This is a genomic window from Cytophagales bacterium, assembly GCA_033344775.1.
Taxonomy (GTDB): domain Bacteria; phylum Bacteroidota; class Bacteroidia; order Cytophagales; family Cyclobacteriaceae; genus JAWPMT01.
Window position 1 is genome coordinate 634385 of the sequence record JAWPMT010000005.1, and the last position, 88116, is coordinate 722500.

Here is an 88116-nt window from a genome sequence, read left to right on the forward strand (position 1 = left end):
TCTCGTAGGAAGTCAATACATTAAAATCACTCAGTTGATGGGCCACTTTTGAAAATCCTGCCAGGTCAATGCCAATGGCATCCACTTCTCCCGCCACAAGTGCTTCGATTGCCTTATCGTGACCCCCTAAAAACACGGACTGTTCTTCGGAGAGAGAAATATCATACTCTTCAAGAATACTTTTGGGCAAGTGGTATCCTGAAGTAGATGTAGGCTTCACGAAGCCCAATTGTTTATCCTGCAAATCTGTGATAGCCGCTACATTACTGGATTTGGTGGTTAAGATCGCACCTTTGTAATTCGTTTTTCCACCCACCAAATGTGAAGCAAAAACTTCCAGTTCAGGAAAATCCGTCTTGGCAGCCAGGTATGGAAATACCGTAAACACGCCCACATCGAACTCCCCTTGATCCAATCGATAACCTAGTTCTGACTCAGGCACCAAAGAAAACTCCAGTTCCAATTGTGATTTTTCCGCGACGTATTCAAACAATGGAGGATAGGTATCCAATACTTTTTGGTCTGTCTTGTATGGAATGACACCTACCTTCAATTGCTGTGCTTGTGCAATGACACAAAGCACCAAAACATTGATAAAAATCGAAATAAGCTTTGCTCTCATGTTTAACTCGGTACTAGCAGTGATTTACTGCGTTGATCTTATAAAGCTGAATGAGCCGCTCTCTTCACACCAGCAAGAATGACCAAACAGGCAACGATCATCAATAAATGCGCCACATCATGATGGTTGAACCATATCGGATGTATGGAGAGATTCATAAGTCGGCCTACCGCAGTAAGAACGGAAATGACGAAACCAAAAATGATCAGTTCACTACCCTTGACCAATTTCTTCCAATAACCATAAGCCTGCAACAACAAGACGGTCAACAAGGAAATAACAGTGGTGACCAGTACCACTTCAAAGACACGGAACCAGAATAACGCAATGAAAAACAACACCAACTGTACCTTAACCATCCACATGCCTGTACCAGTCTTTTGTTTGGTCACTTGCTCGACGGAGGCGGTTTGGGTAAAATAAGCAGTCAATCCGGCAAATACCCACCCAAACAATTTCAACCACTGCACATCGTAACTGGAAAACAAGTGTGAAAAAATTCCGATGAATGTGGAAGCACCTAAAGTCAAAAAAAAGTATGACCAGGCACTGATTCCGTGCGTTGATGCCAGGCTTTTTGTTTGCCTGAAGGCATAAAAACAGACCATGGCCAAAAGCAAATTTCCGAAAGCTGTGACTGGTTCAGACAAGATCAGCCCAAATAATTCGATTTCCATCGTGGAGTAGTTGGTAGCGCCCCGCAATTTAATGCGTTGTGGTGACTTCTAAATTGATAAAGTCACGACAAATCAACGTTCTGAGAACGTTTTTCCATATGACGCTGAATTGGTGGATAAATAAGTACAGAAATCAGGATAATCCCGGTACCGAAGTAAAAAGATGAACTCATTTTCTCGGAAGCACCGAAAATCAAAAGCGCCAGAATAATTCCGTAAACGGGCTCCAGATTGATGATCAGATTGATCGTAAAAGCCGATATCCTTCGCATCAATTCCACGCTGACCGTAAAGGCATAAACGGTACAAACCATGACCAGCACAAACAGATATAGCCAATCCATGCCTTGTGGAATCAAAAGCAATGTTGCCTCGAAATTGATATGATAAACTGGAAGAAACAACAAGATGGCCAATGCCGCAAATCCCATCTCATAAAAAGAAATGGTCACCGGATCATTTCCTTTGACCACATGCCCGTTGATTACCGTAAAAAAGGCAGAAAGTATGGCAGCAGCTACCGCGACAGCAAACCCAAGTCCATATTGGAAATCGTCCTGAATGATGACAAGCATGCCTAAAAATCCTAGCCCACCAATCATCAGCTCATAAGGCTTGACACGCTTGTTCATCGACAAAGGTTCCACCAGACCCGTCCAGATCGCCGTTGTGGCCATTCCTGCCAGACAAACAGAGACATTGGACAACTGTGCGGCCAGGAAAAATAGGATCCAATGAGCGCCAATCAAGACTCCTGCTGCTGCTATCAACGCATTATTCCTGACTCCATTTATCTTGTAAGTTCGCCTGGTATATGCAATCACTACCAGCAGACCAATCGCCGCGAAAAACGTCCTCAATAGCACTAACTCTACCGCTGGTATCGAAATCAACTTGCCCAGTATGGCAGTAAACCCCCAGAGCAATACAATGAAATGCAGTTTAAGAAAGTCGCGCATCGAACTCACCGGGGCACCGTATGGTACATCAAAAAGCCTACAACAGTAAATGAGATATTGGGTATCCAAACTGCCAGTACCGGATTCATGGTATTGGCCTCTGCAACCGCACGGGTCAGAATGAACATGATGATAAAGACGAATGCGATCAAAAACCCAAGTGCAATCTGGAACCCTGTTCCCCGCCTCGATTTTCGTGCCGAGACAATTAGCCCAATGAAAACCAGCACCAGCACACCAAACGGCTGCATGAATCGGATGTATTTCTCAATTTGGTAGATCTGTACATCGTCTGCCCCCCGGGATTGCTGCAAGGCTATGTAATCATCCAGCTCAAACATGGTCAGTGTCTCCCAAAGCCGTTCTTTGTTGTCAAAGTCCTTGGGATATAGGTTCAAAGCTGTGTCCATCTTGGCTCCGTCCTCGAATATCTCTTTATCATCTAAGAGAATACGCTTACGCCAATTGATCAGGGTCCATTTGCTGGTAGCTGTGTCCCACTCAATTCGATTGGCCGAGATCTTTTCCTGCAGTTTCAAATCCTGAATTTTCTCCAGGGTCACTTTATATCCAATCTCCCTACGGTTGTTGTACCTATCCATGTAGATGTAATCCTCCTCTCCGATCTTGAAGTGGATGTTTCGATCACTGAAATAGAAAGGTTTCCCCAGAAATTCAATTTCAAAGTTGATCCGAAACTTATTCGTATCCGGGATCACGTAGCTGTTCAGGTAAAAGCTCGCAGCAGAAATCATGACTGCTCCAATAAAGTAAGGCACCATCAATCTTTTGAAGCTTACACCGCTGGCTAAAATGGCGATGATCTCTGTTCTTGCTGCCAATTGGGCGGTCACAAAAACGGTGGCAATGAATACTGTGATAGGCGTGAGTAAGCTCGCGATGAAAGGTATGAAGGTCAGGTAATACAACCCGATCATTTCACCAGACACCTGATTCTCAATGAAATCATCATTCTTCTCCGTAAAATCGATCACGCAGATGATCGCTAACAGACCGAGCACAACAAACACAAATGTGCCAAGGAATTTTTTCAGTATGTACCAGTCAATTTTCTTCATCTAGTCGGCAGCAGAACGCAAATCACAGTCTTCTGGATACATTTTTGACCATGTAATTTTTCCAGCCTGCAAATTTCCCAGCCTCTATTTGTTTGCGGGCCTCTCTTACTAACCACAGATAGAAAGAAAGATTGTGTACAGAAGCAATTTGTGCACCCAACATTTCATTGCTCATGACCAGATGTCTCAAATATGCCTTAGAATAGAAGGTACTTACGTGCCCTTCCAGGTTTGGATCAATCGGGCTATAATCCATTTTCCACTTTTCATTGCGGATGTTGACTACTCCTTCAGTGGTGAACAGCATGCCATTCCTTGCATTTCGCGTAGGCATTACACAATCGAACATGTCTACTCCCAGTGCAATACATTCGAGGATGTTTGCCGGTGTGCCTACCCCCATCAAGTACCTTGGTTTATCCGCAGGTAGAATATTGCACACCATATCTGTCATGGCATACAGGTCTTCGTGTGGTTCACCTACAGACAGTCCGCCAATCGCATTCCCTTCACGCTCGCAAGAAGCAATAAAATCCGCTGACTCTTTGCGAAGATCAGGATATACACTTCCTTGAACGATTGGGAAGAGGGTCTGGCTATAGCCATAATGTCCCTCGGTCGTGTCAAACCTTTCGATGCAGCGCTTGAGCCATCGGTGGGTCATGTGCATTGAATTCTTTGCATAATCAAACTCGCAGGGATAAGGGGTACATTCATCGAATGCCATGATGATGTCCGCCCCGATGATCCGCTGAATGTCCATCACATGTTCCGGAGAAAACATGTGTTTAGAGCCATCAATATGGCTTTGAAAATTGACTCCCCATTCTTCAATGCTGCGATTATCTCCCAAAGAATACACCTGGTAGCCTCCACTATCAGTCAAAATTGGTCGGTCCCACCCATTGAATTGATGCAAACCTCCTGCTCCACTGATGATATCCAACCCTGGTCTTAAATACAGATGATAAGTATTGCCCAGAATGATCTCAGCATTGATGTCTTCTTTAAGCTCCCGCTGGTGAACAGCTTTCACCGTGGCAGCAGTGCCTACCGGCATAAAGATGGGTGTATGGATCTCGCCATGATCAGTTTTAACCACACCCGCCCGGGCTCCGCTTTTCTTATCGTTTGCTACCAGAGTAAAGTCCACCTTCTTGCGTTTAAATTAAGGAGCACAAAAATAGTTTTTTGAAAAGATTAGACGGAGCACTTTGATCGATCCGTGAGTAAAAACCGAAAAAAGCAAACCTTAATTACCATTTGAACTTGATTCTCAGCCTATTCAAACCATCTATCATGCGAAATATTTGACAAGACGGACTCATCGCTCAATGTTTCTTTACGATTTCTCAGGATTGCTTCACGTGTTTCCATACGTTTTTCACGAACTAATTTTTATGGAAAAAAAGGACTTACATATTATTACGTTATAGCGATTTTAAGAATCTACAGAAAATTGAAGAACCTAGCCATCATTACTAAAACATGCTTCTGCATTTGGTCCACAATCTCTTTTAGGCTTCAGTTTGATATGGCTGATTCAGCTATTTTCAGTCAATCAAGAGTACTATTTATAAAAAATATTGCCTTCTTAAATTCATCTCCAACCACCGAAGGCCTCCAGTTATCAAGATTTAATGCTTAAATAGACCCGATTGACAAATCGAGCAATAAGAATTTCGTTTGGTATATTTAAACTAGCCTTCTACTAGGGGGCTAGTTTTTTCCTGACGCGAGTCTTTCAAATCCTTCCACTCCTAATCCTAACTCGCAAGAAAGAAGAGAGTCCAAAACTTCGAGTCAACCTTTGTAGATGAAGGTCCTCCATAGCTTTTCTACCGGGCCCTGGTCATAATTCATCAATATCCAGGAACTGATCGCTATTTGAAAGGTCCATATGCAAGGAATGATCAACCAGAGTTCGGATCTGGAAAAATGATTGTACCAGCCTAATCCATAACCGTAGAACAGGGAACCACAAATCAAACTCTGCATCAGGTAATTGCTCAAAGCCATTCTACCCATATTCGTGATCCCTTTCAATTTTGAGAAGGGCCGCACCAGTTGAAACAGGCCATTGAAAAGCATCATGTAAGCCAGTCCCAACAATTCTTTGGGAAAAGCGAATGCCACTCCGGCCCATAACTGCGTTACCGGCTGATGGTATTTAAATGTCCATTGATCGTACCGGTAATAATTGACCAGCAAAGCCAGCACCAACAAAAAAACGGTAAACAACCAATAACCTTTGATGGATCGATAATCGTGAAAAGCACCCAACCGATAGCCAATCATCCCTAGCACCATCATGATCAAGGTTCTGAATAATATACCCTGGTAGAACAAGGCTCCTTTATGAACTTTCTGATGGCTTGCATTTACTTGTATGCTCTCCCAAATAGAATTCCTGGGCACTTCAACTACTTCTGTAACCGGTTGTTTCCGTGTTGTTCTTCGTGTCCATGAAGCGATTGCTTGTTGCTCTGCTTCGGAACGCTCATTTGCAGGTTTGGCTTTCGCCAACTCAAAGGCATTTTGTTGTCGGGCAGTCCTTTGGGTGGATTGGATCGCATTGAATGCCACTAGCAATACCAATACTGATAATACGATGACCAGACCTGAAACTTTGAAAGACCGAAAAGGCAACAAGAGCAATCCGCAAATGGCGTAGTGGTAAAGTACATCGCCATCCCAAATCAAATAAGCATGTGCTACGCCGATCAGAAACAGGCCCCAAAGTCTACGGACGTAAAGCGCCATCGCATTCGGGCTTGATGCTCTTCCGGAAAGTCGATCAATGAACAGGCAAAAGCTCACTCCAAAGAGCATGGTAAACATGCTGAAGAATTTGCCCTGCGCTAAAAAATAAACCCAGAACCGGACCTGATGATCCAGTGACTCCTGATTACCATATTTATAGGGACTCCAGGGGTCGGGATAGGCAAAGGATTCAATGTTGATGACCAGTATCCCAAGAACGGCTAATCCTCGAAGAAAATCTATAGAACTGATTCTCTCTTGTGAAGAAATGGCCGTCAGTCCTTGTGTCATTGAGAACTTCCCTGCTCCAGTAAGATCTTCAATTCTTCATTTTTCAACTGATCGTTCATCTTATTGACCTCAACGTCCACATACTGCTTGAATCTGGATTCCAGTTTCGTCAGTCGCTGGTCGAGCACATCATATACCGCTTTCTGCTGGTCAGTCGGTGAAAAATCGACGCCATGTCCAGACAGGTCACTGGCCAAAGCACTGAGCCTTCCGTACAACTTCATGGGTGCACGGAAAGCATCTTCTCTGGCACCGGTCAGTTGAATATCATACAGTCCGGCAGAAATGGATTGCGCCAGGGCATCCAATTCTTTGGCCCGCTTTAAATCGGCTTTCCTTTCCAGTTTTGGCTCCAATTGCTTCAACTCACTGCGAATCAATTCCAGGGTATTGATCATGTTCACGGCAATGTTCATGGCATCTCGCAATTCGAGTGCAAGGTCTACCTGTGCCGCTATCTCTGCCTGAGAACCCACAGAAGCAGGATCTTTAAGTACTTGTACCTCTTTGGTGATTTCCTGATCATCCACAATCAGTTTTACTACGTAATTTCCAGGGACAACACGCGGCCCAAGTTGGCCTCTCCAGAGGTCAAGGTCCCAGGTCACCAATGGGCGCCATCCTTCTCCATTGAGCTGCACCCAGGGTCGGCCCGGAGGTTTGGTCCGCAACCTTGGTTTGAACGTAGGCTCATATCGCAAGTCCCACATGATCCGGTTGACTCCCTTTCGGTTAGTGCCCTCAATGGTCCGCACCACCTCTCCTGATTGTGTCAGGATCTCCACTTTTACTGGGTTCTGAGCCGTGTCTTTTAACAAGTAATTGATATCTGCTCCGTATGCAGGATTACGACCTGAATTGAAGCTGGGACCATCTGTCTTGATGGCTTGTTTGTCATGAAAGCGGTAAGCAGATCGAAGATCAAATAGGTGCACCTCCTGTTCTGCAGCTTTCGCTGCATATTCCCTTAGCGGCCCTATGTTATCCAGAATGTAATAGCCTCGTCCGTAGGTGCCGATCACCAGGTCATCAAACCGTTCTTGAATTTCCAGCCAATAAACAGGAGCCGGCGGCAGGTTGTTCCGCAAACGCATCCAGTTATCGCCATTGTCAAAACTCACATAAACGCCATTATCGACACCCAGATATAACATTCCCGCTTGCTTCGGATCTTCTTTGATCACATGGGCGAAACTATGAATTGATTTCGGCACGGATTCGCTGATCTTTTTCCAGGTCTTGCCATAATCAGTGGTCTTGTAGACGTAGGGATCGAAATCTCCCAAATGATGCAGGTCCACCGAAATGTATGCCGTGCCTTTGGCATAGCGTGAAATCTCGATATTGGAGATGGTCCCCAACTCAGGTAATCCCTGAATATTGCTGGTCACATTCTCCCATTTTTCACCAAAATTACGGGTGATATGCACTTGTCCGTCGTTGCTACCAGTCCAGATGAGTCCTGATTCAAGCGGAGATTCTACGATAGAAATCAATACCGAAGCATCAAAAGTCATCAAATTATCTACAGCTACACCGCCCGATGTTTGCTGATGTTCTTTTCTATTCAGGGTCAGGTCCGGGCTAATCACCTGCCAGCTTTGTCCGTCATCATCTGTCTTGTGCACATATTGGCTACCGACATAAACCCGATGTGCTACGTTTGGTGAGAAAGCAATTGGAAAATTCCAGAACCATCGGTATTTCATGTCCGCTGGTGCCCAGCCATATCCAGCTTCCGGCCACACCCGAACATCTCGCGCATGTCCGGTTCTTGCGTCATATCGTTCCAGGCCACCGTCATAGCAACCCGACCACACGATGTTATTGTCCAGTGGGTCTGGCTGCGCAAAACCACTTTCACAACCGCCTACACCTTCCCAAAGGCCAATGGGAATGTAACCCTGTCGGCTGTTGCTTGGTCCCCGATAGGAATAGCCATCTTGTCGGTTGCCGTAAAGGTTGTAAGGAATCTGATCATCTACGGCCACATGATACATCTGCGCAATGGGCAACACTATGCGTTGAAAGCTCTCACCACCATTTAAAGTGATGCTCGCACAGCCATCATGTGCCACCATGAAGCGATTCGGGTTCGTCGGGTCCACCCAGATGTCGTGATTATCACCTCCGGCACTGTAACTGCCGCTGATGGTTTTTCCCCCGTCTTCTGAGGTGATGAACTTGACATTGGCAAAATACAGCTTGTCTGGATTATCCGTGGAAACCGCCATTCGTGTATAATACGGAGCACGTTCGTTAATGTCATGATTTCGGGTCATCAATTCCCAGGTTTCTCCAAAGTCCTTCGACCGGTATAATGCGGGGCTTTCAATCTCAAAAAGCGCATAGATCACTTCCGGGTTAGAATAAGAAATGGCCACTCCTGTTTTTCCTACCGGGTTGTTCTGTCCTCCGGGAAGTCCATTTTCTTTCAATGGTACCCAGGTATCTCCCCCGTCTACTGACCGATATACTCCACCACCAGGACCTCCGCTGTTCAGTTTCCAGGTATTGATCTGAACAGACCACATGCCGGCAATCAAACGGTCTGGATTTTTTGGGTCTATGGCAATATCAGCTGCTCCGGTTCCCTCATCCACAAAGAGGATCTGTTCCCAGGATTTTCCACCATCCGTGGTTCGATATACTCCGCGTTCTCGTTGAGGTGCATGGGTATGTCCCAGGGCCGCTGCATAAACGATATCAGGATTGGTAGGGTGGACAACAATACGGCCAATTCTACCACTTTTCTCAAGCCCCATGTGCTGCCATGTACTTCCTCCATCTTCGGATTTATAGATGCCATCACCCATAGCGTGGGCCGGACGAATCAAGAAGGTTTCCCCGGTACCTACCCAAACAACATCAGGATTGGAAGGGGTGATGGCTATGGAGCCAATAGAGGAGGCTTCCTGACCATCAAAAACAGGCTTCCATTTGATGCCGCCATCCGTTGTTTTCCAAAGCCCCCCTGAAGCTGCTCCAATGTAGTTGACCATCGGATCGCCTGGCACACCTGCGATGGCAATGGCTCGGTTACCCTCCGGGCCTACAAATCGAAACCTTAATTGCTTAAATAGGTCTGGGTCTACTTGTGAGAAAGCACTGAATTGCAGCGCGATCAATAGCAAGGAAAAAAGGGACTGAAGTTTGTTCATGTTTAGGTCGGGATGTTAAGCGCTATTTAGCGATAATATCACCAATTTATGGATTTATAAGGTAATGAATCGCTTCAATTTATTTCGATGGTTCAGAATCGTTCTTGAGGGATATTCGTATACCCAGTGAAACATCTTTTATAACTAACAATAACCATTATGAGAAAATTTTTATTCGCGACAATTATGGGCTTGTTCGCCTTACAACTAAACGCACAAACTGAACAAGGGAAGCTCTTACTAGGTGCCGGTTCTAACTCTGGCCTTAGCTTTCAAAGTCAGGATGGAGTTGAAGACAACCAAGTGGCCTTTTCACTAAATGCTCAAGGCGGGTATTTTTTCATCGACAATCTGGTCACTGGCTTGAACCTTGGCTTTAACACCTCCAGTCAAGGTGATTTCTCCAACACAAACTTGAGCATCGGACCTTTTGCCCGGTATTACTTTGACAATGTATTTTTTGGCGCCAATTTTTCCCTGGTGAATAATAACAGCGACAATGGAGTTTCTGATTTTTCCGCCAACGGATCGTTACTGGGTCTTGAACTAGGGTACGCGGCGTTTCTTAATAATAACATTGCGATTGAACCCGCTCTTACCTACTTCAATACTAATGGCGACTTTGATGGACTAACTGGCTTTTCGCTCAATATCGGATTCAGTATTTATCTCGCACCCTGACCCAAAAGTGAAATTGTCTTGCACGTCGGTCAACCTTCGTGGTACAAGATTTACTATCCTGCTCTTTCTTCTTTCCAGTCTATTTTTTTCATAGTTTCGCATCCCCTTTTGAATTGATTGCGAAGCGTGTCTTTTAGCCCAGAAGAAATATTACTTTATCTCTTCCTTGCCCTGGCAGGATTACACCTCATTCCTGTGTTGATCAAAACACTTGCATTGATTTTCACACCGACTTCACCATCCTCCGTTGAGAATCCTCCGGTCACAGTGATTGTCTGTGCAAGAAATGAAGAAGCTAACCTGAAGGAACTGGTGCCTTTGCTGTTGGAGCAGGACCATACGGCTTATGAAGTAGTGATCGTTCTGGACCGGTGTTTTGACGAAAGTCTGGCTTACATGAAGTCGCTGGAGCCTAATCATCCGAACCTGAGGACCATGATCATTGATTATGTACCGGATCAGTTCCATCCTAAGAAATTTGGTCTCACGCTGGCCATTAAAGGGGCAAAATACGATTGGGTTTTACTGACTGATGCCGATTGCCGACCGGCTTCTTCCTCGTGGGTCAGCGGAATGGCGCAACACTTTACTGCGGAACGGGACATTGTGCTGGGTTATTCACCGTATTTTCAGGAAAAAGGCTTTCTGAACGCGTACATCGGTTATGAAACGTTCAATACGGCTTACCAGTATCTTTCTTCCGCCCGACTGGGCATTCCTTATATGGGTGTTGGCAGGAATCTGGCCTATCGAAAATCACTGTTCCTGGATAACCTGGGGTTTGGTGCCAATCAAAGCATCACAGGTGGAGATGATGACCTGTTTGTGCAATCACATGCTAACCATCGCAATACCGGAATCGCTGTAAGCCCCGACCTCATGGTCCATTCCAAACCCAAACAGAAATGGAGTGAATATCTCCAACAAAAGAAACGACATTACTCCGTCTCCAAATTCTACAGACCGATTATCATTTTCCGGCACTTGCTACGTGGAAATATTCACCTTCTTCTTTGGGTTAGTTTCATTATTTTAGCCTTTCTAAACGTCGAAACACTTTTGGTCTACGGAACAATGCTTGGCGTTTTAGCGTTGAAAGGAATATTTTTCAAGTGGTCAACTCAAAAAATGGGACAGGGATATAAGTTTTGGTTTACTCCTTTTCTTGATCTGGCATACGCCACGTTCACTCCTGTGATCAGTACGGTTGCATTCTTCAGAAAAAACATCAGATGGAATTAGATCGACAGTTTTCAGATAAAGCTTTACACGACTTCAAACTGATCGACCAGGCCACCAATCAAGGGGATGAAGGTGCTTTTGCCAAGTTGATGGAACGGTACAAAAAACCGGTTTATCACATGATCCTGAAAATGGTCAGGAATGTGGATGATGCGGAAGACTTGACGATCGAAGCATTTGCCAAAGCCTTCAAAAACCTGAAACGGTTCAAAAAAGACTATACCTTCAGCACCTGGCTTTTCCGTATTGCCACGAATAATGCTATTGATTTCATTCGAAAGAAAAAGCTTGAGACCTACAGCCTCAACACTTCTTTTACCGATGAAAGTGGTGACTCGGTAAACATCGATGTGGAAGATCGGAACCTGACCCCTGACGAAGAAACCATCAAAACACAAAAAATAGAACTGGTTAGGATGTTTGTGACCAAGCTTCCTGCTAAATATCAGCGACTGGTTCGGCTGCGCTACTTTGACGAGCTTTCTTATGAGGAGATCGCCAAAGAACTGGATGCTCCTCTGGGCACCGTGAAAGCGCAACTCCATCGGGCACGTGAATTGATGTATGATCTTGTAAAAGACAAAAAGTCCCACATTTAATTAAACATGCTATTCGACCAGTCAGTGGTTGCGAGGTATTTTCCTAACCTTTCCGAACTTCAGGCCAAACAGTTTTCAGAGATAGGCGACATCTACGCCGATTGGAATGCCAAAATCAATGTAGTGTCCCGAAAATATTTTGATGACTTCTACATCAGGCATGTCCTGCACAGCCTGTCCATTGCCAAATTCATCACATTCAAAGATGGGTCCAGGGTCATGGACCTGGGAACAGGTGGGGGATTTCCGGGTGTTCCACTGGCCATCATGTTTCCCAACGTTGAATTTATCCTGATAGACAGCATTGGGAAAAAGATCCGGGTGGTCAATGATGCTGCCGCACAATTGGGTCTGACCAATGTTACTGGCATCCAGTCTCGATCCGAAATTATCGAAGGCCCCTTTGATTTTATCGTTACCAGAGCCGTAGCACGTTCAGCTAAATTGTATCAATGGTCCAAAAAACAGATCGCTACATCGCACAAACATGAAATCCGTAACGGGATCATTTGTCAAAAAGGTGGTGATCTGGATGAGGAACTCAAGGAACTGAATCGACCGTATGAATCGGTTGAAGTTAAGGCGTATTTCAAAGAGGATTACTTCCGAACGAAAAAGTTGATTTATATTCCTTTTTGAGGATAAAATCCTACGGCCACGCCCTTGCTAAGGGGGAACTTGTAAAACTTGAATTCAGAATTTCCGTTCAATTATCTTACAAACAAAAAACCTATACTTCTATGGATGGCTACGGAATGGTAAGGAACATGATCGCAACGAACCGAAGCAACTTGTCTCGTGTTGGGCAGCGGCGATCACATAAGTTCGAGAGTTTTGATACCTCCTTATTCGAACCTGCATTTCCTGAACTGAATCCCTACGAAGTTTCTCCTGTATCAGCGGCATACAAAGCGCAAATTCTCGAGCAACAACAACGCATCAATAAGATATCCAGAAGGAAAGACCTAATTGCGGGTGTCATAGCCGCACTGGTAACCGCCGGGTTCATGACCTGGTTCTTTGGGTTCATTTATTGAGTAGCCTCTTTCCCCTTTACTTACTCCTGAAAATGAAGCTTCAGGATGCTCATTCCTTCTGAGCAGAAATTGCACTTACGTTTTTGTTTTTCTCCGTTATTTGAGTAATTGATCTCATCTTAATCTCAAATGGCCACATTATAATAGTGGTACGTTCCTTGAGTCAATCAATCATCAACTCAAAGACCAATCATCACCTGACAAAACACACGCTGGTAGCGGTCCTTTGTCTATTGCAATTATCCCCCTGTCAGGTGGGCGCAACCACCAGATGAAAATACACCCCTAAACCGGTCACCCGTCTTTTTTACAATTCCTCGCTCTTTTTTACCTCTAACATTACCGATCATAATTCCAAATGTTTAACTAAATCTAATCTTATGAGGAACATTTTACTTTTCGTTTTGTGCCTCGGTGTGACCTTTTCACTCCAGGCGCAAGACAGAACGGTTTCAGGTAAGGTGACAGATGACAGTGGCGAGCCGGTTCCCGGCGCCAACGTTATCTTGAAAGGTACCGCAAATGGTACTACTACCAGCCTGGACGGTACCTACCGGCTAACCGTGCCCTCTGATGGAGGAACGCTTGTATTCTCCTTCATCGGAATGGTCAGCCAGGAGGCTGAGATCGGGTCTCGATCGGTTGTAGACATCTCCATGCAATCTGACGTTACGGAACTTCAGGAAGTCGTGGTAACTGCTTTGGGTGTAGCCAGGGACAAGAAAGCCCTGGGATTTGCTGTTCAGGAAGTGGAAAGCAAAGCACTCACCAATTCAGGAGCGGCAAGTGCAGTAGATGCACTCGTTGGTAAAGCTGCCGGTGTACAGATCACACGTTCTTCCGGTTCTGCGGGAGGTGGTTCTCGTATCCTTATTCGTGGGGTGACCTCTATGGTAGGTAACAACCAGCCTTTGATCGTTATCGATGGTGTAAGAACCAACAACGATTCGAACAACAGTGACGTCAACGCTTCTAATACGAACACAAATGGAACTGCAACCAGTAACCGGCTGATGGACCTCAATGTAGAAGATATTGAGTCTGTAAGTGTACTTAAAGGAGCTGCTGCTACCGCACTTTACGGTACAGCGGGTGCTTCCGGTGTATTGGTGATCACCACCAAAAAAGGACAAAGAGGTACCGGATTACGCGTGAACTTCACCAACTCCGTCGCTTTCGACAACATTACCAGAAACCCTAAGCTGCAAAACGTCTATGCACAGGGTAGTAATGGTAGCTACAGAGATCCTTCAACAGGTGCTTCTGGTTCATGGGGACCTAGAATCACTGATCTGGAATTTTCTACGGATCGCGATCATCCGGATGCACCTGCAGACAGAGCATTCGACGCAGATGGCAACTATTTGTACGACCGAAATGGCTTCCTGGTACCTGCTGGAACCGGAAATGGCACGCCAGCCAGATTGTACGACAACCTGAATGATTTTTACCAAACAGGTACTACCATCGCTAACTCATTGAGTATCCAGGGAGGCAACGAAATCGCAACGTTCCGATTCTCTTTCTCCAATCACGATCAGGAAGGGATCATTCCTAATGAAGAGTATAAAAGAAGAACGGTCGGATTGGCCAGCACACTGCAAGCCACTGAAAAGCTGTCTTTCGCAGCTACGATTAATTACGCAAGATCTGACTTAAACAGAATCCAGCAAGGTTCTAACACCTCTGGTCTGTTGTTAGGTCTTTACAGAACGCCTATCTCATTTGATAACGCAAACGGATTTGGATTTGATGCTGTTGACCAGCCTTCATCTTACATTTTCGCGAATGGTGCTCAGCGTAACTACCGTGGCGGCGGCGGATATGACAACCCTTACTGGGTAATCAACAATGCTGTCAGAGCAGAGGAAGTCAATCGAGTATTCGGTAGCTTCAAAGTGAACTACGCCCTTAATGACTGGTTGAACTTCTCTGTAAATGTCGGTACGGACGTTACCAACGACATCAGAGAACAAAACTTTGAGATCAACTCCAGAACCAATCCTAATGGACAGGTTTTCATCGACGATTATACCACTGTTCAGACGGACCTGATTGCCAGTATTTCCGGACAGGGACAATTGTCTAACGAGTTTGCCTTGAACTACACAGGAGGTATCAACATCTTTACGTACAATGATCGAAACTCGTACACCCAAGGTGATGGCTTGACCATCCAGGGATTTGAGGACATCAGTAATGCTTCAACCATCAGTTCTATCGAGGATGACACAAGATACCGTCAGTTAGGTATTTTCGGTCAGGTAGAAGGTAGCTGGAGAAACACGGTATTCCTGACCGTAAGTGCTCGTCAGGATTATGACTCAAGATTGGTGGTTCCTGGACAGGAATTCAACGCCAGTGATATTGGTTTCTTCTATCCTTCTGTATCGCTTTCTTATGCTTTCACAGAAATGATCCCTGATAACCGATTCTTGTCTTTCGGTAAATTACGTGCGTCTTGGGCGCAAGTGGGTGGACCTCCACCATTCGCCTACCTGACCAGTACTCCTTATGAAACCAACACCGTTGGTGACGGCTGGGGACCTGGCATCGCATGGCCTATCGGTGGACAGACTTCTTTCGAGTTGGATAACCAGTTAGGTAACCCTCAATTGACGCCAGAGCTTTCTACAACTGTTGAGTTCGGTTTGGATTTGAGATTCCTTGACGGAAGAGTTGGATTGGACGTGACATACTTCAATCGTGAAACGGAAGATGCTATCCTGAACGCTTCTTTGCCTCGATCTACTGGTTACTCCAGTGTATGGCAAAATGCAGGTATCCTCGAGTCTGAAGGCTGGGAAATCACTTTGAATGCTACGCCTGTGAGCATTGGAGATTTCGAGTGGAATACGCAGATCAACTGGACCAGAAATCAGTCCATCGTGAAGCAGTTGGCTCCCGGTATTGAGCGATTGTTCCTGGCTGGGTTCAACAGTGCAGGTAGCTACCTGGTCACTGGTAACCAGTATGGTGCGATCTTCGGAGGTGCTTACCTGAGAGAAGATGCAGGAACCGATAGAGATACTGATTTGAACATCCCTGGTGGTGCGATCGTGATCAACAGCGATCCTACTTCAAGTGAATATGGCTACCAGTTAGTTGACCAAACGCAGCGGGCGATTGGTAATCCTAACCCGGATTGGATCGCAGGATGGAATAACACGTTCTCGTACAAGCGATTCACTGTTGGCTTCCTTTTGGACTGGAGACAAGGTGGTGACCTTTGGAATGGTACGGCATGGGCGCTTTCTTTCTTCGGAAGATCTCAGCTGACTGCTGAAACCAGAGAAGAAGCTCCTATCGTTTTGCCTGGTGTGATCAACGTAGGCGATACAGACAATCCTAATTATGTAGCCAACAACATTCCTATCGTGAGAGACCAAAACTACTGGCAGTCATCTCTTGGTGGATTTGGTGCAGTTGGAGAGCAGTTCGTACAAGATGGCGGATGGGTACGTTTGAGAGAAGTTTCAGTCTCTTATGCGCTTCCTTCTACTTTCTTTGGACAGAGCTTCATCAAGGGTGGATCTATCGGATTCATCGGTCGAAACCTTTGGTTCACAACCGAGTACGATGGGGTTGATCCTGAGACGAGCTTGACAGGAACTGGAAATGGTCAGGGATTTGACTACTTCAACCAGCCAAGCACGAAAACTGCCCTGTTCAAACTCTCACTAAACTTTTAATTGATCAGATCATGAAATTAAGAAAGTATAAAGTTTTGTTGATGCTGACACTGATGTTGACAGCATTCTCATGTGAGGATTTTTTCTCGGATCAAAATGTAGATCCTAACAAACCGATCAATGTCTCCGTCTCTGGTCAATTGGCTAATGTAGAGTTGATTCTGGTAGACGTGTGGGGCGGAGCATTCTCACGCTTCAACACGATGTTCATGCAGCAAGTACAAGGTGTCGCACGTCAGTGGACTTCTTTCGATCAGTACGTGCTTACGCCAAACAGATTTGACAATGCCTGGGCTGAGATCTATGAGAATGCACTCGTAGAATTGGTCAGCATCAAGCAGCAGTCTATCGACAATGGCTACAACCACTATCTCGGTGTAGCTAACGTATTGGAAGCTTCTGCCTGGATGATGGCTACTGACGTTTGGGGAGACATCCCATTTCAGGAAGCAGTTCAGGGTTCTGAGAACTTCAATCCTGCTTTCGAAGATCAGGAGACAGTGATCTACCCTGCGATCATCGCACAACTGGAAGAGGCCATCACTTTATTCAATGGCACCGCTGGTTCAGTAGTCCCTGGTAGCGAAGATGTGTTCCATGGTGGTGACATTGACTTGTGGACCAAGTCTGCGAATGCTTTATTGGCAAGAGCTCACTTGCATCAGGGCAATTACAGCCAGGCGTTGACACATGCACAAGCTGCTTACGAAGGTGCTGCAGATAACATGGCTTACACTTATCCAAGTGTGGCTGCTGGTGCGCCTTGGTACAGATTCAACATCGGAAGAACAGGTGATATCGAGTTCCATCCTACGCTGAGAGGCATCATGGAAGGATTCAACGACGAAGCGAGACTAGATGCATGGGACATCACATTTGATGGATCTCATCCTTATCTGTCTGCTACCTATCGCCAGGAAATGATCTCTTATCGTGAGATCCAATTCATCATTGCTGAGACGGCATTCCGTACCGGCGGGTCTGCGGCTACCATCAGAGAAGCTTACCTGAATGGTATCGAAGCTTCTTTCGCAGAAGCAGGCGTTCCAGAAGCCTATGCGGCTTATGCGGCTCAGAGTGCTGTTGATCCAGGTGAAGGTAACATCACCCTGGAGGACATCATGATCCAGAAATACATTGGACTGTTCACGCAGGCAGAAGTATTCAGTGATTGGAGAAGAACAGGCATTCCGACCTTATCTCCGGTTTCCGGAACTGAGGTGCCTAGAAGATGGGATTACAGCTTCAATGAATATCTGTTCAATTCCAATGCGCCTGCTCAGGATGCCAACATTCTGTTCGAACGTGTAGACTGGGATAACTAATCAAATGACTTTAACGATGAGAAATATTCGAAATATTTTAATGGTGACTGTTCTGGCAATGCTGGTATGGTCATGTGACCGGGCGGGTCAGTTTCAGGACTTCAATGAAGGGACTACACCTGCGGCAGCGGCTGCATGGGTGACTTCTCCTTCCGGAAGTCTAAGCCTGTCTGATCCATCTGCAACTGTATCATTTGAGATGGAGTTCATTGGAACAGCCGTTGAGCAATATGAGCTGACAGTAGCTGACAGCACGACTTCAGGCGTGCTGATTACTGCCGCGATCAGTGGCAACTACAGTGGTTCATTCTCACTGCAGGACATTGCTACGGCACTAGGTACGAACGTCAGCGATTATGTTGAGGGTTATGGTTTTGAGTTTACCTCTACCATCACCAGCAATGGCATCGTTTATACCACGAGTAATGCCAATACACGTGAATTTGATGCAGTGGCTGATTACGAAGAGGTGATCCTTGTCGAAACCGTAAAACTGGATGATAATTCAATCGCTTCAGATGGTATCATCAGTAACGGACAATCGGATACGGTATTCCTTGAGTTTACCAGTGATCTCGGAGCGGTACTGGCTACCCTGCCTACCATTACGAGAACCTCTGTTTCTGGAAACACAGACGATGTAATCGGTGAAGTTCGGTCATTGGAAGATGAAGATGGTGAAATCGTGAGACACTACTTCCTCTATACTGCGGGTGCTGCGGACAGTGATGTTATCAGCTTTGAGATCAGTGATGCTTCTGCGGTAAGTCCAGCTGGATTTGAGATGGAGGTGGTAGACCTTGGAGCCGTATTCACCATTGACAATGTTGCTCCTGCCGTAGAAGGAAACGCTTCCGTTGGCAATCGTGTACTGCTGGTATTCAATGAAGAGATCGCTTCGGCGAGCGCGACATTGGATGGGGTGGCCCTTGATATCGATATCGATGAAGATGGTTTCACTTTTGATTACGCTTATGACGGGACAGGTGCAGCTGTCTTGAGCCTGACAGTTGAAGATTTAGCTGGAAACACCCTGAATGTGGGTGATTTCAATCTAACGAACTAGGCTACGATAGGACCAATTAAGTCTAGGTTTTTTGATTCAAAGCCGGCAGATCTCTGTCGGCTTTTTTATTGTCCAACTTTGAGACAAAAAAAGAACCCCTTATCTGGGGTTTCGGCCTTTTTTACAATTTCTAAAATTTACGAAACCCTAAAATTGCATTCAGGGTTTAATTACTCAGGCGACGCAATAACAACAGACGCCTACACTGGATAAGATAAAAACACAAACTAAGTAGTATAATTCTCGAAAGGCTATTGCTAAAGGTGATAGCCATTCTTTTTTTATAGGGGTTTGGATTTCTTTTTCGTTCCAAAAGATTAGAATACTTCCAGGTCAATTGCTGGAGTCATATCACTCTTCTTTATTATGCCTATTTCCTGCCACTTTCCGCTCAGCAGCATTTGCAATGCTGTCGGATCTTTTGGGCATTTGAAAAGACATAATCGCAATGAAATTGCGATCAGGCTCAGCATGACACACTCTGATCCAACCACTACCTCCACTCCACATACACTGCGCCGGGCATCCATCTTAGGATCACAGAGGCGTAGGACCAGGGCATATGATCAATCAGGACGTCTATCCCACTCTTTTCTACTTTTAATTTCCAGCTTTCATCTTCCTTTTCGAGAAAACCATCTCTTTGTAAAAAGGACTGTTGAAATCCGACAACAGATGTCTGACCCAGTTTATCCCAATTCTGGATCACTCCTTCTAATAGTTGCTGGGCGGTATCTGCCTCTTCCTGGGTGATTTCCAAACCCGGCTCCATCCGTTCAGAAAAGGGCATGCCGCACAAAATTTTATTGAGAGTCAGGTTGTATTCAGGTTCATCCCAGTCGAACCCACAGATGTAGTGCAACAATCGCACAGCTCGACTTTTCTCAACATTGGATTTGAATGTAAATTCCTCGTTCAGATAACCCAGCATAGAAAAGAGTCGTTGAAAAAAGGGCCAGATCAACACCAATCCCGAATTGGGAACCTTCAAATTGGAAAGGGCTTCTGCTGGTTCTTCAAGAAGTTCCAATGTTTCCTCCTCCTTATATTGTGACTTCTCCCCTGGTGGTTTTAGCTCTTCCTCCAACAAGGCAAGTTGATTAGGTTCCAGCACTTCACTGAACTGCTGATAACGTCGCTTGAGTCCCTGAAACAACCACTTCTGAACCAACTGATATTTATAGGCCGAATGCTCCGCTAGTTCCTGCAAATAGAAACGGAACACCTGATCAAAATTCATGGCATAATGCCCTACCCGATTGGCGAGCATCAATCGAATGGCCAACAATCTGTTTTGATCTACATGAATGGACCGATCAATTTTGAAGACAGCCAGTAGGAAATGTTCAATATTCCTGGTAAAAGATTGAAACTCCTGATAACCAGCTCCGGTCTCGTACTTGATCCAATGCTCAATACTAGCAGTACTCAACTTATCAATATAACGCGCAACAGCAACCGAACTGAACGAAATTTCATGCAACAACCTGAACAATGTCTTAGGATCTTTCTTGAGCAACTGATTAAAAATCGTATCGACGGTTTCTTTTTGAGCCGCATCTGCTTCATGATCATTTAATAGGCTAATCAATAATTCATGCGCTTCGCTATGTCCTCGCACCTCGTTAGTTTCAACTAGGGATAAATCAAGCTTAGCTTGAATCTCTTGTTGCTGGCTAGCGATTTGTGCAACGTAATAATCAGGCAGATTGAGTGTAGTGTATTGCTCATTGATCCAAATAAACACCTGCGAAATACTTTCATTCCTTTGCCGAACAAGTGCTGCAAAAAAACGGGCTACTTCCTGATGCTGAGTTCCCCCTCCTTTTACAACGAGTAATAATGTCTTCTTTAAAGCCTGCCATTTGCCAAGCGCCAATTGCTCAATGAGTTTTTGGAAGTGCTGTTTATCCAGACTGGCAAAAAGGTATTGCACCTCGGCTTCTTTGAGATGATCAAGCAAGGTAAAAGTCTCGATATCACTTTCCTGCACCTTAAGAAAGGCACGGCGTATGGCTTCTTTTTCGTAAGGTGGCGAAACTTGTATGGTGTCCTCAATCGCCGCGAGCAATCGCTTTCGAGCAATGGAAAAGGAAGTTTCCCGGTCACCTTTGAATTCAAGGGTGTTCTCAAAATCGGGGTGCGCCAGGATCCGTGGTAGCGACAGGTATTCCTGAAGCTGGTAGACTAACATTTCTGAAACTTCAGATGCGTGGATGGTAGTGACATCCGCTTGTGAGAACTGTCCAGCTTTTAACGTAGGACTCATCAACAATTGGAAGACTACTTTCCGATAGGCTACCGGATAGACCACCTGACGTTCCAACCTCTTCAACTGCTGAAAAAACTGCTCGGCCTTTGCTTCTGGCAAGGCCCAATGTTCCATCAGAATAATGCGGATCAATACCTCAAATTCGCTTTGTTTCAGATCCACCATGACCTCAAGCATTTTGGCTTGCTCTGCTTCCAAAAAAATAAATAGATCCACCCTGGATTGCTCATCTGCGAGCAACTCCTGAATCGTTATGGTCATTGGAGCATGAAGCTGGGACCTGAGATGGACCGGAAGTGCTCCTGATTTAAGGTATTCTTTAACTAACTCCAGTTCATCTACGGCTATTTCATCACTTAGCGCTTCATCAATAACCTTTGTTTCTTCTTCCGATAAAAACTCTTTCAGAAATAAAAGCATCCCTGAACTCATATGGGACCCCATTAATTCAAGCGATTCACGAAGCAAATGGAGAATTTCCTTGTATCGGATGCCAGTGGCCTGACTCATCTCCAGTAGTTGGTACTTCAGGAATGCTTTTTGATTGAACCTCGTACCCCGATCAATCAACAGATAGGCTATCACAATTTGATAAATCTGTGCATGCATGTCCTGATCAGACCGGAATTCTAATCGTTCGTGCGCAATGCCTTTCGCCCCCGAAATGTAGGTTTGAATGTAGCCGTGTTCGTCAGGCTCCACCACCTCGATCAGTTTCTCCAGCTGCGGCTCTTTTAGTTTACCTACCAGCGATTTCACCTGATCTAAGGTTCGTGTATGCCTCGTTAGATAAACGCTCACCTCACCTGAATACGCTTCAATGACTGATTCAAAATCCTCCTGTAGCAACTGGTGCAACGACGCATTGATGGCAATCAGCGAACCAAAAACGAGTACCTTATCAAATGGTTCTTCTTCTGTTATCGCTTCTTCCTTTTGATACTTTTCAGAAATGGTTTTTATGATTCCAGGTAAGGTACTGGTCATATTGAAAGGAATGTCTTCGTTCAGGATTTGCTGAAAACGTTCGAGCAATTCTAAATAGGACAGGTTGAATTGCTTTGCCAATCCCTGTAAATTCCGTTCAATGAACATCCGTCGATTGAAAGCAGAACCATATGTTTTGATCAGGTCAATCAGCACCAGTTGCCGCAGCCAATCATCTAACTGCTGACCAGTAGTAGCTGGTGAAAAAGCACGGATCGCGTTGACTTCTTTTACTTCTTCGATGAATTTAAGGATGAAACTGGCCTCAGCAGGTCTCATTTTCCTGATTAATGCCGAATAATCCTGTTCATGAATGAGGGCGACCAAACGTGACACCACTGTCAGCTTATGTCTGGTATTGACCATGAACCGAATCAGCGAACCGGCCGAACGCTTCAGTACTTCCCGGAACAGCTCGAGCAGGGACAACTTTCCTACATCGCTCCAATGTTTCAATCCTTTTTCAAGGAACAGGGTGAGTGCTTCAAATTGGAATTGTTCTGAAGACTGATGCAAATGAAAGTCTTGCAAATGGTCTTTTAAGGCCTCCTCAAATTTCTCAACTAATAAGTCCAGCAACTCATTATCCAGGTCACGATGCGCTATATCTCCAAGGTCCAACTCTATGCTCGGAATACTTATGGACAGTTCATATTTCTCTAATACTCCTTCCAGTGCCCGGTCCAGGCCATTCCTGCAAATCCTGAAAAACTTATCCTGAAGATCCCTCGCATCCTCCTTATCATAGAAGTCCACATCGAACTTAACCTTGTCAATGCGATAATCCACCAGTTACAGGGTTTCGTGGAAACGATCCTGTTGTAGTTTGAGCAAGAACAGCACAAAGGCTTTTCTGCTGTTTTGAAGCTTCGCTTTTACTTCTTCCAGCTGCCGCTCTTTCATTCGCCTATTGTCGGGTTTGGCATCCAGCGACTCCAATCGCCTGTTTTCGACAGAAACCAAGTCTGATATCCAGGCCTCATAATACTTTTCATACTCCTGATATCGCTCTACGTCCAGCCAATGGACATGGCCAAGGATATGTGCAGGAAGATTAAGAAGGATCGTCTCATCCGCCAATTGTTGAAATGCCCTATCGCCAAATCGACGGTTCCATTTGGGCAAAATCAGGCTAGCGGTGAAGTTGTAAAAGTTAAATTCCTTGGTAATAGAAACTTGTTGATTGTCTTTAAAAAACTCCCGAAAATCCACATCCTCTTCATCGGTATCTGGCCGAAGCATAATGTGATCAATCAGGGTAAACCTTTCTGTGGAACGGTTGAGGTCTCCACAAATATCAATCAGGTACCAGCCCATATTTACCGCATGTTCGAGAGAATCCAAAGTACCCAGATCAAACCACTCCGTTCGATCATAGAAACGGGTCCTCAGCAACAAGTGAAACGAATGAGACTCCTCTACGCCACCTTCCTCTTTCCATACGTGTGAATAGTATTTGGCCTGATCCTCATACTGCTCTTCTCTCACCTTTCTCTTCGTAATCGGGTAAATGAAGTACGCCTCAGGGTCAACGCCATTTTTCAAAAAGGACTCACTGAAGTAGTCATGCTTGAAGAATTTGATCCGTCGCTTAATTTCATCTGTCAAAATGCTGTGGTCGGCTGGCTCTTCAAAATCACTCAAAGAAGGAATCAGTCTCTTCTCGATCAGGGAATAAATTTGCTCTGACTTGATCCTACTTTTCTGTTCAATAGAATAGTACGGTTCCTTTCTGATAGCGAAATCCGATACGAAGGTTCTGGGATTAAAAATATTGAACAAAGACCGCCCTTCACTTCCATCCAGGTCATTTTCGATAAGCCCTAATAGCACCTGAACTTTGAGTTCGAAACCATTCATCTCTGAAGGTTCCCTACTTGCCGGATAGCTGGGCGCTTTCGATAAGTTGGCGCTGAAATTGGGTAGCTTTCGGATCATCCGAAGTTTGTTTTCGATGATATCCTGCTCTTCTGATGTTCCTTTCCGCGGCCCCCCTATTCTTCGAAGGGTTTTCTGTCGAAATTGCTCACCGTAGAGACCCAGCATATAGTCCAACACCTTGCTTTTATGTGGTAAATGAGGTAAGTGCTGACTTAGCCGATCCATCAGGTTCTGCAACACTTTCTCCGTATTTACCTGTTGCGTCTCTTTTCCTTCATTGAACGCTAACAAGTTTCCTTTGGCTTTTTTCTCCGAACTGGCAGTAAGGTTTGCTTCCAGCATTTCGAAGGCTTTTTGCGCCACTCTGGAGTCTATTCCCGTGTGTTTCAAAAACTCATCCAGATGAGCATAAGCATCATCTGTTGAATAGGGAGATGCGGCCATTCCTTTTTCAAAATGATCACAAAAATCGACCGGATCTTCGAAGAAACTTTCTTTGAATTCAGTCAATAATTCTGTTTCGGATCTGGTTGCCTGCTCACCAGAAAGTCCATCTTTAAACCCTTCAAATGCCAGATTCAGCACCGTTGAATTTGGATCTAGCGCTGCATCATCTACCGTTGCTACTTTTTCCAGGTCATACAATACGGCAATGTCCTCCATCTCTTCCTCAGAAAAAGTCTTCGGGTAATAAAACCGCGAGGCATGTTCATCGGCCGTAGAATAGATGTTTTTAAGGTTTTGGATCTGAGAGGTGGTGTTAGCCAATAATTGTTCAAACAGCAACAAGTATCCTTTTAACTGCTTGACCTGAGCTTTCCTCAATTCCTTTTCATGTCGGGACAAGCCAAAACGATTGACCCCATAAATATATGGAAAAACCTCACGGACACTGAAATAACGACCAAAATCCCGGTATTGTCCAACGGGATGCTGGTTTTGCTGTGATTTTGATTCTTTGATGGAATAGCTACGATTTCGAAGTGCCTGCATTTTCCTCAAGGAACGGATCATCTTGTCATAACTGACTGGCAGGTATTTGGAAGAACTTTTTTTCCTAAGCTTCAAGGTCATGATCCAATCCGTGCCACTGCTGCGAACCACTGGCTGATCCGTCAGATCTCCTTTCACATTTTTCTCAAAACGAAACCGCGGAATAAAACCTTCTTTTACCTTGATCCGGTCAATATTGATATTGTCATCCGTGTTTTCTTTCTCTTCCCACTTTCCATCAACGTATTCTCCTTCAATCAACCGCAGACGCTCTACACGTTCTATGTCGGAAATATTAGACAGGATGGCCAAAACCCGGGCCCTGGAAACTTCCGTTGGTCTTGCCGGCAAATTGGAAATAAATCCGGTATTCAATAGTGGGCCATCAAAAATATCTTCCAGCCGTTCATCCGCTTCCACCAGATCTTCCAGCGTTTTCCGACCCACACTTGGAGAAAAGTAATTGTCCATTTGATAGACAATTTCAGCCAGGGTCTCTTCCAGAGAATCGGTGTTTTTGAAAATCAGCTCTCCACGCAGAAAAATGTATTGCGGCTCCAGAAAAACAATCTTGTTCAGGTCTTCGCCAAAACTGCGGATGCCAGGCCATTGACCCAGGATATCTTTTTCCACCTTGCTCTTTAGCTCCTCCGAGTGCAGACGGCCCTGATTCCAGGAAGCAGGATCTAGATAAACATACATATTGTAAAGTCCCTCTACCTCTCCTTTTCCAGCAGGAACAGGCTCGACCCAAACATTCTCAATTTCATCGATCTGATCGAACAGTACTTTTCTAAAGTCCTGAATGGTAACAGGGTTTGTCGTAAGGATCTGCCCCGGTGTGTAAAGTCCCAGATGCTCATGATCCAATTGGCCTTCCTCATCCACCAGATAGTCCTGTACATCAAATCCGAGCTTGTAACACAGATCTGTGATGGCAAAAACCAGATTTTCCAGAATAGTTACCCCCGGATCATGCGTGTTGTAGTCCGTCCAGAGATCACCAGCCAGATTCTGAATCCCCTCAATCGCTTCTTCCTGCAACGCCTTGAAATCCTTATGAAAAGGGGACTGCTCGTCTTTCTGTATGAAATTGGCTTCCTTCATACATCAAAAATAATACGGATGAACACCACTGGTGACGAATGACTGGTTGTATGGATCGGCCCACTTAACATACGCACTCAATCATTGCCGTTTGGGTAGGGCACCTTCCATATAAGGATCAAACCATAGATCTGTAATGTGGTAGGCAATATGAAGGCCACCCCCGTAATTCATTCGGGTGCGCACTTCCAGGTTGTAAGCTTCGTTCGCCTTGGAATAAACCCAGCGCAAGTCCATTTTACTCCGGAGGTCATGGGTAAAGGACTGGGTGACCTTGATCTTGTTCCGTGCTCCGAAGATCATCGAAAGTAATCCTTTCGGTTTAGGCACACAGGTCACGATGGCGTGCATCAAAGCGTACCGTCCGTTTTCATCGAAGCGATTACCTAGGCCAGCCACGATTTCAAATACTTGCGCCCCCTTCAGGTTGGTGAGTATCGGATGCCAATCACCATCCGCCGGAGCTTCCAGTTTCTCCGGGGTTGATCGATAAGACCCACGACGACCAGTCGCAGTAATGGTCCCTCTTACGTCCAGTGGTGTACTCGGATAGTTGGTATTGATCCCTACGTGGCCATTTTGTTTGAGCAACAGCATAGTTTTCCCCTGATGGTTGGAGAAAATCAACTTGCTGGCATCACTCGAAAGCCTTAAAGTCCAGTGGGGCGGCTTCTTGCTCGATTTGAGGTCTTTATAAAATGAGATTAGTCGCTGCTTGTCCTTGTCCGCAACAATCGTGAAGTTTTCACTTAACCAATCTTCGAGATTATCATCCTCCAGATTGTAAAATGAATCTATGAGCGTACCAAAACTTGTTTCAGTCGGCTTTAATCCTTTTCGGAACAGTTCTTTTAGTTTCTCTCTTCCCTGTTTAGCCATTACTCATCGTTTCGAATTACAAAATCCTCATCCAGGTAAAGCTCTTCAATGCCAGCCTGATCCGGCGCTTCGTACTGATCAATGGAAATCGTGGTGATCACATGTTTAGAAGCAGTAGTCAATAAAGACCAGGGGTATTTTCCCTGTATTTTTTCTTTGTCAACTTCCTCTTCTTCCATTTCGATTTCCGGTGTATTTTCTCCGGTATCCAACACTTCATAGTGCAACCATTCTTCTCCCGGAAGCACACACCAGCCCTCGGTTCGGTCCGATGAACCATTTACCTTTTCTACCAAACTGCTCCTGGTCACAAATGCCACATAATCTTGCTCATAAACTAACCGCTCAATTCGGAGTAAAAGCTCATCCAGATCCGAATTCCCCGTTTCCTTGTTTACAAATTCCTTTAATGTGAAAAGCAACATATTACTACGCTCCTTTACTTCCTCGCCTCTACCAAGTTTCACACGAATAGAAAATAACTGAGCCTCATCCTTAGGATTCGTGACATTGAATTCCAATGTATCTCCTGCATAGGTTTCCGCTTGCAATGGGGGCAACAATTCTTCCTCACCGCCCTCCAGGTTCTGATTGACTTTTAGGAGGGAAACTTTGGTGACGAATTCAATATAATCTCGTGATTGAATAAATGATTCCACCTGCGCAACAGGGATCTTTCTTTGAAAGGATGGTGCTTCCTCCGTGCCTTTTAGCCAGGGGGAGATAAAGGACTTCAATTCCCGATTCAACTGCTGGTGATAAAAACCAACATCCACACCTCGCTTAAATTTGACATTGGCAAAGACGCGCAGTTTTTCGTATAGGGGATTGATCACAGTTAATTTCACAAACGGAGAAGTCATTGTCTCCAGGTACTTCCTGATCTCCCGCAGCTCGCTGATGCTTACCGTAGGCGTTTCCTGATACAACGAAGCCCGATTATTGGTCTTTGGAATCACTACGAGAATTACTCTTCCCGGTGACAAGCCCATCATCCCTAAATCCGTCGCACTTAGACAAAGTATCTTATTCACCGAAGGAAAATGGTCAAGCACAATTCTTTCGTAACCATAGAGGTCTACACAGCGATTTTTGTGACGAAGCCGTTCCGAAATACGTGCATCTAACGAAAGGTCACTTTCGGCTCCCTGTCCACCTTGAGATTCCAGGGCCTGAGAGATGGTATCTATTCCAACCAGCTCTTGTTCTGAAGCAGCAATACTTCCAGGAGCAAGATTCTCATCCAGATCTCTGAACCCCTCTGATTTACGATCATAGGTCAGCTCAATGGCTTGGGTCGATATTTCTGTGACCATTCCAAGCACCTCGGTGTGTTCCAATGCGCTAACCCTGATCCAGTATAGTTCGTTTGTTAAAATGGTATTATTAGACGTATCAAAGGGTCCGACATCCAGTTTCACAATCCCGGAATGCAACAAGCGATCGGTAGAATCTTTGATGATCTGGTCCGACTGAAACCTTCGCCAGGAATTGTCTTCCAAATACGCCCAGTAGATCTTAGGTGATTTATCCGTCACCTGCTCAGTCACTCGTTCCTTCATGTTAAAAAAGAGGGTGAGCGTATCAAAAGGCTTTAGGTCCTTCACTCCTATATAAAGAATACCTTCCTGCCGGAATTGTGGAATGAAGGTGGCTCCGGTTTTGCGTCCACCAATCGGAATCTCATTGTAACCCTCAAATGGCAACAAGTGATGGAATCTCGTTTTGAAGTCTTTGGCCTTCTTATTTTTCGTGAATTCTAAAGAAAAACTTGCATCATAGTCCAGCGTCACCCGATTGATCTTGGGCGTGTAAGGCAATTCCGGCAACTCCATCTCCTCATCGCGATTGAACATATTGGACAACCAGCGGGTAGCATTCCTTGCATTGTTAAAGGCAAGTTTCGACAAGAGGTTAGGATAAAATTGATGACCAAAAGCATCACTCGGATTTGACAATTGCAGTTTCAAAAAACCACGTTTTGAGCGATGATCGTAATGCAATTCTTCCGGGTTCCAGCTGAAATCTTTTTCAAAGGCCAGCCGTGAAGTGTCTACATCCTCCAATGAGACATGCGTACTGAGGGTGTTGTTTTCCTGACTTTCTACTTCGTTTTCAAACAAATTAAATTCCTGCTGCTCATTTGTCAAAGGCGCCCAATCTCCATTTTTGAGAACGGACAACTTGGCTTTGAAAGAGTGATTTTCTATCCCTAAATCGTAGAGGTTATAATAAGCCCTGAATCCACCGGAATCTTTTGGCAGGTCCATCCACTCAATATTGACTCCCAAATGGTTCACATCCTTTCTGAACAACTCAGAGTTTCCTAAGATCAAATAAGAATCCAGATTAGGTGTAGGTCCAAAGGGTGCGAACGGCATAGAAATATCAAGGGGGCCCAGTTGGTTGTAGCCTACCAGGCTTTTCAGACCTCTCACCGATACCCGACAATCTATTTTGTCCAGGTTGATGCTGGAAAAGAAATCGTAGGGATAAACAAAGGCCGTAGGGTTGAGCTCAAATCGAACTGCCGGTGAATGGAAGTATGAAATATCATCTTCTTCATAGACCAGTGGCTCAAGTCCGGGTGAGTTTTCATCCAGCACCAACAGCACCTTGATGGTATAGTTCTTTTTCTTACTTCCGGGATACAGTTCCGGACATGTAACTAACGTTGGATCAATCTTGACCCACCCTTCTGCTGATGTATAATAGATATTGAGACAATCACGGAACAACCGCTTGATGGATGATGGGTCTTTTTTTCCTTCGAAGGTGGCCAGAAACTTATCAAGGTGATTCAATTCATGCCGGATCCGGATTTTGCGCTCAATGAGCCTGATGAAATCTTTCAGCCGAACATCCATCATTTTTTCGGCGAGCGTCTCTCCGTCATCAGCCGCCGTTTCCAGAAATGCTTTGACTGGTGTCGCCGCAAAATCTCCTCCATTGATCCTAAAAATGGAATTGAAGAAGTAATCACTAACGAGATAGTCTTCTTCTGGCAAAACCTCCGTCTTATCATCGATCGACAGAATGGCCATGTTTTTCAAAAAGAAATTACCAATGGTAGCTTCCACGCCCCTTTCTGTCTGATTTAGCTCCGTGGACAATATGTGTTTAAGGCGAACATTACCGAAATTTCGGACTTTGCCCATATCCTTCAAACTGCTTTTCAAAACCTCTACCAAGCCGAAAGCACGGGTGCTGCAGTGGATATCAAATTCCAGGTTACGGCTTTCTTCCTTTAGCAATAGATAAGGACTCTCGATAACGAATCCAAAATGAGCGTTTTCATGTCCACTGGCTCCAAGGTCTCCCAAAATGGGCCAATCTTCATCAGTCGCTTGCAAGGGGTATTCAAATTGATGCAGGTTCAACGTTTCCGAGCTGCTGTCTTCACTTCGCTCTACATGAATACCTTTTAATGCGCCAATGGTGGCCCTGTTTAAGACGGTGGATTGGATGCTGCGATAAATGATATCGCGGCCCTCGCTATCCTGTCCGGCTATGAAGGCGGTTTCCCTGGGTATTTCATAACTATTGAACCCTTCAGCCAACTGTAGATTGACAATGGCCTGATCCGCATTACCATCCCTGGGACGAAATTTCAATAAGTCTTTGAAATAAAATGATTTATGCCTGGCTGGGAAGGTATTGATGCTTTCACCCGAATGGTGCAAAAGATCTGCGAATGCGATCAGCATGGCCAAATGGGGTTGATGCCCGTCATGGCCAAAAGAGAGTTCCAGAAACTTCTCTGTCTGCGACTGTAAGAAAACAACACTATGCGTCATTTGCCTGAAAAGGCGCTTGATCTGATCAAAGTACTCATTGGATTGGAATTCATCCGCACCATGAAACAAACGGATCTTGGCCTTGATCTGCTCCTGAAAACGATGCATCTCATCCAGCGCCATTTTCCACTCTTTATTGATGTTTTGCGCTGATTCCGGCACATTGGCCCGTTCGATACGGGTACGATAATCCGAGAACTTATTGACCAGATTATTGGCTACTGAAGCCGCTCGTCCCAAGAACAATTGCCGGGCATGACCTCTGCCTTTTTTCGCCCAAAGCATGTGACGCGAAAACTGATCCTGAAATGTCTTGACATCTAAACTCCGGACTTCAGCCAAAGGTATGATCTCGTCCATTTCAAGCAATCGACTCCACCGACCATTTTCTTTGTTGGTTTCATCGTAGAACTTGACGTACTTGGATATTTCGTACAAATACCTGATACGGGCATATTTGGTACGATCCTCCATTTTCACGAAATCCTCGGCGAGTGCTTCCGGAAGTCGCTGCTTTTGGGTCGTCCCTTCGTGTTTGATATTTGTATGTGTCTTACTCAATTTTTAAGATCTGTTCCTTCCAAAAAGTAAAATGGATAGACAATATTAGATCGTGTATTGGTCTGCCGCACATTGTACGACACATCTATATTGACCAATCCTTCCAGTTTATTATCCGTATGAACTTCTACTTCCAGCACCTCGATTCGGGGCTCATATATGACCAATGCTCGCTCCACCGTATCTTTCAATCGGCTCTTTAGTGTGGTATTGATGTCTTCAAAAACCATGTCATGAATACCGCATCCAAAATCCGGATTCATCAATCTTTCACCAGGCCTGGTAGAAAGGATGATCCAGATACTCTCACGAATATCCTCATCCGCTTCGGTCATTTTCACACCTCCGGCACCTCTTTCAAACGTAGGGGGAAAACTCCATCCCCTACCTAAAAATGACTTTTCATCGCTCATCCTCCAATCATTACCGTGGGTAAACCCAAAACAATACTTCCCCCATGTGCCGTGGTGTCTCCCATTCTGGCGGCAGGTTTTCCTCCTATCATGACAGTCGCCGAACCTTTGACAATGGAGTCGGGCGGACCTACACACACGCAGGAATCTCCCATGACAGCAGCAGGCATGCTACCTATCAATACCGTGGGAGCGCCTGGTCCAATGATCGGGCCACCTACATGGGGTATCGGTGGTACCGCAGGGGTTTGCATCGGGCAAGTGTGCATATCTGTTATTCTCGCAGCTGGGGGCATATCTCTATTCCTTTAATTAATCATCACCATGGCTCCTTTTACCGTCACATTACCAGATGCTTTGAGCTCTGCAGAAGCACTACCCTGAGCCGAAAAGGTGGTGTCTGCTTTTTGCTCGATCTTCATTCCGCTTACAGAAACACCAGAAGTGCCCTTTTCCGTCAACTTGGCACTGGAGGTAATCTCCGTATCCTGAGCGGACTTTAATACCAGTTTTTTAGCGCTATTGATTTCAATACCGGAGTTGTCCATCACAATCTTATTCCCATTCTGATCCTCCAGTGCGAGTCCTTTGTCCTTATCACTGATTGCCAATGAGTTTCCACCAGGTGTCTCCAGAGTCAATACTTTGTCCTTCTCATCAAAGGTGATTTTGATCTTTTCTTTGCTAATGAATGCTTTGGTTTCGTTCTTTTTCTCGGGGGTCTCTCCAGGAGGTAGTTTGGAACTATGCACTGAGCCGAGGATAATCGGATATCGAGGATCATCATTCAAAAACCCAAGTACCACTTCATCATTCACCTCAGGATAAAAGAAAGCTCCTGATTTATTCGTGGCATAAAAAGTAGAAAGTCTTGCCCAAACTGTGTCTTTGTCTTGTTGCATGATCGGGACTTTCACTTCTACCCGAAAATTATTGTCGGGATCTTTTTCGATGGATTTCACCACGCCTATCTGCAAACCCGCAACCGGGGGTAAGAGCCCACCAGCCGGAGGTGCAGCCACGTTTGGTTTCGATTCATGATACCAATCCGCAGGCATGCCCAGTAGCACTTCAGTTTTCCACTTGTCATCAACGATGTGATTTACCCCTCTGATAAATGCATTACCATTGAAGTGTGTTCCCATACCAGCGAGTTCTAACATGCCTCCGGGAACTACTTTGGAAGACCCAACAATGGTTACCCTTCCGGTAAAGGAAGCCAGTTGCGCACGTGTAAGCTTGGCAGAAGCCCAACTCTTCAGGTCTGCTGATTCCATGTTCCCTACGGACTGCATGTTAAATTCACTTACACCCAATACTCCAGCGAGTTTTTTAGGTGTAACATCACCGGGCATTTTCAGACTTGCTTTCCCGGCGCCATCCACTAATTTTTGATCCCCATCTGCCCAGGCATAGCCACTTGCTTTTTCCAATTGGTCCTCTGCGTTCATCTCCACCTCGAAATCGAAAATCGAACCATCGGCAAACGACGCCTTTATTTCAGGAGAAACAGAGGTATCTGGCGGTTCGACAGTCGCTTTACCTCCATCAACATTGACCAACATGCCATTGGCATCTGCTCGCATCAACATGAAATCCCAATCGGTCGCATTGAACTGCATCATGTTTTTGTGCTGGTAGGTCGTTGCTTTCACCGTGGCACTTCCTCCTCCGTCAGACACCAACGAAGAAATAATGTCACTGTCTTTCTTCTTCGCGAAAAAAGCGTTTTTACGACCAATGGTCATTTTCGTCAATTTGTCTTTGCACTCTACTACAAGGCTGGAACCATTGTCATCGGAAGTGATCATATGCTTCATGATCACTCCTTTATAAACAGAAGTATTTTTGGATTCATAGCCAAGCTTCACTTCCACTTCTGCTCCTGGCAAAAACTCTTTTCCGGCACTTACAGGAAAGTCCGTTTGTGAAGGAATTCCATCAGCGATTGTAATAGTAGCCGTAGGGATCTGATTGATTTCCTTATTTACTTCCACATGCATTATCGCAAAAGCAGTAGCCACATTTTTGCCACCGACCATGATCTCATAGGTAAACGGGTCGCCTAAATCTTCAACTGGGGAATTAGCCATGTTACTGCTTTAGAGGTGGAAATTGTAAGGTGGTCCCTGGCTTAAGAAAAGTAAACGTATCCAGCTTGTTGTGACGAGCTATTTGCTGATAGACAGAAATGTCTTTGTATATCTTATAGCATAAAGCTGGCAAAGTATCTCCTGCCGAAACCGTAATGGTATGGGTCATATCAGGAGAGCTTAATTTTATTCTCTTCTTGGTCTCTTCCTCGTCTGAGGCACCGATAAACTCTGCTATGATCTTCGCTCGGATCGGAGTTCCATCTTCCTTGAACAAGGTATATTCCTCTTTGTAGGTTTCCATCTGGCTATTAAAAACCAATGTCCCCCAGGATAATTGTAAAAACGGAGTTCGGTGAGTTTGCCCATTGATTTTAAAGACCATCTTCCGAAAAGTATCCAGCATTTTCGGAACAGATTTTCCTTTCAGGCCGGTTGGAGCTTCCACCACTCCTGTGGCATCAAACACGAATTCAAACTTCAATGTTTCCGGTTGCATTCCCCAGAATATTCGCTTGTTCTCGCCTCCGATGGTCTCTACGGATTTCAGGTCAATTTTATACTCACGCGTGTACTTCTCCGGATTGAACATCACCGTGAACGGACTCCCGTCTTTTTGTTTGCACGCGGGATCTTTACAGGCCTGTATTTTGAGCTTAGTAAGCGCCATTTACCGTTTATTCCGTTTATCTAGCTTTCGCAACACTTTTTTAACACAAGCGTTGACCAATTCATTTTTATCAAATGATACCTTGTCTTTTGAGCGGTTCATGTCATCCGTAACGTTGACTTTCACCACTAATTCCCGAATTTCAAGCATATCTCATTATCAGCGAAGGAAGTGATGCCAGTGAAACTGTCTCATAAAATTGATAGGAAAACTCCAGGGTTTCCACCATGATCTTGTTTTCCATGGCATTCATATCAGACGCTTGCATTTTGATTGGCCAGGCATTGACAAAGAACCAACATACGGAGGGCAGACCTTTTTCATCCTTCAACATCACACCGATGTTTTTGGGCTCTACTTCCAGATCAAAGTTGGATTGCAGTGAATTCATGCACCACGTACTCAGGCTGGAAACAGTAGTAACCAAACCTCGCTTCAAAACGAGGTTTGGATACTTGGTCCGGGTTGGAAGTTTATGTATAAATCTATTTTCTCCCCCCTCAGTAACAGATTCTGTATCGAATTCAACAGAAACCCCGGAGACTTCCTGAAAAGCATTATCAACTGAGCTGGTCAGCGCCATAAGGGCGCCCAACCCATCGAGCACACTCACGGAAAAATGGAACCCTACCGGTGGATAGTATTCTTGTCCCAGGATATTGGTGATCATACGCCTGTCAAATCAGATTATGGTTTCAAGCTACCTTTTCCATTCTGAGTAATGCCTTCATGCACAATCTCAATGGTTTCGATCGCTACTTCATTACCGTCTCCTTTTAGATCCGTTACCGTAATTTTAGTAGGCCATGCATTTTCAAGCACCCAGGTCATCAAAGGTGAGCCTGATTCATCCAAAAGATTGATGGTGATGGTCGTTCTAGCGATGGTGTTCATCTTGATCTTACCATACCACTCCCAGAAAGCATTGTCGTCTTTGAACATGCCTTTCTTCATGGTCACGTTGCTGGACTTCACCAATCCTGGCATTTTAGCCGTGCTGAACCGTGGATCGTTACCGGCACGGTACTCAATGATCTGTGATTCTATGTCCATTCCCGAAACCTCCTGAAAAGGAACTTCGCCGAGGCCACTATCTGATCCCATGTCTACATTGAAGTAGAACTTAGGGATCGGCCACATATTTTCTCTAGGGCTTTGAGCTTCTCCTGCCATAGTTTTATTCTTTTAAATTTTTTAAGTCTTTAAATCAATAAGTCGAAAAATCTGCGATTTAAGCTTCAGCCATTTTCTGCTGGAACGTGATCACAATGAATTCTGCAGGTCGTACTACAGCTACTCTTACCGTCACTCTCATGTATCCATCGAGAATGTCGTTGGCAGTCATTGTAGTTCCTAAACCAACCTGAACATCATAGGCTTCGCCTGGGGTAGATCCAAATAGCGCACCCGCTTTCCAAACATTATTGAGGAAGTTCGAGATCATACCCTGAAGCAAGATCCATGTATTGGCATCATTTGGTTCAAAGACGTACGCTCTGGCCGCTGCTTTGATGGACATTTCCAGGAAGATCATCGTACGACGAACGTTGATGTATCTCCAATCCTGGCTGTTGCCATCCAAAGTTCTGGCTCCCCAAACAATCACACCCTGACCAGGGAACGAGCGGATCGCATTGACCGCTTTACCATTCAATGGCATGTTCAGATCATCATTCAGGTCATTATTGATATTGATATTAGGCTCTAGAACAGAGTTTAAGCTCACATTCGCAGGTGCCTTCCACACCCCTCTGGTATTGTCAACTGCTGTGTACAGTCCAGCCATTGCTGAAGCAGGAGGCAATAAGTTGATCTTTTTAACTGCTTCTTTGACGATCAAGCTCTTATAAACGGAAGAGATTCCTCTCAAACGAGCTTCTGCTGCCAAGAGGCCAGCTTCTTCAACTTCGGCCTCTTCTTCGCCCCCGTCTTTTTCCAGGAATACTTTGTACTTACCTGGAGATCCTTCAACGGCTGCTGTCTTCAACTCTCTTGCGATGGCTGCATTGAGTTCAGCGGGCTCAGCTGGAGTGATCAGCGGATCCAGTGTATCATCAAAATTGAGCATAGTGATCTCTCGATCCGACACGACATTGGTTTCCAACCAGGGGAAATAAGCCGCACCGTAATCCAGGAAATTGGCACCAATACCATTTCGGAAATCATTGATTTTCTCTCTGGGATCAAAAGCCACTTCCTGATCCAGTTTAGGCACATCAAATACGCCAATGCGGCTTTGTTCTTTTTTGCAATGCGCCAGAATAGTGGTGTAGATACTGTAGCAATCACCAGGCTCCAAAGTCAAAGCATCCGGGCAAAGCACCATGGTTGGTTCTGGCTCGTCGGCCAACTTACCCACAGCCTCCATCATAGGATCCTTCGCAACATCCCCGGAATAATCTCCCACAGAAACGATCCAACAAGTACCACCTCCATTTTGATAAAACAGACGAATACAATTGTACAAACGGAAAACACCTCCAGTCCACTGGATCTTGTATTCATCGCGAGCCGTACCCAGCGGAAATACATCTTTATCCTGATCTTCTTTAGGCACTACCGAAAACTGATAATCCGGTGCTCCTCCAAAGAATTGCTCAAACTCCACGAGTGAAGTAACCCTGATGGGCTTGTTAGTAACTACTTTACCCAGTTTTTCTGCTTTCTGGGTATAGCCGATAAATGCCGGTACCGCAGTAGCGACTGCTACGACGGAATTAGGAAAGGCATTTTTCTCTTCAATATAAACGCCAGGCGTTTTGTATGATACAGCCATAAGTTAGAATAGTGAGGTTAAGAATTATACATTTATAAAAACTTCATTAAAATATTCATCTGGTTGTTGCTCCATTGGTTTCATGGCTGTCGCATTGCCCAATGGGAGCTTGTCGATCAAGGGCTTTTTCTTACCATTGACCAGCCTTATCTGATAAGGAGATTGTTGCATGAGCTTCAACCTGGAACTAGATTGAAACAGCATGCCATAAGGGCCGATCCCTCGCGATTCAAAACTAATTTTCCCTTCCTGATCTTTGACAGAAAGGGTATTAAGGTCATGATGACCAGAATTGATCCAGTATTTCAAGTAAACTTCTCGTGTAGGAACGACCAACTCTTTTCGCACGACCTCTGTTGCGGCCAAAACTTCAGCTAAACTGACAGCAATTACGGCACAATGACCAGGTTTCAAACCTTGTTTGGACAAATAGAGATCAACGCCACGAACGTTGTATTTTCCATCAGGCATTTCCGCTAAAAGCATGGGAAATGCCCGATCAGTGGAACGTAAGGTTGTGTCATGAAGGATGTCCAAAGGTTCCTTTGAAGGTGGATTCTCTCTAGTGATCGTAACTTCAGGACTAGCGTAGTACGCACCGAGCGAACGACGCATGGGTAACAGGTATTGCTGATCAAATTGATCTGTGCCTGTCGAGCTGACTAAATAAGGTGTGGATTTATTGGTGTACTGCCGCACATCCACCACATTCTTTATACCAGGATAGTTACTGGTCAATTCAAAAGTCAGATAGGGCCTTTCCGTGGAGAGGCTATTCAATCGTTCACGTCCCACACTTGTGGTCGAAACGAAAAGCCCATTGGATGTGGCTTTGAAAATGACTTGATACTTATGGAATAAATCGATCCATTCTGACGTGGGTTGCACATTGACGAAGCTTTCCGTGCTTTCACCGAAGTATTCACTTTTGACCGTGACCGATATCAGTTTTTGGTAAACGCCACTCATCAGTTGTCACTCACCCTCCCCGATGAAATAGATGGTACAACCTCTTTGACTTCTGCAGAATCAAATACCACAAGACGCATTCGGTAGAGAACCGAGGGCACATATTTGGCTCCCAGTCTACTCCAAAGCTGGCTTGATTCATGATAATCCAGGTCAAGGACTGAAAGGCTTAACTTCTGCACCCCCTCCGGCAATCCGCTGCTATTCGAGGAATCGTAAAAATGATTGGATTGAAAGAAAGCAATCGTATCCGAAAGCAACTTCAGTGATTCCTCGTACTTATTGGCACTCGCCGAAAACAGCAGATCTACGTTGAAGGTCAATGGGGATGGTACTCGATTGAACTGCTCGCCATTGGAAACTTTTCCATGTTGATTGAACAGGGAATATTCAATGTTCATATGGGCCAGGGAAATGAGCAGTTTGTCCGAAAATTCGGGATCACTCCCCGCCTGGACACCCGCTACATTAGCCACAATCGCCTTATCTTCCGCCCAACGTGAGGTATTTCGGAAATAGGCGTTGAGTTTGTTCCTGACAAATTGTATCGTTGAAAAAAGTATCAAAAACGAGTGAGTCTAAATGCTGATTATTGTGTGTAGATAAATATATCCCGAGTACCATTATCAGTCAATATAAAAGACATAATAAACCATTAATTATTAGATATATTAATAATTTTATTAAAAAAATACAATAAATGCAAATCATTCACATTAAACGGCACACGTTTTATGTTTCTCATTCACTGATAGATACGTTATGTCATTTGATGCATTAATTGAGGAGAACGGAAAGTAGGTATTAGCAAATCAGTGTATTGTTAAAAAATGCCTGGGATTTCCTTAGTCTGATTTGTTATTTCGGAAATATAGGGACAATTTTCTTCAGTACTTTGAGATTACCTGATGAAACTGCGGATCACTTTCTTCCTGCTTCTTATTTCAGCTCATATGGCCTGCCTTGCTCAGATTAGTGTCATGACTTACAACATTCGATATGACACTCCTAATGATGGCGAAAACTGGTGGGAAAACAGAAAGCAGGATGTGACCGATTTGATCCTTCGCTATCGTCCGGACTTCATGGGCATTCAGGAAGGACTCGACCATCAGGTAACTTATCTGGACCAGATTTTAGAGGAGTATGCATTTGTAGGAATTGGACGTGATGGAGCAGGTATCACCAGCGAATATACCGCCATCTTTTTCGACACGACTAAATACAAATTGATTGAATCAAAAACCTTCTGGCTCTCTCCTACCCCTGATCAAGTATCGCGTGGTTGGGACGCAGCGCTCAACAGGATTACTACCTATGCTAGATTTGAAGCACGAGCTTCAGCAGAACAATTTCACGTTTTTAATGCCCACTTTGATCACATAGGAGTAGAGGCCAGAGAAAGATCTGCTCAATTGATTCTGGAGCAAATCAGCCAATGGAACCTGCTCGATGAACAACTCATTGTCATGGGAGATTTCAATAGTACACCTGAGAGCAAACCCATCAAAACTTTTAATGAATCTCTTGTTGATACTCGTCTCGTTTCAGGCAATAGATCATTCGGTCCGGAAGGCACATTCAATGCCTTTGATAAGGATGCAGAACTGACAGACAGAATTGACTTTGTCTTTGTCAAGAACATCAAGGTGCTCCGACAAAGACATATTGACGACTTGCGACCAAATATGCTTTGGCCTTCTGATCATTTACCCGTCTTCTCCGAACTGGAAAAACTAAAAAGCCGCCCCTAGGAACAACCTAATTCTATGACCTAATTCTCATCGTTTTACCCACAATATCAGGTATTTACATTTACACATAGTGTATGCTTGTCTGTGTTATCAAATCATTAGATTCCTTCACACTTTGGTAACCTTCAGGAAATAATAGAAACTACCTGTTTCCGCAATTTTGCATAAACCTAAAATCACTTGAATCATGAGAAAAACCTTGCTTAATTTATTAGCAATTGGTCTCTTCTTTCCTTTATGGAGTCAACAAGTATTTATCAATGAAATCCACTATGATAATGCAGGTTCTGACCTCAATGAGGGAGTTGAAATTGCGGGTCCTGCGGGAACCGACCTATCCACCTATTCCCTGGTAGCCTACAATGGGAATGGTGGCGCCGACTACAATACTATCAACCTTTCCGGGGTGATTTCCGATCAGCAAAATGGCTTCGGAACCACTTTCGTCGCGATCTCTGGCCTACAAAATGGAGCTCCTGACGGCATAGCCCTGTTTGATGGTACTGCTGTCGTACAGTTCTTAAGCTACGAAGGCGCATTTACAGGCGTTGGCGGAGTTGCCGACGGGATCACGAGTACCGATATTGGCATTGCTGAAGATGGCGGAACTGCCGTAGGCACTTCCCTACAGTTGGCAGGACAAGGAATTGTCTTTTCGGATTTCACCTGGGAAAGCGGTACGAGTACCTATGATGCGGTCAACAATAACCAGACCCTTGGAAATGCTACTCCGGTAGTGTTCATCAACGAGCTCCATTACGATAATGCAAGCTCTGACGTAAATGAAGGTGTAGAGTTAGCTGGAACAGCAGGAACGGATCTGACTGGCTGGACACTTCAGCCCTACAATGGCAGTAATGGAACTGCCTATTCTGCGACTAGCCTATCCGGAAACTTCACTGATCAGGACAATGGCTTTGGATTCATTTTCTTTGCTATTTCCGGCTTGCAAAACGGCGCTCCTGATGGCGTTGCCTTAGTAGATGACCAGGGAGCAGTTGTTCAATTCCTCAGCTATGAGGGATCATTCACAGCGACTAATGGACCTGCCAGCGGATTGACCAGTGAAGACATTGGCATCAGCGAAACGGGCTCTACTCCAGTTGGAGAATCTTTACAATTGACTGGTGCTGGCACAGCATTTGCTGATTTCACCTGGACTATTGCGGTTAGCACTTATAATGCATTGAACGATGGCCAAAGCTTTGGTAGTGGAGGTCCTGATCCTGATCCCGATCCGGCAACAGGTATTGCGTTCATCAATGAGATCCATTATGACAATTCAAGTACAGATGTAAACGAGGGCGTTGAAATCGCGGGAACCGCAGGCCTGGACCTGACCGGATGGACGATACAACCTTATAATGGAAACGGTGGTGCACCATACTCAGCAACTAATCTGTCAGGCACGATCCCAGATCAGCAAGCAGGATTTGGAACCATACTCTTTGCCATTTCAGGCTTACAAAATGGCGCTCCTGATGGGATCGCGCTTATTAATGGCGAAGGTGCAGTTGTAGAATTCCTGAGCTATGAAGGAAGTTTTACTGCCGTTGGCGGAGCAGCAGACGGCACCACGAGTACCGATATCGGCGTGGCAGAAACCAGCAGCACACCAGCAGGCTTTTCACTTCAGTTGACCGGAACAGGCTCTGTGTCTGCTGACTTCACCTGGGCTGCTGCAGCAACGAGTACGTATGATGCCATCAACAATGGCCAGACATTTGTTTCACCTGTTCCTGTGGTTTTCATCAACGAGATCCACTATGACAATGCCAGCACGGATGTAGGTGAAGGCGTTGAAATTGCAGGAACTGCAGGGACGGACCTGACTGGCTACACCCTTGAGTTTTACAATGGCAATGGCGGTGCAGTATACAATGTGACCAATCTTTCCGGAACATTACCCGATCAGGATAATGGTTTCGGTACACTTTCATTTGCGGTCGCTGGTATTCAAAATGGCGCCCCTGACGGTGTTGCCTTGTCGGACCCTGATGGTATGCTCATCGAATTCCTGAGCTATGAAGGAAGTTTTATTGGCTCAGGTGGTAATGCAGATGGTGTGACCAGTACTGATATCGGAGTAGTTGAAACAAGTAGCACTCCAGCTGGTTTCTCGTTACAACTGACAGGTACCGGATCACAAGCCGCGGACTTTATCTGGTCCGCTCCTATCGCTGCTACTTTTGATGCCATCAATACTGGACAAAGTTTTGGTGGTGTGATAGAACCTCCGACTCCAACTTCGGATACCGTAACCGTAGCACAAGCACGCGCACTGCCTCAAGGTAATGCAGTAGTGGTACTGGCAACCCTCACCGCGGCTGATCAATTTGGCGGACCAGCTTACTTGCAAGACTCTACCGCAGGCATTGCTTTATTTGACTCACAAGTACACGGTGATGGAAACTTCCAAATTGGCGATCAACTTTGGATCACAGGGGCGATCGGCGCATTCAACAACCAGATCCAGTTGGTGAATGTAGATACTGCCGTATTGGTGGGCAACAGCCCTGTCACTCCAACGGCTGCTACAGTGGCTGACTTGATCAATCTGGAAGGTCAGTTAGTTACCCTTGACCTGACTTTTGACACGCAACAAGGCTTATTGTATCCTAATTCGAATTATGGCACTTCCGACAATACCGGAGCTGTGGATGTTAGAATAGATGCGGATGTAGACCTGGTTGGCAGACTGATCCCAACGGGAGTGACTAGTGTCACTGGTGTGGTAGGCCGATTCCAAACTAGCCTACAGATCCTGCCTCGTTTCCAATCTGACATCCCCGACGCTGGCGAGTTCGTACCTGCCGGATCAGACATTCCTTTCAATGAAACTTTGGACATTGCCACCTGGAATATGGAGTTTTTCGGAACCACCATTAGCAATTTCGGTCCTTCTGACATCACTTCGCAACGGGACAATGCAGTGACCCTCATCCAGAACCTCAATGCGGATATCATTGCCGTACAGGAAGTTTCTGAAGAGGCCATTTTGGACGAAGCATTGACGATGCTGCCCCAATATCAGCGGGTATGTTCGCCAGTATTTTCACGTTCATTTCAGGCACCAGACCCCAACAATCCATTCCCCCCTCAAAAGCTTTGCTACTTGTATGATACGACAGTAGTAGATTTTGTGGCAGATCGGGTAGTTTTCGATCAATTCTATACCGATGCCAGAACTGGCCTGATCAGCGACCTGGATGATCATCCCGGATCAAGTGGCGCGCAATCCTTCTGGTCCAGTGGACGACTGCCTTACTTATTGGAAGTGGACGCGACCGTAAACGGCGTAACCGAAAGGATTACATTAGTCAACATCCATGCTAAGTCTGGTTCCAGTACCAATGACCTGGCACGAAGAGTGTATGATAATGGTGTATTGAAGGATACACTTGACGCCATGTATGGTAATGACAACCTGATCCTTTTAGGTGATTACAATGATGATGTGGACGAATCTATCGGAGGTGGCCCTTCTTCGTATCAGGTATTCCTCGATGACACGACCAACTACAATGCCCCTACTGGTTCGCTAAGTCTAGCTGGTTTCCGTTCATTCGTATTTTCCGACAACATGATCGATCACATTGCTATCTCGGACGAATTGTTTGACCTGGCCATTGACGGATCGGAGCAGACGTTCATCCCATTCAATCTCATCGATAATTATGCCAACACGACTTCTGATCACCTTCCAGTAATCCTAAGGTTTGATTTGGGAGACCCTATCCCTCCACTAGTTGTGACGAGCGGTGAAGCGCAAACGGTACTTGCTGGCTATGAGCCGGAAGCCACGGCAACACTGGAAGTTGACATAGCGGGGGGTTTAGCTCCGTTCAGCTACGCATGGAGCACAGGTGAAACTACCGCAAGCATCAACGTAACACCTGATGTAACCACCACCTATACCGTAACTGTATCGGATGGTAGTGGTCAAGTCGTAAATCATGAAATTGTTGTAAATGCGAAGGATGTTCGTTGCACCAAGTGGGGTAAACCTGGTGTTAAAATGTGCTTTAAAGGTCGTGACATCTGTGTGAAGGAATTTGCAGTTGAGTGGTTCCGTAGCCAGGGAGCGATTGTGGGCGATTGTGATTGTGCGGAGAATATTGAGATCGTTACCACCTCCGTATCGGTTTATCCTAATCCTTTCCTAAATGAGTTAAGCATCAGCGTGGAAGCAGGGGCAGACAGTGACTTACAGATCACAGTAACCAACTTCCATGGACGTCAGGTACTTGATGAAACCGTGAGTGTCGTTGTTGGTGATAACCCCTTCACTTTTGACCTGACCGGTGAAAGAAGAGGTTACTACGTACTCCGGGTGATCAATCCATCGACTGGTGTGGTCGAAAAAGTAAAGAGATTGATCAAAAGGAGATAGACCGATCAACTCTAAAAAAGAAAAGGGCTACTCCAATGAGGAGTAGCCCTTTTTTAATCTTAAAAAGCTGAAAAGCTTATTTTCCTTTGATCTCTTTGATCAGGTCTTCGTTTCTTTTCACGTAGCCAAAATCGTTTCCTTCACCACGAGCTTTCGCCTTAGCCATAGAATCTTCAGCGGCAGCGATCGCTTCTTTGTCTTTGCCAAGCATAGATAAGATGCGGGCCTTTGTGTGTACATTCCAGAATTGCGCACTGTTGTTTCCAACTGCCAGGTAAGCATTTACCCACTCCAACGCCTTATTAAGATCTTTACCTGCAGAGACGTAGTAGTTAGCGGCTTGCATGTAGTTCCCTGGATTCACCTGAGTTTTCTCAGCAATCTCTTTCATTACTGCCTCATCGAAATCCACCGTCACAGGCACATTCCACATCACATTCGCCCAGGCAAACTGAATGTCCGCTGAGATATTGTCCTCACTGATGTTCGCAATCTGGAAAGTCAGTCGCTCTACCGTCCATGCCGTTTCAATAGGTTTTACGGTTACTTTAGCCGCTACCATGTCTTCATTGTAGTTAGTCATGTTGCCACCGATCATCTCAGTGATGAACATTACTTCCCACTCGTCTTTTCCAGGACGAGATACAATTTGATAATCTCCGGCCTTTACATCCTGACCACCGATTTTTAAATCTGTGCTGAATGATACAATAGATCCGCTGTTGGCTCCAGTACGCCATACCACACCATATTGCTCCAGGAACTGATCTCCTGATCCAAAGATCTTTCTTCCTTTCACACCAGGTCTGAAATAATCGATTTTGATATCCGTCAATCCAACGGTGCTGCTTACAGAACCAGCAGGACTAGGAATAGGGGTGTTGATCTGCGCTTCGGCGATAAACATGATGCCCGTTAATAAAAGCGCTGATAGTAGTGATTTTCTCATTTCTTTAAAAATATGAATTATGGTTAAGTTCCGTCTTCAGTTACGGAAAATTACATGTTTTGGTTGGACCCAACACAAAGCGCGTTTATTAAGTGGTCAAATGGTGCGTTCGAGACCATTTCTCATCGGACAAAAGGGAATAGGACGAAAAAAATCCCCAAATAACATTTTTATGACGCATTGGTGACATCTCATGACACAGGTTTACCGGGCAATGACAAACCTGGCGCCAAACCCGCGTTAGAGACTACCATAAGGTTAAAAACTCAAAATTCACTCAAAATAAAAAACTCATGAAAAGCTCAATCACATTCTTCTTCGCTCTTATGTTAATGGTAGGAACTGCATTTGCCAATACTGGTGAAAACGGGAAGGCCATCAATAATGGAAAAATCACCGTCATCAAATGGAAGTCTCAGATTCACCGATTGTTCTACGAAGGCACGGACCAAAAAGTAAAAGTCCGGGTGCTGGATGCAGATGGCAATGAAATCTGGAATGACAAAATCAACAACCCTCAGAAAGGTTTTGCATTGCCACTGAACTTCAAAAAACAAGAAGCTGGCACTTACAGTGTAGAGGTCAGAGACAGCAAAGTGACCTACATTCAAGAAATTCAAGTAACCGACGAATAAATTACCAATTAATTAACAAACCATTTAAATCATTATCAATTCAATAACCTAATTAAAGGTTTGTGATAAATAATTTAATCGGTACTTTGCATTAATAACTTCTTCATACTATTACAAAGCCTCCTGACATTAGTCGGGAGTTTTTGTTTGTGGCTTATAGAAACCAAAACCACTAATTCACAATTAATTCCTCAATATTCTTTCTGAAAAAGAATATACCGCTTCTATAATAAGAAGACCGATTATACTTTCATTCACAGCTCGTTGAAGCATAATTTCACCCATTTTTCACCCTCGTTACATCTTTTTACATTCATTGACTGGGGGATGACCCCTGCGCTTTTTGCACTGCGTAATATTGAGGAGAATTCGATGTAAAACTATATTGCAGAAGAAATGAAAACGGTTCAGAAAATATTAACGGTCTATGGCATATTCTTGAGCTTCAGCTTATACGGTGGAGGCTACAATGAAGAGCGTATCGTGAACCTGAGAGGAGTTTGGAAGTTTTCCATCGGTGACAACATGGACTGGGCTGATCCCAATTACGATGATTCCAACTGGGAGCGCATCTACGTCCCTTCTACCTGGGAAGACGAAGGATTTAATGGCTATGACGGATTCGCATGGTATCGGGTCAATTTCGAAATAGACGGAGATATAGACCTGGGCACATTGAACATCGAACTAGGCTACATCGATGATGTGGATGAGGTTTACATCAACGGACATTTAGTCGGATTTAGTGGTGGTTTCCCCCCTGATTTCTACACCGCTTATAATGCCTTTAGAAAGTACCCTATCCCCGCACATGTCATCAATGAAAATGGTATTAACACCATCGCCGTGCGAGTCTTTGATACCGTGCTCGAAGGTGGGATCATCCGTGGCAATGTTGGCATCTACCATGAAAAGTATTCAAGAGTCAACAGCATGCAGCTGAATGGCGTTTGGAAAATCAGAGAAGGTGATCGCGAGGAATGGAAAGAAACAGATGTTGATGATGAACGATGGACGGACATCATGGTCCCTAGCTACTGGAAAAGCCTGAAATATAAGTTTGAACCACGCAGGGGATTTGCCTGGTATCGCAAAGAATTCACTTTAAGCGATGATCTAAAGGATGTAGAGGAACTGGTTCTCGTCCTCGGACGCATAGATGATTTTGACAAAACTTACCTCAATGGACACCTCATTGGATGGACCAATGATGGCGAAAGATTTGGGAGGTCTAATTCCTACCGGGAATATCGCATCTATGGGTTGCTTGAAAAGTACTTGAATCGAAACGGCAAAAACGTAATTGCCATACAAGTAGAAGACATGGGCGGGAATGCCGGCATCTATGAAGGCCCCATCGGCATTTGTCCTGCCGATGAGTACCGAAGGTTCATTAATTGAGATAACTTCCGAAGTGGGATTGGATCACCACTTCGGCTGTCTTTCCCTGGGGTGTAAAAGCCCCATTAGAAGGTCCACCATAATTCTTCCGTAAGTGCCATTTCCACAGGAAGCCGCCGGCAAACCAGGACTCATCCCAAAATACATTATACAGCGCCTGATAGGCATCTGCCTGAGCCTGCATATTGATTGCATCACTTCCTTTATCAATCTCCCAGTGTTTACCGGCTGTACCTGTCAGGCTCTGATACCCATATTCGGTAAATAGGATTGGTCGATCTGCTCTTTTACTGAATTGCTCAAGTTGCTTTTTAACCGGCTGCCATCCTGCCTCCAATTCTGTCACACTGGGTGCAGGGTTTTCTGAAACAGGAAAATAGGCATCGATCCCGATGTAGTCTAACTCGTCCCAAAACTGGATCTTATCATAATTATCCCAATTCGATGCATAAGTGAGTGGCCCCTGGTACACTTGCCTTACATCACGGATGAGCGTTCGCCAAAAAGCTTCGCGTTTCACCCCCGCGATACGGAACTCAGTTCCTACACAAAACATGTCGACTTTCATAGAATCTGCAATCCGGGCATGATTGAGGATATATTGCCGGTATCCCTGCTCCCATATCTGCCAGTCTTCTTCAGTGGTAAGATCATATTCACCTGGCCAGCCCTGCCCCATCACCCATACATGAGGTTTCAATAATACCTTCAAGTCATAATCCTGGGAACATTTGATCAACTCACAAGTGCCGTCTGATCGTTCGCCCCACCACTGTCTTTCGTGATCAAAGGATACATTCGGTTGCCCTTTCCGAGAAAAGCCAAACGGGATCAGCGCTACCCAATTGGCATTGGTTTTCTCTACCCCTCCAAACAAAGAAGGTGATACTTTTTGAGGTGGAGAGACCAGGCTCACTCCATTTACCGGGATTTTCTTTTGAGATGAGGCGATGCTTTTCCCGCTGAATGACAGGTAAGCCACCACCGATAATACCACAACGGAAATGATGATGATCAGTCTGAGACGCATGGTATTGAAAACGAAGTAACGCGAAAACGGTTCAGCTAAGCCTTAAAATCGCTCGATTTTCGCCCCAAGCGCATTGAGTCGTGTATCGATGTGCTGATAGCCACGATCTATTTGCTCAACATTATGGATCACACTGGAGCCTTCTGCCGACATAGCTGCGATCAACAAAGAAACACCTGCTCGGATATCAGGAGAAGTCATTTGAATACCTCTTAATGGAACTACGCGATCAAGTCCAATGATCGTCGCACGGTGTGGATCACAAAGAATGATCTGTGCGCCCATATCAATCAACTTATCTACGAAGAACAGCCGACTCTCAAACATTTTCTGATGTACCAGACACGTTCCTTTTGCCTGCGTAGCCGTCACGAGGATAACACTGAGCAAATCGGGTGTAAAACCTGGCCATATGGCGTCTGCAATGGTAAGGATCGATCCGTCGATGAATGTATCGATCTCATAATGATCCTGCGCAGGGATATACAAATCATCACCCTTCACCTCGATCTGAATACCCAGTCTTCGGAAGGTATCAGGAATCAAACCGAGTTGATCTACACGAGCGTCTTTGATGGTTAACTCCGACTGGGTCATTGCAGCCATACCAATGAAGCTACCAATCTCAATCATATCGGGTAACATGGTGTGTGAAGTACCATTCAACTCCTTCACACCGGTGATCTTCAATAAATTCGAACCAATTCCTTCAATTTGTGCGCCCATGCGCACCAACATGTTGCACAATTGCTGTAAGTAGGGTTCGCAGGCAGCATTGTAGATGGTCGTCAACCCTTCAGCCAGCGTAGCAGCCATTACAATGTTGGCCGTACCTGTCACAGAAGCTTCATCCAGGTGCATATAAGCACCTTTCAGATGTTTTCCATCGACTGTGTAGAAAGATGATTTATTGTCGTAGTTGAACTCCGCACCTAGTTTTTGGAAACCAATGAAGTGCGTATCTACTCTTCTCCGTCCTATTTTATCTCCACCCGGCTTTGGCATTTTTCCAATACCAAATCTCGAAAGCATTGGCCCCAAGAGCATCATGGATCCCCGCAGGGAAGCTGCCTGATCTCTATAAGCGTCTGTATCCAGATAATCCAGATTGACATTGGCTGCTTTGAAGCGATAGGATTCGGGTCCTATTTTGGTGACCTCCACCCCCAGGTCACTCAGGAGCTCAATGAGTTTGATCACGTCCCGAATATTGGGCACTTTATGGATATCTACTTCTTCGGCCGTAAGCAGCACCGCCGAAACAATTTGTAGGGCTTCGTTTTTTGCACCCTGAGGGACAATAGATCCTTTCAATCTATTTCCTCCCTCGACTCGAAAAGACGCCATTCGCTCTGTTAGAGATTAGTTACGCTTTCTTTTGCGTTTGCCACCACCCATTTTATTATTACGCTTCTGGTGATGATGATTGTTACTATGATCTTGGCGACCGTTACCGTGACCTCCGGATTTCTCTTTCTTGGAATCAAACAATTTATGCTCTTCAACGAAAGCCAAATCTATGTCAAGCTTACCACCTGATAATTTTTTGATGTGCTCGAGGATCACACGATCTTCTATAGAATCTTTGTTCCAGGTAAGGCAAAATGATTTCATCAACCGTCCTACCGCAACAATGGCACCCTGCTTCTCTTCTTCATTTTCCATTTCGATCGCCTGACCGATCATGATCTCAACATTTCTTCCATAATGTCTGAAACGGATCTCATTCGATTTGTAAGGCACCCGATTAGGCTTGCGATCCAGAATCTCTGAATTGGGGACAGGAAAAGGTCCCTCCGCATCCAGATTAAATTCAGAGATGATAAAAAGATCATCCCAAACTTTCTGATGATAGTCGTTCGAATCTTTAACATTCGGATTGATCTGCTTCATCAGTTCGACCAGGGTGGCCGCGTATTTATTTCTTTTTTCCTTGTCTTCTACGGTCTTGACGAATTCAACTAGCTTATGGATGTTGCGACCGTATTCTTTGAGGGTAAGTGATTCCCTCCCCGTGTTGTATTCCATGAAAGTGATTTAATGGCATAAAATTAATCGAAACTATGCTAACCTGAATAAAGAACTGGCAGGTGCTTTTCATTTAGTTGTAAGAAATGCGAAAACCCACGAACCAAATGACCCGTGGGATTGAAGTTGTTTTGAGAGCAATCAGGCTATGTAAGAGGCGACATGGCCAAATAACATAGTGTTATTCTCTCCATAATCACAGCAGCCAGGAACGTAATCGCTTGTTCGAAACGAAAGTCCAGGTGGCCACCGCAAGCCGGTCCTGCTCCGAGTTAACTTGATGGGATTCTTCATGGTCACTACTCTTTTGATTTACAACTAAAACGTATAACTCTGATCTTTTTTCTGAAAATTTCGTTGTAAACAAACTGTAAATCGTTTTACAAACGTTATTCCGATGTAATTCAATCTAACTGAACCAAGTGACTCCAACTGACAAACAACTATTTTCACGTTTGAAAGCGGCCATTTCAAAACAGCTCAGGGATAACCACCCGGACGTTCCCGAGGATACTTCAATCTGGAAAAAGCGTGAAATCGAATTGTTCCAAGGGGAACTTTTAACAAATGTTCATGGACGAATCAGTGAAAAGTGGTTCTATACCCATATAAAAGGTGAACATCGAAGCTTACCGAGGATAGACATGCTCGATATGCTATCGCGCTATATCGGTGAAGCCAGTTGGGCCAGCTTTAAAAGGAAACATCAACCCAAAACATCTATAAAAAGGCGAGGGTTAATGGCTGCAATCGTCAGCTTGTTCTTATTTGTCATTGCTGGAATTGCGCTTAGCATGAAGCCTAACACCGTTCAATTTTGCTTTCATGACCTGTATAGTCAGCAATCGATACCCGCCAAAGAATTGACGGTATCCTGGCTACGCTCAGATGAGTCCCCTATTCTGACCCCAGTCAATGAAGAAGGTTGCGTCTGCCTTCAAACACAAGAACCCGTAATCACTTTACAGGTCAATTCACCTTATTATCTGGAAGATACGATCACAAGAAAAGTAGATGAACCGAATTATCACGAGAGCATTGCTTTGAGAACTGACGACTATGCCCGAGCCATTCGCATGTTTTCTCAGCCTGACCAAAAAGAATGGAAACATTGCCGTTCCTATCTACGAGGAGTCTTTAACGAAAATGCCCGCATCTATCATTACAATGCAGACGAATCTTATACGGTAGACATACTGAACCGTGACGAATTCATTGATAAGCTTACTTCTCCTACCAGAGCACTAAAAAACCTGGAGGTAATGGAAATAGACTACCAGGGTAAAAAAATTGCTGTTTTACGTTTTAAGATCAAAGCATCATGAATTGGAGATCGCTTTTCTTCTTAATCACCCTGAGTGCTTGTGCTTCGACAGTCTGGAAAAATGATCCCGAAATACCGAATACCCGATACAAGGACCAACTCATTAATTATAAGTCGCTCAATGAAGAGGTGATCAACATCTTGAAAAATTATATATCAGAGCAGCTTCGGGAATTGATTGACCACTCAAACAACGCTTCAAACGAAACTTACGCTAAATCACTTCGCTATTACTCAAGGGAAAAGGTAAAAACCATCCTGAATGTGGAAGAAGATCAACCAGAGAGTGAAAAAGTGGACCAGATCATCAATCAAGTCAGGAGATCTTCGTTTGAGCAGTTTCTGATCGAAAGTCCGGAAATGGGCAATGATAGTGCGCTTTACAGCAACATTTTATTGGAAGGCAAAAGCTTTCTCAAAGCCAGAATCAAACCAACGTTGAAACCCTTCACACCGGACACAGTACGAGTTTGGGAAGTGGACTTTATGTATTTAGGAAAAGAGGAGTATTGATCAGTTACTCAAACACTCCGAGGAATGTCAATTTAGAGCGATTTCCTTCTCTGCGAGGATCTTTCCATCTTCTACAACCTCAACACGCACCGGAACAGCACCAAACTTTGACATGTCATAAGAAAAGCTATTCTTATCCTTGGGTTCCCAGTAGTAGTATTCAAATTCATCGGTATTGTTCACATAGAAAAACACGCTGATCGCTTCGATTTGCTCGTCTACCAGTTCAATGGTCACATCCTCCCCCGCAGCAGAAATCAGTACACGATCTTTGGAAGCAGGATTCTTTTCTTTGTCCTTTTTACGTTTCTCACGTTGCTTATCCTTCTTTACCTTTTGTTCTGTTAGATAGGTTGCAGTCTTTTCTCCGAGATATACCTCATAATCAAACTTGGTATCACTGAACTTCACCTGGAATTTGTAAACGCCATCTGGCAAATTTGAAAAATTGAAAGGTTTCTCAAACGCGTCTGAAAACACTTTTTCGGTAGCCAGGGTCCTACCACTGTCATCGGTCAATCGAATGGAAACATCCCACTGATAGTCCGCCTTGAATACTACAGAGAAGACCTTGTTCCCGCGATCCTTGATATTGAGATAGGTTTCCTGCCCTGAAGCCGCTACCGGTCCCAAAATAAGTAATAAAAAGAAGTAAATTATCCGCCAGTTTCCCATCACTCACTCTTAGGCAAAAGCAAAATAAATAATATTAAGATGAAGTTAAAACTTCATTTCGCGTTAATCACATTTTCCGGTTGATCTGTTGTCAAATATCATAAAAGAAAAAATCCCAGTCATTGTACGGGGATTCTTACTAATGCTATAATCTGGTTGGACCCAATTTCAAAATTTTCTTATTCAGTCCTTATCTCTGAGGGGCTGAATCCTCGGATACATTACAAAAGAAATGCGATAAACGTTCAGATCGAAATGAAACGACCTGAACGAGTGTTATTTCAAAAGAGCCGGCAATTCTCCAATTGAATCGGGAATTAATCTCCGTCGATCATTCGGCCGATACCTCCGAGAATTGATCCTTCACCTTTATCAGATCCTCCAGTCGATGGTGCATGCTGCAAAATTCGATCTGCCAGTCTGGAGAATGGTAAACTTTGTAAATAAACTGTTCCAGTCCCTCGCAAAGTCGCCAGGAACAAACCCTCTCCACCAAAAAACATCGATTTTAAATTCCCTGCACGCTGAATATCATAATCGATACCCGAAGAAAAGGCGACAATACATCCTGTGTCGATCCGAAGTTCCTCATTGTTCAATTCCTTCTTCACAACCGTGCCACCGGCATGGATAAACGCCTTGCCATCACCACTTAATCGCTGAAGGATAAAACCTTCTCCACCGAAGAATCCTGCACCTAGTTTCCTGGAAAATGCGATATCCACTTTGGTCCCCAGGGCTGCACAAAGAAAAGCATCTTTTTGGCACATGATTTCTCCGCCAATCTTAGGCAGGTCCACCGGAATGATCTTTCCAGGATACGGTGCAGCGAAAGCAGCTTTGGCTCTGGAATGACCTTCATTGGTGAAATGGGTCATAAAAATAGATTCACCGGTTAGGGCTCTTTTGCCAACATCCAGCACCTTTCCAAAAAACCCTTTGTTAGGCTCTGAACCATCACCCATTTTAGCTTCAAAGGCAATGCCCTGTTCCATCCAGTTCATAGCTCCGGCTTCTGCAATGACCGTCTCTTGTGGATCCAATTCCACCTCCACCATTTGCATGTCATCCCCGTGTATTTCGTAATCTATTTCGTGTGATCTCATATCTGTATAAACATTATTAATCCCTGAAAATAATACGACTTATCTAATTTCATCACAGATGTCCATGAATTCAGAGCGAATTAGGTTTACCCGTACCATTCAAAAACTTACCATCCCTTACGTTGCAACAAACCAGAAATGTGGGCAAGGTGATGTCGGCAATGCCAGTCATACAAACCAATATTAAGCCATAGGGGTATCTCTTTTTTGGTCTCAGGATGAATAAAAGAACGATGTAGCTCTTCCTCTCCGAGGTGTTGAAGCAAGATCACCCACTTTTCATGCAGCGCTTTAACCAATGCCAATCCCGGAAGAATATCTCCTTTCGAATCAGGCAACTCCGCCCATCGGTCCTCGTAATAGGCCTTGATCACCGGCTGATCTTCGGTTAAGGTCCATTTGAAACGAACGTAGCTATTCATGTGACTATCACCTACATGATGCACCAACTGTCGAATGGTCCATCCTCCCGGTCGGTAAGGAGTATCCAATTGTTGTTCATCCAGATTCTCAACCAGTGAAGTGAGATCCGATGGAAATCTGGCAATGGTCTCGATCCAGTTTGAAATCGGTGCCTCTTCATAGTTGGCGGGCGACTCAAATGAACCGATCGGATATTGAAGCTGCTTAAGATCTTTTCCCATAAAAAAATTGATTGATCCAAAAGTACCAAAACCTGTCACGGCGTATCCAATTTTAAAGAACGTTCTTAGAGCAAAGGGTAATGCTTAGTTTTGTCACAGATTGAAAAGGATCCAAATTTAAAGATCAACCCTACCTATCATGAAAATCCTAAAGTGGTTCGCAATTGTTCTCGTAAGTATTGTGGTCATCATTTTTGCAGCCATCAATATTTCAAGTAAATCTTTACCGGAAGGCACCAAGGGACCAGCTGCGGAAGTACTGACCGACAAGATGCTGAATGCCATCAATGCAGATGCCTACGAGCAACTCAACTACCTGGAATGGACTTTCCGGGACGGCCACCATTTCTCCTGGAATAAGAAGGACAATGAGGTGATCGTAAAATGGGAGGACTTTGAGGTACAGCTTAATCCAGATGAACTAACTGGCGAAGCCAAGAAAAATGGCGTCGCTTTGGTTGGTGATACCAAACAAGAAGCCATCCAGACGGCCTGGGCTTACTTTGCGAACGACTCGTTTTGGCTGGTGGCTCCGTACAAAGTACGTGATCCGGGCACGGAAAGAAGTGTCATTGAAACGGAAGAAGGTCCTGCGCTGCTGATCACTTACACCTCAGGAGGAGTAACTCCTGGCGATAGTTACCTATGGTACCTGGACGAATCAGGAAAGCCTGTCGCCTGGGAAATGTGGACAAGCATTATACCTGTGCAAGGCCTTAGAACTACCTGGGAAGATTGGAAGGAATACAAAGGCGCATGGTTTGCACCGAATCATCAAGGCCCCGGACCACTCGCCATTCCATTGACCATTCATAAGATAGAGTAATTCCTCAGCGTCTTCAAAGAATGACAGTTAGCCAATCAGAGTCACTTGAAAAGGACTCTGATATTGAGCCTAACTCGTCGGAAGATTGGCCTGTCGAAACCTGTCAGGTTGAGCCTGTCGAAACCTACACCACCCGAATCGACAACTGATGCGGTGGCTCATTCGCGGCGATTAGTTGTTCGTATTGTTCAGCTCTGATCTCCGCTACCACACGACAAGAGGCCTCATAGACCCGTTCAATGAATTTCAATTCAAAAAGCCCCAGCAGGCGCTCGGCTGCAGTGGTTTCATCGTAAGCGTAGTTCAGTTCAAATCGAACAACCGGATAAATCTCATGTTTGGTCACTTTCTGCAGGGCATCCTCCGCGGCTGTTTTGTAAGCCTGGATCAATCCTCCCACACCAAGTTTGGTTCCTCCGAAATACCGGATCACCACAACCAACACATTGGTCAGGCCAAAAGAACGAATCTGACCGAGGATAGGATCGCCTGCAGAATGGCCTGGCTCTCCATCGTCATTGGCACGCGTTTGCTGTTGCTCCATGCCCAGGACATATGCATAACAATGATGTCTGGCATCATAATACTCCTTACGAAGCGCTTCCAGTGCCATCTTCACATCTTCCTCCGAATCCACAGGAAAAGCAAAGCTGTGGAACTTACTACCCCGATCCTTGAAGAATCCATCCGAATTTTGGGTTATGGTCCAGTAGCTAGTCACTCTTCTCTTAGCAAAGCCCTTGCCTCACGTTTTACATCTTTGGTTTCTGCATATTCCAGTGATTTTTTGAGATATGCACTAGAAGTCCCTGGTTTATCCTTCCTGGTGATCCTACCCATGCCCAGATAACCCAGGCTTTTATAAAATTCACCGTGATTGGGGATTTGACGACCAATATCAATGCCTCGCGCATAATACTGTACTGCTTCCTCCGGTCGGTTGAGTACTTTTTCTATATAAAGCCCCCGAAAGATAAATCCCGCCATCTTGGAATAGGCGTTTTCATCCTGCTGAAGTTGAATGATCAGGTCTAAAGGAGCTTCAGCGAAATACACATCGGATCTTAGTGATTCCAGGTACTTGGTAATGAGGTAAGAATTATTGGGATATTGTTCAACGAGGTAAGACAAATATTCCTGGGCCTTTTCCGGCGTATCTTCATACCTTAAGTAGATGTAAGAAATATAAATATTGGCTTCTATCCTCGAAATAATCGTATTCCGAGTGGCTTCATCCAATTGCTCCAGGCCCAGTTTTTTGTCACCGTTTTTAAACAGCCAAACAAAAGGCTTATAAACCGGATTGATTTCCGGATACTTCACCCGGAAGTAATTATAAAGCCCCGATGTGAACAAAAACTCATTGATCGAGTCCGTTTTTTCAAATCCTCGTTTGACCAGCCCATACGCTTTATTCGCCTCACCGACTGCCCGCATATATTGGCCCACATCGGCGAAATACTCTGCCATGAGCCCTCTTGCCGCGAGGGCAAAAAACAACGCTTCATCGTTTTTCTTGATCCCTCCGGGAAGTTCTTCCGAAAGCTTAACCGCTTCATCCATCTTCGCGATGAACGTTTCAAACACAGAATCTAGAACAGGAATATGAAGCCAAAGAATTTGTAGGCCTTCCATCAATGGTACTACCGGGTGATTAGGAAGTACCTCTCGGGCCTTTTCAATGTAGACGTTAGCAGAATCTACTTCAAGGTTATAGATAAAGTCCCCACCTCTTCGCACCAACTCCATGCGATCCGGATGTCCGAAGAACTCAAACTGAGCATGCACCCCAAAGGACGCCAGGTAGAAACAAATGATCAGAAACCTTCTCAAAAGAATTTTAATTTCTCAAATTAGAACAACGATCTCATGCGTATTCTGGTATTCATTCATATTACACTTGCAAAAAGCTCGCCAATTGGAATTCAAAATCATCACTTCCGACATCATCACGCCTGATGACTTTGATCTGCTCAAAGCAGTAGCGTTACTTTTTTACCAACCTGAATACCTGAATGCCCAAAATTATGAGAATCCTGTAGCATTTACGGTCTTCGAGCAATCGAAGTTGAGTGCAGCCATCACCTTGAACTGTAATGACGGAATTGCGACAAGTTTGAACAGAAGTCCTTTCGGGTCAATTTGGATGAATAACAAGCTTTCAAAGGAGACCTTACATCAATTCCTGGATTTCATCAAAACGGAGTTAGCAAAAATGGGAATCCAAAAAATACAGATCATATGCCCTTCTCCGATCTATGCGCATGCTCCAACAGCTGAATTTTGGATAAAAGAAGGCTTCAGGGCATTTACCCATGAAACGAACCAACACCTCATTGTAAAAGGTGCCTTTGACGCAGGATTGCATCAAATGGAACGTAGAAAACTTAAAAAACTTCGCTCAGGAAAAATCTATTTTGCACGAGAACTGATTTCGAACGACCTCCTGTCAGAGTGCCATGATTTTATCGATGAGTGCAGGCAAGAACAAGGTTTGAAAATAAACATCAGCATCGATAAGCTTAAGGAATTATGCTTCAGCATGGATGGGCGATATGAAGTGTTTACTGCCCGTGCCGCAGAGACCTTGGTAGCGGCGGTAATCGCCTGTCGGGTAGATCAAAATCACTTGTATTACTACCTCCCGGCTACAGATAATCGCTATCGAAGAGACAGCCCGATGGTTGGACTCTTGGAATTGATCTACGAAACTTGTCGTGATGAAAACATCCAGTATCTTGACCTGGGGATTTCCTCCATCGATGGACAATTACAACAAGGACTCTATGATTTCAAGCAGCGATTAGGGGCAGTTCAAACCACAAAATCCACCTTTTATTTGGAGTGGTAAGCAGTTATTACCTCCGCATAAATTTCCCGAAGCTTCTTCAATGATTGATCTCGACTGTATCGATCCATGAAATCCCCTCTGATCATCTGAGCATCATACGCTTTCAAGTCAGCAATAGCCTGCATGATCTTTTGAGATAGGTCTTTAGGATCAAATGGATTGGCCAACAATCCATTCACATCAGAAACCATTTCCTCGGGTCCACCACAACGGGTAGCCACTACCGGTTTTCCACAGGCCAGCGCTTCTAAAAGCGCCACCGGAAAGTTTTCATAGCTACTGCTTAACACAAAAAGGTCCGCTCTATGAAGCTGTTGCCTGATGCCTTCACGGTTCAAGTTTCCTTTAAAAATGACCTTCCCTTGAAGTCCAAGTGTTTTGGTCAATTGTATCAAATCTGACTTGAGAGGCCCTTCCCCAGCTATCACCAATTCAAAATCAATCTCATTCGGCAACAAAAACATGGCATGAAGCAAATCAACCTGTCTCTTTTCAGGGGCCAGTCGACCAATATGCAGTAATTGGATTCTATCAACTGACTGCTGTCTCTCGCCTACCTGGAAATGATCATCATCAATGAAATTATTGAAAACGGAGGAGGCAATTCCGTACCGATTCAATTCTCGTTGCAAATGTGCTGAGACGGCCAGGTTTCGGTGCGAGTGCATCAGCGGCCCCAAAAGCTTATCATCCAGTTTCGTCCCCTTCTTAAAATCAGCAAATGGAAAGGGTCCCATGTGCTCTGTAATCATAAAAGGGATCTTGTGTTGTTCTGACAGCTTCCAGGCAATGAACCCTGCAGGATAACCGACATGCGCGTGGATCAGGTCAGGCTTTCCATATCTGGCAACGAAAATGGAGAACGCCTGATCACATGCATGAATGATTCGATGGATATTGCCCTGAAAAAACCTCCTGGTCCAGGTGAATCGAGGCAGAAACCATTCAATAAAATTGCTCTCATATTCCCATTCGGATGACTTGATTTTTCTGGCTCCCAATAACTTCTCCGGTATTCTGAATAGTTGGCTTTTCTCTAGTAAAAGGCGCTGATCATTCTGACCCCAGCTTACTAAACCTACCTTATCCTCCGAAAATTGTTCCGCGTACATTTCAGCCTGTTCCCTGAAAAAGATCCCAGCATTAGGGTGGCTCGGTGAAGGAAACCAGGAAGGAATGATGAAGACGCGCATCCTGTTAAAGGTAACCGTACTTTTTTAACTGGGCCGACATGATGCCCTGACAGTACTCAGCCTCCGATTCGGATAAAACGGATTTCCATTTCCCAATTGAATCCATAAAAGGAGTAGATCTCACCGCATCATGATGTGAAGGTTCAAAAAATTCTGCACTCGGCACATGTTCGGTATAGTTTCTCCAATCCCTGGGCATCTCCTCGATCTCGAGAAATTGACAAATCAAGGTCAGTTGTTGATCAGGATCTTTCATGAAAGCCTCATAGCTTACTTCTAATATCTGAGTTCGTTGCTTGTACCAATTCATTGCCTTGGCGTGTATTAACCATCTTGCTGTACTCTCTTCCACTTGAGCCAGTTCACCAAAGGCGGCTTCTCCCCCATTTTTATAAGAAGCTACCACATCACGGCCATCCCGTATCAGGAAAATATATTTTGCCTTCGGATACAGATGGTAAAGTTCTTTGTAATAGAACACATTCAAGGGAGTACTATCGCCCCACCGGGGTTTGTCCACCACATGCCGGAAAAGTTGATCAACCATCTGTACCAATGATCTATTACGCTTAGGTAAATCGATGATCTCTCGAATGACTGCTTGTAGATCTAGCTCCCAGGTATGCTTGCGTTGGTCCCACAATTCTCCTACAATCACCTGCATCAGGTCGCGCCAGATCATGTAATTGTAGAAATGATATTTAAAAATGGCTGGTCCTAAGAAATATTGCTCCGTTGGCAAGCCCAACTTTGGATGTTCATTCAAAATTCGATTGAGCAAGGTACTCCCGCTCCTACCGGCATTTAAAATGAAAAAAGGTAATTGTTCCGTTCTTGAATGAACAGGATAACGTCGAGGAAGCCTCTTTACGAAAGATAAAAGTAGTCGGGCAAGTTTCAGCCTGTTCACGCAAGCAAGTTAATCCAAACAGAATAGTTAGTTCGAGCGCAGCACGTCCACCACTCGTTCTTCAAAATCATCTAGCACATCTCCCAGGTCAATGAAATCCTCACATTCCAAACAAATATCGAATGCGATTATAGCAGAAGTACTATCCGTGATAAAGGCAGTCCTCACGGGCACTAGAACACGTATGGTATCACCACAAATGCCCGTACGATATTCCAATAATGTCTCGTCCGAACCAAGCTCAAAACCGCGATCATCCGTATAAAAATTATTTTCTATCCTACGAATGAGCTCTTCTTGCGTAATAGGAAGATCATAACCAGTTCCGGCATAACAATTGATCGGAACTTCTTCTTGTGAAGTAGCTACAAATGACACACTCGTCAGCAAAAGTGGAAGCACTGGCGACATCCGGATGGCGGTTGGAGCATTCACGATATCTTGAAGCTTAAAATAAGCCAATGGAAGCATCACCAAAGAGGAAAGATCACCGTAATCAACCACTCTGGAGTAGTTGAAAATCGTATGCTGATTGAACCAGTGAATAAAAGGTGTACTGAACTCTGATTTCCAATAGAAGAAGAAGAGCCCCACCGCAAATAGTACTCCCTTAGCATGCTTTGGAAATAATCCTGCGAAGAAAAGCCCAAAACAAAATACCCCGGCAAAGTCTGAAATTTTCCCTGTCAGGAAATTATGGAACTGATACTTGAACAGATGATCATTCAAAACCAATAGGGTCAGCGACAACAAAAAATACGGACTTGTCAGTGTGCTGTAAAAGGTGCTTTTAGTTTGTTTCGTCATGTTGATGGTATTGTCTAAATAGATGAACGACAGCTCAATTGCAAAATTCTATCAATCGGCTCGACCGCTCAAATATTTCAGCAACTAATGTAAGCCATCTGGAAATTAACTTGGGTCATTCATCTATAAAATCAATCATGCGAATTCTATCGAAAGTTTTGCTCTTTTCTCTGGTTGTCCTGATGGCTTTTGACGCTACGGCCCAACGACGAAGACGTAGTAATACTGCACCTGCAGCACAGCCCATCCCTGCAGAGACCTTCAAAGACATCAAGTTCAGAAACATTGGCCCCGCCTTCATGTCCGGGCGGATCACTGACCTGGCCATTCATCCTGAAAATGAAAGTATTTGGTATGTAGCTGTAGCTTCTGGTGGCGTCTGGAAAACAGTAAATGCCGGAACTACCTGGAAACCTATTTTCGACGATCAGGGCTCTTTCGCAACCGGATGCATCGCCCTTGACCCAAAGAATCCGCATGTGGTTTGGGTAGGCACCGGAGAAAACGTTGGTGGCCGTCACATTGCCTATGGTGATGGTATCTACAAAAGCGAAGACGGTGGCAATACCTGGACCAACATGGGACTTAAGAAATCGGAGCACCTTTCAAAGATCATCGTTCACCCGGAAAATTCAGATGTCATATATGTCGCTTCCCAGGGACCGCTGTGGAGCCCAGGTGGCGAAAGAGGCTTCTACAAATCCACAGATGGTGGTAAAACCTGGAAGAAGACCCTGGGAGATGAAGAATGGACAGGTGTAGCTGACATGGTCGTTGATCCCCGAAATGCGAATAGAATTTACGCAGCTACCTGGCAACATCATAGAAATGTAGCCGCCTATATGGGTGGTGGGCCAAAAACAGCCTTATACCGCAGTGAAGATGGTGGAGAAACCTGGAAAAAGCTCAGCAACGGACTTCCAAAAGGAACGATGGGTAAAATTGGCCTTGCCATTTCCTTTCAACAGCCTGATGTGGTTTATGCAGCCATTGAGTTGAACCGACGAAAAGGTGCCGTTTATCGCTCTGCAGATCGAGGCGAAACCTGGGTCAAAGGTGCCGATGCTGTCGGCGGTGGAACCGGACCACATTACTACCAGGAATTATTCGCCTCACCGCACCATTTCGATCGACTCTATATGATGAGTAATACGTCCGAAATTTCATTGGATGGTGGTAAGACTTTCAAGCCTTTCAATCGAGAACACAGACATGGTGATGACCATGCACTCGCCTTTAAGATGAGTGATCCCGATTATATCATGATCGGTTCAGATGGGGGCGTTTATGAAAGTTTTGATGATGCCAAAAACTGGCGTTACATGGAAAACCTGCCCATCACACAGTTCTACAAATTAGCAGTAGATGATGCTGCTCCTTTTTACAACGTCTATGGCGGAACCCAGGACAACAGCACCGAAGGTGGTCCTTCCAGAACGGACAATGTACACGGCATCCAAAATTCCGACTGGAAAGTAGTCCTTAATTGGGATGGACACCAACCAGCAACCGAGCCTGGCAATCCTGACATATTATACGCAGAACGTCAGGAAGGAAACTTATCTCGTATCGACATGACCACCGGTGAAGTGGTAGACATTCAGCCCCAACCTGGTCCGGATGAGCCTTATGAAAGATTTAATTGGGATGCTCCCATTCTGGTAAGTCCACACCAATCGTCTCGAATCTACTTTGCTTCTCAGCGGGTATGGAGATCTGACAATCGTGGTGATGAATGGACGGCCATATCCGGTGATCTTACCAAGAACCAGAACCGGTTGGAGCTACCCATCATGGGCAGTACACAAAGCTGGGACTCCCCATGGGATGTATTGGCCATGTCCAATTACAACACCATCACTTCCGTTTCAGAATCGCCACAGCAAGAAGGCTTGATCTACATCGGAACAGATGACGGCTTGATCCAGGTGACCGAAAATGGTGGAGATAACTGGAGTAAGATCAATGTAAGTGCACTACCTGGTGTACCGGCAACTGCTTTTGTCAATGACATCAAGGCTGACCTTCACGATGCAAATACGGTCTACGTATTGCTGGACAACCATAAGTACGGCGACTTCCAACCTTACCTGGCAAAAAGTACCGATCGTGGTGCTACCTGGACTTCTATTCGAGGCAATATTCCGGACAGAACGTTGGTCTGGAGAATTGTACAAGATCATGAAAAGCCAGAATTAATGTTCCTGGGAACTGAATTCGGGATCTATTTCACCGTAGATGCGGCCAAAACCTGGACCAAGCTCGAAGGAGGAGTTCCTGTGATCTCGTTCAGAGACCTGGCCATCCAAAAAAGAGAAAATGACCTGGTAGGCGCTTCATTTGGCCGGGGCTTTTTCATCTTCGACGATTACAGCTTTTTACGAGAAGTTTCGACAGCCAAACTAGATCAAGAAGCAGCACTTTTCAGTGCCAGAAAAGCCTGGTGGTACATTCCTCGTTCACATTTGAGTTTTGATGACCAAAAAGGATCTCAGGGAGCGCAACACTTCGTAGCACCTAACCCGGATTTTGGCGCCACCTTCACCTACTACTTAAAAGACGGTTACACCACCTTGGCGGAAAAAAGACAAGCAGCTGAGAAAGGGAAAACAGCCTCCTTTCCAGGATGGGATGCGGTAGAGAATGAAAAAAGAGAAGCTGTCCCAAAAGTTTGGATCGCTATTGCGGATGAAAGTGGCAAAGTGATCAGAAGAGTAGAAGGAAAGGCCAAAAAGGGAATGCACCGCGCAACCTGGGATTTAAGATACCCTACCCCAAGCGCATTGAGAACATCAGGAGGTGGCAGTTTCCAACCTCAAGGAATGATGGCCGCTCCCGGAACTTATACCGCACAGTTGTACAAACAAATCGGTGGAGCAATAACAGCGTTATCAGAACCAGTCCGATTTGAAGTGGAACGCATGAGACCAGGAGCACTCACAGGTTCATCACCAGCAGTTACAGCTACATTCTGGAGAGCCTATGACGAAACGGTCAGAAATGTTTCTGCAACAGATCTGAAATTGGCGAACATGATGAAGCGTGTTGATGCCATGCAAAAAGCACTGAGTCAAGCATCCACATCTCCCGGAACGCTAGACGAAGAGCTACATGACTTGAAGCTGCAAATTTTGGCAATAGATGCAGATATGTACGGAATGGCAACCAAAAGAGAGATTGGAGAAAAAACCAAACCCACGATTGGAGATCGGCTATTTGCGGTAGATCGCGGGATCAGTCGTTCTACCTACGGCCCTACTCCAACCCATAAACGATCATTAGATCTGGTCAACAGCGCATTGAACAGCATCAACGAAAGCATGCAAGCTGCTATGCAAAAAATGAAAGAATTAGATGAGAAGCTAAAAGCCGCCGGAGCTCCTTACGTGGAGGGTGGTGAATAGAATATCAGATTTTGAGGACCTCAATCTGCCAGAACTAATGGTATGTTGAGGTTCTCCAAGGTAGGTTGAGGTACTCAAAACCTACCTAAAACAACTTCCTAACCTCCTCCATCAAAGTCTGCAATCTTTCACTCACCTTGTGAGTAACAACAGCTGATTCGAGCTTTCCGGTGAGCAAATCCGAATTGAATGCTTCAATCTCATAATTGAAACCAAACCCGGTTCGGCCATCATTGAAATGGTCCACTTGGTCGCTTTCGATGAACAAAGAACATTCACGGGCTTGCCAACCATTAGGAATCGTGATGTAGCCTTTATCTCCAATCACATAAGTAAGGTTAGGCAACCGGCATTCTAACGAAGCATGGAGTGTGGCCAAAGCGTCAGAATATTCAAAAGACATCATCAAATCACTATCTACACCCGACTCGGCTTTTCGGGATCGAACCTTGATGTCCGTGGGCATTTTTTCGAGGAAATAATTCGCCAGAGCAATGGGGTAAATACCAATATCTAACAGCGCTCCTCCAGCTAATGCCGGATTGAACAAGCGGTTTTCCGGATCAAAAGGGGCATAAAATCCAAAATCTGATTTCACATGCTTGACCGCACCAATTCGTCCTTCATTCACCCACTGTTTGGCTTTGAGAATCGCAGGAAGAAAATACGTCCACATGCCCTCCATTAACAATACTTCCTTCTCTATAGCAATGGAGCGTAAGGATTGAAAATCTGCCAATGAGGTCGTAACTGGTTTTTCACAAAGCACCGCTTTCCCTTGATTCAAGGTCAATTTTGATTGCTCGAAATGGAAGTTATGAGGCGTAGCTACATAGATCGCATCCACTGCCGGGTGAGCGACTAATTCTTCATAGGAATCCAGGACTATCGGAATTTGAAACTTGTCCGCAAAAACCTGGGATCGCTCATTAGATCGTGAGGCCACCGCTTGAACGACACCATTTGAAACGAACTGAAAATCATTGACGAAATCCGCCGCGATGTTTCCGGGACCAAGAATGCCCCATCTTACTTTATTCATGGATCAGATAATTTCCAGTACCTTCTCCGGAGGCCGGCCGACAACAGCCTTGTCTCCACTGATTACAATAGGTCGTTCTATTAGAATAGGATTTTCAACCATCGCGTTGATCCATTCATCATCAGAAAGGGACTTTCCTTTGTATTGCTCCTTATAAATGGCTTCTCCTTTTCGCAGTAATGCTTCTGGTTTCATAGACAGCTTCGACAGCACATCTTTCAGTTCATCAAAAGTTGGCGGCGCTTTCAAGTACAATTTCGTATCAAAAGACAACTCTTTTTCGTCTAAGATTTTCAGCGCAGAACGACTCTTACCACATCTTGGGTTATGATAAATCTGTATCATTACAATTACAATGCTTAAGGAAACAATATGAACCATTCAAATATAAAACGCTTACTCATCGTGTTCATAGCGATCACCCTGATAAGTTGTGATCGGCAAAAAACAAGAACAGAACTATCACAGGAACAAAAGACAGCCATTGAAAACCTAATGGAAGTCGCGAAAATCCCAGGTATTCAGGTCGGTTATTTCAATGCGGAGGAAGAGTTTATTTTTTCAAGTGGGTTTGCAAACCTTGGTTCATCCCTAAAAGTTGCTGATGATACCCCATTTCGAGCCAATGATTTGGGATATTCAGTCATTGCCGCAATATGTTTCCGATTGGCAGAGGAGAACCAATTAGACCTCAATCAAACAATCACAACAGATTATCTGGACCCTCGACTTGCGACCGGAACATACAATCACCTGATCACTTACAATCATCTTCTTTCGCATACCAGTGGCCTTCCCATTTGGGCAGACACCAATGATGTCATTGAGATCATTCAGGTACCGGGAGAATTATGGAATTATTCCCATTTAGGATTTGAATGGATCATGAGAGCACTGGAAGCAAAATTCAACACCTCCATTCAAGCTTTGGCCGATCAATGGGTTTTTCAGCCTTTGAAGATTACTAACTCTTTCTTTGGAGATCAAAAAAGTCCAAAAGCAGCAGTGGGGCATGATCTGATCGGAAGAAATAGAAATTCTGATAAAACCAATGTTGCCATATTTTACACCAATGCAGGTGATTATATGAAGATCCTGAATGCATTTAGCAATGATTTCTTCAAACCAGAAACGAAGAACATACAAACACAAACGTTAGCTAAGGTGAGCCTTTGGGAGGATGAAACGGAAGAAAGCCTTGTATCGTGGGGGCCTGGACTAGGTATTCAATCAGGAACTGCTGGGCCTGCACTATGGCAATACAGTGATGAACAAACCATGAGAAGTTTTGCGATTGTCTTTCCTCAAAGTCAGACAGGTTTTGTACTGCTAACTAACAGCGAAAATGGGCTTGCTATCAGTAAGTCAATCGCTCAACTGTTCTTCGAAGAAAATCTGGCGGCATTGAATTGGCTGGATTTTGAATCCTACGACCATCCCGAATGGCAGGCAAGAAGAAATCTGGAAAGTGCATTTGCATTCCGTGATCAAGAAAAAGCCCAGGAAGTATACAGTCAAATATTGATCAACCAGCCTGAAGCATTGAATGATGCTTTGATGAATAATGTTATTTGGTCATTCATTGATCGAAATGAACTGAACCCAGCAGAAAGACTGGCTCGACTTCACCTGGAGAACTTCCCCAACACCGCCAACACATACATCCGTCTGGGAGAAATCTTAGGATTCAAAAGTGAATACATCGAATCCTGGGAAAGCTATCAGAAAGCCATGGAAATGGACCCGGAATCTTCCAGACAGATCATGCCTCGTTTTCCCTGGTATAATGAAGCCACTCAAGCGATGCAAGAATCACAAGAACTTCCACTTGCTTTGTTTACCGGCGCATTCGAAAATAGCATCGTAGAGCTCGTAAATGACCAGCTCACCTATTCTGACGATCATTATCAAAATGCCCCATTAAAGAGGATCGGCAACACCCTTTTCGATCTGGAAGTGGCCGCCACCTACCGCATCAATTTCAAAATGAAAAATGGACAAACCGAAAGCCTTGAAAAGTCACATCTAAGTGGAGAACGGACAACAGAATCTAAAAAATCGATTTAGAAAGTGAAGCTTACAGCTAGCAACTTTTAAATCCGCTAATACCTGTAAACAAAAAAATCCCGCCAGTAATGACGGGATTCAAACTATCTATCTATTTACCAAAAAATTAATTAAAAGCGAGTGTTTTCTCTTCAACCAGACTACCATCCAGGTAGAACTTCATGGTCACGTCACCATTTACACCCTGGAATGTGAATAGATCCTTGATCTCTTCATCGGTATTATAAGTTCCAGTGTAAAGGTGCTGACCTGCCGCGTCGTTCAAAGAAAACTCCAAAACAGAACCAGAATTGTTTGTCCCGATCAGTGCATAAGCCCCACCTTCAACAGAAGACAACACAAGCTGAGACGCTTGGAATCTTTGCTGAAGAGCTGATAGCTCTGCTGCTTCAGAGACAGAAACTGACTTTTCATACGTGAACTCACCTGATGTTAATACAAAGGTGTAATCACCATCAGGCAGAAAAGACAAGTTAAAATCCCTAGCGAAGCCATCCGCTTCCAATTTGGATTTATACAGCAATCTGTCTTGGTCATCCTTTATTTGTATTTGAACATTCTGCGCAGCAGAACCGGCATAGATCATGCGAAATTGTCGATCGTCTAGGGAGAATAACTTACACTGAGGTCCTGCATAAAGAGAATCTCGTGAAGCATTGGCGTTAGAAGCGGCAGCACTTAAAACTATTAAAAGCGTTGCCATGATTTTTACCATGTTTCTCATAATTGTCTGATCAATTATTGTTTGTTGATGCAAATATGAACAAACAAACATGATGATCGCAACAAAAAGATCCCTTCAATATGAAAAAAGCAATGAATATATCAAAAGTTTACATTTCATCTAAAATAAGCCAGAAATCACCTCTTAAAATGAAATTCAGAACCATGGAAAACGTTTACCTTTTTCATCTTTTTAATGGCGCTGAATTCATTATAATTATCATAACAAATACTTTATATAATTACATTTATTCCAAGAATAATACACTAGGATAAGGCGCCTTTGAGAGATTGACAATGATATTTTCGGAACTCATTGAAAAGTGATGAATCATGCATTTTTGCACTTATGGAAAGCCAACAATATGCTCCCTTTTGGTCCCGGTTATTAGCGCATAATATCGATCTGGTCCTATTCCTTCCGATTGGTTATGGTATTTCAGAATTAGTTATCAGTGACTTCAGCTTATATGGCATCCTTGGGGGTATATATGTATTATATAATACAATACTCGAGACTACCTCCTGGCAAGGAAGTCTTGGTAAAAGATTACTATCGATCAAGGTCACGCCTGATCAGGGGGTGAAAGGTTCCTTGTGGCGCAGCTTACTTAGAAACAGCCTGAAGTTCGTTTCATTGGTATTACTTTTTGGTGGGTTTCTGATGATTAGATTCAACATGAAGCGGCAAGGCCTACACGATTGGCTATCAGGAAGTGCTGTGATTTCCGTGTAAGAATCCACGAAAGTTTTACATTCGCGTTAGAATAACTTATATTTCAGAGAAAATACACACTGCAATGAGTAGACTCAAGCAATTTGAGAACTTTTTCGAAGGATTCATGTTTTGGAGCCGGTGGGTACAGGCCCCACTTTATGTTGGCCTGATCATAGGCGCTGTGCTCTACCTTTTCAAATTCTTCGAAGTTCTGTTCCACGTCTGGCATCACTTTTCCACCTTGAAGGAAAACGACATGATGCTCGAGATTTTGGGACTCGTAGATATATCAATGGTAATGAACCTCGTGGTTATGGTGACCATCGGAGGTTATTCCATATTTACCAGTAAAATCGACGTGGACCACCATGAAGACAAGCCATTGTGGCTAGAAGATCTCGATGCAGGCCAGTTGAAAATTAAATTATCTACCTCTCTTGCTTCTATCTCCGGAGTTCAATTGCTTAAGACTTTCATTGACTACAGAGAAACCGAAGCAGCGAAGAAGCAGAATTCGGAAGAGGTAATAATGGAGATCGCCATTCACATGGTCTTCATCGTATCAGCTTTGCTGTTGGCCCAAACGGAGAAGGTGACTCACAGTTACAAGCATGGACATCAAGCAGCTCCTAAAGAAGAATCAAATGAAGAAGAACATTAGAAGTTCTTTCCATGATATAACGATAAAAGGCTCCACCAGGAGCCTTTTTTATTTGATATAAAGATAATTTAATACTTAACTAAGATTTGCTTACCAGAGCAATTGACGGAATTAACTTAACGTTTAATTCTAAGAACCAAAAAACGGGATCATGAGAAGGAACACCAGTTATATTCCGAATCCCACAACTGATCCTGCTTACCAATCATGAGCACCCATCTCCGGTAGTGCTTTCACGATCAAATCAATACAGGCAGCAATATCATCTTTGTCTGCCATCTCAATCACTTGGTGCAAATGACGCGTAGGAATAGAAACAGCTCCTGCAATGGATCCATTCTTACCTGTTCTTTGCACGCCAGCAGTATCAGTCCCCCCGGCAGTAAGCACTTCCGGCTGCCAGGAGATTTCATATTGACCCGCAATGGATTTGAGGTAACTCACCATTCTAGGGTCGCAAATGGTTGATGCGTCCATGATCTTGATCGCCGCACCTCCACCTAAGGAAGTAACTTTCTCGTGAGGTTGAGCTCCCGGCAAGTCATAAGCGATTGTGGTATCGATCGCTAAACCAAAGTCCGGATTGATTTGATGTGCAGCAACTTGCGCACCTCTGATACCCACTTCTTCCTGCACGGTAAAAACGGCATATACATCAACATCTGTTTCATTCAATTGTTTGAGCGCCTCAATCAGCACATATACAGAAACTCGATTATCCAGAGATTTGCTATTGACACAGTTACCCATTTCAATGAGATCACGTTCTCTCGTAATTGGATCTCCAATATCAATCACTTTTTCAATCTCTTCCTTCGACATGCCACAATCAATAAAGAAATCCTGCGTTTTCACGATCTTATTACGCTCCTCGGGGCTCATTACGTGTATAGGCTTAGTTCCTAATACGCCAACTATGTCCTCTTTCCCATGAATGATCACTCGTTGGGCAGTGAGCGTCTTCGGATCGAAACCTCCCAGGGTATGAAACCGAATAAATCCCTGATCATCGATATGTGTAACCATGAACCCAATCTCATCCAAATGAGCCGCAAGCATGACGCGCTTAGCATTTTCTACGGAAGCACGTTTGATGGCGATTAAATTGCCCATATTATCAGTGCGCAGCTCATCAACAAAACTTTCCACTTCTTCAGAGACAATTTCACGGATCTGTTTTTCGAATCCGGGAGCGCCTGGAGTTTCACATAATCTTTTCAGTAAAGCGACATCAACCGACATAGACAGCTAATTTGGTTTTGAAATAAATGATTGAAGAGAAAAATGTTCGCACGAGAACCTGCCGGCCGGCAGGGATTCGATGATAAACCACCGTCTCAACGGCGTTTCAATTCCACGGATCCAGTAATCTTTGTTCACAAAGTTTTCAAGAAATTTAAAATGTGCGCACGAGAAGATTCGAACTTCCACGGGATTGCTCCCACCACCCCCTCAAGATGGCGTGTCTACCAGTTTCACCACGTGCGCAGCTAGATGGGATCGCAAAAGTATACGATTTGAGGTGATATACAGCAGGAATTAATAAAGATTGTAAACTCTTTATCACTCCAAAGAGTACCGAAGTAATTAGTATAAATTGAGCAATTGAATTTTGGAAAACGCACGAGAAGATTCGATCGCAGCGGCGAACCGCCTTCCACGTGATTGCTCCCACCATCCCCTCAAGATGGCGTGTCTACCCGTTTCACCACGTGAGCAGCTAGATGGGATCGCAAAGTATATGAATTAGTGATTACTGAAGTAATAATTCTTAACTAATCCCTATAAGATAATCTAAATAATCAAATGATTAAACCACTTCCCAAAGGGTATCCACAAAATACCGGTCTTTATCGTAGAAGTCATTGATTCGTATGAATCCGCTTTTCTCAGCTAATAGAGTGATCTCACTGTCCAAATACTTCTTAGAAACCTCCGTATAAATTGGCTCCCAAGCCTCCAGTTTATAGGTCTTTTCAGTCGCATCTATCGTAAACTCCTGATATTCAGTATTGATCAGGTAACTTTTACATTCACCTGTAGCAGGGTTATAAATCGGATAATGCTGAAAACTGTCAACATCAATGTTAGCTCCGAGTTCTTTATTGATTCGATGCAACAAATTCAGATTGAATCTTCTAGTGATACCTGCTTTATCGTGGTACGCACTCAAAATCTTGTCCGGATCTTTTCTCAAATCAAATCCAACAAGCATCAAATCTCCTTTATTCAAATAGCTACTGAGCTTACTTAAAAAGGATATCGCACGCTCATCATTAAAGTTCCCAATATTAGATCCCAGAAAAAGCACCACATTTCGGGTTCCTTCCTCATACGTGAGTTTGGACAATACATCAAAATAATCACCTACCAGTGAATTGATAGATAGATCTGGCAAAGTCTCACGAATCCTGTCCTCCAAAATGTTCAGTACATGACCTGAAATATCAACAGGACTAAAGGTAAAAGGCACCTCTTTCCCGGAAAAATACTCAAGTAATACTTTGGTTTTTTGGCCATCACCTGCTCCTAATTCCAGTAGACGAAACTTCCGTCCATCATGAAAAACAGCTTCAAGAATTTCCTGTTTTCGGCTGACAAAAATGCTGTGTTCTGCTCTGGTCAGATAATACTCAGGCATGGCCATAATTTCCTGAAAGATCTTATCTCCTATTTCATCATAGAAATATTTTGACGACAAAGTCTTTGGCGTGGAGGACAGGCCTGCATCGACATCTTGGGCAAAACTTGGATCAATAGTGGTTGAGACCTTCGTCTCGAGTTCAAAACTCATCTAAATTGCTAATATCACGCTTCAATTGACCGAGCCAGGCGAAAACCACTGAACAGCCATTGTAAGTGCGGGTGAAAAAAATTTCTGTATGTCTTTCTAATATGATCTTTTGGTGTTGCATATGAGCCACCTCTCAGTACCATCTGATTGATCATGAATTTGCCATTGTACTCCCCGATAGCTCCTGCAGGTGGAGCATACCTTGGATAAGGTCGATAGGCACTGGCTGTCCATTCCCAAAGATTTCCGAAAAAGTCTGGCTGCTCCATCGCAACTGGCCGAAACTCATTATTCTCAACAAAATTACCCGAAGCATTTCCGTATAACCCACTGGCTATTTCCCACTCAAATTCTGTTGGCAGTCTAAGTCCCTTCCACCTCGCAAAAGCATCTGCTTCATAAAATGAAACATGACTAACCGGCTCATTAAGCTTCAAAGGAATCAAACCATGTAGCGTATAGAAATACCATCCGCCATCTTGCTTGATCCAGTATAGAGGGCTTTGAATTTCATTATTCACCACCCAATCCCATCCTTCAGATAACCAAAGACCTGTTTCCGAATAACCTCCATCTTTAACAAATTCCAGGTATTCACCAATCGTTACGGTGTGACTGGAGATTTCAAATGCTTCTAAAAAAACTTTATGATACCCTTTTTCATTATCAAAATGAAAATCTGTTCCTGGATGACCTATCTCATATACATCCTCATTTACAGGTAACCAACGAGATGCTGTCTCTTTTGAAGCAGATGGCCTCTCTCTTTCAGTATATTGTGGAAATAACGGATTTTGTCCCAGAATATATTTGATATCATACAACAGCAATTCCTGATGTTGCTGCTCATGCTGCAAGCCTAATTCGAAGACATTCAACACTTCTTCACTTACTTCCCCCTCAAAAAACTGCCTCATTGCTTCGTCAACATGAGCTCGATATGCGTAGATATCTTTAACCGTTGGTCGGGTCAGGTGTCCACGCTCACCTCTCATCCATCTTGCGCCTACGCTCACGTAATAACTATTGAAAAGAAAACAGTATTCCGAATGAAAAACCTTGTATTCTCTGGCGTAGGGAACAAGAATGAAATTTTCAAAGAACCAGGTAGTATGTGCAAGGTGCCATTTCGGAGGACTGACATCAGTCATGGGCTGAGCCACATAGTCTTCAATCTCAAGAGGTGCACACAAGTGGTTTGATTGATGACGTACCTGAATGAATCGTTCCAGGAATGTGTTTTTCGAAATTTTTTGTGCCGTTACCGGACTTGACATGCAGATATCACTTTTGGCTTCAAGATATAAGCATTTAATGTGAATACGACGAATTGAGTTCAAAAAACCCGCTGAAAGAACATATTTATCATGAATTTAAATAGTCTCAATTTTATCCCCATCAACCGCATGCGTAAAAACACAATAGATAATCATCATCGGACCCTGCCTCTTTTCTGAAGTTCCATATTTTTGTTAGTCAACCATTTTCTAGTAGCAATTCTTCCGGCTTGAGAATTTTTTTAATCACAACCTCGATCATTCTGTTAGCTGGTGCTGGCTATTTTACCTATGAAAAATGGTCAGAACCCTCAAATCTCACACCCTGGAGTTTTATCCCCGAATCCTCTGCGGTAATTTATGAGTCCAATCAGGCCTATCATACCCTGCTACGGTTGGAAGAACAAGAGATTTGGAAAACCTTGAATAATATCAAGGGATTTGAAAAACTAGGACAAAACATCGATCAACTAGAAGAGATCACAAACAATCAACTGGCATCACTGCTAGATAATAATCCGCTGTTGATCAGTATGAATCCGATTTCACGAGATGAAATTGATTTCTTATTTGTGCTTGAAATCAATTCATTGCCTACGCACAGTGTATTGGCCACCATCCAGGAACATTTCCAAAAGCAATTCCCTAAAAAAAGACGCACCTACCTTGGGTTTGAACTGGTCGAAATAATTGGACTGGAAGAAACTTTCACATTCATGTTTCATAAGAACTACCTGATCGGAAGTTTCTCTGCGTTTTTGGTTGAAGATGCCATTAGAAGTCTACAAAATGAAACCTCTCCATTTGTCGAGCAATTCCCACAAATGAATACGGTGGCTAAGCTTCAAAACGACGAAGGGAATCTTTATATTAACATCCAAGTATTTGAGGACCTGATTGACAATTTCTCAGAAATACCATCGTTCTCTCCCGGTAATTTTGCTTTTCTTGACATACAGTCTGCTAATCAATCCATCCAACTCAATGGCTTTACTTTTCTAAACGACGAAGATGGATTCTTATCAACGCATGTAGGTATTACTCCTGGGGCATTTGATCTGGTCAGCATAACTCCCATGCAAACTTCTTACGTATTCCACTATTCCTTTAGTGACAGTGAATCATGGGGAACAAAACAGCAAGCTTACCTTAAACGAACTCAACCTAATATTTGGTCGTCGGCAGCAAAACTGCAAGATCAAGTAGATTTGGACATCAACTATTTATATAGCCTGTTAGATGAAGAGATCGGGTTACTCCACTTTGAACGGTTAGCCGGTACAGACAAAGCCATGATCCTTGAAGTATCCGATCAGGAATTAGCAACCAGCTACTTTGACGACATTTCAAGACAATTGGCCAATGCCCAGGGAGACACACTCTACATCGAACAATACCGAGGGCTGGAAATAAAGCACATGATGGCCGAAGAATTCCCAAGTACCTTATTAGGAGAATCTGGACTCGGCTTTCCGTCAGCATTCTACTTTACGATCAATAATTTTATCGTTTTCAGCAATTCCCCCAATCAATTACAGAAGATCATTGATGCCATCAGAGAAGAAAACACCTGGGCCAAATCCCTAAGAAAAAATGAGTTTTTGAGCAGAATTAATCAAGCTTCCAACTTCTCAATTTTTGTCAATACCCCGGAATTCTGGTCCAGGATGCAAAAAAGCATCAATCCATATTGGAAAAGTAGTTTTTCAGACAATAGCACACTATTGAAAAGCCTGGATAATGTAGCCATACAATTCAGCAATATCGATGGAAGATTTTTCACCAATTTCGTCATCTCACAAAGTGAAACACCTGTTTCTTCTGCTGTTTCCCCTGAACGATTAAAAACAGCAATACTAGTAGATAAGATCATCTCTAAACCTTACCTGAAACGAAGTACTATCACAAATGAAATAGAAATTTTAATCCAGGACTCTTCCACTACACTTTATCAATTCAACGAAGAGCTGGAATTGAATTGGGAGGTTCCTGTAAGCGGTAGGATAAATAGCGACATCCACCAGATTGATTATTACAAAAACAACAATCAACAATTTGTCTTCACGACTAAAAACCAACTACACATTATTGATCAAAATGGGTTGTACCTACCTGGATTCCCAAAAACTGTAGAAAGCCTGGATACCATCAGCCATTTCAGCGTCATCGATTATAATGGCAGCAAAAATTATCGATTTAGCTTCTCAGATCAGTCAGGTAACATTTATCTATCAGATAAAAATGGAAAAATATTGGATGGATGGAATCCAAATCCAGTAGGTCAGGAATTGCTCCGTCCTCTATATCACGCCAGAATAGGTAAACTTGATGTGATGATGGCCTTCACCAAACCAGGTCAAATTCACCTGAAAAACCGAAGAGGGGAATCTTTCCCATCTTTTCCAATTGATTTCAAATCTCCGATAATGAAGTCCTATCATTTGAAGTCTGGAAACAATTTTCAGAATTCATCCGTTTCCTGGACCACTCAGGAAGGAGAATGGATTGAAGTCGATTTAAATGGTAAAATCATTAGAAGAGACCAACTATTCAAACCAGCCGCAAGCACCACATTTTCAATTCTTAATGACCAGTCAGGAGAGCATTTTTTGATCACCTCAAAAGACGAACTGGCATTGAGAATATTAGATCCAAAAGGAGAAGAGCTATTCTCTAAAAGCTATTTAGATGTGGAATCAGATCAACAGTTCTACCGCATCACAGCGGGAAAAGAGTTAGTGGTCATTAGAGACCTGGAAAACGAACGAATTCATATTTTCAACCTCGAAGGTAGATTACTTACAGGTGGACCACTCGAAGGATCGCAACAAATTAGCCTGGTATACAACTCGAAAGAAGATATAGCAGACCTGTATATCGCCTACAAAAAAGAGCTCCGAAAACTAAGACTATCAAGCTTTTAAATAAAAAAGGAGCGCCATAAACGCCCCGTTTTTCAATAGTATCATAATTACTCGGACCCAGAGGCTCTCGAAGGGTGAGTCTCTCGAAGTGCTATACAACAGTCTTCTTCCATTTCCCTTTCCTGAAAATGAATACCCCTACAATCGCATGCAGTGAATGTGCAACTGCGATGGATATGAAAACTCCGGTCTCGCGAAGGTCAAAATGAACGGCGGCCAGATAGGCAAACGGAATTTGAAACAACCAAAATACCCCGACATTAATTGCCATAGGAGTTCGGGTATCTCCCGCTCCATTAAAAGCCTGTATCACGACCATGCCATATGCAAAAAACAGATACCCCAAACAGATGATTTGAAGGGATTCTTTAGCAATAGAAATAACCTTCGCTTGTTGCGTGAACAAGCCAATTATCGGATCCGCTAACAAGAAAAATATGACGGACACAACAACCAGGAATATCATGCAATATTTAGCTGTGTGCCATACAGATTTCTCTGCGCGATCAGGATGACCTGCTCCCAGGTTCTGTCCAACCAAAGTTGCTGCTGCATTCGCCATTCCCCAGGCTGGTAGAATCGTAAAAACAATGATCCTAAAGGAAGTCTGATAGCCCGCAATAGCTTCAGTTCCGAATATTGAAACCACCCTCACCAGAAATATCCAGCTGGCGGATTCTATAAGGAATTGACCCATTCCCCCGATCGATACCTTGATGATCTCTGAAATGGTTTTAGCCTTAATGACTAGGTTCTTAACCGTCAGCTTAATGATCGATTTATCCCTAAACAAACTAGCCAGTTGGTAGATTACGCCAATACTTCTTCCCAAAGTTGTTGCAATTGCCGCACCTTCTACCCCGTAAGCAGGGATAGGCCCAAGGCCAAAAATCAAAATAGGATCAAGAACGATATTAAGACCATTAGCAAGCATCAACGTTCTCATCGCAATAGAGGCATCTCCTGCCCCCCTAAAGATTGCATTAATGACGAATATCAACACGATGCTAATATTACCGGCAAACATGATTCGTGTATAGCCAACACCCTCTGAAATCAGACTCTCGTCACCACCCATCAATCGGAGAATGTCATCTGCCATCACAAAGCCTATAAGGCCTAAAACAATGGCTATAGCCGAAGACACCAGAATACCTTGAAATGCTGCATTGGCAGCTCGTTCCGGGTTTTTTTCTCCGATCCTCCGAGCCACTATTGCTGTAAGAGCCATACTTAGTCCCACCGCCACAGAATAAATGATAAACAACACCGATTCGGTAAGCCCGACTGTGGCTACGGCATTCACGCTTACACGTGATACAAAAAACAAATCAACAACCGCAAATACGGCTTCCATTCCCATTTCAATGATCATGGGAATACTCAACATGAAAATAGCTCTATTGATGCCACCTGAAGTGAAATCCTTCTCTGAGCCTTTCAATGCCTCTAATATGAATTGAAATAAACGCTTAGCACCTGTAAAAACAGAAAGCATAATAATAAGAAATAATAAGTGTGGATAAAAAAGATTATTTGGGAAAGAGACTAGTTCGGGCGAACTATCACTTTACTCTTCCCACCGATATGTTCTTGAGACTAAACATAATAATGCAAATGTAACGGAATTTGCGTTCTTCAAAACATTTACCAGATTTTTCTCCAAAAGAAGTTTTTAAACAGATCATACAATTCCATCAATTAAAATCCACAATTTCTACGCACAGCCTGTATATCATTTAAATTCATTTTTCATTCCAAAATTGACCATTTTAAAGGATTTTAGCGATCCATGAGATTTGAAGCATGATCTAATTGCATTTTGCATATATCATATTTTCATTACCTTTATTAAAATATAGGTCGCGCTTGCATAACCTGTTAGATGGATAACTCGCCGAAAACACCCCTTGACAAACTCTTAGATCGCCGGTTTGATAGTGCTCGTGATGAGCATATATTATCAACTGGATACGAGCATTCCGAATACGGCCCCTATCTAAAATATATTTTGGAGTCGATGCAGGCTTTGGATACATCACACACCAAACGAATCTATACAGTAGCAGGAAAAGTGCTTCAACGAATTAGAGGATTCTTCGACGAACGATCTGTAAATATTGATTTGAGATACCAGGGAGCAGTCCATACAGGCACTCAAATTCAGTTAAACAATGAATTAGATATTCTGGCCATTCTCCGACCTAGGGAAAAAGGTGAAGCTTATAAAAGTGTAGAGAAATTAGGAACGCTACTCATGGGCTTGTTTTCTGGAGAGCCAGAATCATTCGACAAAGTTGACTTCAGCAATAAAATCTACATCCAGCTATCCACCAGAAGGCCAAGCATACAATTAAATGTACTTCCGACCATCTGGGTAGACACATCTGCATTTAGAGAGTCAAGGCGAGAAATTGATCGAGGTATCGCAGAATATGATTTCCTCAACAAGACTAGAAGAAGCTTCTTGCCGTTCCGGAACATGGCCCGGATCAATGTGAAGGACACCAAAGTAGATGGTAACCTTAAACGCCTGATCCGCTTAGTTAAAAATATCCAGCTAGACGCAGAAGATAAGGTAGACTTGTCAGACTATGAATTAGCCTGCTGTCTCTACAATATTCATGAGAAAAAGCTTTCGGTACCCACTGAAAACCTCGTTTCCATGTTGCCCGCAGTGGCCAATTATCTTGAAAAACTTGGGAAAACAGGGATGTATCGCCGGATTATTTCTCCAAGTAGAAAAGAATTAGTTTTTGGTAACAAAGAAGAAAAAGGAGAAGAATTAATCAAATTAAAGCTCCAAATAGACCAACTTATAAACCATTTGAAAGACGAATTGAAGAGTGATCAAAAAACCATCGATCACTCATTCAAGTATTAATTACTTCAACCCAGCTCGAACCAACAAAGCCTGAGGACTAGGTTCTTTACCTCGAAAACGTTTATACAGTACCATAGGATGTTCAGTACGCCCGGCACTTAGTACATGTTTCCTAAATGCACTGGCTGTCTCTTGATCAAATATTCCGTTTTCCTGAAAAGCTGCAAAAGCATCTGCGTCCAATACTTCTGCCCATTTGTAGCTGTAATATCCCGCAGCATAACCACCAGCAAAAATGTGACTAAACTGTGTACTCATACATGTATTTGGAACCTCATTAAATAAGTCGGTTTTCTTGATGTTATCCTGCTCAAACTTCCTGATGTCTGACAGTTCCCCCAGTCGGTTTGAGGACAGATGATGGTACGCCATATCCAATAGCCCGAAAGACAATTGTCTTACCGTCATGTACGCTTCGTGAAAAGTAGAAGATGCTTTTAGTTTATCCACTAACTCCGAAGGAATAGGCTCCCCGGTTTCAAAATGAGCGGCAAATAGATCAAGGCATTCCTTCTCATAGCACCAATTCTCAAATACCTGAGAGGGTAATTCAACAAAATCCCAGAAGACATTAGGACTTGCCAATTCCTCATACGTCGTATCCGACAGAATTCCGTGTAAAGCATGCCCGAATTCATGAAACAATGTCTTGACCTCATCAAACTTAAGTAAAGAAGGATTATTCGCTGTAGACGGAGTGAAATTACAAACGATACTCACCAAAGGAATTACACGCTTATCTCCCAATTTACTTTGCCCACGAAAACTAGTCATCCAGGCACCAGGACGCTTCCCATCCCTGGGGAAAAAATCCGCAAAGAATAGCGCTATGGTTTCTCCATTCTCTTTTACTTCATAGGCTTGAACATCAGAATGATAAACTGGAATATCAGTTCGCTGTGCAAAGGTTATTCCGTAAAGCTTCTCGGCAGTTTTGAAAACCCCTTCAATGACTGATTCCAATCGGAAATAAGGTTTAATAACTTCATCATCAAAATCATATCGGTGCTTGCGCAACTTCTCTGAAAAATAGGCCCAATCCCATCGTTCGATAGTGATATCATAGCCAAGCTCCTTAGCAAATACCTGTAATTCCTCTACTTCACCTCGCGCTTTCTTCTGTGACCTTTCTAATAAGTCTTCAAGAAAATCATAAACCTTTCCGGGATCTTCAGCCATTCTTTCTTCAAGAATGTACGCGGCATATGAATCGTACCCTAATAACTCGGCCTTCCGATTCCTTAATGACACTAATTCCTTGATGATCTCTGTGTTGTTCTGTTCATTGTCAGTAAAACACTTGGTCATGTGAGCTTTATACATCTTTTCACGCAAGGTGCGATTATCTGCATATTCCATAAATGGAATGAAACTGGGTGCTTGTAAGGTAAAGTGCCAGGCACCATCATTACCTTCAGATTTTGCTAGTTCAGCAGCCCTCTCAACTACATCTGCAGGCAAACCACTCAGATCTGCTTCATTATCTATTTTCAAACGAAAAGCATTGGTTTCCGTCAAAACGTGCTCACCAAACTTTAATCCCAACGTTTGTAGCTTAACAGAAATCGTTCTAAACTCCGCCTTCTGCTCAGCGTCGAGTTTAGCTCCATTTCTTACATAATCCTTATATGTTTTTTCTAATAAAGTCATTTGCTCTGTGCTTAAGCCGAGGGATTCCTTAGCCTCAAACACTTGCTCAACCCGCTCAAATAACTTTGGGTCTTGACTGATTTCACTTTCAAATTCCGTTAAAATAGAAGAAGCCTCCTGAGTTACTTTTTGCAACGCATCATTTGTCTCTGCAGAATTCAAATTGAACAAGATGGGAGTTATTTTACCCAGTAGCTCACCGGATTTCTCCAATGCTTCAATTGTATTGTCAAAAGTGGGTTTGTTTTGATCCTCTTTGATCTCTTTGATCTCATCCCTGGCGATAGCAAGTGCTTTTTCTATTGCCGGAATATAGTTGTTGCTATCAATATCACTAAATGGTGGCACCTCGTATGGAGCTTCGAAGGGCAACAACAAAGGGTTAGTATCTGACATGTATCGCTATTTTTTACAGTAATTCTTTGTAAAGCTAATTCATCTTTAAACTCATGAATACCTATGTAGGTTTCAATCCGAATATTGTAGAAAAAAGAGATGTATTCTGTATTAAAATCGAACTAAATTATGTTCGACTATTGAACAATTTGAATTAAAGAAATTTCAAAAAATATTTAATACCCTAATTATCAACGCCTTACGAATTATGGCAGCATTTTTATTTCACTCTTAGCAAATCAAGAAAGTCATGCTTTATCACAGGATCAAAATCGCTTTGAGGTTAATGCTACGGCAGAAATTTTTCACCATCTTAAACCTACTTGGATTAGCAATTGGTGCTGCTTGCTTCCTGTTGATCTACTTATATGTAGATGATGAGTATTCTTATGATCAATTTCATGTAAATAAGGATGAAGTCTTTCGAATCAATATGACCAACATATGGATTGAAAGTAATGACATGTTCGGGTCGACTAGTCCCGCTGTGGCTCAAGCAATCAAAGCTAATATCCCAGAAGTTGATAAAGTCATCAGACTTCATACACCCTACTTTGGTAGCGAACAAGTTATTTCTGTGCTAGATAATGCGGGTCAAAGAAAAAGCTTCAAAGAAAAAAGAATACTTTCATCTGACCCTGAGCTATTCGACATCTTTACATTTCAAGCCATAGAAGGAAACCTACAGACCGCCCTTTTAAACCCAAAATCCATAGTCCTTACAAAAAACCATGCACAGAAGTACTTTCCTTTAGAATCGGCCGTAGGTAAACAGATATCAATTGGGGTTGGCTCCGATCTCAGGACTTTTAAAGTAACGGCCGTCATCGATAACATACCAGACCAAAGTCATTTTCATTTTGACATGTTGATTTCGATGAACACCTTCAAAAACATAATCGATCGCTCCGATTCCTGGATATGGACCGCTTTCGTGACTTATGTACTTCTTCATGACGATGCAAGTTCCGAAAAAGTGAATAGCGCTTTGGCCTCATTACCGGCACAATACGTAGGTGACGAAGAGGCTCGCCAAAAAAACTGGACACTGGAATTACAAAATATTACGGACATTAGGCTTCGCTCAGGGGCAATCCCCAACCGACTTGGTCCCGTTGGTAGCCAATCTAGAGTGAATATTTTCATCTCTGTGGCAATATTGATTTTGCTATTATCATGCATCAACTTCATGAATTTATCTACTGCTCGTTTTGGACAAAGAGCAAAAGAAATAGGCATTAAGAAGGTGATGGGATCGTCCAAAAGTCAGATTAGTCAACAATTTTTAATGGAATCTATGATGTTCAGTTCAATCTCAGTTCTATTAGGATTTGGAATAGCTGAGCTGGCAAAACCATATTTCAATTCCCTGGCAGATAAATCTATTTCACTTAATCTTTTTTCAGACCCTACAATATTGATGATCATGATATTAATGATCCTGATCATAGGTCTATTAGCCGGAAGTTACCCAGCCTGGTTTATGACCCGTTTCAACCTGGTCGATGCAATAAAAGGTTCCAAAATGAAATCTCATGATAAATTCAACCTACGAAATGGCCTCGTCATATTTCAATTCACAATTTCAATAGCATTAATCTCTTCCACCCTGTTGGTACAAGATCAGTTAGATTTTCTGAATACGAAAGAGTTGGGTTTTGAGAGTGAGAACCTGATAGCCATTGAACACCTGGAATGGCTTGCCGACGATGGTGAATTATTTAGGGATCAAGTGATTAGTTCTGGCCTACTCAAAAACCCTTCATTGACCAGTCATGTTCCCCCTAATTGCTGGAATCAGGATAACTTAAAGCCTCTAAACTCACCAAAAACTGAAGATTTAGCAGTCACAATGATATTAACGGACCCTCAATTCATGCCTACACTTGGAATAGAACTTGAGGCCGGCAGAAATTTCTTTGACGAAGGAGAAGGCGATATCCAAAGTATCATTATCAACGAAAAATGTGCCCTGCAGATGGAATGGGTTTCTCCAGATCAGGATATAGAATCTGTAATTGGGAAAAAAGTTTCGTACTATGATGATCTCCAGTTCACAGTTATTGGAGTGATGAAAGACTTCAATTTTTGGGCACTTCACAGCCCTGTTGAACCCCTCGCTTTGTTACATAAAGACTCACCAATGTGGAGAAATGAAAACTTTTTGGTTGGCCGTGTCTTAAGTGGAAACTATAATAATGTCGTTAATAACCTGGAAAAACTGTGGAACGATCTCAATCCAGGAATCCCATTCAATTATCATTTTGTTGATCAGGAATTCGATAAAAGCTTTAAGGGACAAAGACAATTTGCATCTGTGTTGAATGTATTCACAGTCTTGGCCATTTCAATTGCTATTTTGGGACTTATTGGATTAATAAGTTTCACAACAGAACAAAGGACAAAAGAGTTTGGTATTCGAAAAGTATTAGGAGCAAAATTCAGGCACCTGTTGGGCATCATTTCTTACGAATTTCTAAGACTCCTAGCATTTGCATTTGCATTTGGAATATTAATAACACTCTATTTTGGAATTGACTGGCTGTCAAATTTCACTTATCAGACATCTATATCTGCATCGATATTTCTAATCTCTGGACTCATGGTTCTGAGTCTAATTATGATCATTACCTATTCCATCACAAAGGTGAACTCAAGTAAGAATCCTGCATCTATCCTAAGAGATGATTAGTTAAGGGTCTCCCTTATAAGTCAATCGACGGCTAATTTTCAGCCAATGATTATCTTTCGTTTGATAATAGACTTTACTCGCTCACTATCAGTGCCTTTTATTATAGCAACCAAACAACCTTTGTTACCTTTTGCTGCTTTATTGGTTATGATCGTGTTGAGTTCTCCTTGTGATACAGATGTTTCATCAATGGCTAGATAGGGACCAATGTTATCCGGGAAGACAACATAGTCTTCGGCATGTGACAGTTGGTCCCAGGCTGTATAATCACTCTGGTGAGAGAAGTACTGCTCTTCTAAGAGCTTGCCATTGACATGGAAGTATTTACCCAGGCTTTTACAACTTATCGGATTGGTATCGATGCACTGCTTTTAAAAAAGCCTCAAAATCTTTGGTCATGCGGGTGCCTTTTGCAACTAGCTCCAAATTTCTGGAAACTACTTCATTCATTGTTTCATTGAGCCAACGTCGACGCTTGACTTTCAAATAGCAGGCTTTACCACAAATAGGGAAGTCCTTGATGGTTACTCTTCAAAGAAGCCTTTAGAACTAAGTTTATGACCCAAAAATTCAGTAGGAGTCAATTCCTTCTCCACTAAACTGATCCAGTATCCTTCTGTTGATTTTTCAACTGCAGTGACCTCAAAGTAGGTCAGCATGCCTTCCGGCAACAATAACTCCCAAGCTGATGTGTCCAATCCTCTTTTTTAAATCGAAATTAGACTATTCGAAGCTATTCCACAGGTTTTCCGCTTGATCCATGGAAACGACCGGGGCGCGTAGCCTTACACTCCCACCTTCTACGGCAGCCGTAGTGGAACGAAACCATCAGCTCTGAGGCCCAGCTGAAGAACTCTACGTCATATTTGATCCGATGTAACAATCCATCGTGGATTGTATCGAATGTAGCCTTTACGTTCAGGCATAAAAAAACCCATTCAAATTAATGAATGGGTCTTGTTAAAAGCTGGCAACGACTTACTCTCCCACCTGTTACGGCAGTACCATCAGCGCTGAGGGGCTTAACTTCTCTGTTCGGAATGGGAAGAGGTGGACACCCTCGCTATAATCACCATAAAGTCTTTAGCAACTTAGAACGGGTGTCAGACACCCTCGGACTAGCAGTCCGTCTATCATCACTATAAAATCTTAGTCTGCTGATACTTCTTATCAGCACACATTAATATCCTTAACATGTTGTCAGAGTAAAAGATTCTGATCATTAATCGTTTTACAAGTATAGTCGCTTAAAGAAAGCTTACGGGTAATTAGTACTGCTCAGCTTTGACATTACTGCCTTTACACCTACAGCCTATCTACGTCCTCGTCTAGAACATCCCTTTAAAGAAGTCTCATCTTGTAGTGGGTTTCGCACTTAGATGCTTTCAGTGCTTATCCCTTCCCAACGTAGCTACCCAGCAATGCCCCTGGCGAGACAACTGGTGCACCAGCGGTTAGTCCAACCCGGTCCTCTCGTACTAAGGTCAGATCTACGCAAACTTCTTACGCCCACAACAGATAGGGACCGAACTGTCTCACGACGTTCTGAACCCAGCTCGCGTGCCACTTTAATGGGCGAACAGCCCAACCCTTGGGACCTTCTCCAGCCCCAGGATGTGACGAGCCGACATCGAGGTGCCAAACCTCCCCGTCGATGTGAGCTCTTGGGGGAGATCAGCCTGTTATCCCCGGAGTACCTTTTATCCTTTGAGCGACGGCCCTTCCATACAGAACCGCCGGATCACTATATCCTAGTTTCCTACCTGATCGGCTTGTTGGCCTCACAGTCAAGCACCCTTATGCTATTGCGCTCTTCGCATGATTACCAAACATGCTGAGGGTACCTTTGAAAGCCTCCGTTACGCTTTTGGAGGCGACCACCCCAGTCAAACTACCCACCACACACTGTCTCTGTCTCCAGATTAGGCATCAGATAAACAAAGGGAGGTATTTCACCAATGACTAACATACGCCTGGCGACGCACGATCAAAGTCTCCCTCCTATCCTACACATCATTTACCCAATACCAATGTGAAGCTATAGTAAAGGTTCACGGGGTCTTTCCGTCCCGTTGCGGGTAAACGGCATCTTCACCGTTACTACAATTTCACCGAGCTCATGGCCGAGACAGTATCCAGATCGTTGCACCATTCGTGCAGGTCGGAACTTACCCGACAAGGAATTTCGCTACCTTAGGACCGTTATAGTTACGGCCGCCGTTTACTGGGGCTTCAGTTCAGAGCTTCGCCGAAGCTAACTCCCCCCCTTAACCTTCCAGCACCGGGCAGGTGTCAGGCCTTATACTTCCTCTTTCAAGTTCGCAAAGCCATGTGTTTTTGATAAACAGTCGCCTGGATCGTTTCGCTGCGCCCTACTCACGTAGGGACCCCTTCTCCCGAAGTTACAGGGTCATTTTGCCTAGTTCCTTAGCCATGAATCACTCGAGCACCTCAGGATTCTCTCCTTGACTACCTGTGTCGGTTTACGGTACGGGTACCCATAACCTGTAGCTTAGAGGGTTTTCTCGGAAGTCTGATTAGGTCTACTATCCACGCTGCCGTAGCGTTGTGGTACTATCACGTTCAGCATCGAATGCGGATTTGCCTACATCCAATATACCTACACGCTTCAACGTACTATTCCGTCAGTACGCGAGACTTTCACTCCTCCGTCACCCCATCGCAGTTATGGGTAGTATCGGAATATTAACCGATTATCCATCGACTACCCCTCTCGGGTTCGCCTTAGGCCCCGACTAACCCCCGGCTGATTAGCATTGCCGGGGAAACCTTAGTCTATCGGTGTGCGGGTTTCTCGCCCGCATTATCGTTACTTATGCCTACATTTGCGCTTCTCTGCGCTCCAACATGCCTCACAGCACACCTTCGCCGCACAGAGAATGCTCCCCTACCATATTACTATCCTAGGCTTCGGTACCGCACTTAATGCCCGATTATTATCGATGCCCTATCGCTCGACCAGTGAGCTGTTACGCACTCTTTAAATGAATGGCTGCTTCCAAGCCAACATCCTGGCTGTCTAAGCAATTGGACCTCCTTAGTTCAACTTAGCGCGGATTTAGGGACCTTAGCCGTAGGTCTGGGTTCTTTCCCTCTCGGATTAGGACCTTAGCACCCTAACCCTCACTGCATGGATAATTTATTAGCATTCGGAGTTCGTCTGGATTTGGTAGGATGTGACTCCCCCTAGTCCAATCGGTAGCTCTACCTCTAACAAACATCTCCACACGCT

Annotated in this window: 64 protein-coding genes, 1 tRNA gene and 2 rRNA genes (2 of these 67 only partly in view); 23 read left to right on the forward strand and 44 right to left on the reverse strand. The window is 44.0% G+C overall.

Features of this window, described 5'->3' with window-relative positions; all coding sequences use genetic code 11:
- The 7 genes from R8G66_20315 to R8G66_20345 all read right to left on the reverse strand — a co-directional run.
- Positions 1-622, reverse strand: the 5' end (the start) of a protein-coding gene (locus tag R8G66_20315) for a PhnD/SsuA/transferrin family substrate-binding protein (GenBank protein ID MDW3194735.1). The gene continues 1214 nt to the left of window position 1, outside the view; only the first 622 of its 1836 coding nucleotides appear in the window; its start codon is at positions 620-622; the stop codon falls past the left edge of the window.
- A gap of 38 nt (positions 623-660) precedes the next feature.
- Positions 661-1299: a hypothetical protein gene (locus R8G66_20320; protein MDW3194736.1), complete on the reverse strand. Its 639-nt coding sequence runs from the start codon at positions 1297-1299 to the stop codon at positions 661-663.
- Positions 1300-1361: 62 nt separating this feature from the next.
- Positions 1362-2258, reverse strand: a complete 897-nt coding sequence (locus tag R8G66_20325; GenBank protein ID MDW3194737.1) for a DMT family transporter — start codon at positions 2256-2258, stop codon at positions 1362-1364.
- A 5-nt stretch (positions 2259-2263) separates the two neighbouring features.
- The gene (locus R8G66_20330; GenBank protein MDW3194738.1) at positions 2264-3337 is read right to left on the reverse strand and encodes an LptF/LptG family permease; all 1074 of its coding nucleotides are present in this window, start codon (positions 3335-3337) and stop codon (positions 2264-2266) included.
- Between the two features lie 22 nt (positions 3338-3359).
- Positions 3360-4490, reverse strand: a complete 1131-nt coding sequence (gene tgt, locus R8G66_20335) for a tRNA guanosine(34) transglycosylase Tgt (GenBank protein ID MDW3194739.1) — start codon at positions 4488-4490, stop codon at positions 3360-3362.
- 650 nt (positions 4491-5140) lie between these two features.
- Positions 5141-6391, reverse strand: a complete 1251-nt coding sequence (locus tag R8G66_20340; protein ID MDW3194740.1) for a DUF418 domain-containing protein — start codon at positions 6389-6391, stop codon at positions 5141-5143.
- Entirely contained in the window at positions 6388-9552 is a 3165-nt protein-coding gene (locus R8G66_20345) for a glycosyl hydrolase (GenBank protein MDW3194741.1), read from the reverse strand. The genes R8G66_20340 and R8G66_20345 overlap by 4 nt, the downstream gene beginning before the upstream one ends.
- Positions 9553-9711: 159 nt before the next feature.
- On the opposite strand from R8G66_20345, the gene R8G66_20350 reads away from it, so the two are divergent.
- From R8G66_20350 to R8G66_20385, 8 genes are all read left to right on the forward strand, one after another.
- Positions 9712-10233 carry a hypothetical protein gene (locus R8G66_20350; protein MDW3194742.1) on the forward strand — a complete coding sequence of 174 codons (522 nt, stop codon included), beginning with the start codon at positions 9712-9714 and terminating at the stop codon, positions 10231-10233.
- Between the two features lie 126 nt (positions 10234-10359).
- Entirely contained in the window at positions 10360-11475 is a 1116-nt protein-coding gene (locus tag R8G66_20355; GenBank protein MDW3194743.1) for a glycosyltransferase, read from the forward strand.
- On the forward strand, positions 11466-12074 hold the full coding sequence (locus R8G66_20360) for a sigma-70 family RNA polymerase sigma factor (protein ID MDW3194744.1): 609 nt from the start codon (positions 11466-11468) through the stop codon (positions 12072-12074). Before R8G66_20355 ends, R8G66_20360 begins: the two co-directional genes overlap by 10 nt.
- A gap of 6 nt (positions 12075-12080) precedes the next feature.
- A complete protein-coding gene (rsmG, locus tag R8G66_20365) occupies positions 12081-12713 on the forward strand; it encodes a 16S rRNA (guanine(527)-N(7))-methyltransferase RsmG (protein ID MDW3194745.1) in 633 nt (210 codons plus the stop codon).
- A 101-nt stretch (positions 12714-12814) separates the two neighbouring features.
- Complete coding sequence (locus tag R8G66_20370) at positions 12815-13111, forward strand: hypothetical protein (GenBank protein ID MDW3194746.1); 297 nt, start codon at positions 12815-12817, stop codon at positions 13109-13111.
- A gap of 380 nt (positions 13112-13491) precedes the next feature.
- Entirely contained in the window at positions 13492-16803 is a 3312-nt protein-coding gene (locus R8G66_20375; GenBank protein MDW3194747.1) for a SusC/RagA family TonB-linked outer membrane protein, read from the forward strand.
- A gap of 11 nt (positions 16804-16814) precedes the next feature.
- Positions 16815-18128 carry a SusD/RagB family nutrient-binding outer membrane lipoprotein gene (locus R8G66_20380; protein ID MDW3194748.1) on the forward strand — a complete coding sequence of 438 codons (1314 nt, stop codon included), beginning with the start codon at positions 16815-16817 and terminating at the stop codon, positions 18126-18128.
- Between the two features lie 16 nt (positions 18129-18144).
- A complete protein-coding gene (locus tag R8G66_20385; GenBank protein ID MDW3194749.1) occupies positions 18145-19194 on the forward strand; it encodes a hypothetical protein in 1050 nt (349 codons plus the stop codon).
- Between the two features lie 493 nt (positions 19195-19687).
- Here R8G66_20385 and R8G66_20390 read toward each other — a convergent pair whose 3' ends face one another.
- The 13 genes from R8G66_20390 to R8G66_20450 all read right to left on the reverse strand — a co-directional run bounded on the left by R8G66_20390 (position 19688) and on the right by R8G66_20450 (position 39158).
- Positions 19688-23242, reverse strand: coding sequence for a contractile injection system tape measure protein (locus tag R8G66_20390; protein ID MDW3194750.1), 3555 nt, complete (start codon positions 23240-23242; stop codon positions 19688-19690).
- A gap of 3 nt (positions 23243-23245) precedes the next feature.
- Entirely contained in the window at positions 23246-26434 is a 3189-nt protein-coding gene (locus R8G66_20395; GenBank protein ID MDW3194751.1) for a hypothetical protein, read from the reverse strand.
- A gap of 81 nt (positions 26435-26515) precedes the next feature.
- Positions 26516-27313, reverse strand: coding sequence for a hypothetical protein (locus R8G66_20400; protein MDW3194752.1), 798 nt, complete (start codon positions 27311-27313; stop codon positions 26516-26518).
- Positions 27313-31671 (reverse strand): hypothetical protein, encoded by a 4359-nt coding sequence (locus R8G66_20405; protein MDW3194753.1) that lies wholly within the window; start codon positions 31669-31671, stop codon positions 27313-27315. Before R8G66_20405 ends, R8G66_20400 begins: the two co-directional genes overlap by 1 nt.
- Positions 31668-32084 carry a GPW/gp25 family protein gene (locus tag R8G66_20410; GenBank protein MDW3194754.1) on the reverse strand — a complete coding sequence of 139 codons (417 nt, stop codon included), beginning with the start codon at positions 32082-32084 and terminating at the stop codon, positions 31668-31670. The genes R8G66_20405 and R8G66_20410 overlap by 4 nt, the downstream gene beginning before the upstream one ends.
- On the reverse strand, positions 32081-32380 hold the full coding sequence (locus tag R8G66_20415; GenBank protein MDW3194755.1) for a PAAR domain-containing protein: 300 nt from the start codon (positions 32378-32380) through the stop codon (positions 32081-32083). Before R8G66_20415 ends, R8G66_20410 begins: the two co-directional genes overlap by 4 nt.
- A gap of 12 nt (positions 32381-32392) precedes the next feature.
- Entirely contained in the window at positions 32393-34177 is a 1785-nt protein-coding gene (gene vgrG / locus R8G66_20420) for a type VI secretion system tip protein VgrG (protein MDW3194756.1), read from the reverse strand.
- Position 34178: 1 nt separating this feature from the next.
- Positions 34179-34847, reverse strand: a complete 669-nt coding sequence (locus tag R8G66_20425; GenBank protein ID MDW3194757.1) for a hypothetical protein — start codon at positions 34845-34847, stop codon at positions 34179-34181.
- A gap of 142 nt (positions 34848-34989) precedes the next feature.
- Positions 34990-35517 (reverse strand): phage tail protein, encoded by a 528-nt coding sequence (locus tag R8G66_20430; protein MDW3194758.1) that lies wholly within the window; start codon positions 35515-35517, stop codon positions 34990-34992.
- Between the two features lie 17 nt (positions 35518-35534).
- Positions 35535-36020, reverse strand: coding sequence for a phage tail protein (locus R8G66_20435; protein MDW3194759.1), 486 nt, complete (start codon positions 36018-36020; stop codon positions 35535-35537).
- Between the two features lie 58 nt (positions 36021-36078).
- Complete coding sequence (locus R8G66_20440) at positions 36079-37623, reverse strand: phage tail sheath C-terminal domain-containing protein (protein MDW3194760.1); 1545 nt, start codon at positions 37621-37623, stop codon at positions 36079-36081.
- 24 nt (positions 37624-37647) lie between these two features.
- Positions 37648-38592, reverse strand: coding sequence for a hypothetical protein (locus R8G66_20445; GenBank protein ID MDW3194761.1), 945 nt, complete (start codon positions 38590-38592; stop codon positions 37648-37650).
- Positions 38592-39158 (reverse strand): DUF4255 domain-containing protein, encoded by a 567-nt coding sequence (locus R8G66_20450; protein ID MDW3194762.1) that lies wholly within the window; start codon positions 39156-39158, stop codon positions 38592-38594. The genes R8G66_20445 and R8G66_20450 overlap by 1 nt, the downstream gene beginning before the upstream one ends.
- Positions 39159-39500: 342 nt before the next feature.
- Here R8G66_20450 and R8G66_20455 point away from each other — a divergent pair, with 342 nt between their 5' ends.
- Together R8G66_20455 and R8G66_20460 are read left to right on the forward strand one after the other, a co-directional pair.
- A complete protein-coding gene (locus R8G66_20455) occupies positions 39501-40346 on the forward strand; it encodes an endonuclease/exonuclease/phosphatase family protein (GenBank protein ID MDW3194763.1) in 846 nt (281 codons plus the stop codon).
- Between the two features lie 187 nt (positions 40347-40533).
- On the forward strand, positions 40534-44739 hold the full coding sequence (locus R8G66_20460) for a T9SS type A sorting domain-containing protein (protein MDW3194764.1): 4206 nt from the start codon (positions 40534-40536) through the stop codon (positions 44737-44739).
- A gap of 76 nt (positions 44740-44815) precedes the next feature.
- Here the strand turns inward: R8G66_20460 and R8G66_20465 are convergent, their stop codons facing one another.
- On the reverse strand, positions 44816-45688 hold the full coding sequence (locus R8G66_20465; protein MDW3194765.1) for a DUF2911 domain-containing protein: 873 nt from the start codon (positions 45686-45688) through the stop codon (positions 44816-44818).
- Between the two features lie 293 nt (positions 45689-45981).
- On the opposite strand from R8G66_20465, the gene R8G66_20470 reads away from it, so the two are divergent.
- Both R8G66_20470 and R8G66_20475 read left to right on the forward strand, forming a co-directional pair.
- Positions 45982-46323, forward strand: a complete 342-nt coding sequence (locus R8G66_20470) for a hypothetical protein (GenBank protein MDW3194766.1) — start codon at positions 45982-45984, stop codon at positions 46321-46323.
- 396 nt (positions 46324-46719) lie between these two features.
- Entirely contained in the window at positions 46720-47724 is a 1005-nt protein-coding gene (locus tag R8G66_20475; protein ID MDW3194767.1) for a beta galactosidase jelly roll domain-containing protein, read from the forward strand.
- On the opposite strand, the gene R8G66_20480 is transcribed toward R8G66_20475, so the two are convergent.
- From R8G66_20480 to R8G66_20490, 3 genes are read right to left on the reverse strand one after another with little or no spacing between them, the layout of a single operon-like run.
- Positions 47717-48754: a hypothetical protein gene (locus R8G66_20480; GenBank protein ID MDW3194768.1), complete on the reverse strand. Its 1038-nt coding sequence runs from the start codon at positions 48752-48754 to the stop codon at positions 47717-47719. The two genes, R8G66_20475 and R8G66_20480, sit on opposite strands and share 8 nt — an antisense overlap.
- A gap of 42 nt (positions 48755-48796) precedes the next feature.
- Positions 48797-50101 carry a UDP-N-acetylglucosamine 1-carboxyvinyltransferase gene (gene murA, locus R8G66_20485; protein ID MDW3194769.1) on the reverse strand — a complete coding sequence of 435 codons (1305 nt, stop codon included), beginning with the start codon at positions 50099-50101 and terminating at the stop codon, positions 48797-48799.
- Positions 50102-50116: 15 nt separating this feature from the next.
- Positions 50117-50782, reverse strand: a complete 666-nt coding sequence (locus R8G66_20490; GenBank protein ID MDW3194770.1) for a DUF4290 domain-containing protein — start codon at positions 50780-50782, stop codon at positions 50117-50119.
- A gap of 422 nt (positions 50783-51204) precedes the next feature.
- Between R8G66_20490 and R8G66_20495 the strand changes: the two genes are divergently transcribed.
- Together R8G66_20495 and R8G66_20500 are read left to right on the forward strand one after the other, a co-directional pair.
- The gene (locus R8G66_20495) at positions 51205-52107 is read left to right on the forward strand and encodes a hypothetical protein (protein MDW3194771.1); all 903 of its coding nucleotides are present in this window, start codon (positions 51205-51207) and stop codon (positions 52105-52107) included.
- On the forward strand, positions 52104-52619 hold the full coding sequence (locus R8G66_20500; GenBank protein ID MDW3194772.1) for a hypothetical protein: 516 nt from the start codon (positions 52104-52106) through the stop codon (positions 52617-52619). Before R8G66_20495 ends, R8G66_20500 begins: the two co-directional genes overlap by 4 nt.
- Positions 52620-52646: 27 nt before the next feature.
- Here the strand turns inward: R8G66_20500 and R8G66_20505 are convergent, their stop codons facing one another.
- The 3 genes from R8G66_20505 to R8G66_20515 all read right to left on the reverse strand — a co-directional run bounded on the left by R8G66_20505 (position 52647) and on the right by R8G66_20515 (position 55044).
- Positions 52647-53294: a hypothetical protein gene (locus R8G66_20505; protein MDW3194773.1), complete on the reverse strand. Its 648-nt coding sequence runs from the start codon at positions 53292-53294 to the stop codon at positions 52647-52649.
- A gap of 317 nt (positions 53295-53611) precedes the next feature.
- Positions 53612-54400: a TIGR00266 family protein gene (locus R8G66_20510; GenBank protein ID MDW3194774.1), complete on the reverse strand. Its 789-nt coding sequence runs from the start codon at positions 54398-54400 to the stop codon at positions 53612-53614.
- A gap of 107 nt (positions 54401-54507) precedes the next feature.
- Entirely contained in the window at positions 54508-55044 is a 537-nt protein-coding gene (locus R8G66_20515) for a putative metal-dependent hydrolase (GenBank protein ID MDW3194775.1), read from the reverse strand.
- A gap of 139 nt (positions 55045-55183) precedes the next feature.
- On the opposite strand from R8G66_20515, the gene R8G66_20520 reads away from it, so the two are divergent.
- Positions 55184-55870 (forward strand): hypothetical protein, encoded by a 687-nt coding sequence (locus R8G66_20520; GenBank protein MDW3194776.1) that lies wholly within the window; start codon positions 55184-55186, stop codon positions 55868-55870.
- A 124-nt stretch (positions 55871-55994) separates the two neighbouring features.
- Here R8G66_20520 and R8G66_20525 read toward each other — a convergent pair whose 3' ends face one another.
- Together R8G66_20525 and R8G66_20530 are read right to left on the reverse strand one after the other, a co-directional pair.
- Positions 55995-56591, reverse strand: coding sequence for a YigZ family protein (locus R8G66_20525; protein ID MDW3194777.1), 597 nt, complete (start codon positions 56589-56591; stop codon positions 55995-55997).
- On the reverse strand, positions 56588-57703 hold the full coding sequence (locus R8G66_20530) for a hypothetical protein (GenBank protein ID MDW3194778.1): 1116 nt from the start codon (positions 57701-57703) through the stop codon (positions 56588-56590). The genes R8G66_20525 and R8G66_20530 overlap by 4 nt, the downstream gene beginning before the upstream one ends.
- Before the next feature lie 85 nt (positions 57704-57788).
- Between R8G66_20530 and R8G66_20535 the strand changes: the two genes are divergently transcribed.
- Entirely contained in the window at positions 57789-58721 is a 933-nt protein-coding gene (locus R8G66_20535) for a GNAT family N-acetyltransferase (protein MDW3194779.1), read from the forward strand.
- Here the strand turns inward: R8G66_20535 and R8G66_20540 are convergent.
- Genes R8G66_20540 through R8G66_20550 form a run of 3 tightly spaced genes read right to left on the reverse strand, consistent with a single transcriptional unit; the run spans position 58706 to position 61631 of the window.
- Complete coding sequence (locus tag R8G66_20540) at positions 58706-59914, reverse strand: glycosyltransferase (GenBank protein MDW3194780.1); 1209 nt, start codon at positions 59912-59914, stop codon at positions 58706-58708. The genes R8G66_20535 and R8G66_20540 overlap by 16 nt on opposite strands.
- Before the next feature lie 4 nt (positions 59915-59918).
- Positions 59919-60824, reverse strand: coding sequence for a sulfotransferase (locus tag R8G66_20545; GenBank protein MDW3194781.1), 906 nt, complete (start codon positions 60822-60824; stop codon positions 59919-59921).
- Positions 60825-60851: 27 nt separating this feature from the next.
- A complete protein-coding gene (locus R8G66_20550) occupies positions 60852-61631 on the reverse strand; it encodes a hypothetical protein (protein MDW3194782.1) in 780 nt (259 codons plus the stop codon).
- 137 nt (positions 61632-61768) lie between these two features.
- Between R8G66_20550 and R8G66_20555 the strand changes: the two genes are divergently transcribed.
- Positions 61769-65035 carry a glycosyl hydrolase gene (locus tag R8G66_20555; protein ID MDW3194783.1) on the forward strand — a complete coding sequence of 1089 codons (3267 nt, stop codon included), beginning with the start codon at positions 61769-61771 and terminating at the stop codon, positions 65033-65035.
- 85 nt (positions 65036-65120) lie between these two features.
- Here R8G66_20555 and R8G66_20560 read toward each other — a convergent pair whose 3' ends face one another.
- Together R8G66_20560 and arsC are read right to left on the reverse strand one after the other, a co-directional pair.
- Positions 65121-66077: a Gfo/Idh/MocA family oxidoreductase gene (locus tag R8G66_20560; protein MDW3194784.1), complete on the reverse strand. Its 957-nt coding sequence runs from the start codon at positions 66075-66077 to the stop codon at positions 65121-65123.
- A gap of 3 nt (positions 66078-66080) precedes the next feature.
- The gene (arsC, locus tag R8G66_20565) at positions 66081-66422 is read right to left on the reverse strand and encodes an arsenate reductase (glutaredoxin) (GenBank protein ID MDW3194785.1); all 342 of its coding nucleotides are present in this window, start codon (positions 66420-66422) and stop codon (positions 66081-66083) included.
- 27 nt (positions 66423-66449) lie between these two features.
- On the opposite strand from arsC, the gene R8G66_20570 reads away from it, so the two are divergent.
- On the forward strand, positions 66450-68144 hold the full coding sequence (locus tag R8G66_20570; GenBank protein ID MDW3194786.1) for a serine hydrolase: 1695 nt from the start codon (positions 66450-66452) through the stop codon (positions 68142-68144).
- Between the two features lie 106 nt (positions 68145-68250).
- On the opposite strand, the gene R8G66_20575 is transcribed toward R8G66_20570, so the two are convergent.
- Positions 68251-68847, reverse strand: coding sequence for a hypothetical protein (locus R8G66_20575; GenBank protein ID MDW3194787.1), 597 nt, complete (start codon positions 68845-68847; stop codon positions 68251-68253).
- Between the two features lie 369 nt (positions 68848-69216).
- On the opposite strand from R8G66_20575, the gene R8G66_20580 reads away from it, so the two are divergent.
- Positions 69217-69603, forward strand: coding sequence for an RDD family protein (locus tag R8G66_20580; GenBank protein ID MDW3194788.1), 387 nt, complete (start codon positions 69217-69219; stop codon positions 69601-69603).
- 64 nt (positions 69604-69667) lie between these two features.
- On the forward strand, positions 69668-70246 hold the full coding sequence (locus tag R8G66_20585) for a TIGR00645 family protein (GenBank protein MDW3194789.1): 579 nt from the start codon (positions 69668-69670) through the stop codon (positions 70244-70246).
- Between the two features lie 198 nt (positions 70247-70444).
- On the opposite strand, the gene R8G66_20590 is transcribed toward R8G66_20585, so the two are convergent.
- The 4 genes from R8G66_20590 to egtB all read right to left on the reverse strand — a co-directional run bounded on the left by R8G66_20590 (position 70445) and on the right by egtB (position 74317).
- Positions 70445-71488 carry a M42 family metallopeptidase gene (locus tag R8G66_20590; GenBank protein ID MDW3194790.1) on the reverse strand — a complete coding sequence of 348 codons (1044 nt, stop codon included), beginning with the start codon at positions 71486-71488 and terminating at the stop codon, positions 70445-70447.
- Between the two features lie 162 nt (positions 71489-71650).
- Positions 71651-71734, reverse strand: a tRNA-Leu gene (locus R8G66_20595).
- 322 nt (positions 71735-72056) lie between these two features.
- Entirely contained in the window at positions 72057-73040 is a 984-nt protein-coding gene (locus tag R8G66_20600; protein MDW3194791.1) for an L-histidine N(alpha)-methyltransferase, read from the reverse strand.
- 14 nt (positions 73041-73054) lie between these two features.
- Positions 73055-74317, reverse strand: a complete 1263-nt coding sequence (gene egtB / locus R8G66_20605; protein MDW3194792.1) for an ergothioneine biosynthesis protein EgtB — start codon at positions 74315-74317, stop codon at positions 73055-73057.
- A gap of 230 nt (positions 74318-74547) precedes the next feature.
- On the opposite strand from egtB, the gene R8G66_20610 reads away from it, so the two are divergent.
- Positions 74548-77241, forward strand: coding sequence for a DUF3352 domain-containing protein (locus tag R8G66_20610; GenBank protein MDW3194793.1), 2694 nt, complete (start codon positions 74548-74550; stop codon positions 77239-77241).
- 91 nt (positions 77242-77332) lie between these two features.
- Here R8G66_20610 and R8G66_20615 read toward each other — a convergent pair whose 3' ends face one another.
- On the reverse strand, positions 77333-78739 hold the full coding sequence (locus tag R8G66_20615; GenBank protein MDW3194794.1) for an MATE family efflux transporter: 1407 nt from the start codon (positions 78737-78739) through the stop codon (positions 77333-77335).
- Positions 78740-79126: 387 nt separating this feature from the next.
- Between R8G66_20615 and R8G66_20620 the strand changes: the two genes are divergently transcribed.
- Complete coding sequence (locus tag R8G66_20620; protein MDW3194795.1) at positions 79127-80125, forward strand: hypothetical protein; 999 nt, start codon at positions 79127-79129, stop codon at positions 80123-80125.
- Here R8G66_20620 and R8G66_20625 read toward each other — a convergent pair whose 3' ends face one another.
- The gene (locus tag R8G66_20625) at positions 80126-82171 is read right to left on the reverse strand and encodes a M3 family metallopeptidase (protein ID MDW3194796.1); all 2046 of its coding nucleotides are present in this window, start codon (positions 82169-82171) and stop codon (positions 80126-80128) included.
- A gap of 250 nt (positions 82172-82421) precedes the next feature.
- Between R8G66_20625 and R8G66_20630 the strand changes: the two genes are divergently transcribed.
- Entirely contained in the window at positions 82422-84863 is a 2442-nt protein-coding gene (locus tag R8G66_20630; GenBank protein ID MDW3194797.1) for an ABC transporter permease, read from the forward strand.
- 524 nt (positions 84864-85387) lie between these two features.
- Here the strand turns inward: R8G66_20630 and R8G66_20635 are convergent.
- The 3 genes from R8G66_20635 to R8G66_20645 form a co-directional block, all read right to left on the reverse strand.
- A complete protein-coding gene (locus R8G66_20635; protein MDW3194798.1) occupies positions 85388-85561 on the reverse strand; it encodes a hypothetical protein in 174 nt (57 codons plus the stop codon).
- Positions 85562-85828: 267 nt separating this feature from the next.
- Positions 85829-85940, reverse strand: a 5S ribosomal RNA gene (gene rrf / locus R8G66_20640).
- Between the two features lie 171 nt (positions 85941-86111).
- Positions 86112-88116 (reverse strand): 23S ribosomal RNA (locus R8G66_20645) (it continues 857 nt past the right edge of the window).

Bases quoted from the DNA above. Each gene is read 5' to 3' on its own strand.
- R8G66_20440 (MDW3194760.1), bottom strand. From the start codon at position 37,623: ATGGCTGTATCATACAAAACGCCTGGCGTTTATATTGAAGAGAAAAAT.
- R8G66_20515 (MDW3194775.1), bottom strand. From the start codon at position 55,044: ATGGGAAAAGATCTTAAGCAGCTTCAATATCCGATCGGTTCATTTGAG.
- R8G66_20570 (MDW3194786.1), top strand. From the start codon at position 66,450: ATGAACCATTCAAATATAAAACGCTTACTCATCGTGTTCATAGCGATC.
- R8G66_20400 (MDW3194752.1), bottom strand. From the start codon at position 27,313: ATGGCTAAACAGGGAAGAGAGAAACTAAAAGAACTGTTCCGAAAAGGA.
- arsC (MDW3194785.1), bottom strand. From the start codon at position 66,422: ATGATACAGATTTATCATAACCCAAGATGTGGTAAGAGTCGTTCTGCG.
- R8G66_20320 (MDW3194736.1), bottom strand. From the start codon at position 1,299: ATGGAAATCGAATTATTTGGGCTGATCTTGTCTGAACCAGTCACAGCT.
- R8G66_20475 (MDW3194767.1), top strand. From the start codon at position 46,720: ATGAAAACGGTTCAGAAAATATTAACGGTCTATGGCATATTCTTGAGC.
- R8G66_20600 (MDW3194791.1), bottom strand. From the start codon at position 73,040: ATGAGTTTTGAACTCGAGACGAAGGTCTCAACCACTATTGATCCAAGT.
- R8G66_20445 (MDW3194761.1), bottom strand. From the start codon at position 38,592: ATGAGTGGCGTTTACCAAAAACTGATATCGGTCACGGTCAAAAGTGAA.
- R8G66_20555 (MDW3194783.1), top strand. From the start codon at position 61,769: ATGCGAATTCTATCGAAAGTTTTGCTCTTTTCTCTGGTTGTCCTGATG.
- R8G66_20415 (MDW3194755.1), bottom strand. From the start codon at position 32,380: ATGCCCCCAGCTGCGAGAATAACAGATATGCACACTTGCCCGATGCAA.
- R8G66_20590 (MDW3194790.1), bottom strand. From the start codon at position 71,488: ATGTCGGTTGATGTCGCTTTACTGAAAAGATTATGTGAAACTCCAGGC.
- murA (MDW3194769.1), bottom strand. From the start codon at position 50,101: ATGGCGTCTTTTCGAGTCGAGGGAGGAAATAGATTGAAAGGATCTATT.
- R8G66_20510 (MDW3194774.1), bottom strand. From the start codon at position 54,400: ATGAGATCACACGAAATAGATTACGAAATACACGGGGATGACATGCAA.
- vgrG (MDW3194756.1), bottom strand. From the start codon at position 34,177: ATGGCTAATTCCCCAGTTGAAGATTTAGGCGACCCGTTTACCTATGAG.
- R8G66_20380 (MDW3194748.1), top strand. From the start codon at position 16,815: ATGAAATTAAGAAAGTATAAAGTTTTGTTGATGCTGACACTGATGTTG.
- R8G66_20615 (MDW3194794.1), bottom strand. From the start codon at position 78,739: ATGCTTTCTGTTTTTACAGGTGCTAAGCGTTTATTTCAATTCATATTA.
- R8G66_20465 (MDW3194765.1), bottom strand. From the start codon at position 45,688: ATGAGAAAATCACTACTATCAGCGCTTTTATTAACGGGCATCATGTTT.
- R8G66_20480 (MDW3194768.1), bottom strand. From the start codon at position 48,754: ATGCGTCTCAGACTGATCATCATCATTTCCGTTGTGGTATTATCGGTG.
- R8G66_20500 (MDW3194772.1), top strand. From the start codon at position 52,104: ATGAATTGGAGATCGCTTTTCTTCTTAATCACCCTGAGTGCTTGTGCT.
- R8G66_20330 (MDW3194738.1), bottom strand. From the start codon at position 3,337: ATGAAGAAAATTGACTGGTACATACTGAAAAAATTCCTTGGCACATTT.
- R8G66_20410 (MDW3194754.1), bottom strand. From the start codon at position 32,084: ATGAGCGATGAAAAGTCATTTTTAGGTAGGGGATGGAGTTTTCCCCCT.
- R8G66_20625 (MDW3194796.1), bottom strand. From the start codon at position 82,171: ATGTCAGATACTAACCCTTTGTTGTTGCCCTTCGAAGCTCCATACGAG.
- R8G66_20575 (MDW3194787.1), bottom strand. From the start codon at position 68,847: ATGGCAACGCTTTTAATAGTTTTAAGTGCTGCCGCTTCTAACGCCAAT.
- R8G66_20430 (MDW3194758.1), bottom strand. From the start codon at position 35,517: ATGATCACCAATATCCTGGGACAAGAATACTATCCACCGGTAGGGTTC.
- R8G66_20425 (MDW3194757.1), bottom strand. From the start codon at position 34,847: ATGGCGCTTACTAAGCTCAAAATACAGGCCTGTAAAGATCCCGCGTGC.
- R8G66_20370 (MDW3194746.1), top strand. From the start codon at position 12,815: ATGGATGGCTACGGAATGGTAAGGAACATGATCGCAACGAACCGAAGC.
- R8G66_20325 (MDW3194737.1), bottom strand. From the start codon at position 2,258: ATGCGCGACTTTCTTAAACTGCATTTCATTGTATTGCTCTGGGGGTTT.
- R8G66_20395 (MDW3194751.1), bottom strand. From the start codon at position 26,434: ATGAAGGAAGCCAATTTCATACAGAAAGACGAGCAGTCCCCTTTTCAT.
- egtB (MDW3194792.1), bottom strand. From the start codon at position 74,317: ATGTCAAGTCCGGTAACGGCACAAAAAATTTCGAAAAACACATTCCTG.
- R8G66_20340 (MDW3194740.1), bottom strand. From the start codon at position 6,391: ATGACACAAGGACTGACGGCCATTTCTTCACAAGAGAGAATCAGTTCT.
- R8G66_20460 (MDW3194764.1), top strand. From the start codon at position 40,534: ATGAGAAAAACCTTGCTTAATTTATTAGCAATTGGTCTCTTCTTTCCT.
- R8G66_20520 (MDW3194776.1), top strand. From the start codon at position 55,184: ATGAAAATCCTAAAGTGGTTCGCAATTGTTCTCGTAAGTATTGTGGTC.
- R8G66_20490 (MDW3194770.1), bottom strand. From the start codon at position 50,782: ATGGAATACAACACGGGGAGGGAATCACTTACCCTCAAAGAATACGGT.
- R8G66_20375 (MDW3194747.1), top strand. From the start codon at position 13,492: ATGAGGAACATTTTACTTTTCGTTTTGTGCCTCGGTGTGACCTTTTCA.
- rsmG (MDW3194745.1), top strand. From the start codon at position 12,081: ATGCTATTCGACCAGTCAGTGGTTGCGAGGTATTTTCCTAACCTTTCC.
- R8G66_20580 (MDW3194788.1), top strand. From the start codon at position 69,217: ATGGAAAGCCAACAATATGCTCCCTTTTGGTCCCGGTTATTAGCGCAT.
- R8G66_20350 (MDW3194742.1), top strand. From the start codon at position 9,712: ATGAGAAAATTTTTATTCGCGACAATTATGGGCTTGTTCGCCTTACAA.
- R8G66_20385 (MDW3194749.1), top strand. From the start codon at position 18,145: ATGAGAAATATTCGAAATATTTTAATGGTGACTGTTCTGGCAATGCTG.
- R8G66_20630 (MDW3194797.1), top strand. From the start codon at position 82,422: ATGCTTTATCACAGGATCAAAATCGCTTTGAGGTTAATGCTACGGCAG.
- R8G66_20585 (MDW3194789.1), top strand. From the start codon at position 69,668: ATGAGTAGACTCAAGCAATTTGAGAACTTTTTCGAAGGATTCATGTTT.
- R8G66_20455 (MDW3194763.1), top strand. From the start codon at position 39,501: ATGAAACTGCGGATCACTTTCTTCCTGCTTCTTATTTCAGCTCATATG.
- R8G66_20435 (MDW3194759.1), bottom strand. From the start codon at position 36,020: ATGGCAGGAGAAGCTCAAAGCCCTAGAGAAAATATGTGGCCGATCCCT.
- R8G66_20560 (MDW3194784.1), bottom strand. From the start codon at position 66,077: ATGAATAAAGTAAGATGGGGCATTCTTGGTCCCGGAAACATCGCGGCG.
- R8G66_20470 (MDW3194766.1), top strand. From the start codon at position 45,982: ATGAAAAGCTCAATCACATTCTTCTTCGCTCTTATGTTAATGGTAGGA.
- R8G66_20505 (MDW3194773.1), bottom strand. From the start codon at position 53,294: ATGGGAAACTGGCGGATAATTTACTTCTTTTTATTACTTATTTTGGGA.
- R8G66_20540 (MDW3194780.1), bottom strand. From the start codon at position 59,914: ATGCGCGTCTTCATCATTCCTTCCTGGTTTCCTTCACCGAGCCACCCT.
- R8G66_20360 (MDW3194744.1), top strand. From the start codon at position 11,466: ATGGAATTAGATCGACAGTTTTCAGATAAAGCTTTACACGACTTCAAA.
- R8G66_20345 (MDW3194741.1), bottom strand. From the start codon at position 9,552: ATGAACAAACTTCAGTCCCTTTTTTCCTTGCTATTGATCGCGCTGCAA.
- R8G66_20550 (MDW3194782.1), bottom strand. From the start codon at position 61,631: ATGACGAAACAAACTAAAAGCACCTTTTACAGCACACTGACAAGTCCG.
- R8G66_20620 (MDW3194795.1), top strand. From the start codon at position 79,127: ATGGATAACTCGCCGAAAACACCCCTTGACAAACTCTTAGATCGCCGG.